Below are 115,343 nucleotides of genomic sequence, written 5' to 3'. Positions count from 1 at the left end.
CGGTGCAGGCGATGGCGGCACGCTTCGGGTTCGAGCTGATCGACGCCGAGCGGCTGCCGGTGCACGGCGGCGAGGTGCGCTACACGATCGCCCGCGCCGGGGCGCGCCGCCCCTCGGAGGCCCTTGCGCGGCTGATCGCCGAGGAGGACGCGCGCGGCCTGTCGGACCTGCGCCGGCTGCACCGCTTCGTCGCCGACATCCACGGCATCCGCGACGATCTGGTCGGCCTGCTGCGCCGGCTGAAGGACGAGGGGAAGACAGTCGTCGCGTACGGCGCGACGGCCAAGAGCGCCACCGTGACCAACTTCTGCGGCATCGGCCCCGACCTGGTGGCGTGGGTGTGCGACACGACGCCGGCCAAGCAGGGACGGCTGACACCGGGGATGCACATCCCCGTCCGGTCGCCGGACGCCTTCGCCGCCGAAGCCGCCGACTACGCGCTGCTGTTCGCATGGAACCACGCCGAGGAAATCATGGCCAAGGAGCAGGAGTTCCGCAGGGCGGGCGGGCAGTGGATCCTCTATGTCCCCGAGGTCCACATTGCAGGCGCGTGAGCTGGCAGTCGAGGGCGCCTTCGTGTTCGCCCCGGCTGTGTACCCGGATGAGCGAGGCTTCTTTCTCTCGCCGTTTCTGAAGTCGGTGTTCGCCGAGACGGTCGGGCATGCGTTGTTCCCGGTGGGCCAGATCAGCTACAGCGTCTCCCGCAGGGGCGTCGTGCGGGGTGTGCACTTCACGGCCACCCCGCCGGGCACGGCCAAACTCGTCTGCTGTCCCCGGGGGCGGGTGCTGGACGTGGTCGTGGACGTGCGGGTCGGTTCCCCCACGTTCAGTCAGTGGGACTGCGTCACCCTCGACGCCGCGAACCGCGACTCCCTCTACCTTCCCGTGGGCGTCGGCCATCTGTTCGTCGCGCTGCAGGACGACAGCATGATGTCTTACACCCTGTCGCAGGAGTACGTGCCGGAGAACGAGCTGGCGCTGTCGCCCTTCGACCCCGCGCTGCGGCTCCCCTTGCCCGAGGGTATCGAGGTCATCCTGTCTGACCGCGACCGGGCGGCACCGAGCCTCGAACAGGCTCGGAGCCTGGGCCTGCTGCCCGACTACCGGCGTTGCCGTGAACTGACGGCGAAGTTTCGGCAAGAGCCCGTGTCATCGCGATGAGAGCCTCGCGCAGGGGCAGCCGGGGACGCCATCCCGTGACCGAGCGGAAGGCGGTGGCGTCCACCGCCACGCTGGCGAAGTCGGTGCGCGGGGCGCCGGCGGGGGGCGGGACGGAGACCACCGGCACGGGTGGCCGCCCGGTGTGCGCGGACGCCAGCTCGGCGATGGTCCTGAAGACCTCGCCGATCGGCTCGCTACGACCCCGCCCGAGCAGCCAGTGACGGCCGGTCAGGGAGTCGGCGTGATCAAGCGCCGCCACGAAGGCGTCGGCCACATCGCGGACGTGGAGCAGGTCCCTCTCCACCGTCCCGTCGTGCCACATGTCGATCGATTCGCCGGCCAGGGCTCGCCGCGCCATCGTCGCCAGGACCCCCCGGTCGGCGCCGCCGCCGCCGAACACCGTGGGCAGTCGCAGGGAGAGCCCTCGGACGACGCCCGCGCGCGAGGCCCGCTTCAGCAGGTTCTCCGCCGCCTGCTTCTGGCGGTCGTAGACGGTCTGGGGACGATCGGGCTCGGTGCCGTCGATAGGCGTCTTGAACACCAGGCCCACCTGGGAGACGGAACCGGCGAAGGCGACCACGGGGGGCCGCCGCCGGGGGGACGCCCGGAGGCAGTCGAGGAGATCGCGCATCACGCCCACGTTGACCCGGGCGCTCGCGAAGGGGTCGGCGCCGCGCCAGCCCGCGGCGTCGAGCACGAGATTGACCACCGCGTCCGCCCCTGCCACCGCGGCCGAGAGGTTACCGGGGACGGTCAGGTCGGCCGTGCGCGTCTCAAAGTCGGCCCGACCCGTCGACGACACCGCCGCAGGCCTGCGCGCGACGGCCCGCACGGTGACGGGGCGTTCGGCGAGCGCCGCCAGCACCGCGGAACCCACGAACCCGGAGGCGCCGAGCACCGTGATCAGCGGCCGGGTCATCTTTCGTTCCGGTAGAGCGCCTGCCAGTAGTACGGCCACGGGACCGTCCGGCCCTCGGCGACGCAACGCCAGTCGTCACCGGGCAGATAGGCGGTGACGAACTTACGTGACTGGGACTCGACCACCTGGTTGTCGTGAATATCAATGATGTCGCGCAGAAGTCCTGTCCGCAGCGCCAGGGTGACCACCTCGTTCCCCTGGGAGTGGCCGTCCAGATTCCTGTCCATATACTTCCCGACCGGATTGTTCACGTAGAGGTGGTGGCAGCTTTCCGCGATGCGGGCGAGATACGCGTACACCGTCTCCGCGTTCATCTCCGCGAATGAGTCGATGTTGACACAAAGCTCGAAGCGGTGGTCGCGAAAAAGGGTGGTCACGTCATCCACAGAATGGAAATGGACCTTCGCGAACTGCCTGTCGTCCAGAACGGCGCGTAGGTAGCCGCGGGACAACGGCAGCAAATTATCCAGGTCGATGATGTGGTAACCGGCGACATCGTGATTGGACAGCATCGCGTGGCAGGTCCGGCCGTAACCCGCGCCGATCTCCACGACCGTCGCGCCGTCCAGCTCGGTGCCGGCCGAGATGAACTCCACCTCGAACACGGCCTGTAGGTAATCCAGGCAGACCGTCTCGCCGTCGTACCTGATGGCGATGGGGTTGCCCAGCTCCCGGTTGCGGATTCTGCGGAGCCTCATCCAATTGGCCGCGCTCAGCTCGGAGCTCAAGGCGTGAATCAAAGTCTTCAAATATCGCACGCCATTGACTCGCGGATCCCAAAGTGCGAGTTTGAAGTTCACCTCGTTCGACTTGAAGTTGGCGAGGTCCGCTACCGCCTCTTTTGTCATCCGAGTTTTTCCGTACCGCTCCCAAAGCGGACTCCGGTCATACATGTTGTCCATGGCCATCCTCACAGGGGTCGCGAGAAAACGATAGCAAAGAATGCTGTCAGGGCCGGTTGGCGAGTTGCATACTAGATGTTCCACTAGATGTTTCCGGCACCATTGATCTGGATTTTCGCCGACCGTAGAGTGAGTGGTCATTAGGTCGGATGACATTGTTTCGGCTTTATGATTGGAGCTCAATGCCAAGCACGGTCTTGGTCATCGGCGGCGGTCCTGCTGGCTCCACGGCGGCGGCCCTGCTGGCCAGAGCGGGTCTGTCGGTGCACCTGCTGGAGAAGGAGACGTTTCCCCGCTACCACATCGGCGAGTCCATCGCGTCCTCGTGCCGGACGATCGTCGACTACGTGGGCGCGCTGGACGAGGTGAACGCCTGCGGCTACACCGAGAAGACCGGCGTGCTGCTGCGCTGGGGCAAGGAAGACTGGGCGATCGACTGGGCGAAGATCTTCGGCACCGGGGTGCGCTCCTGGCAGGTCGATCGCGATGAATTCGATCATGTCCTGCTGAACAACGCGGTGAAGCAGGGCGCCACGGTGGTCCAGGGCGCCGCGGTGAAGAAGGTGCTGTTCGACGGCGACCGGGCCGTGGGCGCCGAATGGGTCGATCCGGTCTCGGGCGAGTCGCGCACCGGCGCGTACGACTTCATCGTGGACGCGTCGGGCCGGGCCGGGCTGATCCCCTCACAGCACTTCAAGCACCGCCGTCCGACGGAAACGTTCAAGAACGTCGCCATCTGGGGTTACTGGCAGGGCGGCTCGCTGCTCCCCGGATCCCCGTCGGGCGGCATCAACGTCATCTCCGCTCCCGACGGCTGGTACTGGGTCATTCCGCTGCGCGGCGACAGGTACAGCGTGGGGTTCGTCTGCCATCAGACGCGGTTCCTGGAACGGCGCAAGGAACACGAGTCGCTGGAGGCGATGCTGGCGTCGCTGATCGAGGAGTCCCCGTCGGTGCGCGGCCTGCTCGAAAACGGGACCTATCAGCCCGGTGTCCGCGTCGAGCAGGACTTCTCCTACGTCTCCGACTCCTTCTGCGGTCCTGGATACTTCGCCGCGGGCGACAGCGCCTGCTTTCTCGATCCGCTGCTGTCCACCGGGGTGCATCTGGCGCTCTACAGCGGCATGCTGGCCGCGGCCTCGATCCTGGCCACCGTCGAGGGCGAGGTCGGCGAGGAAGAGGCCCGCGCTTTCTATGACTCCCTGTACCGCAACGCCTACGACCGGCTGTTCACCCTCGTCGCCGGCGTCTACCAGCAGCAGGCGGGCAAGGAGGCGTACTTCGGCCTGGCCGACGCGCTGGTGAACGAGAGGGGGGAGATCGAGTACGAGAAGGTGGACGGGGCCAGAGCCTTCGCCCAGCTCGTCGCCGGAATCGCGGACATGGACGACGCCATGGAAGGCAGGCACGAGAGCCAGGCCGACTCCTCCACGCACGCCGACAACTCGGTTGACCAGCTCTTCCTGGCGGCGGAACAGGCCAGGCTCATGGCCACGGGTAACACGCCGAAGGCTCCTGTCAGTGAGGCGCCGGGCAAGCTCGACGCCCACGACCTGTTCGACTCCGTCACCGGCCTGTACCTGAGAACCGTCCCCACACTGGGCATCGGCCGGACCCGCTGAACGAGGAATCCGTATGCTGAATCGACGGCGTTTCGTCACCCTCGGGGCCACCGCGCTGGGTGGTGCCGCGGTCCTGCCGCTCACCGGGGACCTGTTCTCTCCGCCACCGCCCACCGCGAACGCACATCACGCCGGCCACGGGGGGAGCGCCGCAGCGGTGGACGCCACCAACGTGACGTTCACCCCGTTCACTCAGCGGATGCCCGTGCCCGCGACGCTCAGGCCGTCCCAGAGGACCTCGGACACCGACATCTACACGCTGCCCGTCAGGGCCGCCGAGGCGGAACTCGTCCCGGGCCTGAGCACCCCCGTGCTCACCTACGGCGGCCAGTTCGTCGGCCCGACCATCCGGGCCAGGACAGGCCGCCGGACGCGGGTGACCTTCACGAACGAGCTGGACGGGCCGACCAACGTGCACCTGCACGGCGGCCACGTCTCGCCGGAGAACGACGGCCACCCCATGGACCTCATCCCGCCCGGGCAGACGAGGGCCTACGAATATCCGAACGCGCAGCGTGCCGCGACGTTGTGGTACCACGACCACACACATGGCCTGGAAGCCGACCACATCTACCGCGGCCTGCACGGCTTCTACCTGATCGAGGACAGGGCCGAGCGGCGGTTCAACCTGCCCGACGGCGCGTACGACGTGCCCATCATGCTGCGCAACGCGCAGTTCGACGAGGACGGCGCCCTGGTCTTCGGCCACCCCGACAACCGGACCACCATCCTGGTGAACGGCAAGGCGCAGCCGTACTTGCCGGTCGCCGCGCGCAGGTACCGGTTCCGGCTGCTGAACTCCGCCCTCAAGCACGTCTTCCGGCTGAACATGGGCGGCGTGCCGATGACGAAGATCGCAACCGACGGAGGGCTCCTGCCCGCACCGGTGGAGCGGACGGAACTGGAGGTCTCCTCGGGCGAGCGAGTGGAGATCGTCGTGGACTTCGCCCCCCACCTGGGACACGGCCCGCTGTATCTGTACGACGGGGAGAACCCGATCCTGCGCTTCGACGTGTCGCGGGCGCACGGCCGCTCCGACCACAGCGACGTGCCCGACAACCTGGTTCCGCTGCCGGCGCTCGCCGCCGCCACCGTCGAACGCACGATGGTCATGAGCATGGACATGTCGGTCAGGCCCCCCATCGGCCTGATCAACGGCAGGCCGTTCGACCCCTACAGGGTGGACACACAGATCAAGCAGGGCGCCACGGAGATCTGGAACATCGTCAACGCCGACGTGTCACCGTTTCCCTTCGACCACCCCTTCCACACTCATCTGCTGCAGTTCCAGGTGATCGGCAGGAACGACGGCCCGCCGCTGCCCGAGGACGCGGGTCTCAAGGACACCGTCTACGTGTCACCGATGGGGTCGGTGCGCATCCAGATGACCTTCGACACCCCTTACCTGGGCCGTTACATGTACCACTGCCATTTCCCCGAGCATTCCGCGCTCGGAATGATGGCCCAGATGGAGATCATCCCCTGAGGAGACGGACTCGTGCGCACACCAGGTATCTTCATCGGCGCGCTTGGGACCTTCATACCCCCGACCGTGAGCGTGGAGTGGGCCGTCGCGAACGGCCACTATCCCTCCGAGGACGTCGAGATGCACGAACTCGGCGGGACCGCGATCGCCGGTGAGATCCCACCCCCGGAGATGGCCCTGCGTGCCGCGCAGCAGGCGGTCAAGCGATGGGGCGGTTCACCTCTGGGGTTCGACCTTCTCCTGTACGCCAGCACCTGGCACCAGGGGCCGGACGGCTGGCCGCCGCACTCCTATCTCCAGAGGCACCTGGTGGGCGGCGACCTGCTCGCGCTGGAGATACGGCAGGGCTGCAACGGCATGATGGCCGCGATGGAACTCGCGGCCGGCTGTCTGCTGGCCGTACCGGAGCGCAGTAGCGCGCTGCTCGTCGCCGCGGACAACTACGGCACGCCGCTGGTCAACCGCTGGCGGATGGGGCCCGGATTCATCGGCGGTGACGCCGCCTCAGCCCTCGTACTGACCAAGGGACCGGGGTTCGCGAGGCTTCGCTCGGTGTGCTCCAAGACGATCCCCGAGGCCGAGGCGCTGCACCGCGGTGACGAGCCGCTGTTCCCGCCAAGCATCACCCGCGGGCGGCCCACGGACTTCAGTGCCAGGATCGGCCAGCAGTTCGCCACTCAGAGCCCCGCGGCGGCGGCCATGGCCACGATGCCCGAGCAGATGACGGCCCTGATCGGCCGGGCGCTCGAGGAGTCGGGCATCCAGATGGGCGACATCGCCCGGGTGGCTTTCATGAACTACTCCAAGGAGGTCGTCGAGCAGCGCGTCATGGCCGCGTGGGACCTGCCGATGGACCGTTCGACCTGGGAGTTCGGCCGCACCGTCGGGCACTGCGGGGCGAGCGACCACATTCTCTCCTTCGAGCATCTGGTCCGCACCGGCGAACTGAGGCCGGGAGAGCACATGTTGATGCTCGGAACCGCGCCAGGCCTCGTCCTGTCCTGCGCGATCGTCCAGGTCCTGGAGCAGACCGCATGGGCCTAGAAAGCCGACAGCAGAGGATATCCGTGAAGTCCACCGTGCTCCAGTCGCCTCAGGCGGCCCACCAACCGCTCGCCGTGATCGGCATCGGCTGCCGTTTCCCGGGAGACGTCAACTCGCCCGACGCGTTCTGGGACCTGCTGACCCGTGGCGAGACCACCGTGGGAGAGGTGCCGGAAGGCCGCTGGGACGCCTACGGGGACCTTGGGCCCGAGTTCGAGACCATGCTGCGGCGGGTCATCAGGGCGGGCAACTTCCTGAGCGGGATCGACGGCTTCGACGCGGAGTTCTTCGGTATCTCCCCGCGCGAGGCCGAACTGATGGACCCGCAGCAGCGGATCTTCCTTGAGGTGGCCTGGCAGGCGCTGGAGTACGCGGGCATCCCGCCCCGCGCACTGGCCGGAACCGACACGGGCGTCTTCGCGGGCATCTGCACCTACGACTACGGCGGCCGGCAGATGGAGGACCTGCCGAGCCTCGACGCCTGGACCGGTATCGGCTCCGCGAACTGCGCGGTCTCCAACCGCGTCTCGCATGCCCTGGACCTGCGCGGGCCGAGCATGACGGTGGACACGGCGTGCTCCGCCTCGCTGGTGGCCCTGCACCTCGCGGCGCAGAGCCTGCGCCTGGGGGAGAGCACCGTGGCGCTCGCCGGCGGCGTCAACCTGCTCGTCTCGCCCGGACAGTCGCTCACACTCGACGCCGCGGGAGCGCTCGCCCCTGACGGGCGCAGCAAGTCGTTCGACGCCTCCGCCGACGGCTACGGCCGCGGCGAAGGCTGCGGTGTCGTGGTGCTGAAGCTCCTGGCCGATGCCGAGCGCGACGGTGACCGGGTGCTGGCCGTACTGCGCGGCAGCGCGGTCAACCAGGACGGCAGGACCAACGGGATCATGGCGCCGTGCGGCCAGGCGCAGGAACATGTCATGACAAGCGCGTTGCGGGCCGCCGGGATCGAGCCGGGCACGGTGGACTACATCGAGGCCCACGGGACGGGAACCCCGCTCGGTGATCCGATGGAAGCGGCGGCGATCGGCGCCGTCTACGGCGTCGGCCAGACGGATCCCTGCCTGGTCGGCTCGGTGAAGTCCAACATCGGCCACCTGGAGGGCGCGGCCGGCGTCGCCGGTGTCATCAAGGCGGTCCTGGCACTGGACCGCGCCGAGATCCCGTCCACCGTGCTGGCCACCGAGATCAACTCGGCGATCGAGTGGGATCGGCTGGGGCTGGAGCTGGTGACCGGCCGGATCCCGTGGCCCGAGCGCGGCCATCCGCGCCGCGCGGGCGTGTCCGGTTTCGGGTACGGCGGGACCGTCGCGCACGTGTTGTTGGAGCAGGCCCCGGCCCGGGCGACGCCACAGCGAGAGGACACGCGCGAAGCCGAGACGCTCTTTCCCCTCTCGGCCGCGTCGCCGTCCGCGCTCCAGCCCATGGCCGAGGCCCTGGCCGACCAGATCGAGCAGGGTGGGGACCTGGCCTCCATCGGGCACACGCTGGCCCTGCGCCGCTCGCACCTGGCCGAGCGAGCGGTGGTGGTGGCCGCGGGCCGCGACGAGCTCGTCGGGGAACTGCGCGCGCTGGCCGCGGGGGAGTCCACGGACGGTGTCGTCGCGGGTTCACCTGTCGGTGAGGACGCCAGGCCGGTCTGGGTCTTCTCGGGGCACGGCTCCCAGTGGCCGGGCATGGGCCGCGATCTGCTGGCCGAGCCGGCGTTCGCGCAGGTGATCGAGGCTCTGGAGCCCATCTACCGCGAGGAGATCGGGTTCTCCCCGAGGCAGGTGCTGCTGGAGGACGCGCTCGACGACGTCGACCGCGTCCAGACCATGATCTTCGCGATGCAGCTCGGGCTCGCAGCGCTCTGGCGTTCTCGCGGGGTGAGCCCGGACGCCGTCATCGGGCACTCCGTCGGCGAGATCGCCGCGGCCGTCACCGCGGGGGTCCTGACGCTGGAGGAAGGGGCCCGGCTGATCTGTCGGCGTTCGGCGCTTCTGCGCCGGGTCTCCGGCAAGGGGGCGATGGCGATGGTCACGCTGCCGTTCACGGAGGCCGCCGCGCGACTGGGCGACCGGACGGACGTGGTGGCGGGGATCGCCTCCTCGCCGCACTCCACGGTGGTGTCCGGCGACCGGGACGCGATCGAGGCGCTGATCGAGCAGTGGCCGCGAGAGGGCGTCGGGGTCCGCCGCGTCTCCTCCGACGTGGCCTTCCACAGCCCGCACATGGACCCGCTGCTTCACGACCTCGCGGCCGCGGCGGCCGACCTCACGCCGAAGCAGGCCCGTATTCCGATCTACACCACCGCCCTGGACGATCCGCGGGCGGCGATGACGGCCGACGGCGCCTACTGGGCGGCGAACCTTCGCAACCCGGTGCGCTTGGCCGCCGCCGTCGGTGAGGCCGTCGCCGACGGCCACCGCGCCTTCCTCGAGATCTCCCCGCATCCGGTGGTGACGCACTCCATCCACGAGACTCTGGCCGAGCTCGGTGTGGAGGACGCCTTCGTCGGCTCGACTCTGCGCAGGCACACCCCGGAAGCCCGTACCTTCCTCACCGCCGTGGCCAAGGCCCACTGCGGCGGGATCGCCGTCGACTGGCGGGCGCTGCACCCGAAGGGCGAGCCGGCCACGCTGCCGGTCTATCCGTGGCGGCACCGTACGCACTGGCACCGCCCGGGTCCGCGGACGCGGGTGAGGGGCCGAGGCCACAGCGTGGCCTCGGCCAGCCTGCTGGGCACCAGAACCAGCATCGCCGGAAGCCCGCTGCTGGTGTGGCAGACCGCGCTTGACGACGCGAGCCGCCCGTATCCGGGCAGCCATGCGCTGAACGGCGTGGAGATCGTTCCCGCCGCGGTGTTCGCCGTCACCTTCCTCGACGTGGCCGTGCGCGATGGCCGATCGCCGGTGCTGGCCGAGCTCGCGATGCACCACCCGCTGATCACGGCCGACCTCAGGGAGGTCCAGGTCGTCCAGGACGGCAATGCCGTACGGCTGGCGTCACGCATGGCCGGTGACGACGGTGGGGAGGATCCCGCCTGGCTCGTCCACGCCGAGGCCAGGGTCGGTGAGCAACCCGCGCACGCGCCCGGTTCGCTGGTGGACGCCGCGGAGTATCGCCTCGAACCGGCCGACCCCGGCCTGGTGCGCCGGGCGTTGACCGAGGTCGGCGTGCCGTCGACCGGTTTCGAATGGACCATCGAGAGTTTGCTGTCGGGCAACGGTGTCCTGCGAGCACGCGTGTGCTTCGCCGACGCGAGCACCTGGGCGTCGGCGCTGGACGCGGTGATGTCCATAGCTCCGGTCGCCTTCCCGGGGGTTCGGCTGCTGCGAATGGCGGTCCACATCGAGGAGATGGTCACGGCCGGCGCGCCGCCGGAGACCGCGACCATCGAGGTGGTGCTCGATGAAAACCGGCCCGACGTGGTCGACGCCGTGGTCGTCGATGAGGCGGGGCATGTGCTCGCGAGTGTGGTCGGCCTGCGCTACCAGGTGATCGACGCGCCCGCGTCGGCCGAGGACGGTCCCGGGACGGCCGAGGAGGCCGTGCCGTTCGCCGACCTGCCGCCCGAGCGGCTGCGCGAGCACGTGCTGGAGGAGGTGCGAGACCAGATCGCGACGGAGATGCGGCTGTCCGCCGCGGACCTGCATCTCCGGCGCCCACTCGCCGAGCAGGGACTCGACTCGGTCATGACGGTGGTGATCCGCCGGAGGCTGGAAAAACGTCTGGGGCAGAGCCTGCCGGCCACCCTGTTCTGGCAGCGGCCCACGGTCCAGGGCATCGCCGACTATCTGACCGGGCTGCTGGCAGAGGTCTGACGGCAGCAGAAGATAATTTCCCGAAAAATAAGCGCTTTCGGTTATTGGAAGACGGTGAAATCAGTGACGTCCGGATCTTTCCGTCGGGCCGGAGGACGATAGTAGGGAAATTATGAATCCGAATTTGGTAGCTTTGCGAAGAATCCAGATCGCCGACACCACTGGAGCCTACGTGAAACAGCCTGCCACTGTCGGCCCGTCCGTCGGAGTCGACTCGTGAAGGCGCTTGTGCTGGCGGGCGGAATCGGCTCACGCTTACGTCCGATCACACACACATTCGCCAAGCAACTTCTCCCCATCGCCAACAAGCCCGTGCTGTTTTACGGTCTCGAATCGATTCGGGACGCGGGCATCCGTGAGGTGGGAATCGTCGTCGGTGACACCACCGGGAAAGAGATCGAGGCGGCGGTCGGCGACGGCTCGATGTTCGGGCTGGAGGTGACCTACATCTTCCAGCCTGAGCCGCGCGGGCTGGCGCACGCCGTGGTCATCTCACGCGAGTACCTGGCGGACGACGACTTCGTCATGTACCTGGGTGACAACTTCGTCGTCGGCGGCATCAACGATTTCGTGGACCGCTTCCGCCGCGAAGGCCCGCGTGCGCAGGTCATGCTGACGAAGGTGACCGACCCGCAGGCGTTCGGGGTGGCGGAGCTGAGCGAGGACGGCGCCATCGTCGGCGTCGAGGAGAAGCCTCGGCATCCCAAGGGCGACCTGGCCCTCATCGGCGTTTACGCCTTCGACTCGACCGTGCACCAGGCGGTCGTGGAGATCACGCCGTCCGGGCGGAACGAGTTGGAGATCACCGACGCGATCCAGTGGCTGATCGATCACGGCCACCGGGTCGATTCGGTGGTCACCTCGGGTTACTGGCGCGATGCCGGCAGCGTCCAGGACATCCTCGCGGTGAACAGGTTCGTCCTGGAGGGCATCGAGCCTGCGGTGGCGGGCGAGGTGGACACGGCCAGCGAACTGATCGGCCACGTCGTCGTGGAAGCGGGCGCCGTCGTCACCGACTCCAAGATCGTTGGCCCGGTCGTCCTCGGCGCCGGATCGGTGGTCCACGGCTCCTTCGTAGGGCCGTTCACCTCCATCGACCGAGACTGCGTGGTGATCGACAGTGAGATCGAGCACTCGATCGTGTTGCGCGGCGCCCACATCGAGAGCGTCGCCCGCCTGGAGCGGTCACTTATCGGCAGGGAGACGCGGGTGGTCGCCACCCAGGACGTCTCCAAGACCCACAGGTTCATCCTGGGCGACCACAGCGACGTGCAGGTAGGCCACTGATGCCCCGCCTTCTCGTCACCGGTGGCGCCGGTTTCGTGGGCTCGAACTACGTCCGCGCGCTGCTGTCCGGCGCCTATCCGGCCTGGCGCGGGGCCGAGGTGACGGTCCTCGACCGGCTGACCTACGCCGGCAACCCGGCCAACCTGGAACCGGTCAAGGATCGGCTCGTCTTCGTACAGGGCGACATCTGCGATGAGGACCTGCTCGCCGACCTCGTGCCCGGTCACGACGTCGTGATCAACTTCGCCGCCGAGTCGCACGTCGACAGGTCGATCGCCGACTCCGCCGCGTTCGTGCGCACCAATGTGCTGGGCGTTCAGTGCCTCCTGAAGGCGTGTCTGGACGCGGGTGGCATCCGCGTCGTTCAGGTCTCCACCGACGAGGTCTACGGCAGCATCGAGACCGGTTCGTGGGACGAGGACAGCCCGCTGGCACCCAACTCTCCCTATTCGGCGGCCAAGGCCGGTGGCGACCTGATCGCCCGGGCGTACTTCCGCACCCATGGGCTACCGGTCAGCATCACTCGCTGCGGCAACAACTACGGCCCGTACCAGTACCCAGAGAAGATCATTCCGTTGTTCGCCACCCGGCTGCTGCAAGGCCTGACGGTGCCCCTCTACGGAGACGGCGCCAACGTCCGTGACTGGATCCATGTGGACGACCACTGCCGTGGCATTCAACTCGTCGCCGAGCGTGGCGAGCCGGGGGAGGTCTACCACATCGCGGGCACCGCCGAGCTGACCAACATCGAGCTTACCCGGCGGCTGCTCGACGCCTGCGGAGTCGGCTGGGACCGGGTCGAGCGCGTCCAGGACCGAAAGGGACACGACCGCCGATATTCATTGTCGGACGCCAAACTGCGGCGGCTGGGATACGAGCCGCGCGTCGCCTTCGAGGACGGCCTGATCGAGACCGTCCGCTGGTACGAAGCCCACCGTGACCTGTGGGAACCGCTCAAGCAATCGCGCGCCGTCGCGTAGCCCGAGGAGGCTGGATGACCCACTGCCTGGTGACCGGGGGAGCCGGTTTCATCGGTTCCCACCTGGCTGAGCGTCTGCTCGAGAACGGTCACACGGTCACCGTTCTCGACGATCTCAGCGGAGGCAGCGAAAGCCGCGTTCCGGCCGGGGCGGAGCTGGTCGTCGGTTCCGTGACCGACACCGCCCTCGTGGACACCCTGTTCCACGAGCGCCGCTTCGATCGGGTGTTTCACTTCGCCGCGTTCGCCGCCGAGGCGATCAGCCACTCGGTCAAGAGCCTCAACTACGGAACGAACGTGATGGGCAGCATCACCCTGATCAACGCCGCACTGCAGACGGGGGTGTCGTTCTTCTGCTTCGCCTCGTCGGTAGCGGTGTACGGCCACGGCCAGACCCCCATGCGGGAGTCCTCGGTTCCGGTGCCGGTGGACAGCTACGGCAACGCCAAGCATGTCATCGAGCGCGAGCTTGAGATCACGATGCGGATGCAGGGGCTTCCGTTCACCGCCTTCCGCATGCACAACGTGTACGGCGAGTGGCAGAACATGCGCGACCCCTACCGCAACGCGGTGGCCATCTTCTTCAACCAGATCATGCGCGGTGAGCCGATCACGGTGTACGGCGACGGCGGCCAGGTGCGGGCCTTCACCTACATCGGGGACGTGGTGAACGTGGTGAGCCGGGCCCCCGAGACCGAGAGTGCCTGGGGACGGGTGCTCAACGTGGGATCGGCGAGCACCAACACCGTGCTGGAGCTGGCGCTGGCCGTGCGGTCGGCCGCCGGGGTGCCCGAGCATCCCATCGCCCACCTGCCGTCCAGGAACGAGGTGACGGTGGCCTACACCGCCACGGAAGAGGCGCGCTCCATCTTCGGGAACTGGGCGGACACGCCTTTGACCGAAGGGCTCGCGCGGACCGCGAAATGGGCGGCATCCGTCGGTCCTGCGGAACTGCAGTCGTCGTTCGACCTGGAAATCGGCGGCGACCGGGTTCCGGAATGGGCGCGGCTGGTAGAGAAGAGACTGGAAAACACCGGCACTTTGCACCGGGCGAACCGATAAGGATTGTGATGGACGCCGAGGAAATTCAGCGCCGCGTGCGCGAGCTGGAGCCATGGGTCAACGGATTTGAATACAACGGGGTGCGTTATGCCGAAGGATCTTCCCACGACTATCTGCTGAGCCAGGACCCGGAGCAGCGGGCCAAGGCATTCTTCGCCGCTTTTCCCCAGGCCGGTAGAATTCTCGAACTCGGCGCGCTGGAAGGGGCCGACACCGTGGCGCTGGCACGGCGCCCGGGAACTTCCGTCCTGGCGCTGGAAGGGCGCCAGGAGAACCTGGGCCGCGCCGAGTTCGTGGTGGAGGTCTTCGGTCTGACCAACGTGGAACTCAGGCTCGCCGACGTCGAACGCCTCGACTTCGCCGAGCTCGGCGCGTTCGACGTGGTGCTGTGTGCGGGGCTGATGTACCACGTCCAGGAACCGTGGGCCCTGCTGGAGAAGATCGCGAGCGTCGCCGGCGGCCTGTACCTCTCGACCCACTACTGGGGCACTTCCGAGGGGCTGGACGCGCTGGCCGGGTACGCGGTCAAGAACGTCCGCGAGGGACATCCCGAACCCCAGGCCCGCGGGCTCAGCGTGGACGTGCGCTGGCTGGATCGCCCGTCGCTTTTCGCGGCGTTGAAGAACGCGGGCTTCACCGAGATCGAGGTCCTGCACGAGCGGGTGTCGGCGGAGGTGTGCGACATCGTCGCCGCGTGCAGGAAGGAGCCGGTCCAGTGAGCCAGGTGGCGCAGAACCATCGTGATCGAGTTCACGAACTCTTGGTGGCCCGATGAGGAGCCTGAAAGGCGCTCGCGCGGTCGTCACGGGCGGGGCCGGTTTCATCGGCTCCCATCTTTGCGAGGCACTCGTCGCGCAGGGCTGCTCCGTGATCTGTGTGGACAACATGTGTACCGGCGAGCCGGGCAACCTGGCGGGCGTGGAGCGGTCGCCCAGCTTCCGCCTGATCCGCCATGACGTGACCGAGCCGTTCACCATAGACGGGCCGGTCGACCACGTCGTCCACCTCGCCTCGCCGGCGTCGCCGCTGGACTACCTGCGCATGCCGCTGGAGACGCTGCGGGTGGGGTCGGCGGGAACGGAGAACGCGCTGCGGGTGGCCGCTGCGCACAGGGCGCGCTTCGTCCTCGCCTCCACCTCGGAGGTGTACGGCGATCCCGCCCAGCACCCCCAGCCGGAGTCCTACTGGGGCAATGTGAACCCCGTGGGGCCGCGAGCGGTGTACGACGAGTCCAAGCGCTACGCCGAGGCGCTGACGGCCGCCTATCGGCGGACGCTCGGCGCCGACACGGCCATCGCCCGGCTGTTCAACAGCTTCGGGCCGAGGATGCGCCGCAACGACGGCCGCGTCGTGCCGACCTTCATCGACCAGGCCCTGGCCGGCGAGCCGCTGACCATCAACGGCTCCGGCGAACAGACCAGATCCCTGTGCTACGTGGACGACACGGTCAAGGGCCTGCTTGCCCTGATGTGCAGCACGGTACCCGGGCCGGTGAACATCGGCGCCACCCAGGAACTCACCGTGAGGGAGATCGCCGAACTGATCGCCGCTGAGGCCGGGGCCGAACTCCGCACGGTCTCCCAGCAGTTGCCGACAGACGAGCCGAACCGGCGTTGTCCCGACATCGAGCTGGCCAGAGCACTTCTCGGTTGGAAGCCAGAGATATCCGTCTCCGAGGGATTACGGCGAACCTTCGGCTGGTGGGCCACCGCGTATCCGCAGGGGGGGCGGATTTGACGAAGGCAGCGAGAGGAGCCGCACGAGGGACGTCGAAGCGGACGCGAAAGGCGGAGGAACGGTGACTCGCCCGCGGATCCTGATCTCCGGGAACTTTCACTGGCAGGCGGGATTCAGCCAGACCGTGGCCGCTTACGTGCGCGCGGCCGACGAGGCCGGCTGCGACATCCGGATCAGCGGTCCGCTGTCGCGGATGGACGACGAGGTTCCGAGGCACCTGCCGGTGGAGCATGACGTGCGCTGGTGCACGCATCTGGTCCTCATGTTCGAGGCCCGGCAATTCCTGTCCGCCGAGCAGATCGAGATGGCCTGCTCGGTCCCCAGGGACCGGCGGCTGATCGTCGACTTCGACGGGCACTGGGGCATCGCCGACGGTGTCCAGGTGGAGGCGCGCAAATACTCGGCCGAGAGCTGGCAGGTGCTCTACTCCACGCTGAGCGACCTGATCCTGCAGCCCAAGGTGGCCGGACCGCTGCCCCCCGGCGCGGAGTTCTTCAAGTGCTTCGGGTTGCCCCCGGTGCGGCACCCGTTGAGCCCGGACCGCAAGCCCGACTACGACCTGCAGTACATCGGCAGCAACTGGGGCCGCTGGCAACCGCTGGCCGAGGTCATGGCGGCGGCGAAGCGGGCGGAACCGCCTCTGAAGTCGCTGCGGGTCTGCGGCCGCTGGTGGGACGGTGACACCTGCCCGGGCTTCGAGGAGATCACCCTCAGCGAGCCCGGCTGGCTGCGCGGTCAAGGTGTCGAGGTCCATCCGCCCGTGCCCTTCGGGCACGTCATCGAGGAGATGGGGCGGTCACTGATCTCCCCGATTCTCGTCAGCTCGCTGGTGAGCGGTACGGGCCTCCTCACCGCCCGGCTGTTCGAGACCCTTGCGTCGGGAAGCCTTCCCGCCGTCCCGCCCGAGGCGGAGTTCATGGTCTCGGTATACGGCGACGCCGCTGAGCACCTGAGGCTCGGCTCCGATCCCGCCACCGCGCTCGCCCGCATGAGCGTGGACTACGAGCGCCACGCGCGCATCGTGGGCGACATCCAGGACACGCTCCGCGAGGCGTACGGCTACCCGCGGTTGCTCAAAGATCTGCTGGCGTTCTTCCGCTGAGGAGATCGCGATGGAACGGCCCGGCCCGGCGCGTGTTCCCTGTGGGACGGCGCCTCCTCCTTTGCGCGGATCGGTCCGGACGGTCCTGCGGCCGTCTACAGCCCGGTGATCTTCAGCTCGCGGACTCACGAGTTCGGCACGTCGTAACCGCCCCCTCATGCCCGTTTCCTGTCCGCACTACGCTCTCCTTCCGGTGCGGGACGGCGGGAAGGGCGTCCGCTCCATCACCTCGCGCCAGAGCTCGTGGACCGAGTCGCGCAACGTCCTTCGCGGTGTCCAGCCGAGCAGGTCACGCGCGGGCCGGGGGTCGACCCGTGTCCAGTCGTCGGTGTCCGCGGACAGGTCCGGGGCAGGACGCTCGACTATGGTGGCCGGCACCCCGCTCACCTCGACGAGCATGTTGACCAGCGTACGCACCGGGACGGCCTCGCCGCGGCCGATGGCGATCGGGGTGTGCCGACCGGTGATCCGCGTCGCGGCGCGGACCGCGTCGGAGACATCCCGGACATCCACATAGTCCCGGCGGGCTTGCAGCGCGGTCAGCTCGATCATCGCGGCCTCGCCGCGGCCGGCCGCGGCGGCCAGGCGGTCGGCCACACGGCCGAGCAGGCTCGCCGGAGGTGCACCCGGACCGGCGACATTGGCCAGCCGCAGTACCACCGCGTCCACGGTCCCGACCGCAGCGGCCGACAGCACCGCCTCGGTCGCGGCCGACTTGAACCGGTCATAGTCGGAGGCCGGCCCAGGCGATCGCTGGGTGGACTCGGTACCGTCCGGCGCGAGGTGCCCGTACTCCAACACCGAGCCAAGGTGCACCAGCCGGGGCACCAACCGGGTTTTTTCCAGTGCCGCCAGGATGTGCCGGGTCGCCCCGACACAGCTGGCCTCCAGCTCGCGGCCGGTCAGGCCCCACTTGCCGCCGGTCGCGTTGATCACCGTGTCCGGGTGCTCGGCGGCCAGTACGGCCGCCAGTTCCCCGGTCGGTGTTTCGGAGACGTCGACGGCCCTGAACCGGTACCCGGGAGCGGACCGGGCCGCGTTCCTCGCCACGACGAGCACGTCCCGTCCCTCCGCGACGAGGTCCTTGCATATCCGGCGCCCTAGGAATCCGGTGCCGCCGACCACGACGATGCGACCCTCACTCACCCTTGCCTCCTGATCGGCTCTCCGTTCCTGACGGGAGGCCGCTGACCCGTCCGCGGCGTCAGCGCCCGCTCCCGAACCTGGTCGACCGGGGCCTGACCGGCGTCCGGCGCCGCTCGGCCCAGGTCGAACGCCTGGGGGCTCGGGCCGCCCGCTCCACAGGCAGAGCGGGAGATCAGCGGCACTCCGGACCGAGCGGCCGACGGCTCATGCGGCGGGCTCCTCGTCGCGCCGCAGAATCAGGAAGCAGACCCCGTCCTCGTTGACGAATTCGTCCAGCAGCGGCGTCAGTCCGGCCTCCACGGCGATCTTGGCGATCAGGTCGACTCCGTGCCAGGCCAGGAAGCCCTTGAACTCGAAGGGATTCGCCTGCTCGTAGCGCTCCGCGTAGAAGTGGAAGAAACTCTGGGTCGACGCGCCGAGGTCGAGGAAGTTGACACCGAAGTGGCCGCCGGTGCGCAGGATCCGGGCGATCTGCCGGAAGTAGAGATAGATCTCGAAGACGTTGAGGTGGATGAAGACGTTGAGGGAGAACCCCGCGTCGAAGCTCGCCGACGGCAGTGTCGCGAGGAAGTCGTTCTGGATGTGGTGGTAGTCGACATTGGTGTGTTCCCGGCAGGTGAGTCGTGCCTTGGCCAGGAACGACTGGCTCACGTCGGTACACAGCAGCCGTCGCACCTGAGGGGCGACCACGTTGGCCATGATTCCCTCACCGCTGCCGATCTCGAAGATCTCCGAGTCCGGGGTCAGCCGCAGCCGTTGTGCGATCCAGTTCGCCCGGTCGACGCGGTCGCGCAGATACTCCTCGCGAGCCTGGGTGCCCGCCAGTTGCACCTGCATCTCCTCCGGGGAGTTCCACTCCCATATCAGGTTGAGGTCACCCATGCTCTGCAGCGGCGGTTTCGCCTTGACGGTCGCCGTGCCTTCCGTGTTGTTCATACGGCCTCCCTCGTGGTTTCTCGTGTGATGTCCTGGCGGCGTGGACGACCCGGACGTCGCCGGTCCGGTGACCGTCACCGGCCGGCCACCAGACCGGCGACGTCGGCGGCGGTCAACTCGCCGGTGCGGGCCAGGGTGGTAAGCAGGTCGGCGACCTGTGCGGCGGTCGGCGCGGCGGCCATGGACCGGCTCAGCTCGACCGCGCGACGCCGGTATTTGTGGTCGAACAGCACCTCGGCGAGGGCCTTGTCGATCGCCTCGCTGTCGATCAGAAGGCCGGGCAGCGTCTTGGTCGCGCCTTGCGGGTCGATCCGCCTGCCGTAGATCTGCGCGTCGTAGTTCAGGGCCAGGGACAGTTGCGGGACGCCCATCGCGAGGCCGTTCATCAGGCAGTTGGCACTGCCGTGGTGAATGATCAGGTCGCAGCCGGGCAGGATCAGTTCCAACGGGCAGTTACGCAGCACCCGCACGTTCGGGGGCAGGGAACCCAGACCGTCCACCTCGGCCACCGCGGCGGTGAGCACCACCTCGGCGGCCAGCTGGGCGGCGGACTCGACGGCGTGGCGGAGCGCGGGCAGCCGCTCGCCGAACACCCCGGTCGCGGAGTTCCCCCACACCACGCAGACGCGTTTTCCCTTGACCGGCCCCAGCAACCACGGATCCACGTCCTGGGATCCGTTGTACGGCTGGTACCTGATGGGAATCCGCAGCGCGTCGCCCATCGGGGGAATGGCCACGTCCGGCGACGGGTCCACCGCGTACCCGATACTGCGGCGTGTCCAGTTCACGCCGTACTTCGCGAAGCAGGACAGGGGATCGGAGGACACCAGGTCGAGGCCGGGTTCGGTCTCCACGGTGCCGATGAAGCCCGGCCCGTAGTACACGCTGGGCACCTCGTACAGCGCGCCGATCAGCGCGCCCTCGGAGGCCATGAGGTCGTGCACCACCAGGTCGGGGCGCCAGGAAGCGGCGAAGTCAACGGCGTTGTCGTAGCTACGCTGGACCGCGGCGATGGTCTTCTTCCAGAAGTCGCTGAGCGTGCCGGTGTCGAAGTCGCGTACGGAGTCCAGCGCCTGCCCGGTGAACGGGTGCAGTGGCAGCGGCATTTCGCCGCTCTGCGGCGGGGTGTTGATCGCCTGCACCCAGTACGCCAGCCGGGCACTCTCCATCATGTCGGCCGCGTCGAGCACCGACACCGGCATCAACCCCGTGGAGATGACTCCCTGCACCTGCTGCGGCGGGCAGGCGACCCGAACCTCGTGTCCGGCCGCCCGGAACGCCCAGGCCAGCGGGATCATGCACATGTAGTGTCCGGCCCAGTTGGACACGGTGAACAGAATCCGCATCGAAATCTCCCTTACTTACCGCTCACTTGATGTCGATGACTGGGCTCTCCGCGAGAGTACCGAGAAAAGGTTCATGATTTCCCTATAAATAGCGCTCGCCGGCCAGATCGTCGCAGAGTGGTTCTGGTGGCAATCCGGTGACGCCGGCGGATCCGCGCTATCTCGCGGATTTCGCGAATTATCTAGGGATTCCTTGAGATTCGCATCGCTACCATGCGTATGTGCGGATCCTGCATGGCGTCTTGCTCGGGAGCGGCCTCGACGCCGGCATCGCAGGCATCGAGTTGGGGCAGGTCGCCGCCATCGCGGTGGACGAGACGGGCTTCTCGAAGAAGCCGCTGGACGGTACCGGCCACGAAGAGATTCTCGCCGAGGGCGACCGCCGGGCCAGGGGGCGCCGAGTTCAAAGCCATTCGCTTCTACCGCGGTCTCGCCGTTGTCGAAAAAGGGCGAACCACGGGGGAACCGAGTCCTCGCGGGGGCCGCGGTGGAGTGGGGACGGACACGCTTCCCGGTAAGCGGAGACCCGATAGTGCCATGGAATTTCGGAAATCTACAGTGCGAGGAAACCATGAACACAGGCGCCGAACTTTATCTCGACCTGATGAAGAAGACGCTGACGAACACCATCTACCAGGACGCGCCGCTTCCCATAGGGCAGCAGCAGGCCGATGGCTACAAGGATTCGCTGCGGGAAAAAGGCAAGGACTGGCCCTCGGTCGCGCACACCATGGTCGGCAGGATTCGGCTCGACCACCTCGAGCGCTGCATGCGACAGGTCATCGAAGACGAGGTGCCGGGCGATTTCATCGAAACCGGAGTGTGGCGTGGCGGTGTGTGCATCTTCATGCGTTCCTTCCTCCGCGCGAACAACATCACCGACCGGCGCGTATGGGTGGCCGACTCCTTCCAGGGCATCCCGCACACCGACCGCTCCAGCCACCCGCTTGACGTGGAACTCGGGCTGCACAACGAGAACTCGGTGCTGGGCGTGTCCATCGAGCAGGTGCGGCAGAACTTCGAGCGGTACGACCTGCTGGACGATCAAGTCGTCTTCCTGGAGGGCTGGTTCAGGGACAGTCTGCCGACCGCGCCGGTGCGCTCCCTCGCCGTGCTGCGCCTGGATGGAGACCTGTACGAGTCCACAATGGACGCGCTGGTCAACCTGTATCCCAAGCTTTCGGTCGGTGGCTTCGTCATCGTGGACGACCACGTCCTGCCCGGTTGCCGGGCGGCCATCAGGGAGTTCCGGGAGACCAACAAGATCACCGACACGATCGAGCACATCGACTGGACGTCGATCGGGTGGCGACGTACCGGCTGATGACATGGCCGCCGATGTAGCGCGACACCGCTTTCCTGGAAAGGGCGGTCAATGCCCAAGGGGCGCCCGCCGAATCGGGTGCCGCACTCCATCGGCTTCCTGATGCCGTAGGCGCCTGCCCGGCGGACCCCGTTACCCGGTCATGACGCTCCTTCGTCGACCAGGTTCGTCGGATCCAGCGAATTCATGAACGAACGCAGGGCGCCGAGGTGGGCGGCCGGCTTGTCCCAGCTCAGCTCGGCGCACCAGGCGATCAGCTCGGTGAGCTCCCCGGTGGCACGCGCCTTCTCCTCGTCGGTGAGGCTGGTGACCGACAGTTCCCGCGGCCACTGCACGACGTTGGCCAGGTCGATGTCCAGTCCCTCCGCGCGAGCGAACTCGAGCAGGTTTCGCAGGTCCCACAGGTTGTCCCGCTGCGGCGACACCTGGAGCCAGACGTCCACCTGGGTCTTGAGCCTGTGCACGTTGTCCACGAACACCTGCCACTTCCCGCCGGTCCTGATCCGCTCGAACACCTCGCCCACGCCGTCGCAGGAGGCACCGATGCCGACGCTCTTGAAGTGCGGGAAGAGGCTGATCGCGTTGTCGGGGGACACCGTGAGGTTGGAGTTGTAGGCCACGTCGACATTGCCCGCGTTCCCGGTTTCCACGAGGAGTTCGAGCAACGCGTAATGACCCGGCTGCATGAACGGCTCGCCGCCCGCGAAGTACAGTCGCCGAATCAGGTGTGCGTTCGCCCGCAGGGTCCGCCACAGTTCCTCGTCGGCGCGGTAGGGGTCGATCACCGCGGAGGACCATGATGGCCGCTGCTTGGCGCCCCACGCCGAGCTCACCGGATAGGTGCACATGACGCACCGCAGGTTGCAGGTGTTGCCGAACCTGATGTCGAGGAAATACGGAAAGTCCTCGACGGTGCCGTCCTGGGCGGTGCGGGCAGCGAGAGTGTCGAGCTCATGTTCGAATCGCTGGTTGATGTTCTGCCGATAGGACTGGGCGCCGTGGTCTTCCCGGAAATAGCAGTATTTGCATGCGTCGACGCGCTGGCCGCTCAGCATCGCCAGCCGGGTCCGTTTCATGTTGGGGCTGTTGAACGCCTCCTGGAGTCCCATCACCCGATCCGGGTTGTCCTCGGCGTATCGCGAACCAGGCGAACAGCCGATCGCGTCGTCGTTCAGCTGGAAGACGGGCTCCTCCTGCTGGTCGTACAACTCGTTGTGGTACATCGCGTTGTCGACGCAGCACCGGCCGTAGACGCCGTCGATGGAGGCGCAGAGATGAATCCACGGCAGGACGCACAAGGTCTTGTCCGTGGCGCCGCCGTCACCGTTGACTTCAGTACTCATGGAAACGCCCCTCGGCTCACCATCGCCAGTACTCTTCATGCGGAACCCGGAATGTGGCGAGCTCCGGCTTGCGCGCCCAGTGCCGTAAGGAGTGGGCGGGGCGGTAGTCGAACGGTTCCTCGTCGCGGAATCGCGATTCGGCCGCACGCATCCGAACGCAGGAACGCAGGACCTGTTGCTTGAGGCCGACGTAGTCCTCGGTGTGCGGGCCCAGTTGCCACTCCACCTCGGCGGGCCGGAACTCGAAGTAGACGACGCGGCGTTGCTTGCCGACCACGGCGGGGGCGCCGTGCAGGGTGAGGATGTTGTGCAGCAGCACATCCCCCGGCCGCATCACGGCGGGTACCGCACCGGTGGTGTCCCACTCGCTGGCGTTGAGCCGATCCGCGGTGGTCCTGATCCGCTCGTCGTCCCAGTAGTTGGATTCCGGGATGCACCAGACGCAGTTGTCCTCGGGGGCGGGATCGAGATAGATCCCGGCGTCGATGACGCGACCCGCTCCGGTGACGCCGACCGCGTCGGCGTACAACCCGGCGTCGCGATGCCAGGCGAGCCGGGGAGCCCCGGCCGGGGTTTTGAAGACCATGCTGTCCCAGGTCGGGATGAGGTTGGGCCCGACGAGCTGTTCCATGATTTGTAGCAGCAACGGGTGACCGGCCAGCATGGCGATCGGACGGGCCTTGTCCACCACGTATTCGATCCGTACCGGCGCGGCGTCCGGCAGGTGCGGCTCCAGGGTCCAGACGGTGTCGTCCATGGACCGCGTCGACCATGCCCGATCGATCAGCGTCTTCCCGGCCTGCTGTACGTCGGCGAGTTCCTCCTGCGTGAGCAGCCCGCGAACGGCGAGCACTCCCTGCCGGCGGAAGGCGGTGACGTGCTCGGGCAACAGTCCGGTCCGCCGGATGTCGCATTCGGGAACCCTGCTGTCGGTGCGTACCTTAGTGACAGGATTCATGACCTGAACCCCTTCCGTTCGGCGGTGGTGAATTCGGACCAGCGCAGTCCGCCACGAAATACCAGTCCCGCTCCAACGCCCTCGCGAATGACGCGCGATCCATCGCGGGCTGCCCGGCCAGCCAGGCCGGCAGGGTGAACACCCGGTACCCCAGCCCGTCGACCAGCAACGACCAGAGATCGTCCGTTGTGGTGCCGTACTCGCGCATCACATGGTCGCCGCCGTGTTCGAAAACGATCACCGGCTTGTCGCGACGCAGTGAGCGGCGCGCACCTCGCAGAGCCAGCACCTCGCCTCCCTCGACGTCGAGCTTGACCAGGTCGATGCGCACATCGGGTGGGATGACGTCGTCCAGGCGCACGGTGTCGACGGTGATCTCGCGCAGGGTCTCCGCCGGCCGGTCGTAGGGGCGTCTGCGCAGGCCGCTGTAGCCCGGGTTGGACACCACGTGCACGAAGCTCTGTGAGCCCGTGGTGTCGGCGGCGGCGGCCCTGATCACCGCGACCGAAGGCAACCTGGCCGCCAACTCGTCGGCGAAGGCGGGCAGCGGTTCGATCGCGAAGTGCCTGCCCTCGGGCGCCACCCGCACCAGGTGCTGGGTGATCTCGCCGACGCCCGCGCCGAGGTCGACGCACCCGGCGGTCGTGGTGCAGACCTGTTCGATGATCTGGATGGTGAGCCGGTCGTACTCGTCGTTGCGATCGAGGGGGTCGATCACCCGCTGCCCGCTCACGTCGAGGGTTCCTCGCCGTGGGCCTGGGACGGCGGTGGGGGCGAGGTCCGGGTCACGGGTTCCGCCGGCCGGCTTCGTCCGATGCCGAGCCGGGGGCTGGTCATCAGGTACAGGCCGGTGTCCGGGTCGAACAGCTCATGTCCGTCGAGCCTGTTGAGCGCCTCGCTGACCGGGGACTTGGGGGTGTGCGTCTCGGCCATCCTGCGGGCCTGCTCGGCGGCGACGAACAGGCGGTCGACGGAGTTGTCCGCGTCGCCGTCGGGCATCTGCGGCTCGGGAGCGCGGCCGGCCACGGCGTCGCCCATGTCGGCGAGCCCGGCGATCAGCTGGGCGAAGGCCCTGGAGCCGTCCACCTTTTCGTAGTCGGTCTCGGCGTGGTCGCCGACAAGCCTGTCGGCCAGGGCGAAGTAGTTGTCCTTGCCCGCCTGCTGCTGGTAGACGGCCGCGACCAGTGTGAACAGGCGCTCGAAGGCGTTGCGGTAGAGCGTCTCGTAGAACGCGCGGGCCTGCTCCTCGTCGACGTCGCCGTTGACGGTGGCCAGAATGGCCGCCGCGGAGAGCATGCCGCTGTAGAGCGCCAGGTGTACGCCGGTGGACAGCAGCGGGTCCAGGAAACACGCGCTGTCGCCCGCGGCGAAGTAACCCGGGCCGCAGAAGCTGTCGGCGACGTAGGAGAAGTCCTGCTCGACCCGGACGCCCGGCTGGTAGGTCCCGTTCGCGAGCAGACCGCGCACCGACGGAGACTCCTCGACCAGCGAGGCCAGCATCGCTTCCAGGGACGCGTGTCCCGAACGGCGCTCAAGGAACCGTGTCTGGTGGCAGACGAATCCGACGCTGTAGCGGTTGTCGCGCAGCGGGATCACCCAGTACCAGCCGTCCGGGGCCGAGATGACGTTGATCCCGCCCTTCGGCGAGCTGGGAAGCAGAGATCCTCCCTGCCAGTAGCCCCAGATGGCGACGTTCTTGAACGTCTCGTTCGCCCGCCGGTGCTTGAAATGCCGGGCGGGAATCAGACCGGTCCGGCCGGAGGCGTCGACGACGAAGTCGAAACGGGTGGTGCGCGGCTCACCGGTGTGCGACTCGGACCACTCCGCAGCCACGGCGCGGTCGCCCTCGAAGACCACGCGCTTCACCTCGGCGCCCTCAATGACCCGGGCGCCCTGTTTGGCGGCGTTGGTCAGCAGTACGTGGTCGAAGTCGTCGCGGTCGACCTGCCAGGACCGCACGCCGGGGCCGAAGATCTCGGCCCAGTCGATGGCCCAGTCCTCCCTGCCCCACCGCAGCAACACACCGTTCTTCTCGGTGTAGCCGCGGGCGTCGACCTCGTCCAGCGCGCCGACGAAATCGACGATTGTCCGGCACGACGACGCGATGGACTCGCCGATGTGGTAGCGAGGAAAGTTTTCCTTCTCCAGCAGCGTCACGGACAGGCCCGCACGTGCGAGCAGTGCCGCCGCGGTCGACCCGGCCGGACCGCCACCGATGACCAAGACCTTGGTGACCATGAATCTCCTCATCGAGAGGCGGGATAATTTACCGAACCACACCCTACGGCGGGCGGAAAATGGCGTTCAACAATTCGGGGGAATGTCTAGTGGGAGCTTTAGTGGAGCGTTCGCACACCGGGCGATTTTCTGTCGTGATCGCTGTCGTGCCGGAATAAACGAGCGAGGAATGCCGATGGGCCGCGGGTACGCCCAGGGCTCGTTGGGGGAATGGAACAACGGTACGGCGGTGACCGAAGAGGCGGTTGCCGGCCTGTCGAAAAGTCAGGTCCGCAGGGGTGAATTTCAAACCGGCGTTCCGGGAAACCGGGACCGACGACCTGCGGCCGACCGGCTCGAAGCCGAACCGCTAAAGGGTTTCCAGGACCTCGCGGAGCGCGCCGATCACCTTGTCTTGGAGGTCCTGCGGCATCGACGGGTACATGGGCAGGGAGAAGACCTCTCCGGCCAGTCGTTCGGTGACCGGGAGCGAGCCGTCGGCGTAGCGAAGCTGCGTGAACCCGGTCATCGTGTGCACCGGCCAGGGGTAGCTGATGGTCAGGGTGATGTCGTAGGCCCTGAGCCGTTCGATGATGGTGTCGCGCTGCGGGTGACGCACGACGTAGAGATAGTAGACATGCTCGTTCCCGGCGGTCACCGACGGCAGGATCAGGCCGGTGGAGTCGAGGATGTCGCCGAGCCCCTCGGCGTAGCGGCGGGCCACCGCGCGCCTGGCCTCGATGTAGGCGTCCAGCCGGGTGAGCTTACGCCGCAGGATCTCTGCCTGCACCGCGTCGAGGCGGCAGTTGTGGCCGGGTGTCTTGACGACGTAGTAGACCTTCTCCATGCCGTAGTAGCGCAACCGCCGAAGGCTGCTGTCGAGGGCCTCGTCGGCGGTGACCACCGCACCGCCGTCCCCGTAGGCGCCCAGCACCTTGGTGGGATAGAAGGAGAACGCCGCGGCGTCGCCCATGGTGCCCGCCGTCCTGCCGTGCTGCCGGGCACCGTGCGCCTGGGCGCAGTCCTCGAGTATGAGCAGGCCGTGGTCGGCCGCGAGCCGCGTCAAGGACGTCATGTCCACGCACTGGCCGTAGAGGTGTACGGGCAACACCGCCTTGGTCCGCGGAGTGATCACCTCGGCCACCCGGTCCACGTTCATGAGGCAGTCCTGCTCATGAACGTCGACGAAGACGGCCCTGGCGCCGACGGCGTCGATGGCCAGCACCGTCGGTGCCGCCGTGTTGGACACGGTGATCACCTCGTCGCCCGGTCCGACGCCCATCGCCTGCAGGGCCAGCTTGATCGCGTTGGTGCCGTTGTCCACCCCGATGCAGTGGGGCATGCCGTGGTAGGCGGCGAACTCGTTTTCGAACCCGTCGACACTCTCGCCGAGTATGAGGTTGCCGGACCGGAAGACCTTCTCAACCGCGTCGAGCAGGTCGGCCCGCTCCTGGTGATACTCCGCTAGGTAGTCCCACACCCGAATTGCCATGTCTCTGCCTCTCCTAGGACTGAGTCTGGGAGCGGACTGCCCGGACACTCATGTAGTCGTTGTCTCGATCGAGGCGCAGTGCTTGACCGCTGAGATAGTCGACGCCGTCGGCGTAGCTGTAGGGCTGCATGAACCCGCCTGCCCGTACGTCGCGGTAGAGGCGTGCCAGTGGGTGGCCGGCCGAGTACGCCTGACCGCCGACCATCGACATGCTGTCGGTGACGACGCGCAAGGTCAGGTCGTTGACCGTCATCTTCGCCCATTGGAACGGCGTCATCATCCGTCGTCCCCGCTCGTCGAGGTCCATCGTGTACTTGTCGTTGAGCAGGTCGGCGTTGAGCAGTGCGGCGGCGGTCGCCGTGCGCAGCGCGTACAGCCGGGCATCGGACTCGGCGATGGTGGAACGCACGCCCGAGGAGACGTCCGGGCCGCGCTTGGCGCAATGCTCGACCGCGATGTCCCTGGCCGCCTGGGCGATTCCCGCGTAGATACCCAGCATGGTGATCGAACTGATGGTCTGCCCGGCCAGCACCGCGTCCCGGCGTGATCCCACCGGACCCCGGTCGAGGATGTCGGCCTCCGGTACCGGACAGTTGTCGAAATCGACGTCCAGCGTGCCGGAGGCCCGCATGCCGAGACCGTCCCAGTCCGGCCGTACGGTCAGCCCGCGGGTGTCCCGGCTCAGGAGGGGGACGGCAAGTCTTGGCACATCGCCGTCGCGCCGAAGCGCGTGCACGAAGAAGTGTGTGCCGATCGGTGCCATGCTGACCAGTGTCTTGCGGCCGGACAGCCGCCAGCCACCCGAGGCGTCCCTGGTGAGCGTGGTCACCACGCCAGGGGCGTCCTTCAGCCCGGTGCAGACGGCCGCCTCGCCGGTGGCCATGGCCCGCAGCAACCGTTCGGCCAACGCGGAGGCGGCAGGGGCGCCGTGGCGCCACTCGTAGGTCAACGTCAGCGCGCGGCTCAGCTGGACGTGCAGGGCCAGGGCCGTCGAGGCGTCGGCCTCGGCCAGGACGCGCAATCCCACCGCCAGGTCGTACAGTCGGTTGACGCCGAGACCACCCAGTTCGGCGGGCACGGCCGCGCCCATCAGGCCGACCTTGGCGAACCCGCGAAACGTGTCCACCGGGAAAACGCCGTTCTGGTCGTTCGCGCGAGCCTCTGCCCGGATTCCGCTGGTGAAACCGGTCAGCAGGTCCACCATCATCTCGCCCTCAGGTGAGATCGGTGTCCGGAGATCTGACGTACTCAAATACGCAGTGTCGCTTGATATCGCCCGTTTCATTTTCGGCTCCCGACGGCCGGCGCGAGTCCGTGACCACATCCCCGCTCTTTCGATATGCAAAGCCAAGATATATGAACAAGAGTTACCGGTAAGGCGTCAAACGAGAGTCGGCGACCAAGTCTAGTCGAATCACTCGAACTGACCGGACTTTAGTCGATGGGTATGGTGTGCACGCCGTCGGCGCCGCTACATTGTCTCGACTTCGAGTGGAGGTCTCATGAAGATGCTGTTTATCCCGGGGCCGGCGAAATCAAACGTATTTGGTCTTGCTCCCCTGGCGATCGCCGCACGGGCAAGCGGTCACGACGTCATTCTCGCCTCCACGGAGGAGGCCGTCGCCGCGGCGGCGAGTGTCGGCGTGCCCGCCATGATGACGAGCCCTTTGTCGTTGACGCAGCTGATGACGACGGATCGCGTGGGCGATCCGCTACGAATTCCCAGCGACGGCGCCGAGCTGTCGATCTTCGTCGGCCGGATGTTCGGCAGGCTGGCCGCCGCGAGCCTCGACCGGTTGCGGACCCTGATCACCTCCTGGCGGCCGGACGTCCTCGTCTGCGGGCCGCACGCCTACGCAGGGCCCGTCCTCGCCGCCCACTTCGACCTGCCCTGTGTGCGCCACCTGCTCACCGGGACACCGGCGGATCGGGAGGGCACCCACCCCGGCGTCGACGACGAGCTACAGCCCGAGTTGTGCGCGCTTGGCCTGGACCGCGTTCCGGACTTCGACCTGGCCATCGACATATTCCCGGAGAGCATCCGGCCCGAGGGCGCACCGGTGCAGCCCATGCGGTGGACGCCCGTCAACGAGCAACGCCCGCTCGAACCGTGGATGCTCGCCCCGGGCGAGCGCCGCCGGGTGTTGATGACCGCGGGCAGCCTGGCCACGCCCACACACGGCACCGGCCTGCTGCGCAACCTGGTGGCCTCGCTCGCGGAGCTCGATGTCGAACTGGTCGTCGCAGCCCCCGACGAGGTGGGTGTCCTGCTGCGCGGCGAGCGCGGTGTCGCCAACGCGGGCTGGATGCCGCTGGACGTGGTGCTGCCCACCTGCGACCTGATCGTGCACCACTCCGGCACGATGACCGCGCTGACGGCGATGCACGCCGGTGTCCCGCAGCTGATCATCCCGCAGGAGAGCCGGTTGATCGACTGGGCTCGCTCGCTGGCCACCAGGGGCGTCGCGATCACGCTGCCGCCCGGGGAGGACACCCCGGACGCCGTAACGCGGGCGGCCGGAGATCTGCTGACCGACCCGGTCTACGCCACCGGGGCCCGTGACCTCGCCGATGAGATCGCCGCGATGCCCCTGCCCACCGACGTCCTCGACGTGCTGAAGTAGAGAGGCGGGCCGATGACATCGGGACGCAGGCGTGTTGCGACGATCACGGTTGGCACCAACGAGATCAAATGGCTGCGCCGCTGCTTCGCGTCGCTGCTCGACAGCGACACCGAAGGCTTCGACCTGGACGTCCACTTCGTCGACAACGCCTCCGCCGACGGCAGCGTCGATATGGTCGCGCGGGAGTTCCCGCAGGTGAAGATCACCCGCAATCCCGCCAACCTCGGGTTCACCGGGGCCAACAACGTGGGCATCCGGACGGCGCTCGCCGACGGCGCCGACTACGTCTTCCTCGTCAACCCGGACACCTGGACCCCGCCACGGCTGATTCGTACGATGGTCGAATTCGCCGAGCGATGGCCGGAGTACGGCATCATCGGGCCGCTGCAGTACTGCTATGACGCCGAGTCGGACGAACTGGTCGAGTTCAACGCCTGGACGAACATCGCGCTGTGGCTGGGGGAGCAGCACGCGTTCGCGGGTGACCGGCTGGATCACCCGTCTCCGGCGAGCAGCTTCGAGGGGCGGGCGCCGCGGACCCTTGAGCACGCCTATATCCAGGGGGCGGCGTTGTTCGCGCGGGCGGCGATGTTACGCGAGATCGGCATACTCGACGAGGTCTTTCACACGTACTACGAGGAGGTGGACCTCTGCCGGCGCGCCAGGTGGGCGGGCTGGCGGGTGGCTCTGCTGCTCGACGAGGGCATCCAGCACTACGGTGGCGGCGGTGCCACCACTCGTAGCGCCTATACCCGGGTGCACATGCGACGTAATCGCTACTACTACCTGCTCACCGACGTCGACTGGAGTCCGGTCAAGGCGGCCCGGTTGGCCACCCGTTGGCTGGTGGCGGACTTGTTCGGCAAGAGTGTGGTCGGCAGGGTCGACGCGGCGACCGGCGCGCGCGAGACCGTGGCGGCGCTCAAGTGGCTGGCGGGCCACGCACCGACGATCGTGGAGCGTCGGCGCAGCCACCGGGTGCTGCGCACGGGGCGTGGGGTGGCCTGATGACGTGGGCCCGCGTCCTCGTCGCCGGAGACCTCCATCGGCAAGCCGGGTTCGGCCAGACCGTGGCGGGTCACCTCACCGTGATGCCGAGGGGCCGGGCGTGAGGCGTACGCCCCGGGGGCGTGACCGGCATGCCGGTCACGCCCACGTCATCCAGGGCCGATGTTCCGGGTCGGTGACCTCGACCGGGGCACTCATGAACACCAGTACGTACGCGCGCCGTGGTTGGCCGGTCTGGTTCGGTCCGGCGTAGTGCGGGGTCCGGAAGTCGTGCATCACCGCGCCGCCGGGCGCCAGCGGACATGCGACCCCGGCAGCCGGGTCCACCTCGTCGGTCATCAGACCGCGGATACGGTCGTCGTTGTCGATGTGGTGGTGGGGGAGCACCGGACCGAGGTGGCCGCCGGGCAGGTAGTGCAGGCAGCCGCTTTCGACCGTGGCATCGTCCAACGTCGTCCAGATACTCAGCCCACGACGGCTCCACCGCGGGTCCATGTACGCCTCGTCCTGGTGCCAGGGTGTCGGGGCACCGTACCGGGGCGGTTTCAAAATGGCGTGTCCGTAGAATTCCAACTCGTTCTCGGGGATGGCCAGAAAGGCCGACGCGATAGCCCGGCACCGTGCGAAATGCGCGCTTTCCAGCAATTCTGGAACGTATTTCTCTGGCCGGACTATCTGTGGCAGCAATGGCGACTCTTCGCGGTCGGCCTGGCCTGCGATGTCGTAGTAGTTCTCCGCGCCCGGAATTCCGCGCTGGACGAACAAGCGATCGTACACTTCCCGTAACCACGCCACTTCGGACTCGTTCGCCACCTGGGGTAAGATCGCGAATCCATTACGGCGGAACTCCTCCAGAGTACGACGGTCGATGGTGCTCGCCCCGCTCAAGTCGTCTCCTCTCCTAAGGACGTCTCCCGATGCACAGGATACGCGGACCGGTTCACCGTGAGCACTAGACCGGGGTGTAAATTAGGGGATTGCCTATAATTTTATGAAAAACCGCGTGAGAGTCGAATTTCACATGGTCGCTGTGCCGCACTTGCCGCAATGAGCCCTTCCGGGTAACGGATCATGGATTGGCGTGACCTTGATTCTTGGATTCTTGGATTCTCGGATTCGCGGATTCCCGCGACCCGGATGAGCCCTCGCCGGCCGCGCGCCTGCCCGATCGGGCCGCCGTGCAGCCGGGCGCCGCCGCTCGACGTGCCGTTCGCACCGCCCAGGTGGCGGACACGGGGGCGGTCAGGACCAGGTATGACCCGCGAGCACCTCGTGGTAGATCGTCGCGAACTGCTTGGCGACGACGACGTGATCCCACTGCCGCAGCGCTGCGGCCCGGACGGAGCTCGGCTCGGGCAGACCGGCCAACGAGGCACGAGCCTGCGCGGGTGTGAACGACGAGCCTTCAGAGACGACGACCCCGACCGACGGCACGATCTCGGCCAGGCAGCCGTTGGAAGTACCGATGACCGGGGTGCCGCACGTGGCGGCCTCGGACACCACGGTCGACCCGGGCTCACACCACACCACACCCCAGGGGCCCATCGTGCTCTGGGACAGCACCATGATCGCGGCCGCGCGGGAAAGCAGTTCCAGCCGTCGCTCACCCCCCACCTCGCCGACGAAATCGACGGTGTCCCCGAAGTCGCGCTCGATCCGCCGCAGATACTGCTCCTCCCAGGACGGTCCGGCCATGACCAGACGGCGCCCGGCGGCGGATGCGAACGCGGCGGCCTCGTAAGCGCCTTTCCACTCCGAGATGCGCCCCAGGTAGAGGAGGTAGTCGTCCTTGTCGGCCCGGAACTGGTAGCGCGCCTGATTGACCGAGATGCGTACCACCGGCGCGATGTCGTTTCCGGCCTGGGCGCGCTGGGCGTACGAGGCGTACACGCAGTTGCGCGGATACGTCGGCCGGCCGGTGAGGTGATGGGTGGAGAGGTATGCCATTCCCGCCGGGAGCCGGTCAGGGTCGATCTGCCCGCAGGAGAAGTCGTGCACGACATCCACGGTCGACGCCTCCGGGCCGTTCAGCCAGGCGTACATGTCTTCGATCTCGCCGGCGTCCACCACGGTGACCGCCGGTGAGGCGGGCGTGGTGCCCGGCGCGCCGAGCAGGAACACCTCGTGGCCGAGCTCCAGCAGGCCGTCCATGTGGTTGGCCACGATCCAGTGGATTCCCGCGTAGCCCTGCGGCGGAACGGTGATCCACTGGCTTGGATCGGTCGGCAGCCGTAGCGCCATGGTTACCAGTACGACGCGCATCAGCTTCTCACTTCCCCATACTCCGGTACGGCGCGGGCAGGTCGCGCATCGGGTCATGCCGCGGTCGCCACCCGGCATTCGCCTGTTCGGTGTTGCGGCCTTTCTCGATGAACGCGAGGTTGTGGTACAGATGGATCCCGGTCACGCCTCGGTCCGTGTAGGACGGCTCGTAGGGGCCTTCATGAAGACGATCGCGATGGTGCAAACCGTCGACAAGCGTCTTCAGGAAACCGACCGACGTGGCGGGATCGGCCAGGTCGACGCCGTTTCCTCCCCATTCGGGCCAATACGAAGTGTGCAGGTCCTCGATCACATACATGCCGCCGGGACCTACGTGCGGGAAGAGCGCGTTGAACGCGGTGATGACGTGGCTGCTGACATGACTGCCGTCATCGACCACGATGTCAAACGGGCCGTACCGCGCCGCGAGGTCGGTGAGGAACGCCGAGTCGGCCTGATCCCCGCGGATCGTGATGATTCGCGGCTCGTCCAACAGCGACTTGTCGTACACATCGAGCCCGTACACCATGCTTCGGTGAAAGTAGTGCTTCCACATGCGCAGGGAGGTGCCTCCTGCGCCGGGGTCGTGATAGCCGCCGATGCCGATCTCCAGCACGGTCATCCGCTGATCGCGGTATCTGCCCAGATGCCGCTCATAGTGTGAGGTGTACCAGTGCCCGCCCCACTTGTCCGAGCCGAAGCGCACGGCCAGAGCAGTCAGGTCCCCGCGGTACGGGCCGCACGCCTGCAGGACCTGATACGCCGCTCGGGTCGCCTCGTCACGCTGAACCATCCACGGATCGTCGGGCTTGTACTCGGCCGGCCCGGGCTCGTCTTTCATCACCACCTCGCGGTCGGCTCCGGCGCGCGGGTCACTCGGCCCGAACACGTCACGGACCAGCGCCGGCAGGTCGTACCTGAGACACACCCACGGGTCGTCGACCCGGCCAGGGCGCGCCTGCTGACCGCCGGGACCGACGGTCAGCAGGTACGGAATCCGTCCCGAGCCCGGGACGTCCACTTCGAACTGGACGATCACCGGTGACCCGGGCCCGGGGTACAGGCCCGCGCGGCCGGACACTTCGCCGATGGTCGCGGCCACGACCGACTCCGGATCCTCGGCCGCGAGCCGGGCGGCGGCGTCGGGGGCGTCCGCCAAGGAGAGCAGGCGTTGGATGAGCGGGATCTGTGGTCGGGCGTGGATCGGCATGCGCACCTCCGGGTTTGCGATCGACTCATCGGGAGCGCCCAGGGCTCGGCTTCCTCGACGCGGGGTATGACGATCAAGGAGAAGATCCCGGTGGAGGCCCGAGCCGTGATCAACCGCGGCACGTCCTCGCCGTGAACCGTCGCAGGTCGGCTCACGTACCGGTCTCTCTCGCCACAGCGGTGTCCCTCGCGTCGGCTGCCGCGCTTTCGGGTTTTCCGGCGATGAGCAGGATGTCCAGGTAGAAGGTGCTCTCCGGGCCCTCTCGGTGGCGGAGATCTCCGAACGCCCGGTCGAGGTACGTATCCATCGCCTTGGGCAGGAGACGGTCCACCAGCCACAGCGTCCGGAGGACCAGTCCGACCGGGCCGCCACCGGGCCAGCCGTGGTCGCGCCCGTACCAGCGGAGCAGGAACAGCAGCCCGCGCGGACCGCAGGTCAACTTCACCGTCCGGTCGACCACGAACCCGGCTCGCCTGGCCTGCAGGGCCAAGCCGTCGGCCGTCCAGCGCCACAGATCCTGACCGCCGTGTTCCTCCCACACACCGTGGGTGGACAACACCAGCCGGCCGCCGGGCCGTAACAGCCGAAACGCCTCGCGCAGGTAGGCGTCCGCGTCGGTGACATGCTCCAGAACCTGGGTGGACAGCACGCCGTCGAAGGCCCCGTCGGGAGCCGGGCAGTTGCCGTCGCGGTCGAGCGCGTGATCGGCGCGGTAGGACTCACCGCCGGGGATGTCGGCCGTCTGCAGCTCGGCCACCGCGAACAGTTCACGGTACGGCGACGTGCCCGAGCCATAGTCGAGCCAGACGCCGGAAGCGTCGCGCAGCGCCTCGGCGAGCGCCTCGCGGAGGTCGAGAAAGTGGACGTAGGCCCAGTCTCCGCGGCGCGGCCTGGTCCGCTCGCGGAAACGCTCGGCCATGACCTCGTGGAGCGAGGGCTCCGCCGCGGTGGCCGGTCGGCCACCCAAGCGCGACTTCTTACCCACCGCAGACACCCAATCCAGCAGGCTCACCACCGCCGGCACTCCTCGTACGGTATGCGGATGTGACATTCCGGGATCACCGCGTCGCGTGGTCGTGCCGCGGCATTCGGCTTCAAGCTGTCCGACCTTTCTTCCCGACGCGGACGGGCCACCGCGACGTCAGGGCTCGAGGGAGATCGCTGGATCGGCGAACTCGATGACGATGGTTCGGCGCCATCGATCGCTGGGGTTCGGGCCGGATCCGTGCACGAGCCGGACGTCGTGCACCACGACGTCCCCCTCCTCGGAGGGCACCGGCACCCGTGGGCCGGCGTCCCGTACGGCCTCGACGGCCACGTCGACGGGCAGCAGGTGGGAGCCGGGAACGCCCTCCAGACAACCGTTGCCGGGGCCCGCTGCGTCCAGGCAGATGCTTATGTTGCACACGGTGTGCGGAGCGAGGTGGGGACGGTCACGGTGCCACGGCACACCGGCCGCGCGCCGTGGTTCCTTGAGCACAAGGGCGAACGCCGTGGGAACGACCGGCTCTCCGATGAATTCGGCGGCGAGACGGCCGAGTTCGGGTCGGTAGAGTAACTCGGCTTCTGGCCAGTCCTGCTTCTCCAGGTTGTGGATGCGATACAGCACCGGCGGTTGCCCGTCGACGTCGAAGTGCCAGTAGTCGTCGGAGACATAACCCAGGTCGGTAAAACGCGAGATCAACCTCGTGGCGCCCGCCTTGAGCCGGCTGACCACGTCCTGGTCGAGTATCGGTCCGACCCGAACGAAACCGTCGACGCGGAAGCGCTCGATTCGTGCAGTGGGATCCCGTACCACCAGAGTCATGGCTACGCCCGTCCTTTCGACTTGTCCGCCTCGACATTCGTTAACCCGAGTCTTCCGGCGTCTTGAAATAGCGGTAATCGACGGTCTTCACATCCGGAGCCGAAATTCGACATCGGACACGTCGTTGGCTCAGCCATTGTCTGCCGGATCCTGACTCAGGACTCGGCGCTCAATCACATTGCGGCCCACAGGATTTGACCTTATCGAGTCGCACGCGATAACTGACTAGTGGTTTCACCACAGGTGGCCGATGGCCGGCGCCGACCGCTGTTCGACATGCCGCCTCATTCTGCTTCTTCCACTTCTTTCACTTCCGGTGAAAACCGGGTCGCTCGCCGGAGAGGTCTTTTCGGCGCCCCAGGCCGTCCCTCGGTGAGTGTCTCGGCGCCGGATTCCCCGGTCTCCTGGACCGGGCGGACGTCCGGTCTCCGGGGGAGCACGGCGCCGGAGGCGGTCGCCGCCGCTCGGGCGGTCCTCTTCGGCCTCCGGGGCAGGAGGGCGGGCCGGGCGGCACAGGAGGCTTCGGGGCGAGGTGAGACGCCCTTCTCGACCCGTTGACGCGGCCGTAGCACGTATGTAACCTTTGGCCAGCGCAGTGCAAAAATATTGCAAACTCCCGTTAAATTCTCTCTGTTCTCTGCAACTTGCGGCAGTGATGTGCTGCTTCGGCGCATCTCTCCCACCCCTTCGGAGAGGTCCCAGGTGATGTCGCTCTCGGCATTGCGCGGCCGATCGCCGCCCTGGCGGTCCCGGTTGCGACACTCATCGCCCCCCGCGCCGACGCTGAACGGCCGTCGACAACAGGGCGTCGTGGCCCGCGCCCGGCGGAGCGTCCCGAGCCGCGACCGGTCAGGGCCCGCCGTCCCGGACACCTCCCGTCCGGGACTCACCGACAGATCCGACGTTCACCGTCGCTCGTCCCGCCGACCGTCTCGAGAAGAGGGACACCGGCGCAAACGGCGACCAGCACCCCCAGCGACGAACGAGGCACGGCTCGCGGCTCGGCCGGCACGGCTCCCACGGCCGGCCCGCCGGATTCCGAGGACCCGGAAGAAGAGGACCGGGGATCGGCGCCTCATGGGCGAGACCACCCCCGGGTGCCGAGCGCGTCGCGCGGCGGAGGCCGCGGCCTCCCTCCCGACCCTGTCGTTCCAGACGAGAGATAGAGGAACGCGATGAGAAAGCAGTACCTGGCGTTACGGCTGATGGCGGCGATGGCCGCGACCAGCCTGCTCGCTCTGGCCGGGGCGGTCACCGCACCGGCCTCGGCGGCGGCCGGCCCCAACCTGGCGGTGGGGAAGGCGGCCTCCTCCAGCAGTGTCAACGCCCCCTACGGCGCGGGCAACGTCACCGACGGCAACGCCACCACCTACTGGGAGAGCAGCAACAACACCTTCCCGCAGTGGGTTCAGGTGGACCTCGGAGCCGTGACCAGCGTCAACCAGGTCGTCCTGAAGCTGCCGCCCGTGGCTGCCTGGAACACCAGGACGCAGACCCTGTCGGTGCTGGCGGGCACGAGCGCCACGCCCACCACAACCGTCGCCGGCTCCGCCGGCCGCACCTTCGACCCGGCGACCGGCAACACGGTGACGATCGACTTCGCCACGACCAGCGCCCGCTACCTCCGGCTGAACATCACCGCGAACACGGGCTGGCCCGCCGGTCAGCTCTCCGAGTTCGAGGTGTACGGACCCGGTTCAGGCGGTGACACGACGCCGCCGAGCACGCCGTCGAACCTGGCCCACACCGAGCCGGGCTCGGGCCAGATCAGGCTGACCTGGAACGCCTCGACCGACAACGTCGGCGTGACCGGATACGACGTCTACGCCAACAACGCCCTGCGCGCCAGTGTGGCGGGCAACGTCCTGACCTACACCGACACCCAGCCGGCCACCGCGACGGTCTCCTACCACGTCAAGGCCAAGGACGCCGCGGGCAACCAGTCGGGAAACAGCAACACCGTCACCCGTACGGGCAGCACCCCGCCGGGGTCGAACCTGGCCGTCGGCAAGGCGATCACCGCCTCCTCCTCGGTCTTCACCTTCGTGGCCGCCAACGCCAACGACGACAACACGGCGACCTACTGGGAGGGCAACGGCGGCAGCTACCCCAACACGCTGACCGTGAGCCTCGGCGCGAACGCCACCCTCAGCTCGGTCGTGGTGAAGCTGAACCCCGACAGCGTCTGGGCGACGCGCACGCAGAACATCCAGGTTCTCGGGCGGGGACAGGGCTCGACCACCTTCACCACCCTGGCCGCCGCGACGAACCACACCTTCGACCCCGCCTCTGGCAACACGGTGACGATCCCGGTCAGCGGTGCCTACGCCGACGTCCAGCTCAGGTTCACCTCGAACAGCGGCGCTCCCGCCGGGCAGGTCGCCGAGTTCCAGGTCATCGGCACCCCGGCGCCGAACCCGGACCTGACGATCACCGGTGTGACCACGTCCCCCGCGTCCCCCGTCGAGACCGACTCCGTCACGCTCTCGGCCACGGTGCGCAACGGAGGCTCCGCGGCCTCCGGCGCGACGAACGTCAACTTCTACCTGGGCACCACCAAGGTCGGCACCGCCCCGGTCGCCGGGCTGGCCGCCGGAGCGTCCGCCACGGTGTCGGCCGTCGCCGGTCCCCGCGACGCGGGCAGCTACCCGCTGAGCGCCAAGGTCGACGAGGACAACACCGTCATCGAGCAGAACGAGTCGAACAACACCTTCACGAGCTCCGCCCCGCTCGTGGTCAGGCCGGTCGACACCTCCGACCTGGTCGCCACGACCGGCTGGACCCCCGGCAACCCGGCCGGAGGCAACGTCGTCACCTTCTCGGTGGCCATCAAGAACCAGGGCACACTCGCCTCCGCGAGCGGCGCCCACGGCATCACGCTCACCGTGCTCAACGAGGCGGGCACCGTCGTCCGTACCCTGACCGGCTCCCACACCGGCGTGATCGCACCGGGTGCCACCACGAGCCCGGTGAACCTGGGCACCTGGACGGCGGCGAACGGCAAGTTCACCGTCAGGACGGTCCTCGCCGACGACGCCAACGAGCTGCCGGTCAAGCGGGCGAACAACACCACCACCCAGCCGCTCTTCGTCGGTCGTGGCGCCAACATGCCGTACGAGATGTACGAGGCCGAGGACGCCGTCGTCGGCGGCGGGGCGGTGGTGGTCGGCCCCAACCGCACCATCGGCGACGTGGCGGGTGAGGCGTCGGGCCGCAGGGCCGTGACGCTGAACAGCACGGGCAGCTACGTCGAGTTCACCACCAAGGCGAGCACCAACACCCTGGTCACCCGCTTCTCCATCCCCGACGCCCCGGGCGGCGGAGGCATCGACTCGACGCTGAACATCTACGTCAACGGCACCTTCCTCAAACCGATCAACCTGACGTCCAAGTACGCCTGGTTGTACGGCCCCGAGGCCGGCCCCAACAACTCGCCGGGCTCCGGCGGGCCGCGTCACATCTACGACGAGGCCAACGTCATGCTGGGGACCACCGTCCCGGCAGGCAGCAGGATCAGGCTGCAGAAGGACCCCGCCAACACCACGACGTACGCGATCGACTTCATCAACACCGAGCAGGTCTCGCCGATCGCGAACCCCGACCCCGCCAGGTACACGACCCCCACCGGCTTCACCCACCAGGACGTGCAGAACGCCCTCGACCGGGTGCGGATGGACACCACCGGCACCCTGGTCGGCGTCTATCTCCCTGCGGGCACCTACCAGACGGCGAGCAAGTTCCAGGTCTACGGCAAGGCCGTCAAGGTCGTCGGCGCCGGCCCCTGGTACACCCAGTTCCGGGCGCCCGGCAACCAGGACAACACCGACATCGGCTTCCGCGCCGAGGCCAGCGCGAACGGTTCGTCCTTCGCGAACTTCGCCTACTTCGGCAACTACACCTCCCGCATCGACGGGCCGGGCAAGGTGTTCGACTTCGCCAACGTCGCCGACGTGGTGATCGACAACATCTGGAACGAGCACATGGTCTGCCTCTACTGGGGCGCCAACACCGACCGGGTGACGATCAAGAACTCCCGCATCCGCAACATGTTCGCCGACGGCATCAACATGACCAACGGCAGCACCGACAACCTCGTCAGCAACAACGAGGCCCGTGCCACCGGAGACGACAGCTTCGCGCTGTTCTCCGCCATCGACGCCGGCGGCGCCGACATGCGCGGCAACGTCTACGAGAACCTGACGTCGATCCTGACCTGGCGGGCCGCGGGCGTCGCGGTCTACGGCGGGTACGACAACGTCTTCAGGAACATCTACATCGCCGACACCCTCGTCTACTCCGGCATCACGATCAGCTCGCTGGACTTCGGCTACCCGATGAACGGCTTCGGCGCCAGCCCGCCCACCAGGTTCGAGAACATCTCGATCGTCCGTGCCGGCGGTCACTTCTGGGGACAGCAGGTCTTCCCGGCGATCTGGGTCTTCTCCGCCTCCAAGGTCTTCCAGGGCATCCGCGTGAGCAACGTGGACATCGTGGACCCGACCTACGGCGGCATCATGTTCCAGACCAACTACGTCGGCGGTCAGCCGCAGAACCCGGTCACCGACACGATCTTCACGAACGTCTCGATCACCGGTGCCAGGAAGAGCGGTGACGCCTTCGACGCCAAGTCCGGCTGGGCCGTCTGGGCGAACGAGATGCCCGAACCGGGCCAGGGCCCGGCGGTCGGTTCGGCCACGTTCAACAACCTCCGGATGAGCGACAACTTCCAGAACGTCAAGAACACGACGTCGACCTTCACGATCAACGTCAACCCGTGATCCCCCAGGAGACCCGAAGGAGGGCCGGGGGAGAACAGTAGGAAAAGCGGTGTCGCCGGGAGGTCTGCCCCTCCCGGCGACGCCTTTTCCGCTTCCACTTCCGCCGAACCGGTCCGGAACCGGTACACCCCCGCCCCGCGCCGATGCCTTGGCCTCATACAGCCGGGTATGGCCTGGTGTGGTGCCGGGCGACGCCCGCGTTCGCGGCCTGTTCGTCGCCGACCGGCGGGAAGATCCTCGTACACTGTCCCGATGGCTTCCCCCGAGAACGGCCCCGAGGCGAGCGACGCGTCGCGGGTCCTGCAGCGCGTCTTCGGCTACGACTCGTTCCGGGCGGGCCAGCAGGAGATCATCGAGCATGTCGTCTCCGGAGGCGACGCCCTCGTGCTCATGCCGACCGGTGGTGGCAAGTCGCTGTGCTACCAGATCCCCGCCCTCGTGCGTAAGGGCACGGGAGTGGTGATCTCACCGCTCATCGCGCTCATGCAGGACCAGGTCGACGCCCTGACCGCCCTCGGCGTACGGGCCGGGTTCCTCAACTCCACCCAGGACTTCGAGGAGCGCCGCGCCGTCGAGTCGGCCTTCCTCTCCGGAGAGCTGGACCTGCTCTACCTGGCGCCGGAGCGCCTGCGGGTCGACGCGACGCTGCGGCTGCTCGACAGCGGAGTGATCTCGCTGTTCGCGATCGACGAGGCCCACTGCGTGGCCCAGTGGGGGCACGACTTCCGGCCCGACTACCTCGCCCTGTCCGCGCTGCACGAGCGCTGGCCCGACGTGCCGCGCGTCGCGCTGACCGCGACGGCCACCAGGGCCACCCACGCCGAGATCGCCTCCCGCCTCAGCCTGGAAGAGGCCCGCCACTTCGTGGCGAGCTTCGACCGTCCCAACATCCAGTACCGCATCGCTCCCAAGAACGAGCCCAAGCGGCAACTGCTGGAGCTGTTGCGCACCGAGCACGCGGGCGACGCGGGCATCGTCTACTGCCTGTCGCGCAACTCGGTCGAGAAGATCGCCGAGTTCCTGGTGCAGAACGGCATCGAGGCGCTGCCCTACCACGCGGGGCTCGACGCCCGCGTCCGCGCCGCCAACCAGGCGCGCTTCCTGCGCGAGGACGGCCTCGTCATGGTCGCCACGATCGCGTTCGGCATGGGCATCGACAAGCCCGACGTGCGCTTCGTCGCCCACCTCGACCTGCCCAAGTCCGTCGAGGGCTACTACCAGGAGACCGGCAGGGCCGGGCGCGACGGCCTGCCCTCCACCGCGTGGCTCGCGTACGGCCTCCAGGACGTCGTGCAGCAGCGCAAGATGATCGACACCTCCGAGGGCGACGACGCCCACCGGCGCCGACTCGCCACCCACCTGGAGGCGATGCTCGCCCTGTGCGAGGCGGTCGAGTGCCGCCGCGTGCGGCTGCTCGCCTACTTCGGCCAGGAGGGCACCGCCTGCGGCAACTGCGACACCTGCCTGTCGCCTCCGGAGTCGTGGGACGGCACGGTCGCCGCGCAGAAGGTCCTGTCGACCGTGTTCCGGCTCATGCGCGAACGCCGACAGAAGTTCGGCGCCGGTCAGATCATCGACATCCTCCTCGGCAGGAAGACGGCGAAGGTCATCCAGCACGACCACGACGGGCTGACGGTGTTCGGCATCGGCACGGAGCTGAGCGAGGCCGAGTGGCGCGGCGTGGTGCGCCAGCTGCTGGCGCAGGGACTGCTCGCCGTGGAGGGCGACTACGGCACGCTGGTGCTGACCGAGGCGAGCGCGGAGGTCCTGGGCCGCAGACGCCAGGTACCGCTGCGGCGTGAGCCGGAGAGGGCGCCGCGCGCCGCCAAGGCCTCCCGGTCCTCGGCGACCTCCACCTCGCGCCGGGCCGAGCCCGTCGAGATGCCGCAGGAGGCGATCCCGGCGTTCGAGCTGCTCCGCGCCTGGCGCGGGGCCACCGCGAAGGAGCAGGGCGTGCCCGCGTACGTGATCTTCCACGACGCGACCCTGCGTGAGATCGCGACCAGGGCACCATCGTCCCTGGCCGAGCTGGGCACGGTGAGCGGGGTTGGGGAGAACAAGCTGGCCAAGTACGGCCGGCAGGTTCTCGACACCCTCGCGGGATCCGCGGGGGAGGCCGAGGAGGGCGAGGAAACCCTTCTGGAGTTCCCCTGAGATAGAATCGGGCGAATTCGGGCCTGAGGGCCCGCCCAGTGAGACGCATAGAGGAGCCTGGAGGCTGTCGTCCGCCTCCGGGCTCCTCGCATTGGCGGACCCCCGTGGCCGCGGACTCCCGAAAGAGGACGATCGTTGGCTGACAGAAGGAACGATCCGGTGGTGGTCGTCGGGCTCGGCCGCTTCGGCAGCTCCCTCGCGGTCGAGCTGTTTCGCAGGGGCACCGAGGTGCTGGCGATCGACAACCGCCCCAAGGTGGTGCAGAGCCTGGCGGGAAAGCTCACCCACGTCGTCGTCGCGGACTCCACCGACATCGAGGCGCTGCGGCAGATAGGGGTACCCGACTTCTACCGGGCCGTGGTCGCGATCGGCACCGACCTGGAGTCCAGCATCCTCACCACGTCCCTGCTCGTCGAGCTGGAGATCGAGGACGTCTGGGCCAAGGCGATCAGCCGCGAGCACGGCCGCATCCTGGAGCGGGTCGGCGCCCATCACGTGATCCTTCCCGAGCACGACATGGGTGAGCGGCTGGCCCACCTGCTCAACGGGCGGATGCTCGACTACATGGAGGTGGACGGCGACTACGCGGTGGTCAAGACCCGCCCGCCCCGCGAGTACGTCGGCGTGCCCCTGGGCGAGTCCAACCTGCGGCGCAAGTACGGCGTGACCGTGGTGTGCGTGAAGGGCCAGTACGACGAGTTCACCTACGCCGACGCGGGGACCGTGCTGGGGTACGGGGACGTCATCGTCATCGCGGGCAAGATCGAGCAGGTGGAGCGGTTCACCGAACTCCCGTGAGCCCTCCCCGGCCGTTCGCGCCGTGCGCCCGTGACTCGCCGTGTCCGGGTCACCGTGTGCTCGCCGCGATCGATCTAGACTGGGGGAAACTTACTAGAATGGAGTTCTGTAGCGATGCGATTCGGACTGTTCCTCAGCGGCTCCCAGAAACCGGACGCGCTCGGCGACGTGCGGGAAAGCATCGCCCGCGGGGCCGATGACGGCTTCTCCTCCGTCTGGATGTCCCAGACGTTCGACCTCGACGCCCTGACGGCGCTCGCCGTGGCCGGAAGCCAGGTGCCGGGGATCGAGCTCGGCACCGCCGTCGTCCCGACCTACCCGCGCCACCCGGCGGCCCTCGCCCAGCAGGCGCTCACCGTCAACGCCGCCCTCGGCGGGCGGCTCGCCCTCGGCATCGGCCTCTCGCACCAGATCGTGATCGAGGGTATCTACGGCATGAGCTTCGAGCGGCCCGCCCGCCACATGCGCGAGTACCTGTCGATCCTGATGCCGCTCGTACGCGGGGAGAACGTCTCCTTCGAGGGGGAGACCCTCACGGCACGGCTGGGCCTGAACACGCCGGGCCCGAGGGACATGCCCGTGCTCATCGCCGCCCTGGCCCCGAGGATGCTCAGGCTGGCCGGGGAGGTGGCGGACGGCACCGTGCTGTGGATGACCGGCGCCAAGACGGTGGCCGAGCACGTCGCCCCCGCCGTCACCGAGGCCGCTCGGGCCGCGGGGCGCCCCGAGCCGAGGATCGTGTGCGCGCTGCCCGTCTGTGTCACCGACGACGTCGAGGCGGCGAGAGCACTGGCCGCCGAGCGATTCGAGATCTACGGCCAGCTGCCGTCGTACCGGGCGATGCTCGACAGGGAGGGCGCCGAAGGGCCGGCGGACGTGGCGATCGTCGGAGACGAGGACGAGGTGTCGGCGCGGATCGAGGCGCTCGCCAAGGCCGGGGTCACCGACTTCGTCGCCGCCGAGTACTCCCCGGGCACCCGGACGCGGGAGTTCCTCAAGAGCCTCCTGTGAAGGCTCTTACGCCCCTGCCGCCCGGCGCCCCGCGAGCAGCCGCCGGTGACGTCGATCCTCCGAGGGCTCTTTCTCCCCTGCCACCCACGTAGGGGGCCCGCTCAGACGCCGAAGGCGCTCAGGGCCGCCCACGCCGTCCCCGCCCCGACGGCGGTCCCCGCTGCGACCTGGGCGGGTGTGTGGTGGGTGAGCCTGACCCGCGCCCAGCACACCGTCGCCACGACGAGCGCGCCCGCGACCAGCGTGGGCGCGGCGGGCAGCACATGGGCCAGCACCACCACGGTGCCCGCCGACACGGCCGCGTGGAAGGAGATCTTCCACCGGAAGGTGATCGGGACCGTCACCGCGAGCGCGGCCAGCATCGCGGTCACCGTGGCCACCAGAAGCCGGGGGGCACCCAGCAGGATCAGCAGCGTCAGCGCGACGACCACCGAGGCGACCGCGACCAGCAGCGGAACCGTACGGCTCGCCCGGTCGACCAGGTGGTGGGAGTCGAGGCGCCCGGAACGGACCCCGTTCAGGATCACCAGGGCCGGGATCCCACCGCACAGGGCCGAGGCCACCAGGCCCCAGACGGCACCGGGCCAGCCGTCTGCCGTCAGCCCGACGAGCGGAGGCAGCCCGATGACCAGCACCTGCGGCGCGAACAGCCCGGTCACCCACCGGGCCACCGCCCCGGCTGTGCTCTCACCGCCCTCACCGATCTCACCGTCGCCCGCCATCCCCTGACCGGTCATCCGAATCCTTCCAGCGCGGACCGCACCCGCTTAGGCATGAGGGCTGTGACCCCAGCGGCCCCGTCGGCCCCGTGGGGCCACCCTGTCAGCTGAGGGGCCCGCGGACGAACATCCGAGCCCTCGCGGGGCGGCCCCGGAGAGGCGTCCCCGCGGCTCCGCGAGGGCGGCGAGCCACGCGCTCCCCGGAGCCGCTCCCGGACGGAGAGCCGACGACCGGGCGGTCAGTCGTTGGCGTGCAGGACGCTGTTGAGCTCCACGCTCGTCCCCGTACGGGGCACGGCCTCGACCGCGCCCGAAGTGGAGTTGCGGCGGAACAGCAAACCGGAGGCGCCGGAGAGCTCGGACGCCTTGACCACCCGTCCCTCGGGCAGGGTCACCTTGGTCCCGGCGGTGACGTAGAGGCCCGCCTCCACGACGCAGTCGTCGCCCAGGGAGATGCCGACGCCGCTGTTGGCGCCCAGCAGGCAGCGCCGCCCGATGGAGATGACCTGCTTGCCGCCGCCGGACAGGGTGCCCATGATCGAGGCACCACCGCCGACGTCCGACCCGTCGCCCACGACGACGCCCGCCGAGATGCGGCCCTCGACCATGGACGTGCCGAGCGTCCCGGCGTTGAAGTTGACGAAGCCCTCGTGCATCACGGTCGTGCCGCTCGCCAGGTACGCGCCGAGGCGGACCCGGTCGGCCTCGGCGATCCGGACGCCGGTGGGCAGCACGTAGTCGACCATCCGGGGGAACTTGTCCACCCCGTAGACGGTCACCTGACCCCGGGCGCGCAGGCGGAGCCGCACCTGCTCGAAGCCCTCGACGGCGCACGGCCCGTGGCTGGTCCACACCACGTTGCTGAGCAGGCCGAACAGCCCGTCCAGATTCTGGCCGTGCGGCTGGACGAGACGCGACGACAGCAGATGCAGGCGCAGGTAGGCGTCGTGGGCGTCGGCGGGCGCCTCCGACAGTTTCGCGATACCGGTGCGCACCGCGACCACCTCCACGCCACGGTCCTCGTCAGGGCCGAGGAGCGCGGCGACTTCGGAACCGAATTCCTCGGCCGCCTCCCGCTCGGTCAGCCGCGTGGTGCCCGGCGAGGGAGGCTCGCCCAGCCGCGGGGACGGAAACCACGTGTCGAGCACTGTTCCGCCGAAGGTGATGGTCGCGATGCCGGCCGCGTAGGCGCCGGAGGTCTGGGCTGCTGCGTTCACGCCAACCAAGCCTAGCCAAAGCCGCCGCAATGGCAGTACGCCGAGGGGAGCGTCAGGCGTGTGCCCCGCGCCGTCCGACGGTTAGCCTGGCGGCCATGTTGCAGGGGATCGACGTGTCGAACTGGCAGGGCGCCGTCAACTGGGGCGCGCACGCGAAGGGCGGAGTCTCCTTCGCGTTCGCCAAGGCCAGCGAGGGGAGCACCTTCACCGACAAGTGGTTCGCCACCAACTGGAACGGCATGCGCGAGAGCTGGATCGTCTGCGGCGCCTACCACTTCGCCCGTCCCGCGGGAGACCCGGAGGCGCAGGCGGTGCACTTCCTGCGGATCGTGCGGCAGGCAGGGCTGCGCAGGGGGGACCTGCTCGCCCTCGACCTGGAGACCAACGATCACCTGCCGGCGCACAGGGTGGCGCGGTTCGCCCGCGTCTGGTGCCAGGCGGTCATCGCGCTCGCCGGGGTCAAGCCGGTGATCTACACGTTCCTGTCGTTCGCGCGGAACGGCAACTGCGCCGGGCTGGAGCCCTATCCGCTGTGGATCGCCGCGCCCGACCACCCCCGGGGCAGGCCGGAGGTGCCGAGGCCGTGGGACAGGTGGACGATCCACCAGCACTCGAACAGGCCCCTCGACCGCAACGTCTTCCGCGGCACCCGGGCCGAGCTGACCTCCCTGGGCTACCGCCGGAGCCGCGACGCCTGAGAAATCGCGTTGCCGACACCGGTAGCATCGATTCCCAGACCATTCGTCGACCTCTCCCAGGGAGCAACAGTGTCCGCCGTGCCAGAACTTCGTGTCACCATCGCCGGAGCAGCGCGTGTGGTGGCGGGAGGCACGACGTACGGAGAGGCGCTGGAGGCGGACGGCCGCTCGGTGGTCGCCGCCCGCGCCAACGGCGAGCTGAAGGACCTCGCGGCCCCGGTGGCCGAGGGCGACGTGATCGAGCCGGTCCCCGCGGCCAGCCCCGACGGGCGCGCCATCGTCCGCCACTCCACCGCGCACGTCATGGCCCAGGCCGTCCAGGAGATCTTCCCCGAGGCCAGGCTGGGCATCGGCCCGCCGGTCGAGAACGGCTTCTACTACGACTTCGACGTCAAGGACCCGTTCACCCCCGAGGATCTCAAGCGCGTCGAGAAGCGCATGCGCGAGATCGTCAAGCAGGGGCAGCTCTTCTCCCGCAGGCCCGTCTCCGACGAGCAGGCCGCCGAGGAGCTCGCCTCGGAGCCGTACAAGCTGGAGCTGATCGGCCTCAAGGGCGGCGCGGCCGCCGAGGAGAGCGTCGAGGTGGGCGGTGCCGAGCTCACCATCTACGACAACCTCGACGCCAAGACCGGTGAGCTGCGCTGGAAGGACCTGTGCCGCGGCCCCCACGTGCCGACCACCCGGTCCATCCCGGCGTTCAAGCTGATGCGCTCCGGCGGCGCCTACTGGCGGGGCAGCGAGAAGAACCCGCAGCTCCAGCGGATCTACGGCACCGCGTGGGAGTCGCGCGAGAAGCAGGACGAATACCTCCACCTGCTGGAGGAGGCCGAGAAGCGCGACCACCGCAAGCTGGGCGCCGAGCTCGACCTGTTCTCCTTCCCCGACGAGCTGGGCTCTGGCCTGCCGGTCTTCCATCCCAAGGGCGGCGTGATCCGCCGCGTGATGGAGGATTACTCGCGCAGGCGGCACGAGGAGGCGGGATACTCCTTCGTCAACACCCCGCACATCACCAAGGAGAACCTCTACAAGATCTCCGGTCACCTCGACTGGTACGCCGACGGCATGTTCCCTCCCATGGAGCTGGAAGGCGCGAGGTACTACCTCAAGCCGATGAACTGCCCGATGCACAACCTGATCTTCCGGGCGCGCGGGCGCTCCTACCGGGAACTGCCGCTGCGGTTGTTCGAATTCGGGACGGTCTACCGCTACGAGAAGTCCGGCGTGGTGCACGGCCTCACCCGCGTGCGCGGTCTCACCCAGGACGACGCGCACATCTACTGCACCCGTGAGCAGATGCGCGACGAGCTGAAGTCGCTGCTGCGCTTCGTGCTCGACCTGCTGCGCGACTACGGCCTCGACGACTTCTACCTGGAGCTGTCGACCAAGGACCCGGTCAAGTTCGTCGGCAACGACGAGGACTGGGAGGAGGCGACCGAGACCCTGCGCGAGGTCGCCGAGTCCGAGAAGCTGGATCTGGTGCTCGACCCGGGCGGCGCGGCGTTCTACGGGCCGAAGATCTCCGTGCAGGCCCGTGACGCGATCGGCCGCTCCTGGCAGATGTCGACGATCCAGCTCGACTTCAACCTGCCTCAGCGCTTCGAGCTGGAGTACCAGTCGACCGACGGTTCCCGGCAGCAGCCCGTCATGATCCACCGGGCGCTGTTCGGCTCGATCGAGCGCTTCTTCGGCGTTCTGGTCGAGCACTACGCGGGCGCGTTCCCCCCCTGGCTCGCGCCGGTCCAGGTGGTCGGCATCCCGATCGCCGAGGCCCACGCGCCCTACCTTCAGGACCTGGCCAAGAAGGCCCGCGAGCGGGGCATCAGGATCGAGGTCGACGCCTCCGACGACCGCATGCAGAAGAAGATCCGCAACGCCCAGAAGTCCAAGGTGCCCTTCATGCTCCTGGCGGGCGACGACGACATCGCCAACGGCGCGGTCTCCTTCCGTTTCCGCAACGGCGAGCAGAAGAACGGGGTGCCGGTCGACGAGGCGATCGCCGAGATCGTCGACGCGATCGAGCGCCGCGTCCAGGTCTGAGCCCTCTGGGCGGCAGAAGGTCTCCCGTGGAGGGCTAGGAAACCTTTCCACGGGGGGCCTGAGGCGCCACGGGCCATGGGGCCCCGCGAGGTTTCCGGGCCTTTCGGAGGCGCGGGGAGGCCCGAGAAGGCGCAGGGGGAGGCGCGAGACGGCGGTAATCGGCGTGGCAATATGCTGGCGGCCATGAGCAACGAGCCGGAGGCGCAACACGGGGCGGGGACACCGGACGCGTTCCAGAGACTCTGGACCCCCCACCGGATGGCCTACATCAAGGGAGCGGGCAAACCGGCGGGTTCCGGCCCCGAGGACGGCTGCCCGTTCTGCGAGATCCCCCGCATGAGCGACGAGGACGGCCTGGTCGTCGCCCGGGGAGAGAAGGTCTTCGCGCTGCTCAACCTCTACCCCTACAACTCCGGCCACCTGATGGTCTGCCCCTACCGGCACGTGCCCGACTACACGGACCTGGACGAGGCCGAGACCTTCGAGCTCGCCGACTTCACCCGGCGGGCGCTGGTGGCCCTGCGTAAGGCGAGCGGTGCGCAGGGCTTCAACGTGGGCATGAACCTGGGAGGCGTGGCAGGCGCCGGGATCGCCGCCCACCTGCACCAGCACGTGGTACCCCGGTGGGGCGGCGACACCAACTTCATGCCCGTCGTCGGCCAGACCAGGGTGCTTCCTCAGTTGCTGCGCGACACCAGGGAGTTGCTCGCCGGCTGCTGGCCCGGCTCCTCGTAGCGCGGCACGTCCTCGTCCAGCGCCTTGATGCCCGCCGACAGCGTCAGCGGCACGGCGAGTGCCAATGCCATGGACAGCACCGCGGCCCCCGAATCGTTGACCAGCATGCCGACCACCCCGCTGACCAGGGTGCCGATCAGCCCTGCCCGCAGCGCGGGGGAGTGCGCGAACGCCGCGGGCAGCACCCCCGCGCTCGCCTGCTCCGGGCGTAGCAGCGCGTAGACGAGGAAGGCCACCGCGGCGATCACGACGGGCATCAGGTTGGGGTTGAGCAGCGTACCCAGCATCGCGCCGAACTTGCGGCCGATCACCTCCAGGGCCTCTCCGGTGAACACCTGGCCGACGAAGCGGCCCAGATGCGTCTGCGAGCCCGCGGGACGCAGATAGTCGAGGTAGGCGATGGACATCACGATGACGCCGCCCGCCACGCAGAACGCGCCCAGCTTGACGATCGACACCCGCCTGCCCGCGATCAGCAGCGCGGTCACCGCGATGCCCGGCACGAACGCGATCACTCCGCCGAAGTCGCTGCCCACGCCCGGCCAGCCGCCCAGGATCATCGCGAAACCGCCCAGCACCGCCACGACGACGGCCGCGACCACACTCGCGCGGCTCCCGCCCGCCGGGTGAGCCGTCACGACGGCGACCGTGGCGCCCTCGTGCTCGGGTCGATCCTCCACGGGGGCATCGGCGTGATCGCCGAGGGCCGGCCGGTCCGCCGGCGCGTCCGCGCGGTCCGCGCGGTCGGCGCGCGTCAGCCGGTGCGCGATCGTGGCGGCGAACAGCAGCACCGAGGTGGCGAAGAGCGCGAACGGGATGTTGCCCAGCCCGTAGTAGCGGGCTCCGACCACGGCGCTGTAGCCCATCACGCTGTTGAGCTGCAGGGTCGTCCCGGTCAGCAGGTCGCCCGCCAGCACCGCCGCGGTCACCCCCGCCACCATCGCCAGCGGCCCGAGCGGCGCCCGGCGCCAGGGCCCCGCCAGCGCGGTCGCGGCCAGCAGCAGCGCGCATCCGGCGATTCCGCCGACCAGCGCGAGCACCGGCGAGCCCGCGTGATGCCAGGGGGTGAGGTTCACCAGGTACGTCGACACGGGCACCGAGGCCAGCGCGACCGCGGCGACGCGGATACCGCTCAGCCCTCGCCTGCGGCGCATCAGCAGGAAGGCGATCAGGTAGAACGCGACCTGCAGCACCGCGACGGTGGTGAAGAAGATCCCGCCCACGTCTCTTATCGTCTCCCCGGCCACGTCGGCCCGATCCAGCGCGACCCGCGCCGTCTCGGTGCCGCCGGTACGCCTCTCGGCGGCCTGCCAGGGAACCCCGATCACACCCGGCGGCGCCGCGACGCCCGTCAGGGAGAGGATCGTCGCGGTGATGTCCGGCAGGATCGTGGTGTCGTCGCGGTGAGTGGAGGCCGCGCCCAGGAAGCGGCCGGAGACGCCTTCGTCGCGCATCATCGCCACCCGCAGGTGCGGGTTGCCGCCGTGGTCGGACAGGCCCGCCAGCAGCACCCGGGTGTCCTCGGGCAGCATGCTCAGCACCGCCCCCGCCTTGGCGTCGGCGAGACGGAGCGCCGCGGCCCGCTCCCGCGCGGTGAGGCTGTCCTCCTCCCGGGGCAGCCGGTCGCCGGTCATGTACGGCCTGATGAGGTCGTCGACGTCGACGGCGATCACCCGGCACCCGGTGAGCGCGTCGGCGCGGATCTGGGCGGGGGAGGGGGCGTACACGTCGACCCTGCCCGAGCGGTCGGCGAGCGCGAGCGCGGCCCCGGGGCCGATCGCCAGTGTGCACTCACCGGCGGCGTGAACGGCCTCGCCGAGGGCGCCCGCGTTGCGCTGGCCGGCGACCCGGTGCAGGTACTCGTAGCCGGGGATGACCGCGCCCGCCTCGTCGGGCTCGGGCAGCGGGGGGAGTCCACAGCCGTGGCCGACCGCTGATCTCACCCCTGCCGACACCGTCAGCCACCCGTCGTAGGGGCAGGTGACCCTGCCGACCGTGCGGACCGAGAGGGACCCGACCGCGCTCCGCTCGGCGAGCTGCCACAGGTTCGGAGTGCCGGCGGGGCTGAGGTCACTCCACCGCAGGCCGGGAATGCCGATCAGCACCACCCGTCCGTCCACTCGAGTGGCGGACTGCGCGGCCCCCGGCCACAGCAGGCCCAGCACCACCGCGAGCGCGACAAGCGTCCGCTTCACGAACGACCTCCCCTTCAGGCTCCTGCCAGGTGCTGGAACCGTAGGGCAAGATCGTGTCACCGGTCCAGCGGGTCAGGAGACCGGCGGGGATCGGGTTCTCAGGTCCCGTTCTTGGCCGTGCTGGGATCGCTCTCGTTCTGCAGGCGGTCCAGGGCGGTGACCAGGTAGGTGCCGCCACCCGTCGCGGTGAAGGCCTGGCGGTCGCCGGCCGCCGCGGGCACGACCGCGACCAGGTTGCGGGCGTCGGCGATGGCGCAGTCTCCTGGCTTGCCCGAGGCGATCCGGTAGATCGCGTACGAACGGGCGTCCGGAGAGCTCTTCCAGGCGAGCGAGGTGCCCTGGAGCCGCACGTCGGCGGGCTTGGCCGGAGCCTGGCCGCCGCGGTCCTTCATCAGCGGCAGCAGCGCGGGGCGGCTGTAGTGGTCCTTGGCGACGCGGTCGATCGCTCCCAGCGGGTTGGTGGCGAGCTGCTTGGCGCTGAAGTAGACATCACCGGCGACCTGCTCGTACTTGCGGTTGCGCGTCAGGTGGGAGGACATCTCGCCGGGCTTGGTCCAGGCGGCGGTGTCGGTGGCGCCGACACGGTAAAGGCCCTGGCCGATGTAGAGGTGCACGCCGGTGCCCTTGACCTCGTTGGCCCACCACGGCATCAGAACGTCGTAGTCGGCGATCTTGAGTCCGCGCGGCCAGTACAGCTGGGGGATGACGTAGTCGACCGTGCCCTTCTTGATCCAGTGACGGGCGTCGGCGTAGATGGCGTCGTACGCGGACATGCCGCCGGTGGCCGAGCCGCTGGGATCTTCGGACTTGTTGCGCCAGATCCCGAACGGGCTGACACCGAACTTCACGCTGTTCCTGACCTCGTGCACGGTCTTGTCGACCTGCGCGATCAGCTTGTTGACGTTGGCGCGGCGCCAGTCGGCGAGCGTGGCGCCCTTGCCGTACTTGGCGAAGGCGGCACCGTCGGCGAACTTCGCGCCCGCGACGGGATAGGGATAGAAGTAGTCGTCGAAGTGGACCCCGTCGACGTCGTAGCGGGTCACCACGTCCTTGACGACCTTGGTGACATAGTCGCGGACCGCGGGCAGGCCGGGGTTGTAGTAGGCCAGACCCCCGTATTTCACGATCCACTCGGGGTGGAGCCGGGCGGGGTGCCCCGCGGGCAGCTTGGACAGGTCGCCGTCGGCGGACGCGCGGTAGGGGTTGAACCACGCGTGAAACTCCAGGCCGCGCCGATGGGCCTCGGCGACGAGGAAGGGCAGCGGGTCCCAGCCGGGGTCCTTGCCCACCGTGCCGGTCAGATACTGGGACCACGGCTCCAGGTCCGACTTGTACAGCGCGTCGGAGGCGGGGCGGATCTGGACGAACACCGCGTTGAACCGCCGCTTGACCGCGTCGTCGAGGATCTTGACGTACTCGGCCTGCTGGCGGGCCGGGGACAGACCGGTGCGCGAGGGCCAGTCGATGTTCTTGACCGTGGCGATCCATACTCCGCGCAGCTGCCGCTTGGGGTACTTCGCGTCGACGTCGCAGCGCGCCGAGGCGGCGGTCGTCGCGCCGGCCGTCTCGGACGAGGCCGCCGAGCTCTTGTCGCCCTTCGGCCGGGCGGGTGCGGCCTCGGGACCGAAGGTGTAGGCGGCCCCCGTGGTCAGGACGGCGAGGGCGGCAGCGGCCAGAAGAGGGCGTCCGTTTCGCATGGTTCCCCAGTGTGGCACCAGCACCGGTGTGCTCTGACCGGAAAAACGAAATCCTTTCGTGATGACTCCGTTACATGAGCGCATGTTGTGACGCGCGTGCCGGACGGTGCGCCCTTCCTGTGAGGTGGGGCACCGTCCGGCACACGCGTCACCGCTCTGTCAGCCGGTGATTTTGTCCATCAGATGTGGGGGAAGCGGCTCATAACGCAGGAAGACCCGGCGGAACGTCCCCGTCCCGTGCGACATGGATCTCAGATCGATCGAGTATCGCGTGATCTCCAGCTCGGGCACCTCGGCCCTGACCAGGGTGCGCCCGACGCCCACCGGCTCCGTGCCGAGCACGCGGCCCCTGCGCGAGGACAGGTCGGACATCACCGCGCCGACGTGGTCGTCGGCGATCAGGATGGACACCTCGTCCACCGGTTCGAGCAGCAGCATGGGCACCTTGGCCGCGGCCTCCTTCAGCGCGAGCGCCCCGGCGATCTGGAACGCCATGTCGGAGGAGTCGACCGAGTGGGCCTTGCCGTCGTACAGCGTGACCCGCACGTCCACCATGGGGTACCCGGCGAGCACGCCGCGCTGCATCTGGGTGCGGACCCCCTTCTCCACCGAGGGGATGAACTGGCGCGGCACCACACCCCCGACGATCTTGTCCACGAACTCGAAGCCGCCGCCGGACGGCAGGGGCTCGACCTCCAGGTGGCAGACGGCGAACTGGCCGTGGCCGCCGGTCTGCTTGACGTTGCGGCCCAGGGCCTGGCAGCTACCGCCGAAGGTCTCCCTGAGCGGCACCCGCAGCTCGGTCTTCTCCACCTCCACGCCGTGCCGCCTGCTCAGCCGGTCGAGGAGCACGTCGGTGTGGGCCTCGCCCATGCACCACAGCACGAGCTGGCGGGTCTCGGGGTTGTTCTCCAGCCTGAGGGTGGGGTCCTCGGCGACCAGCCGTTGCAGCGCCTGGCTCAGCTTGTCGTCGTCGGCCTTGGACCTGGGCTGGATCGCCACGGGCAGCAGCGGCTCCGGCATGGACCAGGCCGTCATCAGCAGCGGGTTGTCCCGGTCGGACAGGGTGTCACCGGTCTCCGCGCGCGACAGCTTGGCCACCGCCGCGATGTCCCCGGCCACGCACTTGGCGATCGTCCGCTGGTGCTTGCCCAGCGGCGAGGAGAGCGCGCCGATGCGCTCGTCCACGTCGTGGTCCTCGTGCCCGCGGTCGGACAGGCCGTGCCCCGAGACGTGCACCGTCATGTCCGGGCGCAGCGTGCCGGAGAAGACCCGCACCAGGCTGATCCTGCCCACGTACGGGTCGCTGGTGGTCTTGACGATCTCGGCGACGAGGGGGCCTTCGGGGTCGCAGGTGATGCCGGAGACGGGTTCGCCGCCGATCGACATGATCTCGGGCATGGGGTGCTCGGGCGGCGAGGGGAACCCCTGGGTGACGAGCTCCAGGATCTCCAGGGCGCCCACGCCCGCCCCCGCGGCCAGCACGGGGTAGAAGCCGCCGCGCGCGACGGCCTTCTCCAGGTCCTCGATGAGCGCCTTGGTGTCGATCTCCTCACCGGAGAGGTAGCGGTCCATCAGGGACTCGTCCTCGCTCTCCTGGATGACACCCTCGATCAGGGCGCCCCGGTAGAGCTCGATCTGGTCGGCGTAGGTGGGGCCGGGGGAGTTCTCCGTCCGGGTGCCGGTCGCGTAGTTGTAGAACCTCTGGCTCAGCAGGCCGATCAGGCCGTTCACCTTGCCGTTGGTCACCACCGGCAGGTAGAGCGGGGACACACCGTCGCCGAAGGCGTCCTGGCAGGCGGCGAGGGTGTCCTCGAAGTTCGCCCGCTGATGGTCGATCTTGGTGATCACGACCGCGCGGGGCATCCCGACCGCCGCGCACTCGTCCCAGATCATCCTGGTCAGGCCGTCCACGCCGTCGACGGCCGAGACGACGAACAGCGCCGCGTCGGCCGCGCGCAGTCCGGCGCGCAGGTCGCCGACGAAGTCGGCGTAGCCGGGCGTGTCCAGCAGGTTGATCTTGATGTCGTTGTGGACCACGGGGGCCACGGTCAGGTTCACCGAGCGTTGCTGGCGCACCTCGACCTCGTCGAAGTCGCTCACGGTCGTGCCGTCCTCGACCCTGCCGGGCCGCTGGACGGTCCGGGTCGCGGCCAGCAGCGCCTCCACGAGCGTTGTCTTCCCGGAGCCGGAATGGCCGACCAGCACGACGTTTCGTATCATGTCCGGCCGGTCGGCCGTGGGTGCTCTCCCCGCGGCTCCCGCTGTTCCGCCGGTCGCTCTTTCCGCCACATCGCCTCCCGCGTCGTTGCCGAAGGGGCCGCGGCCTGGTGGGGCCACACCCCCGGGGTCCGCTACCGAGCCCTCGCAGTCCTTGCGGTCCCTGCGGTCCTCATGTCGCGTGGACTCGGTCTGTTCACCAAATACCCATGTGGCGAATATCACAAGAGGGGTGAGGCGATCCTCTTGCCAGAGTGAGACCGGATCGCTAAGTGTCGGGGTCGTCCCGGCCGCCCCCGCGAACGCCGTTTCTCCGGGGCACGCCACCCCCACCGCCGACGCACGCGCGAGGGCCGGGTGGCCTACGATCGGAGCGCGATGTTGAAACTTCTGCGCCCCGCCGTCACCAGGCTCTTGACCCCGCTGGGCAGGGCACTCACCCGCCACGGGATCAGCCCCAACGCGGTCACCGCCGTCGGCACGCTCGGCACCGTCGCCGCGGCCCTGTTCTTCTACCCGAGGGGCGAGCTGTTCGCCGGTACGATGGTGATCACCTTTTTCGTGCTGGCCGACCTCCTCGACGGGGTGATGGCCAGGATGACGGGCCCCGGAAGCACCTGGGGCGCCTTCCTCGACTCCACCCTGGACCGGGTCGGCGACGCCGGCATCTTCTCCGGGCTGGTGTTCTGGTTCGTCGTGAGCGAGCAGCGGGTGCTGGCGGGGGTCGCGCTCTTCTGCCTCGTCGCGGGTGCGGTGGTCTCGTACGTCAAGGCCAGGGCCGAGGCGCTGGGCATGACGTGCGACGTCGGCTTCGCCGAGCGGCCCGAGCGTCTGGTCGTGGGCCTGGTCTCCGCGGGCCTGGGCGGTCTGGGCGTGCCCTACATCCTCGCCGCGGGGCTCTGGCTGCTCGCCGCCGCCAGCGCGGTGACGGTCGGCCAGCGCCTGCTGCACGTGCGCCGGCAGGCCGTCTCCACCCCGCCACGGACCCTCCGCTGACCAGCCACGGACCCTCCACCGACCCTCCGCCGATCGGAAAGAGCGATGACCGACAAGCCCTCCCCCCAGGATCGTCTCGTCGCGGCGGCGTTCGGCGCCGGCTGGACGATCGTGCCCCGCCTGCCGGAGAGGCTCACCGCCTGGGCCTTCCGTGCCGCCGCCGACCGGCTGTGGAAGCGTCGCGGGAAGTCGGTGCTCAGGCTTGAGGCCAACCTCGCCAGGGTCAAGGGCACCTCGCCGGGTGACCCGGCGATCCGGGCACTCAGCCGCGACGGCATGCGCTCCTACTTCCGCTACTTCCACGAGGTGTTCCGGCTGCCCTCGATTCCCGTCGACGAGCTCGTCTCCCGCATGCGGGTGGCCGGGGCCGAGCCCGTCTACGACAACCTCGCCAGGGGGCGTGGCGTGGTCCTGGCCCTGCCGCACATGGGCAACTGGGACCAGGCGGGCGCCTGGTTCGCCGGTACGGGCCACCCGTTCACCACGGTCGCCGAGCGGCTCAAGCCCGAGTCGTTGTTCCACCGCTACACGGCCTTCCGCGAAGGGCTCGGCATGGAGGTGCTGCCGCTCACCGGCGGTGACGGTCACACCTTCGGCACCCTGGCGCAGCGCCTGCGCGCCGGTCTGCCGGTCGCCCTTCCCGCCGAGCGCGACCTGACCGCGAAGGGAGTCGAGGTGCAGTTCTTCGGGGCGGCCACGCGGATGCCCGCCGGTCCCGGCCTGCTGGCCGTGCACACCGGGGCCGCTCTCATCCCGGCGATCCCCTACTTCGAGGAGAACGGCTGGGGGCTGCAGTTCCACGAGGAGATCGCGATCCCGGCCGAGGGCAGCAGGCAGGAGAAGGTGGCCGTCGTGATGCAGAGCCTCGCCACCGTCTTCGAGAAGGGCATCGCCGAGCACCCCGAGGACTGGCACATGCTCCAGCGCCTCTGGCTCGAGGACCTGGAGCCCAGGAAGGCCCGGGCATGAGGATCGGCATCGTCTGCCCCTACACGTGGGACGTGCCGGGCGGCGTCCAGGTGCACATCCGCGACCTGGCGGAGGCGCTCATGGCCGACGGCCACCACGTCTCGGTGATCTCCCCGGCCGCGGAGAACGCGGAGTTGCCCCCGTACGTGATCTCGGCCGGCCGCGCCGTCCCGGTGCCCTTCAACGGGTCGGTGGCCAGGATGTCGTTCGGATTCCTGTCGGCGAACCGGGTGCGCCGCTGGGTGCGCGAGGGCCGCTTCGACGTGCTGCACGTGCACGAACCGGCGATCCCCTCGCTGGGCCTGCTCGCCTGCTGGGTGGCGAGGGGGCCGATCGTGGCCACCTTCCACGCCTCGTACGGCAACTCCCGCTCCTTCTCGGTGGGGGTGCCGGTCATCATGAGCGCGCTGGAGAAGATCGGCGGCAGGATCGCCGTCTCCGACGCCGCGAGGAAGACCCTGGTCGAGTTCATGGGCGGCGACGCCGTGCTCATCCCCAACGGGGTGACGGTGAGCCGCTACACCGAGGGCGAGCGGCTCCCCGGCTGGGACGAGGGCGAGGTGATCGGCTTCCTGGGCCGGATGGACGAGCCGCGCAAGGGCCTGCCGGTGCTGCTGGAGGCGTTCGCCCTGCTCGCCGCCGAGCGGCCGTCGCTGCGTCTGCTCCTGGCGGGGCCCGGCGACGCCGACGAGGTGCTGGAGCGGGTTCCGGCCGCGTTTCATGATCGGATCGGCCTGCTCGGCATGGTGAGTGAGGAAGACAAGGTGCGCGCCTACCACACCGTCGACGTCTTCTGCGCGCCCAACCTGGGCGGTGAGAGCTTCGGCATCGTGCTGACCGAGGCGATGTCGGCGGGCGCGGCGATCCTGGCGAGTGACATCCCGGCCTTCCGCAAGGTGCTCGACGACGGCGGGGCGGGGGCGTTGTTCGAGACGGGCGACGCCGCGTCGCTCGCCCGCGAGGCCGCCGCGCTGCTCGACGATCCCGAACGTCGGGCCAGGCTGTCGCAGGCCGCCCGCCACGCCGTGCGCAAGTACGACTGGTCGACGGTGGCCCGCGACGTCCTGCGGGTCTACGAGACCGTGGCGAGCACGGCCGGGGTCGAGGAGGACGCGGTGACAGGTCCGGCGGAGGGCCCTGCGGAAGGCGCGGTGGCGGGCGTGGGCCCGGCCGGGGGCGGAGCCGGGGGAGAGTCGGCGAGTACGCCGGCCGAGAGGAATGACGCGCTGTGACGACGACCACGCTGGTCCTGGTGGCGGGCGCGATCGTGGTGCTTCTCGCCGTCTACATCTCCTGGCGGGCGGGGCGGCTCGACCGGCTGCACATCCGGCTGGAGCTGGCCCGCGAGTCCCTGGACGCCGCCCTGGTGCGGAGGACCGCCGTCAGCCTGGAGCTGGCGGCCTCCCGGCTGCTGGACCCGGCGACGAGCCTGGTGCTGGCCGCGGCCGCCCACGAGGCCCGTACGGCGGGCCCCGAGGAGCGCGAGCACGCCGAGAGCGACCTGTCGCGCGCCCTGCGCGCCGTCGTCGACCAGGAGCGCTTCCGTGACCGGCTGGCCGACACCCCGGCCGGATCGGAGCTGATCGAGGAGCTGGACGCCGCTGTGGCGAAGGTCCTGTACTCCCGGCGGTTCTACAACAACGCGGTGAGCGTCACCCGGACGGCGCAGCGCCGCTGGCTGGCCCGCACGCTGCGGCTGGCGGGGCACACCGAGTATCCGGCCTTCTTCGAGATCGACGATGTACCCCCGAAGGCCCTGGCTGCTGAATAGGGATAAATAAGGCGCACATAAACTGGAGTATCTGACAAGTCGGACACCGGTAAGCTCTTGGCGATTCTTGACTGAGTGATCGAGTGACCGAGTGGCCGACTTGAGGAGATGAGCCGTGCGGGTGTCCCGGATGATCGCCGTCACGCTGGCGGGAGTCGCGATCCTTGCCCCGGCCGCGGCCTGTTCCTCCGACGGGCCGGCCTCGCCGGGAAGCCCCGCGGGCGCGGCAGGCGAGCCGAGCGCGGACCCGACCCCCACGCCCGAGCCGACGCACCCCTTCACCGGCCTGCCCGGCGCGGCGCGCAGGGCGGTGCTCGCGGTGAAGATCGAGAACACCTCGGCGGGCAAGCCGCAGCTCGGCCTGAAAAGCGCCGACATCGTCTACGTCGAGCAGGTCGAGGCGGGTCTCACCCGCCTGATGGCGATCTTCTCCTCGAAGATCCCGGCCAAGGTCGGCCCGGTCCGCAGCGCCCGCATCTCCGACCTGCACATCGTCCCGCAGTTCGGCAGGCCGGCCTTCGCCTACTCGGGCGCGCAGACCAAGATGCTCCCCTTCATCGCCGAGGCCCCGCTCTTCGACGTCTCCGACAGCAGGGAGCCGGGCGCTTACTTCCGCCAGCCGGGACGCTACGCCCCCTACAACCTGTTCGCCAACACCAAGGATCTGCTGGCAGGGGCGCCCAAGGCGAGCAAGGCCAAGGACGTCGGGTTCACCTTCGGCGAGGCCCCCGAGGGCGGCGTGTCGCGCAAGACGTACAGCGTGAAGTACCCGGCGGCGCGCTTCACCTTCGGCTGGTCGGAGACGGCGGGCAAGTGGCTGATCTGGCAGGACGGCAAGAAGGACATGGCGGCCGAGGGCGGCCAGCTCGGCGCGCCCACGATCGTCGTGCAGTACACCAAGACGGAGCGCTCGCAGTTTCACGACAAGAACCAGAGCTACACCCCGCTGGTGCACAGCACGGGCAAGGGCAGGGCGATCGTGCTCCGCGACGGGCAGGCGTTCAAGGCCCGCTGGTCGCGGCCGGACGAGAAGGACGGCACCGTCTTCACCACCGAGACGGGCGAGCCGATGAACTTCGCCCCGGGGCAGGTCTGGATCGTGCTCGCCTCCGCCAAACCCGTCATCCCCTGACGCGCAAGCCCTACATACTGTCCAAGAAGATCGCCCAAGGGCGACAGGGCGTCGTGTAAGGGGTCAGGCCGCCAGCGCCTACGATGGAAGACGTACTGGCCGTCCCCGGACGGCTCGTGTCCGCAGCCAGCCGTCGTGAGGTAGAAGACCGTGTCCAGCAGCACGCCCGAAGTCAGCGAGACGACCGTCACCGGAACCGCCCGGGTCAAGCGCGGCATGGCAGAGATGCTCAAGGGCGGCGTCATCATGGACGTCGTCAACGCCGAGCAAGCCAAGATCGCCGAAGATGCCGGTGCCGTCGCCGTCATGGCCCTTGAGCGGGTGCCCGCCGACATCCGCGCCCAGGGCGGCGTCTCCCGGATGAGCGACCCCGACATGATCGACGGCATCATCGCCGCCGTCTCGATCCCGGTCATGGCCAAGGCCCGCATCGGCCACTTCGTCGAGGCGCAGGTGCTCCAGTCGCTCGGCGTCGACTACATCGACGAGTCCGAGGTGCTCACCCCCGCCGACTACACCAACCACATCGACAAGTGGCAGTTCACCGTGCCCTTCGTCTGCGGTGCGACCAACCTGGGTGAGGCGCTGCGCCGCCTCACCGAGGGCGCGGCGATGATCCGCTCCAAGGGAGAGGCCGGCACCGGCGACGTCTCCAACGCCACCACCCACATGCGCAAGATCAGGGGCGAGATCAAGCGTCTGGGCTCACTGCCCGAAGACGAGCTCTACGTCGCGGCCAAGGAGCTCCAGGCGCCGTACGAGCTGGTCGCCGAGGTCGCCAGGACCGGCAAGCTGCCGGTCGTGCTGTTCACCGCCGGCGGCATCGCCACCCCGGCCGACGCGGCGATGATGATGCAGCTCGGCGCCGAGGGCGTGTTCGTCGGCTCGGGCATCTTCAAGTCCGGCAACCCCGCCGAGCGTGCCTCTGCGATCGTCAAGGCCACCACCTTCCACGACGACCCCGATGTCATCGCGAAGGTCTCCCGGGGGCTGGGCGAGGCGATGGTCGGCATCAACGTCGACGACATCCCGGCCCCGCACCGGCTGGCCGAGCGCGGCTGGTAGGGCTTTCAGAGCTTTCAGGGCTTTCTTCGGGGGGCAGGGAGCCTTCGGGAAGCCCGATGAGACTCCGGGAAAAGGGCGATCTCCGTCATGGGGGTCGCCCTTCCTCCGCAGGGGGCCGATCTCGTGGTCACGTGCTCCGCGATCCCGCCCCGAGGAGCACGGCGCCGCCGCCGGGGAACGGGGCCGGGCCGTCACGGCCCGGATTTCCGAGCCGAACCGGAGCACGAACCGGTTTGGGGCCGTCCGAGGGGTGGCCATACGCTGAAGGGGCACTCCAGCCGCAGCGGGAAGGACCATCGGTGACCATCGTCCCCACGATCGGCGTGTTCGCGCTGCAAGGAGACGTGCGCGAGCACATTCGCTCCCTGGAGGCGGTGGGCGCGAGAGCGGTCACCGTACGGCGCCCCCGCGAGCTGGAGGCGGTCGACGGCCTCGTCATCCCCGGCGGGGAGTCCACCACGATGTGGAAACTCGCAGAGACCTTCGAACTGCTCGAACCACTTCGGATGCGGATCAAGGCGGGGATGCCCGCCTACGGCTCCTGCGCCGGGATGATCATGCTGGCCGACCGGATCGAGGGCGGGATCGAAGGCCAGCAGACGATCGGGGGCATCGACATGGTCGTCCGCCGCAACGCCTTCGGCCGCCAGGTCGACTCCTTCGAGGCCGACATCGACTTCGCCGGTCGCGGCACCACGCGGGCCGTCTTCATCCGCGCCCCCTGGGTGGAATCCGTGGGTTCGGAGGTCGAAGTGCTGGCGCTGGCCGAACCTGGGGATAGGATCGTCGCGGTCCGTCAAGGACCGTTGCTCGCCACGTCCTTCCACCCGGAACTTACCGGGGATGTCGGTGTGCATTCATATTTCGCTGAGATGGTGAGGGAGCTCTAGGCGATGTCCGGCCACTCCAAATGGGCGACGACGAAGCACAAGAAGGCCGCGCTCGATTCCAAGCGCGGCAAGCTGTTCGCCAAGCTCATCAAGAACATCGAGGTCGCGGCTCGGACGGGCGGACCCGATCCGGACGGCAACCCGACGCTGTACGACGCCATCACCAAGGCGCGCAAGAGTTCGGTCCCGATCGACAACATCGAGCGTGCCCGTAAGCGCGGCGGTGGTCTCGAGGCCGGCGGCGCCGACTGGCAGACCATCATGTACGAGGGTTACGCCCCCGGCGGTGTCGCGGTGCTGATCGAGTGCCTCACCGACAACCGCAACCGCGCCGCCTCCGAGGTCCGCGTCGCGCTGACCCGCAACGGCGGCTCGCTGGCCGACCCCGGCTCGGTGTCCTACATGTTCAACCGCAAGGGCGTCGTGCTCGTCCCCAAGGGCGAGCTGGCCGAGGACGACGTGCTGGTCGCGGTCCTCGACGCGGGCGCCGAGGAGGTCAACGACCTGGGCGACCAGTTCGAGGTCGTCTCGGAGGCCACCGACCTCGTCCCGGTCCGCAAGGCCCTGCAGGAGGCCGGGATCGACTACGACTCGGCCGAGTCCAGCTTCATGCCGACGCTGAACGTCCCGCTGGACGAGGAGGGCGCCCGCAAGGTCTTCAGGCTGATCGACGCCCTTGAGGACAGCGACGACGTGCAGAACGTCTGGGCCAACTTCGACGTCTCCGACGAGGTCATGGAGAAGCTCGACGCGTAGTCCGAGATTTCGGACCTCGCACTGCTCGTGAGGTTTGTCCGCGTGGTCCAGGGCAGATCACGCGGACAATGGGCAATCCTGACCTCATCTTCGCCGTGGCGGGCGTTGCCGCGCTGCTCGCGGCCACACTGCCGCGACTTCTCAACCGCCGCCCCTTCTCGCTGCCCCTCGCCTGCCTGCTGGTCGGCCTGGTCCTCTACGCCCTGCCCCTGGAACTGCCCGATCCCGATCCGGTGGTCCATCGGACACTGGTCGAGCACGTCACCGAGATCTGCGTGCTGGTCTCGCTCATGGGCGCGGGGCTGGCCATCAACCGTCCCTTCGGGCGGCGCGGCTGGTCCTCGACCTGGCGCCTGCTCGGGTGGACGCTCCCGCTCACCGTCCTCGCCGTGGCCGCCGCCGCGTACGGCCTGCTCGGCTGGCCCCTCGCGGCGGCGTTGCTGCTGGGCGCGGTCCTCGCGCCGACCGACCCGGTGCTCGCCTCCGACGTGCAGGTCGGCGAGCCCGTCGACTCGGAGAAGGCCGACGACGAGGTCCGCTTCGCCCTCACCTCCGAGGCGGGCCTCAACGACGGCCTGGCCTTCCCTCTGGTGTACGCCGCCATCGCGCTGGCCGTCAGCGGGGGGACCGACTGGATCGGCGAGTGGGCGCTGGTGGACCTGCTCTACCGGTGCGTCGCGGGCGTGGTGTGCGGCCTGCTGATCGGCAAAGGGCTGGGGCGGCTGTTCTTCCGTGCCGAGAAGCCCGACCTGCGGCTGGCCGAGCACCGCGACGGCTTCGTGGCGCTGGCCGCGACGTTCCTGGCCTACGGCCTCACCGAGCTGGTGCACGGGTACGGCTTCATCGCGGTGTTCGTGACCGCCTGCGCCATCAGGGCGGCCGAGCGCAGCCACGGCTACAACGGGGTGCTGCACGGCTTCATAGAGCAGATCGAGCGGCTGTTCACCGCCTGGCTGCTCCTGCTGCTCGGAGGCTTCGTCGCGGTGGGAGGCCTGTCCGCGCTCACCTGGCGGGGCGCCGCGGTCGGCCTGTTGCTGCTGCTCGTCATCCGGCCGCTGCTCGGGTGGCTCTCCATGCTGAGAGGCAGGGCGGGGCCGCGCGAGCGCGCCGTGGCGGCGTTCTTCGGTGTCCGCGGCATCGGCTCGTTGTTCTACCTCGCCTACGCCCTCGGCCAGGCCGACTTCGGCGTACCCGCCGAGGAGATCTGGGCCGTGGTCGCCTTCACCGCGGTGGCCTCCCTGGTGATCCACGGAATCTCGGCCTCGCCGGTGATGAACCGCCTGGACCTGCTGCGCGACAGGGCAGGGAACGACCGTGACGCCGAACCCGCCACCCAGCACCTGTGAGACGGATCCCCTGGAGCCGGTGAGCCGGCGCCCGCCGCTCCGCCTTCCGACGGGCCGTGGGAGAGCGGTGCGCGGGATGCTCTCACGCGGTAGAGTCTGCCACCGAACAGATGTTCGGCGAGCGGAGGCGTGTCGGTGCGATTGCCCGAGTTGCGGGTGATGGGGGTTGATCCGGGGCTCACCCGATGCGGGCTCGGCGCCGTCGAGGGGCGGCCCGGCGCACCGCTGAGCCTGATCGGAGTGGGGGTCGTCCGCACCCCCGCCGACGACGAGATCGGCGCCCGGCTGGTGGCGATCGAGGCGGGCATCGAGCAGTGGCTCGACGAGGTCCGGCCCGACGCGGTGGCCGTGGAGCGGGTCTTCGCCCAGCACAACCTCAGGACCGTGATGGGCACCGCCCAGGCCTCCGCCGTGGCGATCCTGTGCGCCTCCCGCAGGGGCCTGCCGGTCGCGCTGCACACGCCGTCCGAGGTCAAGGCCGCCATCACCGGCAGCGGCACGGCGGACAAGCGGCAGGTCGGCACGATGGTGACCCGCCTGCTGCGGCTGGACGCGATGCCCAAGCCCGCCGACGCCGCCGACGCGCTCGCCCTCGCGATCTGCCACGTGTGGCGGGGCGGGGCACAGAGCAGGCTGGCCGAGGCCGCCGCGAAGGCCGCCAGTGGTCCCGGCACGACCCCCGCCGCCTACTTCCGAGGTCGTGGCAGGGCCGGACACCCGAGAGGAACCGCGAAGTGATCGCCTCGGTGCGAGGACAGGTGACCGCGATCGCGCCCGACGGTGCGGTCGTCGAGGTCGGCGGGGTGGGAGTCCTCGTGCACTGCACGCCGGGCACCCTGGCGACGCTCAGGACGGGGGAGGAGACCAGGCTGGCCACCTCGCTGGTGGTCCGCGAGGAGTCGCTCACGCTGTTCGGCTTCGCCACCGAGGACGAGCGCGGCACCTTCGAGATGCTGCAGACGGCGAGCGGGGTCGGCCCCAAGGTCGCCCTCGCGATGCTGGCCGTGCACACTCCCAACGCGCTCCGGGTGGCCGTGGCCTCCGCCGACGTCAAGGCGCTGACCAGGGTTCCCGGGGTGGGGCCGAAGGGTGCCCAGCGGATCATCGTCGACCTCAAGAACAAGCTCGGCACTCCCGAGGAGGCCGTCAGCGCCGCACTCGACGGCAGGGCCGTCGCGCCCGCCTGGCGGGGGCAGGTCCACTCGGGGCTGGTCGGTCTGGGCTACTCGGCGCGAGACGCCGACGAGGCGGTCGCCACCGTCGAGCCCCAGGCCGACGCCGAGATGGCCGAGGGCCGCACCCCTCAGGTGGCGCCCCTGCTCAAGGCCGCCCTTCGCGCACTGAGCGTGCGATGAGGGGTGCGGGTGGTTCCGCCGTACGGCGGGACGAGGGAGGGGTGTCGTGAGTTCCGACCGTGATCTGGTGTCGCCGGACGCCGAGGGCGACGAGAGATATATCGAGGCGGCTCTGCGGCCCAAGCGGCTGGAGGAGTTCATCGGCCAGGCACGGGTGCGCGAGCAGCTGTCGCTGGTGTTGCAGAGCGCGTTGCGACGCAACAGGCCGCCGGATCACGTGCTGATGAGCGGCGGCCCCGGACTGGGCAAGACGACCCTCTCCATGATCATCGCGACCGAGCTCTCCGTACCCATCCGGATCACCTCCGGCCCCGCGCTGGAGCGGGCCGGCGACCTCGCGGCGATCCTGTCGACCCTCTCGGAGGGCGAGGTCCTTTTCATCGACGAGATCCATCGCATGGCGAGGCCCGCCGAGGAGATGCTCTACCTCGCGATGGAGGACTTCCGCGTCGACATCGTGGTGGGCAAGGGGCCGGGGGCGACCGCGATCCCACTGGAGATCGCCCCGTTCACCCTGGTCGGCGCCACCACCCGGGCCGGCATGCTCCCCGCGCCGCTGCGCGACCGCTTCGGTTTCGTCGCGCACATGGACTTCTACGGGGTCGCCGAGCTGGAGGAGGTGTTGCACCGCTCCTCGCGCCTGCTGGGCGTCGCGCTCCCCGGCGACGCCGCCCGCGAGATCGCCGGCCGTTCCCGGGGCACCCCCCGCATCGCCAACCGTCTGCTGCGCCGGGTCCGCGACTTCGCCGAGGTACGCGCCGAGGGTGTGGTCACCCGGGATGTCGCCTCCGCCGCGCTCAACCTCTACGAGGTCGACGCCGAAGGGCTCGACCGGCTCGACCGGGCGGTGCTCGGAGCACTGCTGCGCAAGTTCGGCGGCGGGCCGGTGGGGCTGTCGACGCTGGCGGTGGCCGTGGGGGAGGAGCCCGAGACGGTCGAGGTGGTCGCCGAGCCGTTCCTGGTGCGGCAGGGACTCCTCGCCCGCACCCCCCGCGGCCGGGTCGCGACCGCCGCGGCCTGGACCCACCTGGGTCTGGTTCCCCCGCCCGACGCCTTCGGTGCCTCGTTTCTCATCGATCTTGAGGATGATCCCGGGCAAATCTAACGTTGAGAGTCGGTAGGGAAGTCGTACGGGGTTGATCACAGAACGATGACAACTGTATCGAAATGGGAACTTCCCTGCGAGCCGAATCGTGACTTCGTTGCCGCGCTCTTAACAGCTCGCCTAAACTCCGAGCCTTGGCTGGCTGTGTAGGCTGACGTGCTGAGCGGCGTGGTCGTATGTGACGTCCGGTTTCCGCCGGTCAATCTTCAAGAAAAGGAGCGGCCCTGTGGGCGGCAACTATTCGAGCCTGATCATGATCGCTCTCATGGTCGTGGTGTTCTACTTCCTGCTTATCCGGCCGCAGCGCAAGCGGCAGCAGGAGCAGGTCAAAATGCAGAACAGTCTCACACCGGGCACCGGTGTCATGACCACGACGGGTCTCTTCGGGACCGTGGTGGCCATCGACAACGAGGACGTGATCCTGGAGATCGCCCCCGGTGTGGAGACTCGCTGGGTCAAGGCGGCGATCGGCCGTGTCCTGGTTCCCGTTGACGACGCGGAGGAGGAGAATGTCAAGGCTGCCGACCGCGATTTCGCGGAGACGGCGGAACAGCAGGGTGCAGACCACGACACGACGAGCAAGAAGCCGTGAGTAGCCTCACCTCCCACCCCCTATAACCGAAAGAACTGACGACCAGTGGCCCGACCGACTAGCGGCCAGAGCAGACCGGGGCGCATGCTCCTGGTGCTTCTGGCGATCATTCTCGCCATGGGCGGGACGATGCTCCTCAACAAGGCGTACACGCCGGAGTATGGCCTCGACCTCGCCGGCGGCACGACCGTGACGCTCCAGCCCATCACGCCGAACGGGGGCGCTCCCTCACAGGAGAGCCTCGACCTCGCCGTGAACATCATCCGTGAGCGGGTGAACGGCAGCGGCATCTCCGACGCCGAGGTCGCCAAATCCGGTGACAACATCGTCATCTCCGTTCCCGGAGCAGGCCAGGAGGAAGTCGTCAAGCTGGTCGGCACCACCGCGGAGCTGAGGTTCCGCCAAGTGCTGGCGATCGGGGCCGGGTCACCTCCGCCCCCGGGGCAGCTCTCCACCGAGGCGCCGACGCCGACGCCGTCTCCTTCGAGCACCGAATCCGGGCGTAAGGGGTCCAAGGAGCCCAAGCCCGCCGAGTCGGTGACTCCGAAGCCCGACGCGACCGCCGCGCCCGACACGGGCGCCTCTCCGGCCGGTCGCGCCCTGTCGTCGGCACTCACCAACCCGAGCCCCGGCGCCACCGCCGCGCCCTCCGCCGAGCCGAGCGGTGACAAGTCCGCCAAGCCGGACGCGAGTGCCGCGCCCGAGACCAGCGCCGTGCCGACGGCTCCGCCGACGGCGGCCGACGACCCGATGGCGGGCGTCGACCCCACCGGGATCGACCCGGAGGCGCTCAAACAGTTCCAGGCGCTCGACTGCGCCAAGGACGCGGGCCGCGGTGCCCAGGACGCGCCGGACAAGCAGTACGTGGGCTGCAGCCAGGACGGCGGCACCAAGTTCGTGCTGGAGAAGGCGGCCGTCACCGGCACCTCGATCGACACCGCGTCCTCCGGCGTCGACCAGACCACCGGTGAGTGGCTCGTCCAGCTCTCCTTCAAGGGCCAGGGCCCCGACCAGTGGTCGAAGGTCACCACCACCGCCTTCAACTCGCAGGCCCCCCGCAACCAGGTCGCCATGGTCCTCGACGGTGTGATCATCTCCGCGCCCGTCATCCAGGAGCCCATCACCGGCGGCCGGGCGCAGATCTCCGGCAGCTTCAACCAGGTGACGGCCGACGAGCTGGCCAACCAGCTCAAGTACGGCGCGCTGCCGCTGAAGTTCGAGAAGAGCTCCATCGAGGAGGTCTCCTCCACGCTGGGCGCCGACCAGCTGCGCGGCGGCCTCATCGCGGGCGCGATCGGCCTCCTGCTGGTCGTGATCTACTCGATGCTCTACTACCGGGGTCTGGGCGTCGTGTCGGTGCTGAGCCTCCTGGTGGCCACGATCCTGACCTACCAGTCCGTCGTGCTGCTCGGCGTCTTCGCGGGCTTCCGCCTCTCGCTGCCGCACGTCATCGGACTGATCGTCTCGATCGGTATCACCGCGGACTCGTTCATCGTCTACTTCGAACGCATCCGCGACGAGATGAAGGAGGGCCGGCGCTCGCTGCGTACGGCCATCGAGGTCGCCTGGGTTCGCGCCCGGCGGACGATCCTCATCGCCGACGCCGTCATGTTCATCGCCGCCGTGGTGCTCTACTTCCTGGCGGTCGGAGGCGTGGCCGGCTTCGCCTTCGCCATGGGCCTGACCACGCTCATCGACATCGCGGTGGTGTTCATGTTCACCAAGCCGTTCGTCGCGATGCTGGCCAAGCTGAAGTTCTTCGCCAAGGGGCACAAGCTCTCCGGGCTCGACGCCGAGCGCATGAGCGAGACCACCGTCGCACCCAAGACCGTTCCGCAGGAGGCCTGATGTCCGGCATCGCGCGCCGGCTGTACCGGGGCGAAATCGACGTCGACTTCGTCGGCCGCCAGAAGCTCTGGTACTCCCTTTCCGCAATCCTGCTGCTGGTCTCCATCGCCGGTCTGGTCGTCAACGGCCTCAACCTGGGCGTGGAGTTCAAGGGCGGGTCCGTCTTCTCCTTCAAGGCCCCGACCGCCAACATCGAGCAGGTGCGCGCCACGTTCACCGAGGCCGGTGCGCACCAGATCATCGCGCAGACGACCCAGAACGGCTGGCGGGTCACCACCGAGAGCCTCCCGGCCGACCAGGTCACCGCGGTGCAGAAGGCGGTGGCCACCGAGTTCAAGATGCCGGCGGACCAGGTCAACCTGCAGGTCATCGGCGCCTCGTGGGGCGGTCAGGTGGCCAACAAGGCCATCATCGGGCTGATCGTCTTCATGTTGGCGATCATCCTGTACCTGACGATGGCCTTCGAGTGGAAGATGGCGCTGGCCGCCGTCGTGGCGCTGCTGCACGACCTGGTGATCACCGCCGGTGTCTACGCCTGGTCCAACTTCGAGGTCACCCCGGCGACCCTGCTGGGCTTCCTCACGATCCTCGGATACTCGCTGTACGACGCCGTCGTCGTCTTCGACATGATCAAGGAGGTCACCGCCAAGCTCGGCACGAACTCCAAGCTGACCTACACCGAGGCCGCCAACAACGCGCTGAACCACACGCTGATCCGGTCGCTGAACACCACCCTGGTGGCGATCCTGCCGGTCGCGGCGATCCTCTTCATCGGCACCACGCTCTTCGGTGCCGGAACGTTGAAGGACCTGTCGCTGGCCCTGTTCGTCGGCATGCTCGTCGGCACCTACTCCTCGCTGTGCGTCGCGACACCGCTGCTGGTCACGCTCAAGGAGCGCGAGCCGCGCTACCAGGCGCTCGCCCGCAGGATCGCCTCCCGCGGGGGGAGTTCCGGGATCAAGACGGTGCGTCAGCCGGTCGCCGCCGGGGCCTCCAACGGCGCCGCCACGGTCGTCGGCGGAGCCGACTCCGCCGGCGGCAAGCGGAAGAAGAAGTAAGTACGGGCACGTCCGCGCCTCCGCTCCCCTCGCAGGGAGCGGAGGCGTTTTCCTTACCCTCCAGCCCCTTCGGCTCTTCCCGGACCTTGCGACACTCGCGGTCAGAGCCCTTCCGACACGACACCCTCCGGACACCGCCGGGCCGCCCCGGTGTCCTCCGCCCCGACACCTCCACAGGAGCGCCGCCCATGACCGAACTGAGCAGCCTGATCCTCGACCGTATCCGCGACGTGCCCGACTACCCGCAGCCCGGGGTGCTGTTCAAGGACATCACCCCCCTGCTCGGCGACCCGGTGGCGTTCACCGCGGTGATCGAGGAACTGGCCGGGCTGTACGAGGTGGACAAGATCGTCGGCATCGAGGCGCGGGGTTTCATCCTGGCGGCCCCGGTCGCCGTCCGGGCGGGCGCGGGCTTCGTCCCGGTACGGAAGAAAGGCAAACTGCCCTCCGAGACGCTTGAGGCGTCCTACGATCTGGAGTACGGCTCCGCCGTCATCGAGGTCCACCGGGACGCCTTCGCACCCCAGGAGCGCGTTCTCATCGTCGACGACGTGCTCGCCACGGGAGGTACGGCGTGCGCGACGGTGGAGCTGGTCCGCAGGGCGGGCGCCGACGTCGTCGCCATCGCCGTGCTCATGGAGCTGGCCTTCCTCAAGGGCCGGGAGCGTCTGACCGACGTGGAGTTGCACTCCCTCGTCGTCGTCTGATCGCCCCCGCGAACGAAAGCACACAACCTGGTCTGGATACACTGTAGGGATCTGGACTCGAACGTAAGGAGTCTGAGTGCCCCGCGATGTGGTCGTCCCCGACGTGACCGCCGACGGTGGCGGTCCCGAGACGGCCGTCCCAGCAGGCGATGCCGGCTCCGCCGTGTCCGGAGCCGCTGAGGAGAAGCCGGCGGTAAGGCGAAGGCTCGCACGTCTTGGGGGGCAATGGGGTGGCGGTATGAATCCGGTCCTGGAGCCGCTGTTTCGTACGGTCCGCGCGACCCACCCGAAGGCGGACCTGCGGCTCATCGAGCGCTCCTACGACGTGGCGGCCTACCATCACCGCGACCAGAAGCGCAAGAGCGGTGATCCGTACATCACCCACCCGCTGGCGGTGGCCACGATCCTGGCCGAGCTCGGCACCGACGACGAGACGCTGTGCGCGGCGCTGCTGCACGACACCGTCGAGGACACCGCCTACAGCCTGGACGAGCTGCGTTCGGACTTCGGCGACAACATCGCGCTGCTGGTCGACGGCGTCACCAAGCTCGACAAGGTCAAGTTCGGTGCCGCGGCCGAGGCCGAGACCGTGCGCAAGATGGTCGTGGCGATGTCGCGCGACATCCGGGTGCTGGTGATCAAGCTCGCCGACCGGCTGCACAACATGCGCACCATGCGTTACCTGCCCGAGCACAAGCGGCACCAGAAGTCGCGGGAGACTCTGGAGATCTTCGCGCCGCTCGCCCACCGGCTGGGCATGAACACCATCAAGTGGGAGCTGGAGGACCTCGCGTTCGCCATGCTCTACCCCAAGCGGTACGACGAGATCGCCCGGATGGTGTCGGAGCGGGCCCCGCGCAGGGACCTGTTCCTGCAGGAGGTCATCGAGAAGGTCTCCGGTGACCTGCGCGACGCCAAGATCCGCGCGGCCGTCAAGGGACGCCCCAAGCACTACTACTCCGTCTACCAGAAGATGATCGCCAGGGACGTCGCCTTCGACGACATCTACGACCTGGTGGGCATCCGGGTGCTGGTCGACTCGGTCCGCGACTGCTACGCGGCGCTCGGCACGATCCACGCGCGATGGAACCCGGTCCCCGGCCGGTTCAAGGACTACATCGCGATGCCCAAGTTCAACATGTACCAGTCGTTGCACACCACGGTCATCGGCCCCGAGGGCAAGCCGGTGGAGTTGCAGATCCGCACCCACGGCATGCACCACAGGGCCGAGTACGGCGTGGCGGCGCACTGGAAGTACAAGGAGGACATGACCATCTCGGGGCCTCCCGGGGCGAAGCTGAAGCCCGCCAGCGACATGGCATGGCTGCGCCAGCTTCTCGACTGGCAGAAGGAGACCGCCGACCCGGGAGAGTTCCTGGAGTCGCTCAGGTTCGACCTGTCGGTCTCGGAGGTCTACGTCTTCACCCCCAGGGGCCAGGTCATCGCCCTGCCGGAGAACGCGACGCCCGTCGACTTCGCCTACGCCGTGCACACGGAGGTCGGCCACCGCTGCATCGGGGCGAGGGTCAACGGTCGCCTGGTGCCCCTGGAGTCACGCCTGGGCAACGGCGACACCGTGGAGATCTTCACCTCCAAGTCGCCGGACGCGGGCCCTTCGCGCGACTGGCTGAAGTTCGTCAAGTCCGGCCGGGCCCGCAACAAGATCCGGCAGTGGTTCTCCAAGGAGCGCCGCGAGACCGCGATCGAGGCGGGCAAGGAGGCGATCGGCCGCGCGATGCGCAAGCAGGGCCTGCCGTTGCAGCGCCTGATGTCCGGAGAGTCCCTCCTGGCCCTCGCCAGGGACCTGCGCTACCCGGACGTCTCCGCGCTCTACGCGGCCGTCGGTGAGGGCCACGTGGCCGCGCAGACGGTCGTGCAGAAGCTCGTGACGTCCATCGGGGGCGTGGAGGGTGCCGAGGACGACATCGCCGAGACCTCCGTACCGACCAAGCTGCGCGGGCGCCCTCGCGGCAGCGGCGGCGCGGGTGTGGTCGTCGCGGGCGACTCCGACGTCTGGGTGCGTCTCTCACGATGTTGCACGCCCGTACCCGGTGACGAGATCGTCGGCTTCGTCACCCGCGGGCACGGCGTGTCGGTGCACCGCACCAACTGTCCGAACATGGACCAGCTCCAGTCCGAGCCCGACCGCCTGGTCGAGGTCGCCTGGTCCGCCGCCGACGACTCGGTGTTCCTGGTCGCGCTGCAGGTCGAGGCGCTCGACCGGCCCCGCCTGCTCTCCGACGTGACCCGCACCCTCTCCGACCAGCACGTCAACATCCTGTCGGCGTCGGTGACGACCTCCAGGGACAGGGTGGCGATCAGCAAGTTCACCTTCGAGATGGGCGACCCCAAGCACCTGGGCCACGTCCTGAAGGCCGTCCGCAACATCCAGGGTGTCTACGACGTCTACCGGGTCAGCGGCGCCAGTTCCTGAGGTTCTCCCGCTCCGTCCCCTGTCTCCTCTCGGATCGCCTCATGAGGTGGGGGCAGATTCCCCACGCGCGCCGCCTCGTGGGATATGGCCTGAAAAGGGGCGCCTGCGGCGCCCCAGGCGGCCTCACGGGGCATGGGATCCGAGAACCGGGCAACAGGCCCGCTTTGTCCCTTGCGGCCCTCTCAGGCCGCCTCATGGAGTGTGGCCGCAGACTCGACGACTCCGGTCCCTCGAAACCGTCTCGTCCGTCTTACGGCCGGCTCGGCGTGCCCCGCCCGCCACAGGCGGCGGGGCCGCGGGGAGCACTCCCTGGTGGGAGTGCTCCCCGCGGCCCCGTGGGACGCGTCAGCCGGTGAGGGCGCCGGGTGTCAGGAGAACTCGGCGAGCGTGCGCTCCGCCTCCGTCAGCCAGGAACGGCGGGCGGCCAGAGCCTCCTCGGCGTCCTTGACGTCCTTGTCCTTACCCGCGTCCCTCGCCTTGACCAGACGGCTCTCCAGCTGCGCGATCGACTTGCGCAGCTGGTCGACCGTGTTCTGGGCACGAGCCCTTGCCTCGGGGTTGGAGCGCTTCCACTCCGTCTCCTCGGCCTTGCGGACCGCCTCGTCGATCTTGCGCAGGCCACCCTCCAGGCGGTCACGCTGCTCGCGCGGAACCGGGCCCGCGGCCTCCCAGCGCTCCAGGAGGTTGCGCAGGGCGCCCCGGGCGGCGCGGGCGTCGGTGACCGGAAGGATCTTCTCCGCCTCGACCAGGAGCTGCTCCTTGATCTCGGCGTTGGCCGCCAGCGAGGCGTCGCGTTCGGCGAAGACGGCCGAACGCGCCTGGAAGAACTGGTCCTGGGCACCCTTGAAGCGGCCCCAGAGCTCGTCCTCGACCTCGCGGGAGGCCCTGCCCGCGCTCTTCCACTCCTGCATCAGCTCTCGGTAGGCCGACGCGGTGGCGCCCCAGTCGGTGGACGAGGCCAGTGTCTCGGCCTCGGCCACGATGCGCTCCTTGGTGGAACGCACGCCCTCGCGCTGCTCGTCCAGCCCCGCGAAGTATGCCTTGCGCCGCTTGGCGAAGGCCGTGCGGGCCGCCGACAGGCGCTTCCACAACGCCGCCTCGGTCACCCGGTCGATGCGTTCGGCGGCCTTCCACTCCTCGATCAGCTGGCGCAGCCGCTCACCACCGGTCTTCCAGTGGGTCGTGTCCTCGGCGATGCGCTCGGCCTCGGCGACGATCCGTTCCTTGATGCCCTTGGCCTCGGCCCTGGCCACGTCGCGAGCCGCCTTGACCTCCTCACGGCGCTGGGCGACCAGCTCCGTGAGGGCGTTGAGGCGGCTCAGCAGCGCGTCGAGGTCGCCGACCGCGTGCGCGTCGGTGATCGCCTCTCGGAGCTTGACGATCGTCGCCTCGGCCTGGGCGGGTGGCAGGTCGGTGCCACGAACCCGCTGTTCCAGCAGGGCGACCTGCCCGGCCAGCTCGTCGAACTTGCGATGGAAGTAGGCAAGCGCCTCTTCCGGTTCGCCGGCCTTCCAGGACCCGACGGCCCGCTCTCCCTCAGCCGTACGTACGTAGACGGTGCCGTCGTCGTCTACCCGGCCCCACGGGTCGGTGCTCACCGTGTCCTCCCGCACTTTCATCAGCCTTTCGGGACTTACCGCCCCTTGTATGTATTACGTCAGCTCTAGCTGGACATTGTCACGTCTTTGATTTCCACGGTTTCCTTGGGCGCCCCCGTGCCGTCGGGGCCCGGGGTGATGACACCCGCCTTGTTCACCTTGTCCAGAATCTCCAGACCCTTGGTGACCGTACCGAACGGTGTGTAGTCCGGGCTCAGCGGGGCGTCACCGAACACGATGAAGAACTGGCTGCCGTTGGTGTCGGGACCGCTGTTGGCCATGGCCACGACGCCGCGCGTGTACTTCGCGCCCTCCAGGTTCTCGTTCACGAAACGGTAGCCGGGACCACCCTGGCCGTCGGTCTGGCTCTTGCCGTCGGCCTTGGCCAGCGGGTCGCCGCACTGCAGCATCGGGAACTGGTCGGAACCCAGCCGGTGGCACTTGGAACCTTCGAAATACTTCTTCTTCGCAAGGAAGGCGAAGGAGTTGACCGTGCACGGTGTCTTTTCCGCCGACACCTCGATGACGATGTCGCCCTGGCTGGTCTTGAGGGTCATCGTCTTGGGCGTCAGGTCGGCCTTCTCCGGGGGCAGGCCCACGTTCTTGGCCGGACCGCCGCCGGCGTCCGCGACGTAGCCGCAGGTGCCGCTGGCCGGGTCGAAGGCCTTCGGTTGCGCTCCCGCGGCCTCCGACGTGGCCGGGGAGGCGTTGTCCGACGGGGCCGGGTCGGTGGTCGCGGCCGTCGTGTCGGAGCCCCCGAACAGGGTCGTCGCGGCGATCACGCCCGCCACCACGACCACACCGGCCACGGTGCTGCCGATGATCGCGTTGCGCTTGGCCTTGGCCTCGCGTTCGACGCGTCGCTGCGTCTGACGCTCGTAGTGCTCGCGCGCCAACTGCTTCTGGCGCTCCTTGCCGCTCACCGCTTCGCCCTCCCGAGTGCCGAGTAGTACTTAATGAGGTGGGCGAATCGTATCGGCCAATGGGTAATGGTTCGCAGCCCGCCGACCCGCACCGGTACCCTTCGGTTACATTCCCATCCGCATTCTTGACGAGATCAGCTGAGGCAGATGCTCATCGCCGGCTTTCCCGCAGGGTCCTTCCAGACCAACTGTTACGTCGTCGCTCCCGCCGCGGGCGAGGAGTGCGTGGTCGTCGATCCCGGTCAGAACGCCGTCGGCGCCCTCGACGACCTGCTGCGCGAGCACAGGCTCAAACCGGTCGCGGTGCTGGTCACCCACGGGCACATCGACCACATGTGGTCGGTCGCCCCGGTCTGCGGCGCGCGTGACGTTCCCGCGTGGATCCACCCGGAGGACCGCGAGCTGCTCTCCGACCCCGGCAAGGGGTTGTCGCTCTCGACGAAGCAGCAGCTGTTCGGGGGGCTCACCTTCACCGAGCCCGACGACGTGCGCGAGCTCGCCGACGGCGAAGTGCTGCGGCTCGCCGGCCTGGAGCTCACCGTCGACCACACTCCCGGCCATACCAGGGGGTCGGTGACGTTCAGGCTGCCCAGCACCGAGGAGATCCCGGACGTGCTGTTCTCGGGCGACCTGCTGTTCGCCGGCTCCATCGGCCGCACAGATCTCCCGGGCGGCGACTACCCCACCATCCTGCGCAGCCTGGCGGCCAAGTGCCTGCCGCTGCCGGAGGACACGGTGGTCCTGCCCGGCCACGGACCACAGACCACGATCGGTCACGAGCGTGCCACCAACCCGTATCTCGCGGAGGCGAGGGCGGCCGCGGGCGCGGACTCCGCGTCCTCCGGGCACGACCGCGGCCCCGGCAGGGGACTTTAGACAATGACTTTGCAGGCGCCCAAGGGCACCTTCGACTGGCTTCCGCCACGCTCCGAGCGGGCGCTCGCCGTGCGCGAGGCGCTCACCGAGCCCGCACGCCGGGCGGGTTACGGCTACATCGAGACCCCGGTCTTCGAGGACACCGCGCTGTTCGTCCGCGGTGTCGGCGAGTCGACCGACATCGTCTCCAAGGAGATGTACACCTTCGAGGACAAGGGCGGGCGCTCCATCACGCTGCGCCCCGAGGGCACCGCGTCGGTGGTGCGGGCGGTCCTCCAGCACGGCCTGCACAACGGGCAGCTGCCGGTGAAGCTCTGGTACTCGGGCAGCCAGTTCCGCTACGAGCGGGCGCAGAAGGGCCGCTACCGCCACTTCTGGCAGGTCGGCGCCGAGGCGCTGGGCTCGGAGGATCCGGCGCTCGACGCCGAGCTGATCCTGCTGGCCGTCGACGGCTACGCCGCCCTGGGACTCACCGGGGTCCGGCTGCTGATCAACACGCTGGGCGACAAGGAGTGCCGTCCCGTGTACCGGGCCGCACTCCAGGACTTCCTGCGTGGCCTCGACCTCGACGAGCCCACCCGGCAGCGGATCGAGATCAACCCGTTGCGCGTGCTCGACGACAAGCGCCCCGAGGTGCAGGCCCGGCTGGCCGGGGCGCCGCTGGTCGTCGACCACCTGTGTGAGGCGTGCAAGGCGTACCACGAGGAGGTCCGCTCGCTGCTGACCGCCTCGGGCGTGGCCTACACCGACGATCCCCGGCTGGTCCGCGGCCTCGACTACTACACGCGCACCACGTTCGAGTTCGTCCACGACGGGCTTGGCTCGCAGTCCGCGGTCGGGGGCGGGGGCCGCTACGACGGGCTGAGCGAGATGCTCGGCGGACCCGCCCTGCCCAGCGTCGGCTGGGCGCTGGGCGTCGACCGCACGGTGATGGCGATGGAGGCCGAGGGCCTGTTCGGGGACGAGAGCGCCGAGGCACGCGTGCGGGTGTACGGTGTGCCGCTGGGCGAGGAGGCGCGCCGCCGGATGTTCCTGCTCGTCACCGAGCTGCGCCGGGCGGGCCTGGCCGCCGACATGTCGTTCGGCGGCAAGGGCGTCAAGGGCGCGATGAAGGGCGCCGACCGCTCGGGGGCCGGCTACGCGGTGATCCTCGGCGATCGAGACATCGCCGAGGGGACCGCGCAGGTCAAGGACCTGGCCAGCGGAGACCAGACCGCCGTACCGCTCGCTGAGATCGTCACGATGTTGAAGGAGAGACTGGACAAATGATCCGCACGCACGAAGCGGGGTCACTGCGCGAGGAGCACGCCGGGCAGCGGGTGACGCTCGCCGGGTGGGTGGCGCGACGCCGCGACCACGGCGGCGTGGTCTTCATCGACCTGCGTGACGCCTCGGGTTCGGCCCAGGTGGTCTTCCGCGAGGAGGACGACGCCCACGGCCTGCGCGCCGAATACTGCGTCAAGGTCGTCGGAGAGGTGCGGGTCCGCCCCGAGGGCAACGAGAACCCCGAGCTGCCGACCGGTGCGATCGAGGTCGTCGCCTCCGAGGTCGAGGTGCTCAGCGAGTCCGCGCCGCTGCCGTTCCCCATCGAGGGCACCACGGGCATTTCGGAGGAGGCGCGGCTGAAGTACCGCTACCTCGACATCCGCCGCCAGCAGGTCGCGCACGCCATGCGCATTCGCTCCCGGGCCACCTACCTCGCCCACGAGGTGATGAACGAGCAGGGGTTCACCTACGTCGAGACCCCGACGCTGACCCGCTCGACCCCGGAGGGCGCCCGCGACTTCCTGGTCCCGGTCCGGCTCCAGCCGGGCAGCTGGTACGCCCTGCCCCAGTCGCCCCAGCTGTTCAAGCAGCTTCTGCAGGTCGCCGGTCTTGAGCGCTACTACCAGCTCGCCAAGTGCTACCGCGACGAGGACCTGCGCGCCGACCGGCAGCCGGAGTTCACCCAGATCGACGTTGAGATGTCCTTCGTGGACCAGGACGACGTGATCGCCCTGGGCGAGCGGCTCATCGGCCGCATCTGGAAGGAGACGGTCGGCTACGACCTGCCGACCCCCCTGCCCCGGATGACCTACCGGGAGGCGATGGCGCGCTACGGCTCCGACAAGCCGGACCTGCGCTTCGGCCAGGAGCTCGTCGAGATGACGGACTTCTTCGCGGACACCACCTTCCGCGTGTTCCAGGCGCCGTACGTGGGCGCCGTGGTCATGCCCGGCGGTGCCTCGCAGACCCGCAAGGAGCTGGACGCCTGGCAGGAGTGGGCCAAGTCACGCGGAGCCAGGGGTCTGGCCTACGTGCTGGTGGGCGAGGACGGCGCGCTCGGCGGGCCGGTCGCCAAGAACCTGTCGGAGACCGAGGCATCCGGCCTGGCCGCGAAGGTCGGCGCGGAGCACGGTGACGCGATCTTCTTCGCGGCCGGCACGGCCTCCGCCTCCCGCGACCTGCTCGGCGCGGCCCGCCTGGAGATCGGCCGTCGCTGCGGCCTGATCGACGAGTCGGCCTGGAACTTCCTGTGGATCGTCGACGCCCCCATGTTCGAGGAGGACGGCGAGGGCGGCTGGACCGCGGTCCATCACCCCTTCACCGGTCCCAAGCCCGAGTGGGCCGACACCTTCCAGGACCACCCCGGCGAGGCCCTGGCCTACGCCTACGACATGGTCTGCAACGGGATGGAGATCGGCGGCGGCTCGATCCGTATCCACCGGGCCGAGATGCAGCAGCGCGTCTTCGACGTGCTGGGCATCTCCAAGGAGGACGCGGAGAGCAAGTTCGGCTTCCTGCTGGAGGCGTTCAAGTACGGCCCGCCGCCGCACGGCGGCATCGCCTACGGCTGGGACCGGATCTGCATGCTTCTGGCGGGCACCGACTCCATCCGCGACGTCATCGCCTTCCCGAAGACGGCCTCCGGGTTCGACCCGCTGACCGGCGCGCCCACCCCGATCACGGTGGAGCAGCGCAAGGAGGCTGGCGTCGACGGAAAGCCCAAGACCGGCGCCTGATTCGGATGTGACGAGGCCCCCGGACGGGTGTTCCGGGGGCCTTTGTCGTGGTGCTGTCGTGGTGCTGTCGTGGCGCGCCCGGCATGGGCGGGCCCGGGGTGCCGGTCCTCGGCGAAAGAGGTGATGTGAGAGAGGACCTCACCCTCCTCGATTCCCGGACCGGCGATCGTCGAGGAGGTCGTCCTGTGCGTCCCTCACAGGCATCCTGGGCGGCCGATGGCGTTTTTCCGCCCTAGGGGGTGAGAGAGGGGCGCGATCCGCGTACGGTCGCGCTGAGGCCTGTGCGAGCCGCATGCCGCCCGTGTTCGCGGGCAGAGGCGGCAGGGCCGGGGCCACGACCGCCGGGACGCGAGGACGCCCCGGCGGTCGTCCGACCGCCGGGGCGTCCTGTGGCGGCGATGCGCCGCGAGTCCGGCTAGGAGAGCCGCACGCTCTTGATGATCACCGGGATCTTGGGGGCGTTGGAACCACCGTCACCGGTGATGTCGTCGGGGTTGGTGATCCACCCGCCCTTGGCGATCTCGTCGAGGATCTCCATGCCCTGGGAGACGACTCCGAAGGGCGTGTAGGCCTTCTCCACCTGCTCGGTGTCGTCCCCCAGCGAGATCCAGAACTGGCTGCCGTTCTCGTTGACGGCGTCCATCGCCTGGGCCACCGCGACCGTGCCCTTGGCGTAGGAGACCTCACCGTCGAGGTTCTCGCTGTCGTAGACGTACCCCGAGCTGCCCTGGCCGTCGGTGGGGTTCTTCCCGTCGGCCTTGGCCTGCGGGTCGCCGCACTGCAGCAGGCTCACGCCGGAGTTCTCCGGGGTGGCCAGACGGTGGCACTTGGTGTTGTCGAAGAAGCGCTTCTTGGCCAGGAAGGCGAAGGAGTTGACCGTGCAGGGGGCCTGCTGGGTCGCCAGGTCGATCACGACGTTGCCGTGGTTGGTGGCGATCGTCATGGTCTTCAGCTTCAGGTTCGGCCTGGCCGGCGGCATGCCCACGTTCTTCATCGGGCTGCCGCTGGTGTCCTTGCGGTAGGTGCACCTCGTGTTGGCCGGAGCGGCCGTGGGGGTCGGCTCGGGCGTCGCGGCGGGTGTCTCCGAAGGAGACGGCGAACCGGTGGCGGCGGCGTTGACCTTCGGGTCGTCACCGTCGTCCCCCAGAAGGGTCACCCCGGCGAACAATCCTCCCGCGACGACGACCACCGCGGCGACCGCTCCGATGACGACGTTGCGCTTCGACGTGGTCGCCTGCGCAGCACGCTTCGCCTGCCGCTCTTTGTGTTCCCGAGCCAGCTGGCTCTGGCGGTCCTCGGCGCTCACCGCTATGTCCTCCAAGATTGCTGATCCATGGTTATGGGCTGGCGAAAAGAGTACCGGCCCCAAGATGTGCTGGACGTAAGTGGTGGAATTCATCAGAGGGGGACGGAGGGAAAGAGGGGACCTCTTCACGCTCTCCATAACCCGCTCATGGTGGGATCCGTACCTGCAGATGATGAACCACGCACCACCGGAGCGCCCCCATGTTCGACGAGATCCTCGGCCTGCCTCTTCATCCCCTGGTCGTTCACGCGGCAGTGGTCTTGACACCGCTCCTCGCGGTGCTCGCCACCGTGTACGCGCTGGCGCCCCGCACGCGGCCCGTGCTCACCTGGGCGGTGGTCGGACTCGCCCCGGTCGTGCCGGTGAGCGTCTTCGTGGCGCGAGAGAGCGGGGAGGCGCTGGAGGAGAGCCGTTTCGCCTCCGCGGGGGGACGGCTCGCCGAGCTCATCACCGAACACGCGAACTTCAGCGTCCCGCTGCTGCTCGTCTCCCTCGCCCTCGGGGGGGCCTCGGCCGCTCTCGTCCACGTCACGCGCCGCGACAGGTTCGGACGCACGGCCGAATTGGCGCTCTCGGCGCTGACCGTGGTCCTGGCCGTCGTGGCGATCTACTACGTGGTACGGAGCGGGCACACCGGGGCCGTCGCGGTCTGGAGCTGAGCCGGCCGGGGCCGCGATGTCGCATGACGGCGCATGACGCCGAGGGGGGCCGGCGTCCCGCCGCCCGCGAGGGCCGAGGCCCCGCCAGGCGGCGGTACTGTCTCAGACGTGGACAGCCTGTTCGACTCGGCGGCGGAGGAGGCCCATCGCGGCCAGGAGCCCCTGGCGGTGCGAATGCGCCCCCGGAGCCTGGACGAGGTGATCGGCCAGCGGCACCTGCTGGGCCCCGGCACGCCGCTGCGCCGCCTCGTCGAGGCCGAGGCGCCCATGTCGCTGTTCCTCTGGGGCCCTCCGGGGACCGGCAAGACCACCCTCGCCTACGTGGTGGCGGGTGTCACCAAGCGCCGCTTCGTGGAGGTCTCCGCGGTCTCGGCGGGTGTCAAGGAGGTCCGCGCGGCCATCGAGCAGGCCCGGCGCGAGCTGGGCATGTCCGGCCGCCAGACCGTCCTGTTCGTCGACGAGGTGCACCGCTTCAACAAGGCGCAGCAGGACGCCCTGCTGCCCGCCGTGGAGAACCGCTGGGTCACCTTCATCGGCGCCACCACCGAGAACCCCTTCTTCTCCGTCATCTCGCCCCTGCTGTCGCGCTCGCTGCTGCTCACCCTGGAGTCACTGTCGGAGGACGACATCCGGGTGGTGCTGGAGCGCGCGGTCACCGACCCGCGCGGCCTGGACGCGAGGGCGAGCCTCGCACCCGAGGCCGCCGAGCACCTGGTGCGGCTCGCCGGCGGCGACGCCCGCAGGTCGCTCACCTACCTGGAGGCCGCCGCGCTGATCGCCGACGGCGAGATCACCGTCGAGGTGGTGGAGCGGGCGGTGGACAAGGCGGCCGTGCGCTACGACCGCCAGGGCGACCAGCACTACGACGTGATCAGCGGTTTCATCAAGAGCATGCGGGGCTCCGACGCCGACGCCGCGCTGCACTACCTCGCCCGGATGATCGAGGCGGGGGAGGACCCCCGGTTCATCGCCCGCAGGATCGTCGTCTTCGCCTCGGAGGACGTCGGCATGGCCGACCCCACCTGCCTGCAGATCGCGGTGGCCGCCGCTCAGGCGGTGGAGTTCGTCGGCCTGCCCGAGGGACGCCTCAACCTGGCCCAGGCCGTCGTCCACTGCGCGCTGGCCCCCAAGTCCAACGCGGTGATCAACGCCATCGGCGCGGCCTCCGAGGACGTACGGCGAGGCGACATCGGCCACGTACCCAACCATCTGCGCGACTCCCACTACGCGGGGGCCAAGCAGCTCGGCCACGGCAGGGGCTACAGATACCCCCACGAGTTCGAGCACGGCCTGGTACGCCAGGAATACGCTCCCGAGGAGCTCAGGGACCGGCGCTACTACCAGCCCACCCGTCACGGTGCCGAGGCGGGCTTCGCCGACCGCTGGTCCAGGATTCGGGCCTTCCTCCGCGGGGAGTAGCCCCCCGCGAGGGTCACCTCCGGAGCGCGCGGTGAGCGGGGATGAGCGATGTCGGGCACGATAGGGTTTCGCCAATCCGCCCGACCATGGCCGGGGTCACCTATGAACCAGTGAGGGGAGCGGGTCCGCACATGCTTACCGCAGGAGAGGTCGCGGGGCTGATCGCCGCGATGGCCTGGGCGATCCTGGTGTCCTTCATGGCCGTCGTCATGGTCAGGCTGGCCCGGCTGCTCACCGAGACCACCAAGATGGTCTCCCAGCTGGGCGACCGTGTCGTGCCGCTGCTGGAGGACGTCTCGGCCGCGGTCGGCGAGACCAACCGGCAGCTGGTCGCGATCGAGGCCATCACCAAGGACGTCAAGCAGGTCAGCGGGCACGTGGCCAAGGTCAGCGACGTCACCCAGAACCTGGTCACCGGACCGATGATCAAGGTCGCGGCCCTCACCCACGGTGTCCGCAGGGCCCTGGGCGCCCGCAGGCGCGCCAGGCTCGCCACGCCGGCGTTGGAGAGGCGCCCGCGATGATCCGCAGGTTGTTCTACATGGGGCTGGGCGCGTTCGGCGCGGTGTGGGTCATGCGTAAGCTTCAGGCACTGCACCCGAACCACCTGGCCCGGCGGGCCGTGCACAACGCCACCGGCGCCCTGGGCCAGGCACGTGACCTCGCGGGGGAGGCCCTGCGAGGCGCGGCCGAGCGGGAAATCGAGTTGCGTTCCAGGTTCGGGCTCGACAGCGTGGAAAACTCCTATCACTCCAACGTAAAGGATGGCCGCTGACATGGAGTCGGCAGAGATCGCCCGCCGCTTCCTGCGCTTCTTCGAGGAGCGTGGGCACACCGTCGTGCCCTCGGCCAGCCTCATCGCCGAGGACCCGACACTGCTTCTGGTCAACGCGGGCATGGTGCCCTTCAAGCCCTACTTCCTGGGCCAGCAGAAGCCGCCCTACAGGCGGGCCGCCAGCGCGCAGAAGGTCGTGCGGACCCTCGACATCGACGAGGTCGGCAAGACGACCAGGCACGCCAGCTTCTTCCAGATGCTCGGCAACTTCTCCTTCGGCGACTACTTCAAGGACCAGGCGATCCCGTTCGCCTGGGAGCTGCTGACCAGGCCCGAGTCCGAGGGCGGGTTCGGCTTCCCCGAGGACCGCCTCTGGGCCACCGTCTACCTCGACGACGACGAGGCCGCCGACATCTGGCGCAAGGTGGGGGTACCGCAGGAGCGCATCCAGCGCCGCGACCTCGCCGACAACTACTGGCACATGGGCGTGCCCGGCCCCGGCGGCCCGTGCAGCGAGATCTACTACGACCGCGGTCCCGAGTACGGGCGCGAGGGCGGTCCGATCGCCGACGAGAACCGCTACCTCGAGGTGTGGAACAACGTCTTCATGCAGTACCAGCTCAGCGCGGTCCGAAGCAAGATCGACTTCGACATCGCCGGTGAGCTGCCCGCCAAGAGCGTCGACACGGGCATGGGCCTGGAGCGCATGGCGGCGATCCTGCAGGGCGTCGACAACATCTACGAGATCGACACCACGTACAAGATCCTCGACCGGGCCGCCGACCTCACCAAGACCCGCTACGGCCGCGACGAGCGCGCCGACGTGTCACTGCGAGTGGTCGCCGACCACGTCAGGACCGGCGTGATGCTCGTCGCCGACGGGGTGCTGCCCTCCAACGAGGGCAGAGGCTACGTGCTGCGCCGCATCCTGCGCCGCGCCATCCGCAACCTGCGCCTGCTCGGTGCGGGCGAGGAGCGCTACATGCACGAGCTCACCGCCGTGACCGTCGACGTGATGGGCGAGCAGTACGCCGAGCTCAGGGCCGACGCCCCGCAGATCCACGGCGTCATCGACGCCGAGGAGGCGTCCTTCCTCGGCACGCTCCGCACCGGCACCGCGATCTTCGACGTGGCGGCCGAGGAGACCAAGCGCAAGGGGCGGGCCACGCTCGCGGCCGACCAGGCCTTCCAGCTCCACGACACCTACGGCTTCCCGATCGACCTCACCCTGGAGATGGCCTCCGAGCAGGGGCTGCAGGTCGACGAGGAGGGCTTCCGCCGCTTGATGAAGGAGCAGCGCGACCGCGCCAAGGCCGACGCCGCCTCCAAGAAGACCGGCAACGCCGACATCTCGATCTTCGGCACGCTCCTGGAGAAGACGGGCAAGGTCGAGTTCCTGGGCTACGACCACGTGACGGCCGAGGCCGAGGTCGTCGGCCTCCTCGTCGACGGCGTCTCCGTGCCCGCGGCGGGCACGGGCACGGCGGTCGAGGTCGTGCTGAACCGCACCCCCTTCTACGCCGAGGGCGGCGGCCAGCTGTCCGACCAGGGTGTCATCCGCACCGGTGGGGCCGAGGTGGAGATCGTGGATGTGCAGTCCCCGGTCTCCGGCGTCGTCGTGCACCGGGGCAAGGTCCGCTCAGGAGAGATCCGGGTGGGCGACCAGGCCCAGGCGGAGATCGACGTCGAGCGGCGCCGGGCCATCTCCCGCAGCCACACCGCCACCCACCTGGTGCACCGCGGCTTCCGCAACGCGCTGGGCGAGACCGCGGCGCAGGCCGGCTCGGAGAACTCCCCCGGCCGCTTCCGCTTCGACTTCACCGCCGCGGGCGCGGTGCCGCCCAGTGTGCTGCGCGACGTCGAGGACGAGGTCAACGCCGTTCTCATCAACGACCTGCGGGTCAACGCCTTCCACACCTCCCAGGCGGAGGCCCGCGCGATGGGCGCGCTCGCCCTGTTCGGAGAGAAGTACGGCGACACCGTCCGCATCGTCGAGGTCGGCGAATACTCCCGCGAGCTCTGCGGCGGCACCCACGTCGCCAGCTCCGGGCAGCTGGGCCTGGTCAAGGTGCTGGGCGAGGCCTCGATCGGCGCGGGTGTGCGCCGGGTGGAGGCCCTGGTCGGCCTCGACGCGTTCCGCTTCCTGGCCAGGGAGAGCGTGCTCGTCGCCCAGCTGTCCGAGCAGCTCAAGGCCCGCAGGGAGGAGCTGCCCGAGCGCATCGAGGGCATCGTCACCCGGCTGCGCGCCGCGGAGAAGGAGCTGGGCGCGCTGCGCTCGGCCCAGGTGCTCGCCGGTGCGGGGGAGATGGCGGAAAAGGCCCGCGATCTGCACGGAGTGTCCGTCGTGACGCACCGCGCGCCTGATGGCACCTCCCCCGACGACCTGCGTAAGCTCGCGCTTGACGTGCGTGGCCGGATCCCGGGCGATCGCGCCGCGGTGGTCGTCGTCGCCGGTGTCCCCGGTGACCGGCCGGTCGTGGTGGCCGCGGTCAACGAGGCGGGGCGCGGCCGGGGCCTGAAGGCGGGCCGCCTGGTCGGTGTCGCCGCGAAGGCGCTCGGAGGTGGCGGTGGCGGCAAGGACGACGTCGCGCAGGGCGGCGGTGTGCGTCCCGAGGCGATCGGCGAGGCGCTCGCCGCCGTCGAGCAGGCGATCGCGCAGACGCTCACCTGACGACGAACGACGCCCTCGCGCCGTGTCCGGCACCGGGGTGGGGACGGAAACGATGAGAAACGGCATTCGGCTGGGCGTCGACGTCGGCTCGGTTCGCATCGGTGTGGCACGCAGCGACCCCTCGGGGTTGCTGGCCACGCCGGTGGAGACCGTCCGGCGCGGTAAGGGTGACCTCGACCGGCTCGCGGAGATCGCGGCCGAGTACGAGGTCGTCGAGGTGGTGGTCGGCCTGCCGACCTCGCTCTCCGGGCGCGAGGGGCAGGCGGCGGAGGCCGCCCGCGACTTCGCGAACCGGATCTCGCTGCGGCTGGCGCCGATACCGGTGCGGCTGTTCGACGAGCGGCTGACCACCGTCACCGCCCAGCAGGGGCTGCGGGCCAGCGGTGTGAAGGCGAAGAACCAACGTGGCGTGGTGGACCAGGCGGCCGCCATCGTGCTGCTCCAGGCCGCGCTGGACGCCGAGCGCGCCACCGGCAGGCCGCCGGGCGTTCCCGTCGGGTCCACCTCGGGCGGGCCCTCCCCGGGCGGAGGGGACGTCGGAAGACCGGGCGGCGGGTCCGTTCGGTGAATCGCCTGCGGCCGATGTGGTTGCTGGTGGCCGGGACGTCCGTGCTCGCCGTCGCCACGGGGACGGCCGGCTTCGTCATGATCCGCTCCTATCTCGTGCCCGCCGACTTCGAGGGCCCCGGCTCGGGGGCGGTCGTCGTCGAGATCCCCAGGGGGGCGAGTGCCGCCCAGATCGGGCTGGTGCTCGCCGACGCCGGGGTGGTGGCGAGTGCCAGGGGGTTCGTCGCGGTGGCGAAGGAGCAGGGCAGGACGGCCAGCCTGCCCCCGGGGCGCTTCAGGTTCCGCAGGGGCATGGACGCACTGTCGGCGCTCGGCATGCTGATGGCGCCCGGGTCGCGGATCGTTCGTACGGTCACCGTTTCCGAAGGGCTGCGCCTGCCCGAGTTGCTCGACAGGCTCGCCGACCAGACCGGTATGCGCCGGGCCGATCTGGCCAGGGCCGCGGCCGACGAACGGGCGCTCGGCCTGCCCCGATACGCAGAAAGCGCCGAGGGCTTCCTGTTTCCCGCCACCTACGAGATCGAGCCCGCCACGACCGCCTCGGGTGTGCTCACCGCGATGGTGGAACGTTACAAACAGATGGCCGCTCAGCTGAAACTGAGGAAACGGGCAAAGAAGAAAGGGTTGTCTCCCTTGGAAGCCGTCACGGTGGCGAGCATCGTCCAGGCGGAGGGTGGGCGGGATCCGGACTACCCGAAGATCGCTAGAGTGATCTACAACAGGATCGGGGCCCGGACGCCACTCCAGATGGACACCACGGTGCTGTACGCACAGGGACGCAGAACCCTGGAGGTCTCGCAGAGGGATACCGAGGTAAGGTCTCCCTACAACACCTACCTCAAACCGGGCCTGCCACCAGGACCCATCGCGAACCCCGGGGAGAAGGCATTGATCGCGGCACTCCAGCCAGATCAAGGTGATTGGTTCTGGTTTGTCACTATCGATCCGGAGCATAGAATCACGAAATTCACTGACACAGAGAGTGAGTTTGTGAGATACCGGGAAGAGCTGAACAAACACCTCGGGAAGCGTTGATGCCCGGCGGAATACCCCTCGTTCCGCCCCAGGCGGCGACCCGCACTCGCGGATCGGATGACGGCTCCCGAAGCACCGGGACGTCCTCCCGGGTGCTCTCCTTCGGTTCGGCACACCCGCTTGACGCCAGGCCGTCTCTAGCGGGAGATTGGCCAGCGCCTCTATGAACGATCTCGATATGGACTTCCTGGTCGGCTCCGACGACGAAGGTCGGTCGCGCCGAGGTTCCAACGCGTCCTCCGGCCGCGACTCGGGCCGCCGAGGCCGCCGCAGGAAGCGTCGCCGCAACCGGGGCGGCTTCCTCGCCCCCATGCTCGCGATCATTGTCCTGATCGGCGGAGTCGGCGCCGCCGGATTCTACGGCTACACCTGGGTCCGTGACGTGATGACTCCCGACGACTATGCCGGCCAGGGGAGCGGCGAGGTCGTCGTGGAGATCAAGGACGGCGACAGCGCCTCCGACATCGCCCAGACCCTGGAGGAGCAGGGGGTGGTGAAGAGCGTGAAGGCATTCGTCAACGCCGTCGCCGCCGCGGGCAAGACCTCCTCCCTGCAACCGGGCGAATACACCATGCGCAAGCAGATGGCGGCCGCCGAGGCCGTCAAGCTCCTCGACCCGGACAAGCGGCTGCGGGAGAGGGTCACCCTCAAGGAGGGGTTGCGCGTGAGCGACACCCTTGAGCAGCTCGCCAAGCAGACGGGCAAGCCCTTGCGGGAGTTCCAGCAGGCCGCGAGAAACACCCGCGAGCTCGGCCTGCCCTCCTACTCCAGGGGCAAGCTGGAGGGATACGCCTTCCCGGCCACCTACGAGATCACGCCCAAGATGACGGCCTCGGAGATCCTGACCAAGATGGTCGACCGCTTCAACCAGACCGCCGACAAGGACGACCTGCGGGGCAAGGCGAAGGCTCTCGGGCACACCCCGCACGAGATCATGACGATCGCCAGCATCGTCCAGGCCGAGTCGGGCACCAAGGAGGACATGGGCAAGGTGGCCCGTGTCATCTACAACCGGCTCGACGGCAACCCGCCCCGCAAGCTGGAGATGGACAGCACGGTGATGTACGCGCTGAACAAGTACAACATCGAGGCGTCCCACAAGGACCTTGAGAGCGAGTCGCCCTACAACACCTACAAGCACTTGGGGTTGCCCCCCGGCCCGATCGCCAACCCGGGTGACGAGGCCATCCAGGCGGCGCTCAACCCCACCAAGGGCGACTGGGTCTGGTTCGTGACCACCTGTCCGGCGAAGCGCGTCACCAAGTTCGCCTCGGCGGAGTCCGACTTCTTCGTGCTCAAGGCCGAGTACGAGAGGAACAAGGTGAACGGGTGCTGAGGGCGGCGGTCCTGGGGTCGCCGATCGTCCACTCGCTCTCCCCTCACCTGCACCGCGCCGCCTACGAGGGCATGGGGTTGCACGACTGGCGCTACGAGGCGATCGAGTGCGACGAGGCCGGACTCCCCGCCCTCCTCGCCGGCCTGGAGGGAGACTGGGCGGGGCTCTCGCTCACGATGCCGCTCAAGCGGGCCGTGCTGCCGCTGCTCGACACCGTCTCGGAGCTCGCGCTCCAGGTGGGCGGAGCCAACACCGTGATCCTGCGCGACGGTGTCCGGCACGGGGACAACACCGACGTGTACGGCATCGTCCGGGCGCTCGCCGAGGCGGGCGTGGCCCCGCCACGTGCGGCGACCGTCCTGGGCGGCGGGGCGACGGCGGCCTCCGCGCTCGCCGCCCTGCGCGAGCTGGGCCTCGACGAGGCGATCCTCGTGGTCCGCGACCCCGCCAGGGCGGGGGAGACCACCCGGGTGGCCGAGCGGCTGGGCATGGACCTTTCGGTGCGGACCCTCGACAAGCTCGACACCGCGACCGAGGTCGACCTGGTCGTCTCGACCCTGCCCTCCGGTGTGGCCGACGACTTCGCCGGGACGTTGGCGGGCGTGCCCGCCCTCTTCGACGTGGTCTACGCGCCCTGGCCCACCCGCCTGGCCGTGGCCGTGGCCGAGCGGGGCGGGATCGTCGTCGGTGGTTTCCCGATGCTTCTGCACCAGGCGGTCCGGCAGGTCGAGATGATGACCGGCCGCGCGGACGTGCCGGTGGAGGCGATGCGCGAGGCGGGTAAGGCCGAGATCGTCAGGCGTGCCGCTCCGGCGGAGTGATCGCTCGCGGGGCCGGGATGATTCTGTGTGAGCAGGCTGTTGTGGTAGAGTAACGACTCGATCGGTCCGGCGTGCCTGCTGGACGCGCAAGCGGAGGTCGTCCTCCCACCTCGTCGGCCGCAAGGTTGACAGGTCAGGATCACAACCGGGGTTAAACCTCCGGCAGAGCTTACGGCGTGAAGCCTTCGAGTTCATGTGGCCCCGCATGCGTGACGTGCGGGGCATCTTGCGTTCGAACGCCCTCAACAGGGTGTGCGTTCTACGACCTCCCGGCACGATCGAGCATGTTGCGGCCTCCTCCCGGACGGCCGCGGATCGCAACCTAGGAGGCCCCATCAGCGCCGAGCCCCGCATCAATGACCGCATTCGCGTGCCCGAGGTCCGCCTCGTCGGCCCGAACGGCGAGCAGGTGGGCATCGTCTCCATCGGCGACGCCTTGAAGCTGGCTCAAGAATCCGACCTCGACCTGGTCGAGGTCGCGGCAACGGCTCGCCCGCCAGTGTGCAAGCTCATGGACTACGGCAAGTTCAAGTACGAGTCCGCGATGAAGGCACGTGAGGCGCGCCGTAACCAGGCGTACACCATCATCAAGGAGATCAAGCTTCGGCCGAAGATCGATCCGCACGACTACGAGACCAAGAAGGGTCACGTGGTGCGGTTCCTCAAGGCCGGCGACAAGGTCAAGGTCACCATCATGTTCCGCGGGCGGGAGCAGTCCCGGCCCGAGCTGGGCTTCCGGCTCCTGCAGCGGCTGGCGGAGGACGTGACGGAGCTCGGCTTCGTCGAGTCCCAGCCCAAGCAGGACGGTCGAAACATGATCATGGTGATCGGGCCGCACAAGAAGAAGGCCGAGGCCAAGGCCGAGAAGGCCGCCGCCAAGGCGCGACATGACGAGAACCCTTCGGGGGACGCGTCATCGGCCGAGGACGGGACGCGCGTCAACGACGAGGTGTCCGTCAACGGAGCGGTGGCGGCTCCGCAGGAGTAACTCGCATAGCCTGGATCGTCAGGTAGTCGCGAGATCAGTCCGAGACCGGGTCCGGTCTCGTAGTCAGGCACGCCCTTGACTTGGGTTACCGGCCCGGGACATCGGCACGATCGAGGGAGAGACGGCTGAGATGCCGAAGATGAAGACGCACAGCGGTGCGAAGAAGCGGTTCAGGCTCACGGGTTCCGGCAAGCTTGTGCGCCGCCGCGCCAACCGTGCGCACTACAACGAGCACAAGCCGTCCACCTTGACGCGTCGTCTCAAGCCCGAGGTCGTGCTTTCCGAGGCCGACGCCAAGAAGATCAAGAAGCTGCTCGCTAAGTAACCGCCCCCGGGGAGATAGATACACATGGCACGCGTGAAGCGGGCGATCAACGCCAAAAAGAAGCGCAAGGTCGTTCTCGAGCGGGCGAAGGGCTACCGGGGTCAGCGATCCAGGCTGTACCGCAAGGCCAAGGAGCAGATGCTCCACTCGATGACGTACGCCTACCGCGACCGCAAGGACCGCAAGGGCACCTTCCGCCGTCTCTGGATCCAGCGCATCAACGCCGCTGCCCGCCAGAACGGCATCACCTACAACAGGCTCATCCAGGGCCTGCGGCTCGCCTCCATCGAGGTCGACCGCAAGATCCTCGCCGACCTCGCGGTCAACGACGCCGCCACGTTCGCGACGCTGGTGGAGGCCGCCAAGAAGGCGCTTCCCGCCGACGTGAACGCGCCGGTCGCCGGCTGAGCGAGGTACTGACGACCGTGCGGCCCGCAGCGATGACGCTGCGGGCCGCATTCGCATTCTTGGGGGACGGGCATGGCCGGGTCTGAGCTGACCAACATCAAGTCGCCGCGGGTCAAGGCCGCGCGGAGGCTGACGAAGCGGGCCTTCAGGGACCGCGACCGTTCCTTCCTGGCAGAGGGGCCGCAGGCGGTCCGCGAGGCGCTGGCGCTGGACGAGGTCGTGGTGGAGCTTTTCGCCACGGCCGAGGCCGAGTCGCGTCACGCCGACATCGTCGCCGCCGCCACCGCCGCGGGGGTGCCCGTCCATCGGGCCAGTGGCGAGGTGATGGCCGAACTGGCCCAGACCGTCACCCCCCAGGGGGTGCTGGCCGTGTGCCGCTTCGTGCACGTGCCCCTGGACACCTCCGTCGTCTCCGGTTCCACGCTGGTGGCGGTGCTGGCTCACGTCCGTGATCCCGGCAACGCGGGCACCGTGCTGCGTACGGCCGACGCCGCGGGCGCCGACTCCGTCCTTTTCACCGACGCCTCGGTCGACCCCTACAACGGCAAGTGTGTGCGGGCGAGCGCCGGCAGCCTGTTTCACCTTCCCGTCACCACGGGCGTCCCGGTGGCGCGGGCCGTGGAACACCTGAAGGGGGCCGGGCTGCGGGTGCTCGCCGCCGACGGCGCGGGCAGGCAGACCCTGGACGACGTGGACCTGTCGGGCCCGACGGCCTGGATCTTCGGTAACGAGGCGTGGGGGCTCCCCGAGGAGATCCTGAAGCTGGCGGACGAGGTCGTCCGGGTTCCCATCTACGGGCGGGCGGAGAGCCTGAACCTCGCGACCGCCGCCGCGGTCTGTCTGTATGCATCTGCCCGTTCTCAGCGCACCGGCCCCGGCCCCAGGTGACGCCGCCCGCCCGGCGAGGCTGCCGTACGGCGTGAGAAACCCGCTATTGTCGGCGATGTAGCGTCGAGGAGGCGGGGTCGTGCACGGCGAACACACCGGTGAGCGGAGCACCGATGCCGCTTCTGTGATCGACGTCGACGAGCTTCCCGACGGCCTCGTGGTGACCGACGGTGAAGGCCGTGTGCTCACCGTCAACCGGTCCGCGGCCCGTCTGACCGGCGTCACCCGCGAGCGGGCCGCGGGGCGGCACCTGCGCGACGTGTTCTCCTTCCACGACCACGACGGGCGCGACTGGTGGAAGTGGTTCGACCCCTACGGTGGCCTGTCCAGCCGGGCCCGCCAGCCCGAGCTGCCGCTGCGCACCTCCGGCGGCCAGGAGCTGCTGGTGGCCGCCCGGCTGGTGCGCGAGCCCAGGCGGGGTGGCGCGGTCGTCCGGGTGGTCATCACGTTGCGCGACGCCGGGGCCCGCGCCCGCCTGGAGCGCAGCCGCGCCGACCTGGTCTCCACCGTCGCCCACGAGCTCCGTTCCCCGCTGACCAGCGTCAAGGGGTTCACCGCGACCCTGCTGGCCAAGTGGACCCGCTTCACCGACGATCAGAAGCTCGTCATGCTGGAGACCGTCAACGCCGACGCCGACCGGGTGACCCGGCTGATCACCGAGCTGCTCGACGTCTCGCGCATCGAGTCGGGGCGGCTGGAGATCCACCGCCAGGTGGTCGACGTCCCGGCCAGGATCTCCAGGATCATCGCGGGCCGGGTGGCCGCGGGCGAGCCGGAGGACCGCTTCGTGCTCCAGGTGCGCGGTGAGCTGCCCGAGACCTGGCTCGACCAGGACAAGATCGATCAGGTGCTCGCCAACCTGATGGAAAACGCGGTGCGGCACGGGCGCGGTACGGTGACAATAGTCGTCGAGCCGAGTGAATGGGGAGTGAGCGTGTCCGTCCGCGACCAGGGGGAGGGCATCCCGCCCGAGCTGGTCACGCGCGTCTTCCGGCAGTTCTGGCGGGGCAACGCCCGCCGTCGCGGTGGCACCGGGCTCGGCCTGTTCATCGTCAAGGGGCTGATCGAGGCTCACGGCGGCACCATCTCCGTGCAGCGCGGGCCCGAGGGCGGCGCCGAGTTTCGATTTATGGTGCCCACCGGCACCCCCGACTTCGCCTGATCGCGAATGTCGGCCCGGTGGGCTTACCCGACTAGACTCATGGCCGCTCAAGCCCTGGATTCGGAGCTCTCTCTTGTCAAACTACGACCCGGTCGAGGTGACCCCGCTGCACGCCGACGAGATGGCGCGCATGCAGGCCGAAGCGCTCGACGCCATCAAGGCGGCGCGCGACCTCGAAGAACTCAAGCAGGTGCGCCTCGCGCACGCCGGTGACCGCTCGCCGATCGCCCTGGCCAACCGTGAGATCGGCGCGCTGCCTCCGGCGGCCCGCTCCGAGGCGGGCAAGCGCATCGGCGGCGCCCGCCGGGCGGTCGCCGACGCCCTCGCCGAGCGGCAGGCACAGCTGGAGGCCGAGCGCGACGAGCGGGTCCTCGTCGAGGAGACCGTCGATGTCACACTGCCCTCCACCCGCGCCCCCCGCGGCGCCAGGCATCCGCTCACCACCCTTCAGGAGCGCATCGCCGACGCCTTCGTCGCGATGGGCTACGAGGTGGCGGAGGGGCCCGAGCTGGAGGGGGAGTGGTTCAACTTCGACGCGCTGAACATCTCTCCCGACCACCCGGCGCGCTCGGAGCACGACACCTTCTTCGTGGAGTCCGTCGACTCCGGCAAGGTGCTGCGCACCCAGACCTCTCCCGTCCAGATCCGGGCGCTGCTCACCCGGGAGCTCCCGGTCTACGTGATCTCGCCGGGCAAGGTGTTCCGCACCGACGAGCTCGACGCCACCCACACCCCGGTCTTCCATCAGGTCGAGGGGCTGGCGATCGACGAGGGCCTGACCATGGCCCACCTCAAGGGCACCCTCGACCGGTTCGCCGAGGTGATGTTCGGTGAGGGCATCACCACCCGCTTCCGGCCCAACTACTTCCCGTTCACCGAGCCTTCCGCCGAGATGGACCTGAAGTGCTTCGTCTGCCGTGGCGCCTCCGCGCTGCCGGGCAACCCGCACTGCCGCACCTGCAAGTCGGAGGGCTGGATCGAGTGGGGCGGCTGCGGCATGGTCAACCCGCGGGTGCTCGTCGCCTGCGGCGTCGACCCCGCCCGCTACAGCGGCTTCGCCTTCGGTATGGGCGTCGAGCGCACCCTGATGTTCCGTCACAACGTCGAGGACATGCGCGACATGGTCGAGGGAGACGTCCGCTTCACGCTTCCCTTCGGAATGGAGATCTGATGAAGGTCCCGCTTTCATGGCTGCGGGAGTATGTCGATCTCCCCGCCGTCACGGCGCACGAGATCGCCGAGAAGCTCACCGCCGCCGGGCTCAAGCTCGAATCCGTCACCTCCTACGGCCACGACATCAAGAACGTCGTCGTGGGCGAGGTGATCTCCTTCGAGACGCTGGAGGGTTTCAAGAAGCCCATCCGCCACTGTCAGGTCGAGGTGGGGGAGGCCGCGCCGCGTGAGATCGTCTGCGGCGCGACCAACTTCGAGGCCGGCGACCGCGTTCCGGTCGCGCTGCCCGGCGCCGTGCTGCCCGGCGGATTCGAGATCGCCTCGCGCAAGACCTACGGGCGCCTGTCCGACGGCATGATCTGCTCGGAGGCGGAGCTCGGCATGGCCGACTCCTCACCCGGCATCCTCGTGCTGCCCGCCGGCACGCCGATCGGCGCGGACGTGGTCGAGTTGCTCGGCCTGCGTGACGACGTGATCGAGCTGGAGATCACTCCGGACATCGGCTACGCCCTCTCGATCCGGGGTGTGGCCCGCGAGGCCGCCACCGCCTTCGACTCGGCGTTCATCGACCCCGCCGACGTCTCCCCGCCCGCCGCGTCGGCCCCGTCCTATCCGGCCTCGATCGCCGACCCGTCGGCCTGCGACCGCTTCGTGCTTCGCGAGATCCGCGGATTCGACCCGTCGGCGCCGAGTCCGCTGTGGATGCGCGCCCGGCTCTCCCGCGCCGGTATGCGCCCGGTCTCGCTCGCCGTCGACGTCACCAACTACGTCATGCTGGAGATGGGCCAGCCGCTGCACGCCTTCGACGCGGCCAAGCTGACCGGCGAGATCGTGGTGCGCAGGGCCGAGCCGGACGAGACGCTGGAGACACTGGACCACGTGGTCCGCAAGCTCCACCCGGACGACATCCTGATCACCGACGGGTCGGGCGCGATCTCGATGGCCGGCACCATGGGCGGCCTGCACACCGAGATCTCCGACACCTCCACCGACATCGTGATCGAGGCGGCCCACTTCTCCGCCAGCGGCACCGCGCGCATGTCGCGCCGGCACAACCTGGTGAGCGAGGCCTCCAAGCGCTTCGAGCGGGGCGTCGACAGGGAGCTCCCGCTGTACGCCTCCTGGCGTGCGGCCGAGCTGCTGGCCGAGCTCGGCGGCGGTACGATCCAGCCGGGCGTCACCCACGCCGAGGTGGAGGTCGAACCGGTCCACATCGCCGTCCCGAGCGGTTACCCGGGCAGGGTCGCGGGCACCGCCTACGACCGCGAGACGGTGATCCGCCGCCTGGAGCAGGTCGGCTGCACGGTGGAGAGCCCCGCCGCCGCGACCGGGTCGGTGACGAGTGGCACGGCAGGCGGCACCGCCGCCACGGGCGACCCGGCCTCCGCCGGAATCGCCGCGAAACTCGCGGTCACCGGTGACGACATGCTGGCGGTCACCCCACCCTCATGGCGGCCGGACCTGACCGACCCGAACGATCTCGCCGAGGAGGTCATCAGGCTGGAGGGCTACGAGAACCTGCCCTCGATCCTGCCCGCCGCCCCTGCGGGCGCCGGTCTCAGCGAGAGCCAGCGCCTGCGCCGCAGGGTCGGCCGCGCCCTGGCCGCCGCGGGGTACGTCGAGATCCTCGCCTATCCCTTCACCGGGGAGCACGATCTCGACAACCTGCAGCTGCCCGCCGATGACGCGCGCCGCATGGCCGTACGGCTGGCCAACCCGCTCAGCGAGGACGAGCCGCTGATGCGGACGACGCTGCTGCCGGGCCTGCTCAAGACGCTGGTACGCAACGTGGGCCGGGGATTCGGCGACGTGGCGCTGTTCGAGGTGGGTCTGGTCTACCGGCCCTCGTCCGACGTGCCCTCCGTCGCTCCCGTGCTGGGCGTCGACCGCAGGCCGAGCCCGGAGGAGCTCGCCTCGATCGAGTCCGCGCTACCCGCCCAGCCGCTTCGGGTCGGGGTCGTGCTGGCCGGGGAGTTCGAGCCGTCCGGCTGGTGGAGCAAGGGTCGCCCGGCCGGCTGGGCGGACGCCGTCGAGGCGGCCCGCGTGGTGGCCGCGGAGGCCGGAGTCACCCTTGAGGTCCGCGCGGACCGGCACGAACCCTGGCACCCAGGCCGTTGCGCCGCGCTGTACGCCGGTGACGTGCTCGTCGGTCACGCCGGTGAGCTGCACCCGCGCGTCGTCGAGGCGTACGGCCTGCCGCCGCGCACCTGCGCGATGGAGCTGGAGCTGACCCGGCTGGAGTCGCTCGCCGCCGGTTCGCCGCAGGCTCCGGCGATCTCCGCCTACCCTGTCGCGAGTCAGGACGTCGCACTCATCGTCGACGCGGCGACCCCGGTGGCCGCCGTGGAGGCGGCGCTGCGCGAGGGCGCGGGCCCGCTGCTGGAGTCGATCCGGCTGTTCGACGTCTACACCGGCGCCCAGGTGGGCGAGGGCGGAAAATCCCTCGCCTACTCGCTGCGCTTCCGGGCGTCCGACCGGACGCTCACCGCGGAGGAGACCACCGCGGCCCGCGACGCGGCCGTGGCTCTGGCGGGGGAGCGCACCGGGGCGCGACAGCGCGGAGCCTGACCGGTTCACAGGGGGCTCGGGGTGTGTCCCGGGCCCCCTTTTCGCCGTATCGGGCCGGGATGCCTGTTTTCTGGGAGGTGGCGATGGCATACCTCGCCGGTCGCTCGGGGCGGATCGCCCGCCCGGAGCGGAGAAGAGCTTTCCCCAGGAGGGGATGATGAGGCATCTGCTGGTGTTCGCCGAGCGTGACGCCGCCGAGGAGGTCGCCGAGAGCGTGGCAGGGGAGTTCCCGGTGGTCGGGGTGCCCGAGGTGGTGAGGGAGACTCTCGCGGGTGAGGACGACGCCGAGGACGCTCAGTGGCTGGTGGTGGTCGAAGACCCTTCCGGCGCGCTGTCGCCGGAGGGGGTTGCCCGGCTGGAGGCGCTGGCCGAGAGGCACGAGGGCTGGCACGAGAGTGGGTGAGGCGCTGGTGAGACGCGCCGACCGGTGCCAGGGACGGGGGATATGTCCGGCCGGTGCGGCGGAGCCCGCCTCGGGGTGTCCGGGGCGCGGGACCAGGCTTTAGAGCCGGTCGATGTCCGTCAGGTCGATGTCGATGTCGAACGGCGCCGAGATCTTGAGCTGGTCGTGGTGGATACCGGTGAGAACGTAGGACCTGGCGACCGGGTCGAGCTCGTAGACGTAGACGGCGGGCTTTCCCGACTGGTTCTCGACCAGCCAGAAGTGTGCGATGCCCGCCTCGGCGTACAGCGTCGGCTTGCGGTCGCGGTCGCGCTCCTTGGAGTCGGGGGAGATGACCTCCACCACCAGCACGACGTCTTCGGCCCGGTAGAAGGTCTGCTCCGGACTGTGCTCGGCGGAGGCATGGATGACGCTGATGTCGGGCTCGGGCCGCTGCCGCTCGCCCAGGACGACGCTCATCTCTCGGCGCGCTCGAAGATCTTTTGGAATGGTCCGGTTAAGACCCGTTTCCAGGAGATACATGGTGCTCGTGTGAAAAGAAGCCTGAGGACTCACGAAGACCAGGCTTCCGTCAATTAACTCTGTGTGTGCGGGCAATTGCGAAATGCGATCGAGGTCCGCCGCGACGAACCCCTCCGGCGGGGGGAAGGCCCAGGCGGGCAGCGAGGACTCCGTCATCTCGGGGCTCCGTACGTCGATCGTCATGCCCTTACGGTAGCAATGTGATTCCGTTCCGTGAGGATATTCGCCGGTGTCCGTCTCAGGCGCGGGCGGCCTCCTCACGGCGGGCGCGCTCCCTGACCGCGTGCTCGTCGGTGCGGGCGTCGTAGGTGCGGAACCTCGGCAGCAGCGCGGCCATCGCGGCCACCGCGCCGACGCACAGCAACCCGCCGGCGCCCAGGGAGAAGCGGGTGCCGCCGAGCTGGGCCATCAGGCCGGCCCTGGCGTTGCCGAGCATCGGGCCGCTGGTGTAGGAGAGCAGTTCGATCCCCGCCAGACGGCCGCGGAACTCGTCGGGGATGGTCTGGTTCCAGATGGTCGAGCGGAAGACACCGCTGATCATGTCGGCTGCCCCGGCCACGGCCAGGAAGGCGAAGATGCCCCAGACGTTGGGCATCAGCGCCGCCAGCGCCACCGCCACCCCCCACACGGCCGCCGCGACGATCACGCCGAGGCCGTGCCGGTGCACGTGCGCGGTCCATCCGGAGGTGACCGAGGCGATCAGCGAGCCGATGGCGGAGGCGGAGAAGAAGAGCCCGAGAGCCTCGGGGGCACCCAGTTCGTCGGCGAGGAACGGATACAGCGCGGTGGAGAACGCGAAGATCATCGCGGCGATGTCGACCAGATAGGTGCCCATCAGGTCGGGACGGCCCACGGCGTAGCGGACCCCCTCGATCAGGGAGCTGATCGAGGCTTCGGGGCCGTCCTCCGAGCGCGGCTGGGCCCGGACCATCCAGAGCAGGACCAGGGACGCCAGGAAGGTCACGACGTTGATGCCGTACGCGACGGCGACGCCGAACCAGGCCGCGATCAGGCCGCTGAGACCCGGGGCGACGATGGCGCCCAGGTTCCACCGGAAGGCGCTGAGGGCGGCGGCCGCGGTCAGCTGGTCGTGCTTGACCACGCGCGGCAGCAGCGCCTCCAGGCTGGGCCGCTGCAGGCTGCCCAGCCCGGCCGAGAGCGCGCCGACCACGTACAGCACCCAGACCTGTGGTTTCGGCAGCAGCGCGTTGAGGGTCAGGATCGCGACCGTGAGGCAGAGGCCCACCTCGGTGAGAAGAATGATCTTGCGCCGGTCGAGGGCGTCGGCGATCGCCCCGCCCCAGAGCCCGCACACCACCATCGGGACGAACTCGGCCACGCTGACCAGGCCGACCGCCAGGTAGGAGCCGGTGAGCTCCTTCATCTGCAGCGGGACCGCGACCAGTGTCAGAAAGGTGCCGAACATCGTGATGACGCCGGAGCCGAAGAGCAGCCGGAAGTCACGTGAGTCGCGCAGGGGGCTGAGATCCATCACCAGGCGGCGAAGCAGGGATTTGATCGGTCGATCGGCGTTTTCCGGCACGAGCAGTTAGTTTCGGCGGCGACCCGTGCGGGGGCAAATCATTTTCCGAACGGGTCACCGCCGTGGTGGGGTATCGGAAAACCGTTTCCGCCCTCGCGGGAGACGACGGGTGCGGGGCCCGGGGGTGGAGCGGGCGTCAGAGGTTCAGGACCTCCTGGCGCAGCCGGGTCTTGAGGATCTTGCCGCCGGGGTTGCGGGGAAGCTCCGTCTCGCGCACCCAGAACCTGACCGGGATCTTGAAGGGGGCGATCCGCTCGCGCAGGAAGGCCCCCAGTTCCTCGTCGCTCGCCGGGGACGACAGCCGGAGTACCGCGCCGACCTCCTCGCCCAGTTCCTCGTGGGGGATCCCGATCACCGCGGCGTCCTCGACCGCCGGGTGTTCGAACAGCGCGGCCTCGACCTCGGCGCAGTAGACGTTCTCGCCGCCGCGGATGACCATGTCCTTGGCCCGGTCCACGATGAACACGAATCCCTCCTCGTCCACCCTGGCGAGGTCTCCGGTGTGCAGCCACCCGTCGACGATGGTCTCCGCGGTGGCCTCGGGCCGGTTCCAGTAGCCCAGGATGACGTTCGGGCCGCGCAGGCAGAGTTCGCCGATCGCGCCGACCGGCAGTTCGGCGCCGGTCGGGTCGGTGATCCTTACCTCGACCACGGCCATCGGCAGGCCGATGCTGTCGGGTTTGGCCAGGTAGTCGGCTCCGGTGTTGCTGATGGCGAGCGCGGTGGTCTCGGTCATGCCGTACCCGTTGGAGGAGGAGCGGTTGGGCAGTTGCGCGGTGATGCGCTCCAGTAGCTTCGGCGGGGCGGGGGCGCCGCCGTACCCGAGGCCACTGAGGCTGGAGATGTCGTACTTGCCCAGGTCGGGGTGCGACAGGAGCTGCCACACGTTGGTGGGTACGCCGGTGAGACCGGTGATCCGCTCGCGCTCGATCAGCTCCAGCGCACGGCCCGGGTCCCATTTGTACATCAGCACCAGGCCACCCCCGCTGAACATGGTGGTGGTCATCGCCGCGAAGCAGCCGGTGGCGTGGAAGAGCGGCACGGTGAGCAGGGTGATCCGCCGCTGCCCCGAGGTCTCACCCGGATCCTTGCCCGCCCTGATCGCACCCCGGTACATGCCGTAGGCGACGGTCATCGGCGACTGCCCGAGGTTGCGGTGGCTGCCGAGCGCCCCCTTGGGGCGGCCGGTGGTGCCGGAGGTGTAGAAGATCGTCGCCGGGTCCTCGGGGGAGAGGTCGACCGGGGGCAGCGTCACGTCCGCCTCCACCTCGCCCATCACGTCCTCGAAGGAGCGGGCGCCCTCGGGTGTCTCGCCGCGGGTCACGATGAGCGCCGGGCCCGGCCCGGCGAGCCCGGCCGCCCGCTCTCCGTCGGCGATCAGCACCTTGGCCCCCGAGTCGGAAAGCCCGTACTCCAGCTCCTGCGGTGTCCACCACGCGTTGAGCGGAACGGCTATCGCCCCCGCGGCCAGCGCGGCCGAGAAGGCGATCACCCATTCGGGGTAGTTGCGCATGGCGATGGCCACCCGGTCGCCCTTGACCACGCCGTAGTCGTCCACCAGGCGTCGCGCGAGCGTGGCGGTCCGCCGGTAGTGCTCCTCGTAGGTGATGCGCTCGTCCTCGTACGCCAGGAAGACCTTGTCGCCGTGGAACCTGCTCGTCTCGAGAAGTGCCCGGAAGTCGCGGGGCGCGTGCTTCCAGGTTCTGACGGTCCCGCCGTGGCTGAGGATCTCTTCCGTCTCGAAAAGCTGCCCCGGCGCGGTGAGCCGGGCTTGGAGCTGGTCATGGGTGACAGTCATGCGTTCGCACTCCCGGAGAACGAGGGACCGGAAACGTCACGATACCGACCGGTAGGTACGTGCAACAGTGCCGAAACATTACCGATGACCTCGTGCCCGTATTCACAAGTCGCGAAGCGTGATTTTCTGATCTTTCCGCCTGGATGGGGTTTTTCTGGGGCTGGGAGCCTCTGCCGCGCCGGGCTTGCATGGCAATCCTCCAAGATGCATAATCTTTCTAGTAAGTCCATGAGAAGTAGTGCATGACTATGCAGAAATCGAGAGGGGTCGGATGAGAGCGGCGATCGCGGGTGCCAGCGGTTACGCCGGAGGTGAGCTCCTGCGCCTGCTGCTGTCCCACCCCGGCATCGAGATCGGCGCGCTGACGGCGGCCTCAAGTGCGGGCACCGCCCTCGGCGCCCACCAGCCACACCTGGCCCCGCTGGCCGACAGGATCCTGCTGGAGACCACTCCCGAGACCCTCGGCGGCCACGACCTCGTCTTCCTCGCCCTGCCGCACGGGCAGTCGGCCGCGGTCGCCGAGCAGCTCGGCGACCGCACCCTCGTGGTCGACTGCGGCGCCGACTTCCGGCTCGCCGACCCCGCCGCATGGGAGCACTTCTACGGTGGCGTCCACGCGGGCACCTGGCCCTACGGACTGCCCGAGCTGCCGGGGCGGCGCGAGGAGTTGCGCGCCACCCGGAGGATCGCCGTGCCGGGGTGCTACCCGACGGCCGTCACCCTGGCCATGTTCCCCGCCTTCGCCGCCGGACTCGTCGGACCCGACGTGGTGGTGGTCGCCGCCAGCGGCACCAGCGGGGCCGGCAGGGCGCCCAAGCCGAACCTCCTGGGCAGCGAGGTGATGGGCTCCGCCAGCGCGTACGGCGTCGGCGGCGTCCACCGGCACACCCCGGAGATGGAGCAGAACCTCTCCCCCCTGGCGGGTGAGCCGGTCACCGTCTCCTTCACCCCCGTGCTGGCGCCGATGAGCCGTGGCATCCTCGCCACCTGCACCGCCCCCGCCAGGCCCGGCCTCACCCCGGCGGTCCTGCGCGAGGCGTATGAGACCGCCACCAAGGACGAGCCGTTCCTGCGGCTGCTCCCCGAGGGCCAGTGGCCCGCGACCTCGATGACCCTCGGCGCCAACACCGCCGCTCTCCAGGTCGTCCTGGACGAGCGCGCGGGCCGCGTCGTCGCCGTCGTCGCCATCGACAACCTCACCAAGGGCACGGCCGGAGGCGCGATCCAGAGCGCCAATCTCGCCCTCGGCCTGCCGGAAGAGTTCGGCCTACCTCTCAATGGAGTCGCCCCATGAGCGTGACCGCACCTCTCGGCTTCCGGGCGTCGGGTGTCGACGCCGGGATCAAGTCCAGCGCCGACCGCGACCTGGCACTGATCGTCAACGACGGCCCCTCGCGCGCCGCGGCCGGGGTCTTCACCAGCAACCGGGTGAAGGCCGCGCCGGTCCTGTGGTCCGCCCAGGTGCTGGCCGGAGGCCGGGTTCACGCCGTCGTCCTCAACTCCGGCGGCGCCAACGCCTGCACCGGGCCGCTCGGCTTCCAGGACACCCACGCCACTGCGGAGAAGGTCGCCGAAGCGCTGGGAGACTCGGCGGGGGAGATCGCGGTCTGTTCCACCGGCCTGATCGGCGAGCGGCTGCCGATGGACTCGCTGCTGGCCGGGGTCGACCTCGCGGTCTCCCAGCTCGCCAGGGACGGTGGTCTGGCCGCCGCCGACGCCATCCGCACCACCGACACCGTCTCGAAGATCTCCTTCAGAAAAGGCGCGGGCGGCTACATGGTCGGCGGCATGGCGAAGGGCGCGGGCATGCTCGCCCCCGGCCTCGCCACCATGCTGTCGGTGATCACCACCGACGCGGACCTGCCCGCCGAGCAACTCGACGAGGTGCTCCGTAAGGTGACGCGGGTCACCTTCGACCGCCTCGACGCCGACGGCTGCATGTCCACCAACGACACCGTTCTGCTCCTGGCCAGCGGTGCCTCCGGGGTCGTTCCCGACCTCGCCGAGTTCGAGCAGGTCCTTCTCGTCGTCTGCGCCGACCTCGCCCGCCAACTGCTGATGGACGCCGAGGGCGCCTCCAAGGCGATCGCCATCGAGGTCGTCGGAGCCGCCTCCGAGGACGACGCGGTCACCGTCGGCCGCGCCGTTTCCCGCTCCAACCTCTTCAAGTGCGCCATCTACGGCGAGGACCCCAACTGGGGCCGGGTGCTGTCGGCCGTCGGCACCACCGACGCCGTCTTCGAACCCGACAGGCTCAACGTGGCGATGAACGGCATCTGGATCTGCAGGGGCGGCGCCGCGGGCGACGACCGCTCCAAGGTCGACCTCACCCCGCGCGAGGTGACGATCACCATCGACCTGTCGGCGGGACCGCACACGGCGACGATCCACACCACCGACCTCACCGCGGAGTACGTCCACGAGAACTCGGCGTACTCCACATGAGACGCGCCGAGGCACTGACGAAGGCCACCACGCTGATCGAGACCCTGCCCTGGCTCGCGAGCTTCCACGGCGCGACCGTCGTCATCAAGTACGGCGGCAACGCGATGACCGAGGAGCACCTTCGCGAGAAGTTCGCCGCCGACGTCGTCTTCCTGCGCTACGCCGGGCTCAAGCCGGTGATCGTGCACGGGGGAGGGCCGCAGATCAACGCCCAGCTCGACCTCCTCGGCATCGAGTCCACCTTCACCGCGGGGCTCAGGGTCACCACCCCCGAGGCCATGCAGGTCGTCAGGATGGTCCTCGTCGGCCAGGTCAACCGCGACGTGGTCGGCCTGATCAACCGGCACGGGCCGTTCGCGATCGGCATGTCCGGCGAGGACGCCCACCTGTTCACCGCCGTACGCAAGCACGCCCTCGTGGACGGCGTCGGCGTCGACATCGGCCAGGTCGGCGACATCGTCAAGGTCGAGGCCGGAGCCGTGCGAGCCCTGCTGGACGACGGGCGGATCCCGGTGATCTCCTCGGTCGCGCGCAGCGACGACGGCACCGTCTACAACGTCAACGCCGACACCGCCGCCGCCGCGCTCGCCGTGGCGCTCCAGGCCTCCAAGTTGATCGTCCTGACCGACGTCGAGGGCCTGTACCGCGACTGGCGCCCCGGCACCGACGAGAACGAGATCATCGAGCAGCTGTCCGCCACCGAGCTGGAGAAGCTCCTGCCGAGCCTGTCCAGCGGCATGATCCCCAAGATGGAGGCGTGCCTGACCGCCGTCCAGGGCGGCGTGTCACGGGCCCACGTGCTCGACGGCAGGGTGCCCCACTCGGTGCTGCTGGAGATCTTCACCGACGAGGGCATAGGAACCATGGTGCTGCCGGACGCCTCCGAGGCGGCGGCCGCGCCGGAGCCGGTCAGGCGGCGGCCCGCGGCCCCCGCCCAGCTGAAGGGGAACGACGAGTGAGCACGCAGGAAAGCCCCGCAGGAGAGGCGCTCGCCAGGCGCTTCGAGGCCGCCTTCATGGCCAACTACGGCGTGCCCCCGTTGGCGCTGGCCCGAGGCGAGGGCGCGAGGGTCTGGGACGTCGACGGCCGCGAGTACCTCGACCTGATCGGCGGCATCGCGGTCAGCTCGCTCGGCCACGCCCATCCCGCGCTGGTGGAGGCCGTCTCCCGTCAGGTCGCCACCCTCGCCCACACCAGCAACCTCTTCCTGCACGAGCCCGAGGTGCTGCTCGCCGAGCGCCTGCTCGGCCTGCTCGGAGCCCCGGCCAAGGTGTTCCTCAGCAACTCCGGTACCGAGGCCAACGAGGCCGCGCTGAAGCTCTCCCTCAAGTACGGGAAGTCGAACGGCCGCACCTACTTCGTGGCCGCGGAGAACGCCTTCCACGGCCGTACCCTCGGCGCGCTCGCCCTGACCGGCAAGCCCTCGATCCGCGACCAGTTCGGCCCGTTCTCGATCGATGTCCGCTTCGTCGCCTACGGTGACGCGGACGCGCTCAAGAACGCGGTCACCGGCGAGTGCGCGGCGGTCTTCCTCGAACCCACCCAGGGCGAAGCGGGCGTCGTGCCCCCGCCCGAGGGCTACTTCACGGCCGCGAGGGAGATCTGCGACGCCACCGGCGCGCTGCTCGTCGCCGACGAGATCCAGTCGGCGATCGGCCGCACCGGGCACTGGTTCGCCCACCAGCACGAGGGCATCCTGCCCGACGTGCTCACCCTGGCCAAGGGCCTCGGAGGCGGCATGCCGATCGGCGCCTGCATCGGCTTCGGCACGGCGGCCACCGTCCTCGCCCAGGGAGACCACGGCTCCACCTTCGGTGGAAACCCCGTCTCCGCCGCCGCCGCGCTCGCCGTGCTCGACACCATTGACAGGGACGGCCTGTTGGAGCACGTCCGGACCCTCGGCGCCGAACTCGCGGAGGGCATCGCCGCGATCGACCACCCGTTGCTCGCCGGTGTCCGTGGCCGGGGGCTGTGGCGGGCCGTCGTGCTGAGTGACGACCGCTCCGCCCAGGTCCAGGCCGCCGCGCAGCGCGCGGGCTTCCTGGTCAACGCCCTCCAGCCCGACGCGGTACGGCTCGCGCCCCCGCTGGTGATCACATCCGCCCAGGTCGCGGCCTTCGTGGCCGCGCTTCCCGCCATCCTCGACGAGGCCGCAGATGCCCAGTAACCTCGCCGGACAGGCGCACGTCAGGCACTTCCTGAGGGACGACGACCTCTCGCCCGCAGAGCAGGCCCAGGTGCTCGACCTGGCCGAGGCCGTGAAGAAGGACCGCTACGCCTACCGCCCCTTCGAGGGCCCGCAGACCGTCGCCGTCCTCTTCGACAAGCACTCCACCCGCACCCGCGTCTCCTTCGCGGTCGGTATCGGCGAGCTCGGCGGGCTCCCCCTCATCCTCGACGCCGGGTCCTCCCAGATGGGCCGGGGCGAGTCGATCGAGGACACCGCCCGAGTCCTGGAACGCCAGGTGGGCGCGATCGTGTGGCGCACCTCGGGCCAGGAGAGGATCGAGGCCATGGCCTCGGAGTCCTCGGTGCCGGTGGTCAACGCCCTCACCGACGAGTTCCACCCCTGCCAGATCCTCGCCGACCTGCAGACCGTGAGGGAGCACTTCGGCAGGACGGCGGGGCTCACCCTGGCCTACTTCGGAGACGGGGCCAACAACATGGCCCACTCCTACCTGCTCGGCGGGGCCGTCGCCGGCATGCACGTGCGGATCGCCACCCCCGCCGGATACCTGCCGGACGCGGAGATCCTCCGGCGGGCCGGCGAGGTCGCCGCCGAGACCGGCGGATCCGTCGCCGTCCTCGCCGACCCGGCCGAGGCCGCCGCGGGCGCGGACGTGATCGCCACCGACACCTGGGTCTCCATGGGGCAGGACGGCAAGGAACAGCGGATCGCCGACCTCATGCCGTACCAGGTCAACGCCGCGCTGATGAGCCGGGCCGCCCCCGGCGCCGTCGTCCTGCACTGCCTGCCCGCCTACCGCGACCTGGAGATCTCCGCCGAGGTCCTCGACGGCCCACAGAGCCTGGTGTGGGACCAGGCGGAGAACCGGCTGCACGCCCAGAAGGCCCTGCTGTACTGGCTGGTCTCGATGGCGGGCCGCGACGGGGCCCAGAACGCCGACCTCGCGGGTGACACGCCCGGAGGCGGGTGACCCGCATGACGATCCCGATGACCAAGGTCGCCCGCCAGGCACGGATCGCCGACCTCCTGCAGCGGCAACCGGTCAGATCCCAGCCAGAACTGGCCAAACTCCTGCTGGAGAGCGGTGTCGAGGTCACCCAGGCCACCCTCTCCCGCGACCTGGACGAACTCGGCGCGCTCAAGCTGCGCGCCGAGGACGGCTCCCTGGTCTACGCCCTGCCGGGGGAGGGCGGCGGCCGGATAGGACTCGCCAGGCTCGGCACCGGTGAGTCGCCCGCCGCCAGGCTCAGCAGATTCGCGGAGGAACTTCTCGTCTCCGCCGAGGCCTCCGCCAACCTGGTCATCGTCCGTACGCCGCCGGGCGCCGCGCAGTTCCTCGCCTCCGCCATCGACCACGCCGACTGGGAGTCCATCCTCGGCACCGTCGCGGGAGACGACACGATTCTCGTCATCAGCCGCGACCCGATGGGCGGGGCAGCTGTCGCCGAGGGATTGCTGCGGCACGCCGACCGACGTATTTAACCTGCTCAGGCGGTCATCCCTGGCAACATCTGACACTGTGCCAACAAGATCTTGGAGATATCCATCATGACCGACCGGGTCGTACTCGCATTCTCCGGAGGACTCGACACCTCCGTCGCCATTCCCTTCCTCGCCGAGAGGACCGGTGCCGAGGTCGTCGCGGTCGCCGTCGACGTCGGCCAGGGCGGCGAGGACATGGAGGTCATCCGCAAGCGCGCCATCGACTGCGGCGCCGTGGAGTCCGTCGTCGTGGACGCCCGCGAGGAGTTCGCCACCGACTTCTGCGTGCCCGCCCTGCAGGCCAACGCCCTCTACATGGACCGCTACCCACTGGTCTCCGCCCTGTCGCGGCCGCTGATCGTCAAGCACCTGGCCGCGGCGGCGAAGGAGTTCGGCGGCACCCACGTCTCGCACGGCTGTACCGGCAAGGGCAACGACCAGGTCCGCTTCGAGGCGGGCCTGGCCGCCCTGTACCCCGAGCTCAAGGTCATCGCTCCCGCCCGCGACTACGCGTGGACCCGGGACAAGGCGATCGCCTACGCCGAGAAGAAGAACCTGCCGATCGAGACGTCCAACAAGAACCCGTACTCCATCGACCAGAACATCTGGGGCAGGGCCATCGAGACCGGCTTCCTTGAGGACATCTGGAACGGCCCGATCGAGGACATCTACGCCTACACCGCCGACCCGGCACAGCCGCGCGACGCGGACGAGGTCATCATCAGCTTCGTCAAGGGCGTCCCCGTGGCGCTGGACGGGCGTCACCTCACCCCGTTCCGGATCATCGAGGAGCTCAACCGCCGCGCGGGCGCCCAGGGCGTCGGCCGCCTCGACATGGTCGAGGACCGGCTCGTCGGCATCAAGTCCCGAGAGGTCTACGAGGCGCCGGGCGCCATCGCCCTGATCACCGCCCACATGGAGCTGGAGAACGTCACCGTCGAGCGCGACCTCGCCCGCTTCAAGCGGTCGGTGGACCAGCGCTGGGGCGAGCTCGTCTACGACGGCCTCTGGTTCTCCCCGCTCAAGAAGGCCCTCGACACCTTCATCGCCGAGGCACAGGAGCACGTCACCGGCGAGATCCGGATGACCCTGCACGGCGGCAGGGCCACCGTGACCGGGCGCCGCTCCGAGGCGTCGCTGTACGACTTCAACCTCGCCACCTACGACACCGGCGACACCTTCGACCAGTCCCTCGCCAGGGGTTTCGTCGAGCTGTGGAGCCTGCCCTCCAAGATTGCCTCCGCCCGTGACGCCCGATCGGTCTGATTGGGCTAAGGTCGCGGATTGAACTGGGAGGGAGAACAACGGTGACTGATGGTGGCAAGCCCATGCGGCTCTGGGGCGGCCGGTTCGAAGGAGGTCCGGCCGACGCGCTGACCAGGCTCTCGGTGAGCGTGCACTTCGACTGGCGGTTGGTGCCGTACGACCTGATGGCCTCGCGCGCGCACGCCAGGGTGCTGCACCGCGCGAACCTGCTGAGCGACGACGAGCTGGCGCGCATGATCGGCGCCCTGGACGACCTGGAGCGCGCCTGCAAGGCGGGCGAGTTCCGGCCGACCGTCGCCGACGAGGACGTCCACACCGCGCTGGAGCGCGGCCTGCTGGAACGCCTCGGCACGCTCGGCGGCAAGCTTCGGGCCGGTCGCAGCCGCAACGACCAGGTCGCCACCGACCTACGGCTCTACCTCCGCGACCACGTCAGGCACATCGTGTCCAGGCTGGTGGAGCTGGAGACCGCGCTGATGAGCCAGGCCGAGGAGCACGCGGAGACCGCGGCCCCCGGTATGACCCACCTGCAGCACGCGCAGCCGGTCTCCTTCGGCCACCAGCTCCTGGCGCACGTGCACGCCTTCGCCCGCGACATCGATCGCCTGCGCGACTGGGACAGGCGCGCCGCCGTCTCCCCGCTGGGAGCGGGAGCGCTGGCCGGGTCCTCCCTGCCGCTCGACCCCCAGGCCGTGGCCGCAGAGCTCGGCTTCGACTCCGCCGCGCCCAACTCGATGGACGCCGTCGCCGACCGCGACTTCGCCGCCGAGTTCCTGTTCGACGCGGCGATGATCGGCGTGCACCTGTCGCGGCTGGGCGAGGAGATCGTCCTGTGGGCCTCGCAGGAGTTCCGCTGGATCGAGATGGACGACGCCTACTCCACCGGCTCGTCGATCATGCCGCAGAAGAAGAACCCCGACGTGGCCGAGCTGGCCCGAGGCAAGAGCGGCCGTCTCATCGGCAACCTCATGGCGCTGCTGACGACCCTCAAGGGCCTGCCGCTGACCTACAACCGCGATTTGCAGGAGGACAAGGAGCCGGTGTTCGACTCCGTCGACAGCCTGCTGCTGGTCCTTCCCGCGATGGCCGGGCTCGTCGCGACCATGCGCGTCAACACCGCCAAGCTGGAGGCCTCGGCCCCCGACGGGTTCGCGCTCGCCACCGACCTGGCCGAGCTGCTGGTCCGCAGGGGGGTCGCCTTCCGTGAGGCTCATGAGGCGGTCGGGCATCTGGTCGTCTGGTGCCAGGTCAACGACAAGGACTTCGGCGAGCTCACCGACGAGGAACTGGCCAAGGTCTCACCGCACTTCACACCCGACTCCCGTGAGGTCCTCTCGGTGCCCGGCGCCCTGGCGGCCCGCAAGGCGCACGGCGGTACGGCACCCGACCGGGTACGCGGCCAGCTCATCGCGCTGCGAGAGATCGTCGACGCTCAGGCCGCCTGGGCGAGCGGAAGCTGATGCAGGACGAGGGCCGGTCCGACGCGCCGCTGGCCCGCGGCTTCTTCGACCGGCCCGCCCACGAGGTCGCCCCCGACCTGCTGGGACGGGTGCTCGTACACGGACCGGTCGCGTTGCGCCTCACCGAGGTCGAGGCCTACGGGCTGCCGGGTGAGGATCCCGCGTCGCACACCTACCGGGGCCGGACGCCACGTAACGCGGTGATGTTCGGCCCACCGGGCCACCTGTACGTCTATTTCACGTACGGTATGCACTTCTGCGCCAACCTCACGTGCCTTCCCGAGATGATCGGCTCCGGTGTGCTGCTGCGGGCCGGAGAGGTGATCTCCGGCGTGGAGACCGCCCTGGCCCGCCGGGGCGCGGGGAGCACCAAGCCCGTCAGGGAGGTCGATCTCGCCAGGGGGCCGGCGCGACTGGCGGTGGCGCTCGCCTTCACCCGCGAGCACAACGGGCTCGACGCCTGCGCCCCAGGATCACTCTCCGTGATCGAGGGTGAACCGGCCAAGGCGTCGTCCATCCTGTCGGGGCCACGCACCGGCGTCTCGTCAGGAAAGGAGACGCCGTGGCGCTTCTGGATCGACGGCGAGCCCACGGTCTCACCCCACCGCCCGCATGTCCCACGCCGCCGGTAGGCCGCGCGTGCTCTCCCCTGTCGGTCTTCCTCCCGGCTGTCCTCGTGCGCGAGAAGGGTTTCGAGTGGCGTGGTGGTGCCGTGATCGGGCAGGGTGTACAAGAGCGCTAAATGTCCCTTCGAGCATTGGAAAGCAAGGATCGTGACCGACATTCTGGATGACCTCGCCTGGCGCGGCCTGATCGCGCAGTCCACCGACATCGACGCCCTGCGTGCGGCGATGGCCGAGGGTCCGATCACGGTCTATTGCGGCTTCGACCCGACCGCCCCCTCCCTGCACGTCGGCAATCTGGTCCCGCTGCTCACCCTCACCCGCCTCCAGCGGGCGGGCCACCGGGCCATCGGCCTGGTGGGCGGCGCGACGGGCCTGATCGGCGACCCCAGCGGACGGAGCACCGAGCGCTCGCTCAACTCCTCCGACGTCGTGGCCGAATGGGTGGCGCGGATCCGCGTCCAGGTGGAGAAGTTCCTTGACTTCTCGGACGAGAAGACCGGGATCCTCGTCAGCAACCTCGACTGGACCGAGGGCATGTCCGCGATCGACTTCCTGCGCGATGTCGGCAAGCACTTCCCGGTCAACCGGATGCTCGCCCGCGAGTCGGTCTCGGCCCGACTGGGCGGAGAAGGGCTCAGCTACACCGAGTTCAGCTACCAGATCCTGCAGGCCAACGACTACCTGGAGCTGAACAGGCGCCACGGCTGCACGCTCCAGATCGGTGGCAGCGACCAGTGGGGCAACATCACGGCGGGAACGGACCTCATCCGCCGGGTGACGGGCAGCCACGTGCACGCCCTCACCGTGCCGCTGATCACCAAGGCCGACGGGACCAAGTTCGGCAAGACGGCCGGTGGCGCGGTCTGGCTCAACCCGGAGATGACCTCCCCGTACGCGTTCTACCAATTCTGGCTGAACGCGGACGACCGTGACGTGGTGAAGTTCCTCAAGATCTACAGCTTCCGGTCCCGTGAGGAGATCGAAGGGCTGGAGAAGGCCGCCGCCGAGCGGCCCGCCGGGCGCGAGGCACAGCGAGCGCTCGCCGAGGAGTTCACCACGCTGCTGCACGGCGCCGACGAGTGCGCCGCGGTGATCGCCGCCTCGGCGGCCCTGTTCGGCCAGGGCTCCCTGCAGGAGTTGCCGGCGCGCACGCTGGGGGAGGCCCTCGCCGAGGTGCCGCGCGCGGAGGTTCCCACCTTGGGGGCGTCCTTCGTCGACCTGCTCGCCGAGAGTGGCCTGGTCAAGTCGAAGTCGGAGGCGCGCCGAGCGGTGAAGGAGGGCGGCGCCTACCTCAACAACGTCAAGGTCACCGACGAGGCGTACGTGCCGTCCGCCGATGATCTGCTCCACGGACGTTTCCTGGTGCTGCGCCGTGGCAAGCGTTCCGTCGGCGGCGTCGAGATCCTCGCGCCCTGACTTTTCTTCCGCACATCCGCACCGCTCCCCGGGTCTCTGGTGCGATGGGGATCTTCCGCGTTGTCCTGGTCTTTGTTGGCTTTTGGCCTTTGGCCAGGTCAACGCGGAAGATCCCGAGCGGTCGGCGTCCGGCTCCGGTCGGGGCGCCGACCGTCTTGTTGAGTAACATTCCGGTAGCGAACGCTTCTGGTTTTCCTAAGCAACCGCGCTGACCTGCGGTTTTGTCGGGAGCAGCTGATTTGACGATGCTTCGAAGGGGGCATAATCTTTTCAATGCCCCGGAGCGAGCCGGACGCCGATCGGCGGACGGGCCCAGGGCCACTCCACCTGAACGAACCTGAGCGTTCGGACTCCGCGTAGGTCACCGGAAAACCGGTTGAGTTCGCTGTTTCCTGGATGGCAGGGTTGGTTCAGTGGGTTGCCTCGAGAGTGAGGCAGAGAGAATCCTAGCGAGTTTACAGGTTTTGTGACAATACAGCTGCCGGTCAGCAATTTGACACAATCTTGATAGGCTTGTACGGTTGAAATACGAAATGGAACGCCCCGGAGTTCTGCCGGACCGGTTGGTCGGGTGGGGGTGATGGTGTACGCGTCCGTTTCTTGAGAACTCAACAGTGTGTTAAAAGCCAGT

At 69.2% G+C, this 115,343-nt stretch carries 95 protein-coding genes and 1 pseudogene (1 of these 96 running past the window's edge); 69 read left to right on the top strand and 27 right to left on the bottom strand.

The window, feature by feature from the left end; genetic code table 11:
- Both ABZ664_RS31760 and ABZ664_RS31755 read left to right on the top strand, forming a co-directional pair.
- A protein-coding gene (locus tag ABZ664_RS31760) for a class I SAM-dependent methyltransferase (protein WP_362517964.1) crosses the window boundary here: on the top strand, positions 1–554 show its end. 670 nt of this gene lie to the left of the window's left edge; 554 of the gene's 1,224 nt are visible here — the last part of the coding sequence; its start codon lies off the left edge, out of view; its stop codon occupies positions 552–554.
- Positions 523–1,161 carry a dTDP-4-dehydrorhamnose 3,5-epimerase family protein gene (locus ABZ664_RS31755; RefSeq protein WP_362517962.1) on the top strand — a complete coding sequence of 213 codons (639 nt, stop codon included), beginning with the start codon at positions 523–525 and terminating at the stop codon, positions 1,159–1,161. The genes ABZ664_RS31760 and ABZ664_RS31755 overlap by 32 nt, the downstream gene beginning before the upstream one ends.
- 10 nt (positions 1,162–1,171) lie before the next feature.
- Here ABZ664_RS31755 and ABZ664_RS31750 read toward each other — a convergent pair.
- Together ABZ664_RS31750 and ABZ664_RS31745 are read right to left on the bottom strand one after the other, a co-directional pair.
- Positions 1,172–2,080, bottom strand: a pseudogene (locus ABZ664_RS31750) (NAD-dependent epimerase/dehydratase family protein); the annotation flags it as partial.
- Positions 2,077–2,982, bottom strand: coding sequence for a putative sugar O-methyltransferase (locus tag ABZ664_RS31745; protein ID WP_362517959.1), 906 nt, complete (start codon positions 2,980–2,982; stop codon positions 2,077–2,079). The pseudogene ABZ664_RS31750 and the gene ABZ664_RS31745, both read right to left, overlap by 4 nt.
- Positions 2,983–3,164: 182 nt before the next feature.
- Here ABZ664_RS31745 and ABZ664_RS31740 point away from each other — a divergent pair, with 182 nt between their 5' ends.
- The 10 genes from ABZ664_RS31740 (at position 3,165) to ABZ664_RS31695 (ending at position 17,107) form a co-directional block, all read left to right on the top strand.
- Positions 3,165–4,604, top strand: a complete 1,440-nt coding sequence (locus tag ABZ664_RS31740; RefSeq protein WP_362517956.1) for an NAD(P)/FAD-dependent oxidoreductase — start codon at positions 3,165–3,167, stop codon at positions 4,602–4,604.
- 13 nt (positions 4,605–4,617) lie between these two features.
- The gene (locus ABZ664_RS31735; RefSeq protein ID WP_362517953.1) at positions 4,618–6,090 is read left to right on the top strand and encodes a multicopper oxidase family protein; all 1,473 of its coding nucleotides are present in this window, start codon (positions 4,618–4,620) and stop codon (positions 6,088–6,090) included.
- 12 nt (positions 6,091–6,102) lie between these two features.
- Positions 6,103–7,134, top strand: a complete 1,032-nt coding sequence (locus ABZ664_RS31730) for a ketoacyl-ACP synthase III family protein (protein ID WP_362517950.1) — start codon at positions 6,103–6,105, stop codon at positions 7,132–7,134.
- 23 nt (positions 7,135–7,157) lie between these two features.
- Positions 7,158–10,940, top strand: a complete 3,783-nt coding sequence (locus ABZ664_RS31725) for an acyltransferase domain-containing protein (protein WP_362517948.1) — start codon at positions 7,158–7,160, stop codon at positions 10,938–10,940.
- Positions 10,941–11,156: 216 nt separating this feature from the next.
- Positions 11,157–12,227: a glucose-1-phosphate thymidylyltransferase gene (locus ABZ664_RS31720; protein WP_362517945.1), complete on the top strand. Its 1,071-nt coding sequence runs from the start codon at positions 11,157–11,159 to the stop codon at positions 12,225–12,227.
- The gene (gene rfbB, locus ABZ664_RS31715) at positions 12,227–13,207 is read left to right on the top strand and encodes a dTDP-glucose 4,6-dehydratase (protein ID WP_362517943.1); all 981 of its coding nucleotides are present in this window, start codon (positions 12,227–12,229) and stop codon (positions 13,205–13,207) included. Before ABZ664_RS31720 ends, rfbB begins: the two co-directional genes overlap by 1 nt.
- A gap of 14 nt (positions 13,208–13,221) precedes the next feature.
- On the top strand, positions 13,222–14,268 hold the full coding sequence (locus ABZ664_RS31710) for an NAD-dependent epimerase/dehydratase family protein (protein WP_362517940.1): 1,047 nt from the start codon (positions 13,222–13,224) through the stop codon (positions 14,266–14,268).
- A gap of 8 nt (positions 14,269–14,276) precedes the next feature.
- The gene (locus ABZ664_RS31705; protein ID WP_362517937.1) at positions 14,277–14,987 is read left to right on the top strand and encodes a class I SAM-dependent methyltransferase; all 711 of its coding nucleotides are present in this window, start codon (positions 14,277–14,279) and stop codon (positions 14,985–14,987) included.
- Between the two features lie 52 nt (positions 14,988–15,039).
- Complete coding sequence (locus ABZ664_RS31700; protein ID WP_362517935.1) at positions 15,040–16,005, top strand: NAD-dependent epimerase/dehydratase family protein; 966 nt, start codon at positions 15,040–15,042, stop codon at positions 16,003–16,005.
- Positions 16,006–16,066: 61 nt separating this feature from the next.
- Positions 16,067–17,107: a hypothetical protein gene (locus ABZ664_RS31695; protein ID WP_362517932.1), complete on the top strand. Its 1,041-nt coding sequence runs from the start codon at positions 16,067–16,069 to the stop codon at positions 17,105–17,107.
- A gap of 177 nt (positions 17,108–17,284) precedes the next feature.
- Here the strand turns inward: ABZ664_RS31695 and ABZ664_RS31690 are convergent, their stop codons facing one another.
- The 3 genes from ABZ664_RS31690 to ABZ664_RS31680 all read right to left on the bottom strand — a co-directional run bounded on the left by ABZ664_RS31690 (position 17,285) and on the right by ABZ664_RS31680 (position 20,535).
- On the bottom strand, positions 17,285–18,253 hold the full coding sequence (locus tag ABZ664_RS31690; RefSeq protein ID WP_362517929.1) for an NAD(P)-dependent oxidoreductase: 969 nt from the start codon (positions 18,251–18,253) through the stop codon (positions 17,285–17,287).
- Positions 18,254–18,457: 204 nt separating this feature from the next.
- On the bottom strand, positions 18,458–19,189 hold the full coding sequence (locus ABZ664_RS31685; protein WP_362517926.1) for a class I SAM-dependent methyltransferase: 732 nt from the start codon (positions 19,187–19,189) through the stop codon (positions 18,458–18,460).
- A gap of 74 nt (positions 19,190–19,263) precedes the next feature.
- Positions 19,264–20,535, bottom strand: coding sequence for a nucleotide disphospho-sugar-binding domain-containing protein (locus ABZ664_RS31680; RefSeq protein ID WP_362517923.1), 1,272 nt, complete (start codon positions 20,533–20,535; stop codon positions 19,264–19,266).
- A gap of 571 nt (positions 20,536–21,106) precedes the next feature.
- Here ABZ664_RS31680 and ABZ664_RS31675 point away from each other — a divergent pair.
- A complete protein-coding gene (locus ABZ664_RS31675) occupies positions 21,107–21,859 on the top strand; it encodes a TylF/MycF family methyltransferase (RefSeq protein WP_362517920.1) in 753 nt (250 codons plus the stop codon).
- Between the two features lie 140 nt (positions 21,860–21,999).
- On the opposite strand, the gene ABZ664_RS31670 is transcribed toward ABZ664_RS31675, so the two are convergent.
- The 6 genes from ABZ664_RS31670 to ABZ664_RS31645 form a co-directional block, all read right to left on the bottom strand.
- Complete coding sequence (locus ABZ664_RS31670; RefSeq protein ID WP_362517917.1) at positions 22,000–23,202, bottom strand: twitch domain-containing radical SAM protein; 1,203 nt, start codon at positions 23,200–23,202, stop codon at positions 22,000–22,002.
- Between the two features lie 16 nt (positions 23,203–23,218).
- Positions 23,219–24,160: a phytanoyl-CoA dioxygenase family protein gene (locus ABZ664_RS31665; protein WP_362517914.1), complete on the bottom strand. Its 942-nt coding sequence runs from the start codon at positions 24,158–24,160 to the stop codon at positions 23,219–23,221.
- Complete coding sequence (locus tag ABZ664_RS31660) at positions 24,144–24,893, bottom strand: FkbM family methyltransferase (RefSeq protein WP_362517911.1); 750 nt, start codon at positions 24,891–24,893, stop codon at positions 24,144–24,146. The genes ABZ664_RS31665 and ABZ664_RS31660 overlap by 17 nt, the downstream gene beginning before the upstream one ends.
- Positions 24,890–26,398, bottom strand: coding sequence for an NAD(P)/FAD-dependent oxidoreductase (locus tag ABZ664_RS31655; protein WP_362517908.1), 1,509 nt, complete (start codon positions 26,396–26,398; stop codon positions 24,890–24,892). Before ABZ664_RS31655 ends, ABZ664_RS31660 begins: the two co-directional genes overlap by 4 nt.
- Before the next feature lie 349 nt (positions 26,399–26,747).
- Entirely contained in the window at positions 26,748–27,869 is a 1,122-nt protein-coding gene (locus ABZ664_RS31650; RefSeq protein ID WP_362517905.1) for a DegT/DnrJ/EryC1/StrS family aminotransferase, read from the bottom strand.
- Between the two features lie 13 nt (positions 27,870–27,882).
- Complete coding sequence (locus ABZ664_RS31645) at positions 27,883–29,121, bottom strand: acyl-CoA dehydrogenase family protein (protein ID WP_362517902.1); 1,239 nt, start codon at positions 29,119–29,121, stop codon at positions 27,883–27,885.
- Positions 29,122–29,371: 250 nt separating this feature from the next.
- Here ABZ664_RS31645 and ABZ664_RS31640 point away from each other — a divergent pair, with 250 nt between their 5' ends.
- Together ABZ664_RS31640 and ABZ664_RS31635 are read left to right on the top strand one after the other, a co-directional pair.
- Positions 29,372–30,493 carry a nucleotide disphospho-sugar-binding domain-containing protein gene (locus tag ABZ664_RS31640; RefSeq protein WP_362517899.1) on the top strand — a complete coding sequence of 374 codons (1,122 nt, stop codon included), beginning with the start codon at positions 29,372–29,374 and terminating at the stop codon, positions 30,491–30,493.
- Between the two features lie 12 nt (positions 30,494–30,505).
- Positions 30,506–31,501, top strand: coding sequence for a glycosyltransferase family 2 protein (locus tag ABZ664_RS31635; RefSeq protein WP_362517896.1), 996 nt, complete (start codon positions 30,506–30,508; stop codon positions 31,499–31,501).
- A 138-nt stretch (positions 31,502–31,639) separates the two neighbouring features.
- On the opposite strand, the gene ABZ664_RS31630 is transcribed toward ABZ664_RS31635, so the two are convergent.
- From ABZ664_RS31630 to ABZ664_RS31610, 5 genes are all read right to left on the bottom strand, one after another.
- Complete coding sequence (locus ABZ664_RS31630) at positions 31,640–32,389, bottom strand: phytanoyl-CoA dioxygenase family protein (protein WP_362517893.1); 750 nt, start codon at positions 32,387–32,389, stop codon at positions 31,640–31,642.
- A 354-nt stretch (positions 32,390–32,743) separates the two neighbouring features.
- Positions 32,744–33,763, bottom strand: coding sequence for a glycosyltransferase (locus ABZ664_RS31625; RefSeq protein ID WP_362517890.1), 1,020 nt, complete (start codon positions 33,761–33,763; stop codon positions 32,744–32,746).
- A gap of 7 nt (positions 33,764–33,770) precedes the next feature.
- Positions 33,771–34,973: a hypothetical protein gene (locus tag ABZ664_RS31620; protein ID WP_362517887.1), complete on the bottom strand. Its 1,203-nt coding sequence runs from the start codon at positions 34,971–34,973 to the stop codon at positions 33,771–33,773.
- 151 nt (positions 34,974–35,124) lie between these two features.
- A complete protein-coding gene (locus tag ABZ664_RS31615; protein ID WP_362517884.1) occupies positions 35,125–35,985 on the bottom strand; it encodes a class I SAM-dependent methyltransferase in 861 nt (286 codons plus the stop codon).
- 129 nt (positions 35,986–36,114) lie between these two features.
- Entirely contained in the window at positions 36,115–36,780 is a 666-nt protein-coding gene (locus ABZ664_RS31610) for a phytanoyl-CoA dioxygenase family protein (protein ID WP_362517881.1), read from the bottom strand.
- Between the two features lie 1,175 nt (positions 36,781–37,955).
- Here ABZ664_RS31610 and ABZ664_RS31605 point away from each other — a divergent pair.
- The 4 genes from ABZ664_RS31605 (at position 37,956) to ABZ664_RS31590 (ending at position 45,521) form a co-directional block, all read left to right on the top strand.
- The gene (locus tag ABZ664_RS31605) at positions 37,956–41,558 is read left to right on the top strand and encodes a discoidin domain-containing protein (RefSeq protein ID WP_362517878.1); all 3,603 of its coding nucleotides are present in this window, start codon (positions 37,956–37,958) and stop codon (positions 41,556–41,558) included.
- 252 nt (positions 41,559–41,810) lie between these two features.
- Positions 41,811–43,712: a DNA helicase RecQ gene (gene recQ, locus ABZ664_RS31600; RefSeq protein WP_362517875.1), complete on the top strand. Its 1,902-nt coding sequence runs from the start codon at positions 41,811–41,813 to the stop codon at positions 43,710–43,712.
- Positions 43,713–43,847: 135 nt separating this feature from the next.
- Positions 43,848–44,510 carry a TrkA family potassium uptake protein gene (locus ABZ664_RS31595; protein WP_362517872.1) on the top strand — a complete coding sequence of 221 codons (663 nt, stop codon included), beginning with the start codon at positions 43,848–43,850 and terminating at the stop codon, positions 44,508–44,510.
- A gap of 114 nt (positions 44,511–44,624) precedes the next feature.
- Positions 44,625–45,521, top strand: a complete 897-nt coding sequence (locus tag ABZ664_RS31590; RefSeq protein WP_362517869.1) for an LLM class F420-dependent oxidoreductase — start codon at positions 44,625–44,627, stop codon at positions 45,519–45,521.
- A 101-nt stretch (positions 45,522–45,622) separates the two neighbouring features.
- On the opposite strand, the gene ABZ664_RS31585 is transcribed toward ABZ664_RS31590, so the two are convergent.
- Together ABZ664_RS31585 and dapD are read right to left on the bottom strand one after the other, a co-directional pair.
- A complete protein-coding gene (locus ABZ664_RS31585) occupies positions 45,623–46,258 on the bottom strand; it encodes a hypothetical protein (protein WP_362517866.1) in 636 nt (211 codons plus the stop codon).
- Positions 46,259–46,479: 221 nt separating this feature from the next.
- Entirely contained in the window at positions 46,480–47,457 is a 978-nt protein-coding gene (gene dapD, locus ABZ664_RS31580) for a 2,3,4,5-tetrahydropyridine-2,6-dicarboxylate N-succinyltransferase (protein WP_362517862.1), read from the bottom strand.
- A 95-nt stretch (positions 47,458–47,552) separates the two neighbouring features.
- Between dapD and ABZ664_RS31575 the strand changes: the two genes are divergently transcribed.
- From ABZ664_RS31575 to ABZ664_RS31565, 3 genes are all read left to right on the top strand, one after another.
- Positions 47,553–48,155 (top strand): glycoside hydrolase family 25 protein, encoded by a 603-nt coding sequence (locus ABZ664_RS31575; RefSeq protein WP_362517859.1) that lies wholly within the window; start codon positions 47,553–47,555, stop codon positions 48,153–48,155.
- Positions 48,156–48,224: 69 nt separating this feature from the next.
- On the top strand, positions 48,225–50,192 hold the full coding sequence (gene thrS, locus ABZ664_RS31570) for a threonine--tRNA ligase (RefSeq protein WP_362517857.1): 1,968 nt from the start codon (positions 48,225–48,227) through the stop codon (positions 50,190–50,192).
- A 183-nt stretch (positions 50,193–50,375) separates the two neighbouring features.
- Positions 50,376–50,927, top strand: a complete 552-nt coding sequence (locus tag ABZ664_RS31565) for an HIT domain-containing protein (protein WP_362517854.1) — start codon at positions 50,376–50,378, stop codon at positions 50,925–50,927.
- On the opposite strand, the gene ABZ664_RS31560 is transcribed toward ABZ664_RS31565, so the two are convergent.
- From ABZ664_RS31560 to ABZ664_RS31550, 3 genes are all read right to left on the bottom strand, one after another.
- Positions 50,870–53,122, bottom strand: a complete 2,253-nt coding sequence (locus ABZ664_RS31560; protein WP_362517851.1) for a hypothetical protein — start codon at positions 53,120–53,122, stop codon at positions 50,870–50,872. The two genes, ABZ664_RS31565 and ABZ664_RS31560, sit on opposite strands and share 58 nt — an antisense overlap.
- A 98-nt stretch (positions 53,123–53,220) precedes the next feature.
- Entirely contained in the window at positions 53,221–54,819 is a 1,599-nt protein-coding gene (locus ABZ664_RS31555; protein ID WP_362517848.1) for a family 10 glycosylhydrolase, read from the bottom strand.
- A gap of 159 nt (positions 54,820–54,978) precedes the next feature.
- Complete coding sequence (locus ABZ664_RS31550; protein ID WP_362517845.1) at positions 54,979–57,111, bottom strand: elongation factor G-like protein EF-G2; 2,133 nt, start codon at positions 57,109–57,111, stop codon at positions 54,979–54,981.
- 306 nt (positions 57,112–57,417) lie between these two features.
- Between ABZ664_RS31550 and pgsA the strand changes: the two genes are divergently transcribed.
- From pgsA to ABZ664_RS31465, 17 genes are all read left to right on the top strand, one after another.
- Complete coding sequence (pgsA, locus tag ABZ664_RS31545) at positions 57,418–58,035, top strand: phosphatidylinositol phosphate synthase (RefSeq protein WP_362517842.1); 618 nt, start codon at positions 57,418–57,420, stop codon at positions 58,033–58,035.
- Between the two features lie 45 nt (positions 58,036–58,080).
- The gene (locus tag ABZ664_RS31540) at positions 58,081–59,004 is read left to right on the top strand and encodes a phosphatidylinositol mannoside acyltransferase (protein ID WP_362517839.1); all 924 of its coding nucleotides are present in this window, start codon (positions 58,081–58,083) and stop codon (positions 59,002–59,004) included.
- A complete protein-coding gene (locus ABZ664_RS31535) occupies positions 59,001–60,236 on the top strand; it encodes a glycosyltransferase family 4 protein (RefSeq protein ID WP_362517836.1) in 1,236 nt (411 codons plus the stop codon). The genes ABZ664_RS31540 and ABZ664_RS31535 overlap by 4 nt, the downstream gene beginning before the upstream one ends.
- Positions 60,233–60,775, top strand: a complete 543-nt coding sequence (locus ABZ664_RS31530; protein WP_362517832.1) for a hypothetical protein — start codon at positions 60,233–60,235, stop codon at positions 60,773–60,775. Before ABZ664_RS31535 ends, ABZ664_RS31530 begins: the two co-directional genes overlap by 4 nt.
- A 115-nt stretch (positions 60,776–60,890) precedes the next feature.
- On the top strand, positions 60,891–61,907 hold the full coding sequence (locus ABZ664_RS31525) for a DUF3048 domain-containing protein (protein WP_362517829.1): 1,017 nt from the start codon (positions 60,891–60,893) through the stop codon (positions 61,905–61,907).
- 150 nt (positions 61,908–62,057) lie between these two features.
- Entirely contained in the window at positions 62,058–62,972 is a 915-nt protein-coding gene (pdxS, locus tag ABZ664_RS31520) for a pyridoxal 5'-phosphate synthase lyase subunit PdxS (protein WP_362517826.1), read from the top strand.
- A 299-nt stretch (positions 62,973–63,271) separates the two neighbouring features.
- Complete coding sequence (pdxT, locus tag ABZ664_RS31515; RefSeq protein ID WP_362517823.1) at positions 63,272–63,862, top strand: pyridoxal 5'-phosphate synthase glutaminase subunit PdxT; 591 nt, start codon at positions 63,272–63,274, stop codon at positions 63,860–63,862.
- Between the two features lie 3 nt (positions 63,863–63,865).
- Positions 63,866–64,618, top strand: coding sequence for a YebC/PmpR family DNA-binding transcriptional regulator (locus ABZ664_RS31510; RefSeq protein ID WP_362517820.1), 753 nt, complete (start codon positions 63,866–63,868; stop codon positions 64,616–64,618).
- A gap of 68 nt (positions 64,619–64,686) precedes the next feature.
- Positions 64,687–65,964 (top strand): cation:proton antiporter, encoded by a 1,278-nt coding sequence (locus ABZ664_RS31505; protein WP_362517817.1) that lies wholly within the window; start codon positions 64,687–64,689, stop codon positions 65,962–65,964.
- Positions 65,965–66,114: 150 nt separating this feature from the next.
- On the top strand, positions 66,115–66,702 hold the full coding sequence (gene ruvC / locus ABZ664_RS31500) for a crossover junction endodeoxyribonuclease RuvC (RefSeq protein WP_362518057.1): 588 nt from the start codon (positions 66,115–66,117) through the stop codon (positions 66,700–66,702).
- Positions 66,699–67,319, top strand: coding sequence for a Holliday junction branch migration protein RuvA (gene ruvA / locus ABZ664_RS31495; protein WP_362517813.1), 621 nt, complete (start codon positions 66,699–66,701; stop codon positions 67,317–67,319). Before ruvC ends, ruvA begins: the two co-directional genes overlap by 4 nt.
- Positions 67,320–67,365: 46 nt before the next feature.
- Entirely contained in the window at positions 67,366–68,424 is a 1,059-nt protein-coding gene (gene ruvB, locus ABZ664_RS31490) for a Holliday junction branch migration DNA helicase RuvB (protein WP_362517810.1), read from the top strand.
- Between the two features lie 226 nt (positions 68,425–68,650).
- The gene (yajC, locus tag ABZ664_RS31485) at positions 68,651–69,016 is read left to right on the top strand and encodes a preprotein translocase subunit YajC (protein ID WP_362517807.1); all 366 of its coding nucleotides are present in this window, start codon (positions 68,651–68,653) and stop codon (positions 69,014–69,016) included.
- Between the two features lie 84 nt (positions 69,017–69,100).
- Positions 69,101–70,864: a protein translocase subunit SecD gene (gene secD, locus ABZ664_RS31480; protein WP_362517804.1), complete on the top strand. Its 1,764-nt coding sequence runs from the start codon at positions 69,101–69,103 to the stop codon at positions 70,862–70,864.
- The gene (gene secF, locus ABZ664_RS31475; RefSeq protein ID WP_362517801.1) at positions 70,864–71,922 is read left to right on the top strand and encodes a protein translocase subunit SecF; all 1,059 of its coding nucleotides are present in this window, start codon (positions 70,864–70,866) and stop codon (positions 71,920–71,922) included. The genes secD and secF overlap by 1 nt, the downstream gene beginning before the upstream one ends.
- A gap of 188 nt (positions 71,923–72,110) precedes the next feature.
- Positions 72,111–72,629 (top strand): adenine phosphoribosyltransferase, encoded by a 519-nt coding sequence (locus ABZ664_RS31470; protein WP_350949158.1) that lies wholly within the window; start codon positions 72,111–72,113, stop codon positions 72,627–72,629.
- Between the two features lie 238 nt (positions 72,630–72,867).
- Positions 72,868–75,063 carry a bifunctional (p)ppGpp synthetase/guanosine-3',5'-bis(diphosphate) 3'-pyrophosphohydrolase gene (locus ABZ664_RS31465; RefSeq protein WP_362517797.1) on the top strand — a complete coding sequence of 732 codons (2,196 nt, stop codon included), beginning with the start codon at positions 72,868–72,870 and terminating at the stop codon, positions 75,061–75,063.
- Between the two features lie 368 nt (positions 75,064–75,431).
- Here the strand turns inward: ABZ664_RS31465 and ABZ664_RS31460 are convergent, their stop codons facing one another.
- Together ABZ664_RS31460 and ABZ664_RS31455 are read right to left on the bottom strand one after the other, a co-directional pair.
- On the bottom strand, positions 75,432–76,661 hold the full coding sequence (locus tag ABZ664_RS31460) for a DUF349 domain-containing protein (protein WP_362517794.1): 1,230 nt from the start codon (positions 76,659–76,661) through the stop codon (positions 75,432–75,434).
- A 65-nt stretch (positions 76,662–76,726) separates the two neighbouring features.
- Positions 76,727–77,584, bottom strand: coding sequence for a peptidylprolyl isomerase (locus ABZ664_RS31455; protein ID WP_362517791.1), 858 nt, complete (start codon positions 77,582–77,584; stop codon positions 76,727–76,729).
- A gap of 147 nt (positions 77,585–77,731) precedes the next feature.
- On the opposite strand from ABZ664_RS31455, the gene ABZ664_RS31450 reads away from it, so the two are divergent.
- Genes ABZ664_RS31450 through aspS form a run of 3 tightly spaced genes read left to right on the top strand, consistent with a single transcriptional unit; the run spans position 77,732 to position 81,462 of the window.
- Positions 77,732–78,460 (top strand): MBL fold metallo-hydrolase, encoded by a 729-nt coding sequence (locus ABZ664_RS31450; RefSeq protein ID WP_362517788.1) that lies wholly within the window; start codon positions 77,732–77,734, stop codon positions 78,458–78,460.
- 3 nt (positions 78,461–78,463) lie between these two features.
- Positions 78,464–79,729 carry a histidine--tRNA ligase gene (gene hisS, locus ABZ664_RS31445; protein ID WP_362517785.1) on the top strand — a complete coding sequence of 422 codons (1,266 nt, stop codon included), beginning with the start codon at positions 78,464–78,466 and terminating at the stop codon, positions 79,727–79,729.
- Entirely contained in the window at positions 79,726–81,462 is a 1,737-nt protein-coding gene (gene aspS / locus ABZ664_RS31440; protein ID WP_362517782.1) for an aspartate--tRNA ligase, read from the top strand. The genes hisS and aspS overlap by 4 nt, the downstream gene beginning before the upstream one ends.
- A gap of 415 nt (positions 81,463–81,877) precedes the next feature.
- On the opposite strand, the gene ABZ664_RS31435 is transcribed toward aspS, so the two are convergent.
- Positions 81,878–82,768 carry a peptidylprolyl isomerase gene (locus ABZ664_RS31435; RefSeq protein WP_362517780.1) on the bottom strand — a complete coding sequence of 297 codons (891 nt, stop codon included), beginning with the start codon at positions 82,766–82,768 and terminating at the stop codon, positions 81,878–81,880.
- A 200-nt stretch (positions 82,769–82,968) separates the two neighbouring features.
- Between ABZ664_RS31435 and ABZ664_RS31430 the strand changes: the two genes are divergently transcribed.
- The 17 genes from ABZ664_RS31430 (at position 82,969) to ABZ664_RS31350 (ending at position 99,966) form a co-directional block, all read left to right on the top strand.
- Positions 82,969–83,427 (top strand): DUF2231 domain-containing protein, encoded by a 459-nt coding sequence (locus ABZ664_RS31430; protein ID WP_362517777.1) that lies wholly within the window; start codon positions 82,969–82,971, stop codon positions 83,425–83,427.
- 108 nt (positions 83,428–83,535) lie between these two features.
- On the top strand, positions 83,536–84,846 hold the full coding sequence (locus ABZ664_RS31425; RefSeq protein ID WP_362517773.1) for a replication-associated recombination protein A: 1,311 nt from the start codon (positions 83,536–83,538) through the stop codon (positions 84,844–84,846).
- Positions 84,847–84,977: 131 nt separating this feature from the next.
- Positions 84,978–85,370: a DUF948 domain-containing protein gene (locus ABZ664_RS31420; RefSeq protein ID WP_362517770.1), complete on the top strand. Its 393-nt coding sequence runs from the start codon at positions 84,978–84,980 to the stop codon at positions 85,368–85,370.
- Entirely contained in the window at positions 85,367–85,621 is a 255-nt protein-coding gene (locus ABZ664_RS31415) for a hypothetical protein (protein ID WP_362517767.1), read from the top strand. The genes ABZ664_RS31420 and ABZ664_RS31415 overlap by 4 nt, the downstream gene beginning before the upstream one ends.
- Position 85,622: 1 nt before the next feature.
- Positions 85,623–88,292, top strand: coding sequence for an alanine--tRNA ligase (alaS, locus tag ABZ664_RS31410; RefSeq protein ID WP_362517764.1), 2,670 nt, complete (start codon positions 85,623–85,625; stop codon positions 88,290–88,292).
- A 52-nt stretch (positions 88,293–88,344) separates the two neighbouring features.
- Positions 88,345–88,860: a Holliday junction resolvase RuvX gene (gene ruvX, locus ABZ664_RS31405; protein WP_362517761.1), complete on the top strand. Its 516-nt coding sequence runs from the start codon at positions 88,345–88,347 to the stop codon at positions 88,858–88,860.
- Entirely contained in the window at positions 88,857–89,894 is a 1,038-nt protein-coding gene (mltG, locus tag ABZ664_RS31400) for an endolytic transglycosylase MltG (RefSeq protein ID WP_362517758.1), read from the top strand. The genes ruvX and mltG (ABZ664_RS31400) overlap by 4 nt, the downstream gene beginning before the upstream one ends.
- A gap of 163 nt (positions 89,895–90,057) precedes the next feature.
- Positions 90,058–91,230, top strand: coding sequence for an endolytic transglycosylase MltG (mltG, locus tag ABZ664_RS31395; protein WP_362517755.1), 1,173 nt, complete (start codon positions 90,058–90,060; stop codon positions 91,228–91,230).
- On the top strand, positions 91,227–92,051 hold the full coding sequence (locus tag ABZ664_RS31390) for a shikimate dehydrogenase (protein ID WP_362518054.1): 825 nt from the start codon (positions 91,227–91,229) through the stop codon (positions 92,049–92,051). Before mltG (ABZ664_RS31395) ends, ABZ664_RS31390 begins: the two co-directional genes overlap by 4 nt.
- Positions 92,052–92,385: 334 nt before the next feature.
- Entirely contained in the window at positions 92,386–93,039 is a 654-nt protein-coding gene (infC, locus tag ABZ664_RS31385; protein ID WP_362518051.1) for a translation initiation factor IF-3, read from the top strand.
- A 130-nt stretch (positions 93,040–93,169) separates the two neighbouring features.
- Positions 93,170–93,364 carry a 50S ribosomal protein L35 gene (gene rpmI / locus ABZ664_RS31380; protein WP_362517752.1) on the top strand — a complete coding sequence of 65 codons (195 nt, stop codon included), beginning with the start codon at positions 93,170–93,172 and terminating at the stop codon, positions 93,362–93,364.
- Positions 93,365–93,388: 24 nt separating this feature from the next.
- Positions 93,389–93,772 (top strand): 50S ribosomal protein L20, encoded by a 384-nt coding sequence (rplT, locus tag ABZ664_RS31375; protein WP_012892552.1) that lies wholly within the window; start codon positions 93,389–93,391, stop codon positions 93,770–93,772.
- 72 nt (positions 93,773–93,844) lie between these two features.
- Entirely contained in the window at positions 93,845–94,660 is an 816-nt protein-coding gene (locus ABZ664_RS31370) for an RNA methyltransferase (protein WP_362517747.1), read from the top strand.
- Between the two features lie 79 nt (positions 94,661–94,739).
- Positions 94,740–95,822 carry an ATP-binding protein gene (locus ABZ664_RS31365; RefSeq protein ID WP_362517744.1) on the top strand — a complete coding sequence of 361 codons (1,083 nt, stop codon included), beginning with the start codon at positions 94,740–94,742 and terminating at the stop codon, positions 95,820–95,822.
- Positions 95,823–95,943: 121 nt separating this feature from the next.
- The gene (gene pheS / locus ABZ664_RS31360) at positions 95,944–96,993 is read left to right on the top strand and encodes a phenylalanine--tRNA ligase subunit alpha (protein WP_362518048.1); all 1,050 of its coding nucleotides are present in this window, start codon (positions 95,944–95,946) and stop codon (positions 96,991–96,993) included.
- On the top strand, positions 96,993–99,563 hold the full coding sequence (locus ABZ664_RS31355) for a phenylalanine--tRNA ligase subunit beta (protein ID WP_362517742.1): 2,571 nt from the start codon (positions 96,993–96,995) through the stop codon (positions 99,561–99,563). The genes pheS and ABZ664_RS31355 overlap by 1 nt, the downstream gene beginning before the upstream one ends.
- 157 nt (positions 99,564–99,720) lie before the next feature.
- The gene (locus tag ABZ664_RS31350; protein WP_362517739.1) at positions 99,721–99,966 is read left to right on the top strand and encodes a hypothetical protein; all 246 of its coding nucleotides are present in this window, start codon (positions 99,721–99,723) and stop codon (positions 99,964–99,966) included.
- 99 nt (positions 99,967–100,065) lie between these two features.
- Here ABZ664_RS31350 and ABZ664_RS31345 read toward each other — a convergent pair whose 3' ends face one another.
- From ABZ664_RS31345 to ABZ664_RS31335, 3 genes are all read right to left on the bottom strand, one after another.
- Positions 100,066–100,644, bottom strand: a complete 579-nt coding sequence (locus tag ABZ664_RS31345) for a Uma2 family endonuclease (protein WP_362518045.1) — start codon at positions 100,642–100,644, stop codon at positions 100,066–100,068.
- An 82-nt stretch (positions 100,645–100,726) separates the two neighbouring features.
- The gene (locus ABZ664_RS31340; RefSeq protein WP_362517736.1) at positions 100,727–101,980 is read right to left on the bottom strand and encodes an MFS transporter; all 1,254 of its coding nucleotides are present in this window, start codon (positions 101,978–101,980) and stop codon (positions 100,727–100,729) included.
- A 187-nt stretch (positions 101,981–102,167) separates the two neighbouring features.
- Positions 102,168–103,829 carry a class I adenylate-forming enzyme family protein gene (locus ABZ664_RS31335; protein WP_362517733.1) on the bottom strand — a complete coding sequence of 554 codons (1,662 nt, stop codon included), beginning with the start codon at positions 103,827–103,829 and terminating at the stop codon, positions 102,168–102,170.
- Positions 103,830–104,100: 271 nt separating this feature from the next.
- On the opposite strand from ABZ664_RS31335, the gene argC reads away from it, so the two are divergent.
- The 10 genes from argC to tyrS all read left to right on the top strand — a co-directional run bounded on the left by argC (position 104,101) and on the right by tyrS (position 114,712).
- Positions 104,101–105,123 (top strand): N-acetyl-gamma-glutamyl-phosphate reductase, encoded by a 1,023-nt coding sequence (gene argC / locus ABZ664_RS31330; RefSeq protein ID WP_362517730.1) that lies wholly within the window; start codon positions 104,101–104,103, stop codon positions 105,121–105,123.
- Positions 105,120–106,274, top strand: a complete 1,155-nt coding sequence (gene argJ, locus ABZ664_RS31325; protein ID WP_362517727.1) for a bifunctional glutamate N-acetyltransferase/amino-acid acetyltransferase ArgJ — start codon at positions 105,120–105,122, stop codon at positions 106,272–106,274. The genes argC and argJ overlap by 4 nt, the downstream gene beginning before the upstream one ends.
- Entirely contained in the window at positions 106,271–107,233 is a 963-nt protein-coding gene (gene argB, locus ABZ664_RS31320) for an acetylglutamate kinase (protein ID WP_362517724.1), read from the top strand. The genes argJ and argB overlap by 4 nt, the downstream gene beginning before the upstream one ends.
- 56 nt (positions 107,234–107,289) lie before the next feature.
- The gene (locus tag ABZ664_RS31315) at positions 107,290–108,441 is read left to right on the top strand and encodes an acetylornithine transaminase (protein WP_362518042.1); all 1,152 of its coding nucleotides are present in this window, start codon (positions 107,290–107,292) and stop codon (positions 108,439–108,441) included.
- Positions 108,431–109,432: an ornithine carbamoyltransferase gene (gene argF / locus ABZ664_RS31310; RefSeq protein ID WP_362517721.1), complete on the top strand. Its 1,002-nt coding sequence runs from the start codon at positions 108,431–108,433 to the stop codon at positions 109,430–109,432. The genes ABZ664_RS31315 and argF overlap by 11 nt, the downstream gene beginning before the upstream one ends.
- A gap of 5 nt (positions 109,433–109,437) precedes the next feature.
- On the top strand, positions 109,438–109,944 hold the full coding sequence (locus ABZ664_RS31305; protein WP_350949187.1) for an arginine repressor: 507 nt from the start codon (positions 109,438–109,440) through the stop codon (positions 109,942–109,944).
- A gap of 66 nt (positions 109,945–110,010) precedes the next feature.
- Complete coding sequence (locus ABZ664_RS31300; protein ID WP_362517717.1) at positions 110,011–111,210, top strand: argininosuccinate synthase; 1,200 nt, start codon at positions 110,011–110,013, stop codon at positions 111,208–111,210.
- 62 nt (positions 111,211–111,272) lie between these two features.
- Positions 111,273–112,670, top strand: coding sequence for an argininosuccinate lyase (gene argH / locus ABZ664_RS31295; RefSeq protein WP_362518039.1), 1,398 nt, complete (start codon positions 111,273–111,275; stop codon positions 112,668–112,670).
- Positions 112,670–113,302 (top strand): DNA-3-methyladenine glycosylase, encoded by a 633-nt coding sequence (locus ABZ664_RS31290; protein ID WP_362517713.1) that lies wholly within the window; start codon positions 112,670–112,672, stop codon positions 113,300–113,302. The genes argH and ABZ664_RS31290 overlap by 1 nt, the downstream gene beginning before the upstream one ends.
- Positions 113,303–113,443: 141 nt before the next feature.
- Positions 113,444–114,712 (top strand): tyrosine--tRNA ligase, encoded by a 1,269-nt coding sequence (tyrS, locus tag ABZ664_RS31285; RefSeq protein WP_350949190.1) that lies wholly within the window; start codon positions 113,444–113,446, stop codon positions 114,710–114,712.
- Positions 114,713–115,343: the final 631 nt, after the last annotated feature.

It is taken from the genome of Streptosporangium sp. NPDC006930 (assembly GCF_040635605.1).
Classification (GTDB): domain Bacteria; phylum Actinomycetota; class Actinomycetes; order Streptosporangiales; family Streptosporangiaceae; genus Streptosporangium.
This window is presented reverse-complemented; position numbering and strand designations above follow the sequence as displayed.

Coding starts and splice junctions, on each gene's coding strand:
- ABZ664_RS31755 (WP_362517962.1), top strand. CDS start 523: ATGTCCCCGAGGTCCACATTGCAGGCGCGTGAGCTGGCAGTCGAGGGC.
- ABZ664_RS31745 (WP_362517959.1), bottom strand. CDS start 2,982: ATGGACAACATGTATGACCGGAGTCCGCTTTGGGAGCGGTACGGAAAA.
- ABZ664_RS31740 (WP_362517956.1), top strand. CDS start 3,165: ATGCCAAGCACGGTCTTGGTCATCGGCGGCGGTCCTGCTGGCTCCACG.
- ABZ664_RS31735 (WP_362517953.1), top strand. CDS start 4,618: ATGCTGAATCGACGGCGTTTCGTCACCCTCGGGGCCACCGCGCTGGGT.
- rfbB (WP_362517943.1), top strand. CDS start 12,227: ATGCCCCGCCTTCTCGTCACCGGTGGCGCCGGTTTCGTGGGCTCGAAC.
- ABZ664_RS31710 (WP_362517940.1), top strand. CDS start 13,222: ATGACCCACTGCCTGGTGACCGGGGGAGCCGGTTTCATCGGTTCCCAC.
- ABZ664_RS31705 (WP_362517937.1), top strand. CDS start 14,277: ATGGACGCCGAGGAAATTCAGCGCCGCGTGCGCGAGCTGGAGCCATGG.
- ABZ664_RS31700 (WP_362517935.1), top strand. CDS start 15,040: ATGAGGAGCCTGAAAGGCGCTCGCGCGGTCGTCACGGGCGGGGCCGGT.
- ABZ664_RS31685 (WP_362517926.1), bottom strand. CDS start 19,189: ATGAACAACACGGAAGGCACGGCGACCGTCAAGGCGAAACCGCCGCTG.
- ABZ664_RS31680 (WP_362517923.1), bottom strand. CDS start 20,535: ATGCGGATTCTGTTCACCGTGTCCAACTGGGCCGGACACTACATGTGC.
- ABZ664_RS31675 (WP_362517920.1), top strand. CDS start 21,107: ATGAACACAGGCGCCGAACTTTATCTCGACCTGATGAAGAAGACGCTG.
- ABZ664_RS31670 (WP_362517917.1), bottom strand. CDS start 23,202: ATGAGTACTGAAGTCAACGGTGACGGCGGCGCCACGGACAAGACCTTG.
- ABZ664_RS31665 (WP_362517914.1), bottom strand. CDS start 24,160: ATGAATCCTGTCACTAAGGTACGCACCGACAGCAGGGTTCCCGAATGC.
- ABZ664_RS31655 (WP_362517908.1), bottom strand. CDS start 26,398: ATGGTCACCAAGGTCTTGGTCATCGGTGGCGGTCCGGCCGGGTCGACC.
- ABZ664_RS31650 (WP_362517905.1), bottom strand. CDS start 27,869: ATGGCAATTCGGGTGTGGGACTACCTAGCGGAGTATCACCAGGAGCGG.
- ABZ664_RS31640 (WP_362517899.1), top strand. CDS start 29,372: ATGAAGATGCTGTTTATCCCGGGGCCGGCGAAATCAAACGTATTTGGT.
- ABZ664_RS31635 (WP_362517896.1), top strand. CDS start 30,506: ATGACATCGGGACGCAGGCGTGTTGCGACGATCACGGTTGGCACCAAC.
- ABZ664_RS31625 (WP_362517890.1), bottom strand. CDS start 33,763: ATGCGCGTCGTACTGGTAACCATGGCGCTACGGCTGCCGACCGATCCA.
- ABZ664_RS31620 (WP_362517887.1), bottom strand. CDS start 34,973: ATGCCGATCCACGCCCGACCACAGATCCCGCTCATCCAACGCCTGCTC.
- ABZ664_RS31610 (WP_362517881.1), bottom strand. CDS start 36,780: ATGACTCTGGTGGTACGGGATCCCACTGCACGAATCGAGCGCTTCCGC.
- ABZ664_RS31605 (WP_362517878.1), top strand. CDS start 37,956: ATGAGAAAGCAGTACCTGGCGTTACGGCTGATGGCGGCGATGGCCGCG.
- recQ (WP_362517875.1), top strand. CDS start 41,811: ATGGCTTCCCCCGAGAACGGCCCCGAGGCGAGCGACGCGTCGCGGGTC.
- ABZ664_RS31590 (WP_362517869.1), top strand. CDS start 44,625: ATGCGATTCGGACTGTTCCTCAGCGGCTCCCAGAAACCGGACGCGCTC.
- ABZ664_RS31585 (WP_362517866.1), bottom strand. CDS start 46,258: ATGACCGGTCAGGGGATGGCGGGCGACGGTGAGATCGGTGAGGGCGGT.
- ABZ664_RS31575 (WP_362517859.1), top strand. CDS start 47,553: ATGTTGCAGGGGATCGACGTGTCGAACTGGCAGGGCGCCGTCAACTGG.
- ABZ664_RS31565 (WP_362517854.1), top strand. CDS start 50,376: ATGAGCAACGAGCCGGAGGCGCAACACGGGGCGGGGACACCGGACGCG.
- ABZ664_RS31555 (WP_362517848.1), bottom strand. CDS start 54,819: ATGCGAAACGGACGCCCTCTTCTGGCCGCTGCCGCCCTCGCCGTCCTG.
- pgsA (WP_362517842.1), top strand. CDS start 57,418: ATGTTGAAACTTCTGCGCCCCGCCGTCACCAGGCTCTTGACCCCGCTG.
- ABZ664_RS31540 (WP_362517839.1), top strand. CDS start 58,081: ATGACCGACAAGCCCTCCCCCCAGGATCGTCTCGTCGCGGCGGCGTTC.
- ABZ664_RS31535 (WP_362517836.1), top strand. CDS start 59,001: ATGAGGATCGGCATCGTCTGCCCCTACACGTGGGACGTGCCGGGCGGC.
- ABZ664_RS31510 (WP_362517820.1), top strand. CDS start 63,866: ATGTCCGGCCACTCCAAATGGGCGACGACGAAGCACAAGAAGGCCGCG.
- ABZ664_RS31505 (WP_362517817.1), top strand. CDS start 64,687: ATGGGCAATCCTGACCTCATCTTCGCCGTGGCGGGCGTTGCCGCGCTG.
- secD (WP_362517804.1), top strand. CDS start 69,101: ATGCTCCTGGTGCTTCTGGCGATCATTCTCGCCATGGGCGGGACGATG.
- secF (WP_362517801.1), top strand. CDS start 70,864: ATGTCCGGCATCGCGCGCCGGCTGTACCGGGGCGAAATCGACGTCGAC.
- ABZ664_RS31470 (WP_350949158.1), top strand. CDS start 72,111: ATGACCGAACTGAGCAGCCTGATCCTCGACCGTATCCGCGACGTGCCC.
- ABZ664_RS31465 (WP_362517797.1), top strand. CDS start 72,868: ATGAATCCGGTCCTGGAGCCGCTGTTTCGTACGGTCCGCGCGACCCAC.
- ABZ664_RS31450 (WP_362517788.1), top strand. CDS start 77,732: ATGCTCATCGCCGGCTTTCCCGCAGGGTCCTTCCAGACCAACTGTTAC.
- hisS (WP_362517785.1), top strand. CDS start 78,464: ATGACTTTGCAGGCGCCCAAGGGCACCTTCGACTGGCTTCCGCCACGC.
- aspS (WP_362517782.1), top strand. CDS start 79,726: ATGATCCGCACGCACGAAGCGGGGTCACTGCGCGAGGAGCACGCCGGG.
- ABZ664_RS31430 (WP_362517777.1), top strand. CDS start 82,969: ATGTTCGACGAGATCCTCGGCCTGCCTCTTCATCCCCTGGTCGTTCAC.
- ABZ664_RS31420 (WP_362517770.1), top strand. CDS start 84,978: ATGCTTACCGCAGGAGAGGTCGCGGGGCTGATCGCCGCGATGGCCTGG.
- ABZ664_RS31415 (WP_362517767.1), top strand. CDS start 85,367: ATGATCCGCAGGTTGTTCTACATGGGGCTGGGCGCGTTCGGCGCGGTG.
- alaS (WP_362517764.1), top strand. CDS start 85,623: ATGGAGTCGGCAGAGATCGCCCGCCGCTTCCTGCGCTTCTTCGAGGAG.
- ruvX (WP_362517761.1), top strand. CDS start 88,345: ATGAGAAACGGCATTCGGCTGGGCGTCGACGTCGGCTCGGTTCGCATC.
- mltG (WP_362517755.1), top strand. CDS start 90,058: ATGAACGATCTCGATATGGACTTCCTGGTCGGCTCCGACGACGAAGGT.
- rpmI (WP_362517752.1), top strand. CDS start 93,170: ATGCCGAAGATGAAGACGCACAGCGGTGCGAAGAAGCGGTTCAGGCTC.
- rplT (WP_012892552.1), top strand. CDS start 93,389: ATGGCACGCGTGAAGCGGGCGATCAACGCCAAAAAGAAGCGCAAGGTC.
- ABZ664_RS31370 (WP_362517747.1), top strand. CDS start 93,845: ATGGCCGGGTCTGAGCTGACCAACATCAAGTCGCCGCGGGTCAAGGCC.
- pheS (WP_362518048.1), top strand. CDS start 95,944: ATGGCGCGCATGCAGGCCGAAGCGCTCGACGCCATCAAGGCGGCGCGC.
- ABZ664_RS31355 (WP_362517742.1), top strand. CDS start 96,993: ATGAAGGTCCCGCTTTCATGGCTGCGGGAGTATGTCGATCTCCCCGCC.
- ABZ664_RS31350 (WP_362517739.1), top strand. CDS start 99,721: ATGAGGCATCTGCTGGTGTTCGCCGAGCGTGACGCCGCCGAGGAGGTC.
- ABZ664_RS31345 (WP_362518045.1), bottom strand. CDS start 100,644: ATGACGGAGTCCTCGCTGCCCGCCTGGGCCTTCCCCCCGCCGGAGGGG.
- ABZ664_RS31340 (WP_362517736.1), bottom strand. CDS start 101,980: ATGGATCTCAGCCCCCTGCGCGACTCACGTGACTTCCGGCTGCTCTTC.
- ABZ664_RS31335 (WP_362517733.1), bottom strand. CDS start 103,829: ATGACTGTCACCCATGACCAGCTCCAAGCCCGGCTCACCGCGCCGGGG.
- argC (WP_362517730.1), top strand. CDS start 104,101: ATGAGAGCGGCGATCGCGGGTGCCAGCGGTTACGCCGGAGGTGAGCTC.
- argJ (WP_362517727.1), top strand. CDS start 105,120: ATGAGCGTGACCGCACCTCTCGGCTTCCGGGCGTCGGGTGTCGACGCC.
- argB (WP_362517724.1), top strand. CDS start 106,271: ATGAGACGCGCCGAGGCACTGACGAAGGCCACCACGCTGATCGAGACC.
- ABZ664_RS31315 (WP_362518042.1), top strand. CDS start 107,290: ATGGCCAACTACGGCGTGCCCCCGTTGGCGCTGGCCCGAGGCGAGGGC.
- argF (WP_362517721.1), top strand. CDS start 108,431: ATGCCCAGTAACCTCGCCGGACAGGCGCACGTCAGGCACTTCCTGAGG.
- ABZ664_RS31305 (WP_350949187.1), top strand. CDS start 109,438: ATGACGATCCCGATGACCAAGGTCGCCCGCCAGGCACGGATCGCCGAC.
- ABZ664_RS31300 (WP_362517717.1), top strand. CDS start 110,011: ATGACCGACCGGGTCGTACTCGCATTCTCCGGAGGACTCGACACCTCC.
- argH (WP_362518039.1), top strand. CDS start 111,273: ATGCGGCTCTGGGGCGGCCGGTTCGAAGGAGGTCCGGCCGACGCGCTG.
- ABZ664_RS31290 (WP_362517713.1), top strand. CDS start 112,670: ATGCAGGACGAGGGCCGGTCCGACGCGCCGCTGGCCCGCGGCTTCTTC.